Annotated in this window: 77 protein-coding genes and 3 pseudogenes; 44 read left to right on the top strand and 36 right to left on the bottom strand. The window is 71.1% G+C overall.

The features are described 5' to 3' along the window. Window positions 1-71 precede the first annotated feature (71 nt). Window positions 72-3,059 (bottom strand): glycoside hydrolase family 48 protein, encoded by a 2,988-nt coding sequence (locus ACFWIS_RS13595; protein WP_380453621.1) that lies wholly within the window; start codon window positions 3,057-3,059, stop codon window positions 72-74. Window positions 3,060-3,427: 368 nt separating this feature from the next. On the opposite strand from ACFWIS_RS13595, the gene ACFWIS_RS13590 reads away from it, so the two are divergent. Further along, the gene (locus ACFWIS_RS13590) at window positions 3,428-5,443 is read left to right on the top strand and encodes a glycoside hydrolase family 6 protein (protein WP_380453619.1); all 2,016 of its coding nucleotides are present in this window, start codon (window positions 3,428-3,430) and stop codon (window positions 5,441-5,443) included. Between the two features lie 58 nt (window positions 5,444-5,501). After that, window positions 5,502-7,043 carry a cellulase family glycosylhydrolase gene (locus ACFWIS_RS13585; RefSeq protein WP_380453616.1) on the top strand — a complete coding sequence of 514 codons (1,542 nt, stop codon included), beginning with the start codon at window positions 5,502-5,504 and terminating at the stop codon, window positions 7,041-7,043. A 142-nt stretch (window positions 7,044-7,185) separates the two neighbouring features. Here ACFWIS_RS13585 and ACFWIS_RS13580 read toward each other — a convergent pair whose 3' ends face one another. Beyond that, window positions 7,186-8,220, bottom strand: coding sequence for a LacI family DNA-binding transcriptional regulator (locus tag ACFWIS_RS13580; RefSeq protein WP_380453614.1), 1,035 nt, complete (start codon window positions 8,218-8,220; stop codon window positions 7,186-7,188). 239 nt (window positions 8,221-8,459) lie between these two features. Between ACFWIS_RS13580 and ACFWIS_RS13575 the strand changes: the two genes are divergently transcribed. The 8 genes from ACFWIS_RS13575 to ACFWIS_RS13540 all read left to right on the top strand — a co-directional run bounded on the left by ACFWIS_RS13575 (window position 8,460) and on the right by ACFWIS_RS13540 (window position 19,181). Continuing rightward, the gene (locus ACFWIS_RS13575) at window positions 8,460-9,848 is read left to right on the top strand and encodes an extracellular solute-binding protein (protein ID WP_380453611.1); all 1,389 of its coding nucleotides are present in this window, start codon (window positions 8,460-8,462) and stop codon (window positions 9,846-9,848) included. A gap of 95 nt (window positions 9,849-9,943) precedes the next feature. After that, a complete protein-coding gene (locus ACFWIS_RS13570) occupies window positions 9,944-10,927 on the top strand; it encodes a carbohydrate ABC transporter permease (RefSeq protein WP_380453609.1) in 984 nt (327 codons plus the stop codon). A 6-nt stretch (window positions 10,928-10,933) separates the two neighbouring features. Beyond that, the gene (locus ACFWIS_RS13565) at window positions 10,934-11,791 is read left to right on the top strand and encodes a carbohydrate ABC transporter permease (RefSeq protein ID WP_380453607.1); all 858 of its coding nucleotides are present in this window, start codon (window positions 10,934-10,936) and stop codon (window positions 11,789-11,791) included. A 79-nt stretch (window positions 11,792-11,870) separates the two neighbouring features. Beyond that, complete coding sequence (locus ACFWIS_RS13560) at window positions 11,871-13,334, top strand: glycoside hydrolase family 1 protein (RefSeq protein WP_380453605.1); 1,464 nt, start codon at window positions 11,871-11,873, stop codon at window positions 13,332-13,334. Window positions 13,335-13,472: 138 nt separating this feature from the next. Next, window positions 13,473-14,477 carry a LacI family DNA-binding transcriptional regulator gene (locus ACFWIS_RS13555; RefSeq protein ID WP_380453602.1) on the top strand — a complete coding sequence of 335 codons (1,005 nt, stop codon included), beginning with the start codon at window positions 13,473-13,475 and terminating at the stop codon, window positions 14,475-14,477. A gap of 216 nt (window positions 14,478-14,693) precedes the next feature. Next, complete coding sequence (locus tag ACFWIS_RS13550; protein ID WP_380453628.1) at window positions 14,694-15,848, top strand: MFS transporter; 1,155 nt, start codon at window positions 14,694-14,696, stop codon at window positions 15,846-15,848. 631 nt (window positions 15,849-16,479) lie between these two features. After that, entirely contained in the window at window positions 16,480-17,637 is a 1,158-nt protein-coding gene (locus tag ACFWIS_RS13545) for a glycoside hydrolase family 11 protein (protein ID WP_380453600.1), read from the top strand. Between the two features lie 95 nt (window positions 17,638-17,732). Then, window positions 17,733-19,181 carry a non-reducing end alpha-L-arabinofuranosidase family hydrolase gene (locus ACFWIS_RS13540; protein WP_380453597.1) on the top strand — a complete coding sequence of 483 codons (1,449 nt, stop codon included), beginning with the start codon at window positions 17,733-17,735 and terminating at the stop codon, window positions 19,179-19,181. 380 nt (window positions 19,182-19,561) lie between these two features. On the opposite strand, the gene ACFWIS_RS13535 is transcribed toward ACFWIS_RS13540, so the two are convergent. From ACFWIS_RS13535 to ACFWIS_RS13510, 6 genes are all read right to left on the bottom strand, one after another. Continuing rightward, a complete protein-coding gene (locus tag ACFWIS_RS13535) occupies window positions 19,562-21,211 on the bottom strand; it encodes a hypothetical protein (RefSeq protein WP_380453595.1) in 1,650 nt (549 codons plus the stop codon). A 180-nt stretch (window positions 21,212-21,391) separates the two neighbouring features. Beyond that, window positions 21,392-22,645, bottom strand: coding sequence for an FAD-binding protein (locus tag ACFWIS_RS13530; RefSeq protein WP_380453593.1), 1,254 nt, complete (start codon window positions 22,643-22,645; stop codon window positions 21,392-21,394). Window positions 22,646-22,683: 38 nt separating this feature from the next. Continuing rightward, complete coding sequence (locus tag ACFWIS_RS13525) at window positions 22,684-24,612, bottom strand: phosphatase PAP2 family protein (RefSeq protein ID WP_380453591.1); 1,929 nt, start codon at window positions 24,610-24,612, stop codon at window positions 22,684-22,686. 176 nt (window positions 24,613-24,788) lie between these two features. Next, entirely contained in the window at window positions 24,789-26,204 is a 1,416-nt protein-coding gene (locus ACFWIS_RS13520; protein ID WP_380453589.1) for a jacalin-like lectin, read from the bottom strand. A 203-nt stretch (window positions 26,205-26,407) separates the two neighbouring features. Further along, window positions 26,408-27,703, bottom strand: a complete 1,296-nt coding sequence (locus ACFWIS_RS13515) for a glycoside hydrolase family 6 protein (protein ID WP_380453587.1) — start codon at window positions 27,701-27,703, stop codon at window positions 26,408-26,410. A 28-nt stretch (window positions 27,704-27,731) separates the two neighbouring features. Then, window positions 27,732-28,703, bottom strand: a complete 972-nt coding sequence (locus tag ACFWIS_RS13510; protein WP_380453584.1) for a glycoside hydrolase family 6 protein — start codon at window positions 28,701-28,703, stop codon at window positions 27,732-27,734. Between the two features lie 307 nt (window positions 28,704-29,010). Here ACFWIS_RS13510 and ACFWIS_RS13505 point away from each other — a divergent pair, with 307 nt between their 5' ends. From ACFWIS_RS13505 to ACFWIS_RS13425, 17 genes and pseudogenes are all read left to right on the top strand, one after another. Continuing rightward, complete coding sequence (locus ACFWIS_RS13505; protein WP_380453581.1) at window positions 29,011-30,039, top strand: LacI family DNA-binding transcriptional regulator; 1,029 nt, start codon at window positions 29,011-29,013, stop codon at window positions 30,037-30,039. A gap of 443 nt (window positions 30,040-30,482) precedes the next feature. Next, window positions 30,483-31,784, top strand: coding sequence for an extracellular solute-binding protein (locus ACFWIS_RS13500; RefSeq protein ID WP_380453578.1), 1,302 nt, complete (start codon window positions 30,483-30,485; stop codon window positions 31,782-31,784). 142 nt (window positions 31,785-31,926) lie between these two features. Next, window positions 31,927-32,931 (top strand): carbohydrate ABC transporter permease, encoded by a 1,005-nt coding sequence (locus ACFWIS_RS13495; RefSeq protein WP_380453576.1) that lies wholly within the window; start codon window positions 31,927-31,929, stop codon window positions 32,929-32,931. A 17-nt stretch (window positions 32,932-32,948) separates the two neighbouring features. Beyond that, complete coding sequence (locus ACFWIS_RS13490) at window positions 32,949-33,860, top strand: carbohydrate ABC transporter permease (RefSeq protein WP_380453573.1); 912 nt, start codon at window positions 32,949-32,951, stop codon at window positions 33,858-33,860. Window positions 33,861-33,919: 59 nt separating this feature from the next. Beyond that, entirely contained in the window at window positions 33,920-35,371 is a 1,452-nt protein-coding gene (locus ACFWIS_RS13485) for a GH1 family beta-glucosidase (RefSeq protein WP_380453571.1), read from the top strand. A gap of 183 nt (window positions 35,372-35,554) precedes the next feature. Beyond that, on the top strand, window positions 35,555-36,475 hold the full coding sequence (locus ACFWIS_RS13480) for an NADP-dependent oxidoreductase (protein ID WP_380453569.1): 921 nt from the start codon (window positions 35,555-35,557) through the stop codon (window positions 36,473-36,475). A gap of 110 nt (window positions 36,476-36,585) precedes the next feature. Further along, complete coding sequence (locus ACFWIS_RS13475) at window positions 36,586-39,015, top strand: SpoIIE family protein phosphatase (protein ID WP_380453566.1); 2,430 nt, start codon at window positions 36,586-36,588, stop codon at window positions 39,013-39,015. A gap of 255 nt (window positions 39,016-39,270) precedes the next feature. Further along, window positions 39,271-40,122 carry a fumarylacetoacetate hydrolase family protein gene (locus ACFWIS_RS13470; protein WP_380453564.1) on the top strand — a complete coding sequence of 284 codons (852 nt, stop codon included), beginning with the start codon at window positions 39,271-39,273 and terminating at the stop codon, window positions 40,120-40,122. Continuing rightward, window positions 40,119-40,256, top strand: coding sequence for a hypothetical protein (locus ACFWIS_RS13465; RefSeq protein ID WP_380453562.1), 138 nt, complete (start codon window positions 40,119-40,121; stop codon window positions 40,254-40,256). Before ACFWIS_RS13470 ends, ACFWIS_RS13465 begins: the two co-directional genes overlap by 4 nt. Continuing rightward, window positions 40,253-41,017, top strand: a complete 765-nt coding sequence (locus ACFWIS_RS13460) for an SDR family NAD(P)-dependent oxidoreductase (RefSeq protein WP_380453560.1) — start codon at window positions 40,253-40,255, stop codon at window positions 41,015-41,017. The genes ACFWIS_RS13465 and ACFWIS_RS13460 overlap by 4 nt, the downstream gene beginning before the upstream one ends. Continuing rightward, complete coding sequence (locus ACFWIS_RS13455; protein WP_380453558.1) at window positions 41,014-42,015, top strand: aldo/keto reductase; 1,002 nt, start codon at window positions 41,014-41,016, stop codon at window positions 42,013-42,015. The genes ACFWIS_RS13460 and ACFWIS_RS13455 overlap by 4 nt, the downstream gene beginning before the upstream one ends. Next, a complete protein-coding gene (locus ACFWIS_RS13450) occupies window positions 42,015-42,755 on the top strand; it encodes a (Fe-S)-binding protein (protein ID WP_380453556.1) in 741 nt (246 codons plus the stop codon). The genes ACFWIS_RS13455 and ACFWIS_RS13450 overlap by 1 nt, the downstream gene beginning before the upstream one ends. Further along, a complete protein-coding gene (locus ACFWIS_RS13445; protein ID WP_380453554.1) occupies window positions 42,752-44,230 on the top strand; it encodes a lactate utilization protein B in 1,479 nt (492 codons plus the stop codon). Before ACFWIS_RS13450 ends, ACFWIS_RS13445 begins: the two co-directional genes overlap by 4 nt. Further along, window positions 44,227-44,901 carry a lactate utilization protein C gene (locus ACFWIS_RS13440; protein WP_380453551.1) on the top strand — a complete coding sequence of 225 codons (675 nt, stop codon included), beginning with the start codon at window positions 44,227-44,229 and terminating at the stop codon, window positions 44,899-44,901. The genes ACFWIS_RS13445 and ACFWIS_RS13440 overlap by 4 nt, the downstream gene beginning before the upstream one ends. 150 nt (window positions 44,902-45,051) lie before the next feature. Further along, window positions 45,052-45,379, top strand: a pseudogene (locus ACFWIS_RS13435) (FadR/GntR family transcriptional regulator); the annotation flags it as partial. Continuing rightward, window positions 45,370-45,747, top strand: coding sequence for a FadR/GntR family transcriptional regulator (locus ACFWIS_RS13430; RefSeq protein WP_380453626.1), 378 nt, complete (start codon window positions 45,370-45,372; stop codon window positions 45,745-45,747). The pseudogene ACFWIS_RS13435 and the gene ACFWIS_RS13430, both read left to right, overlap by 10 nt. Window positions 45,748-46,144: 397 nt before the next feature. Next, window positions 46,145-48,100 carry an alpha-L-fucosidase gene (locus ACFWIS_RS13425; RefSeq protein ID WP_380453549.1) on the top strand — a complete coding sequence of 652 codons (1,956 nt, stop codon included), beginning with the start codon at window positions 46,145-46,147 and terminating at the stop codon, window positions 48,098-48,100. A 15-nt stretch (window positions 48,101-48,115) separates the two neighbouring features. Here ACFWIS_RS13425 and ACFWIS_RS13420 read toward each other — a convergent pair. The 3 genes and pseudogenes from ACFWIS_RS13420 to ACFWIS_RS13410 all read right to left on the bottom strand — a co-directional run. Next, window positions 48,116-48,468: pseudogene (locus ACFWIS_RS13420) on the bottom strand (transposase); the annotation flags it as partial. Window positions 48,469-48,997: 529 nt separating this feature from the next. Next, the gene (locus ACFWIS_RS13415) at window positions 48,998-50,512 is read right to left on the bottom strand and encodes a family 43 glycosylhydrolase (RefSeq protein ID WP_380453547.1); all 1,515 of its coding nucleotides are present in this window, start codon (window positions 50,510-50,512) and stop codon (window positions 48,998-49,000) included. 331 nt (window positions 50,513-50,843) lie between these two features. Beyond that, a complete protein-coding gene (locus ACFWIS_RS13410) occupies window positions 50,844-52,325 on the bottom strand; it encodes a family 43 glycosylhydrolase (protein ID WP_380453544.1) in 1,482 nt (493 codons plus the stop codon). A gap of 667 nt (window positions 52,326-52,992) precedes the next feature. Here ACFWIS_RS13410 and ACFWIS_RS13405 point away from each other — a divergent pair. Both ACFWIS_RS13405 and ACFWIS_RS13400 read left to right on the top strand, forming a co-directional pair. After that, a complete protein-coding gene (locus ACFWIS_RS13405; protein ID WP_380453542.1) occupies window positions 52,993-54,417 on the top strand; it encodes an alginate lyase family protein in 1,425 nt (474 codons plus the stop codon). Window positions 54,418-54,505: 88 nt separating this feature from the next. After that, window positions 54,506-54,817, top strand: a pseudogene (locus ACFWIS_RS13400) (transposase); the annotation flags it as partial. Between the two features lie 275 nt (window positions 54,818-55,092). Here the strand turns inward: ACFWIS_RS13400 and ACFWIS_RS13395 are convergent. Next, the gene (locus tag ACFWIS_RS13395) at window positions 55,093-57,897 is read right to left on the bottom strand and encodes a glycosyl hydrolase family 28 protein (RefSeq protein WP_380453539.1); all 2,805 of its coding nucleotides are present in this window, start codon (window positions 57,895-57,897) and stop codon (window positions 55,093-55,095) included. Window positions 57,898-58,342: 445 nt separating this feature from the next. On the opposite strand from ACFWIS_RS13395, the gene ACFWIS_RS13390 reads away from it, so the two are divergent. From ACFWIS_RS13390 to ACFWIS_RS13365, 6 genes are all read left to right on the top strand, one after another. After that, window positions 58,343-59,341, top strand: a complete 999-nt coding sequence (locus ACFWIS_RS13390; protein WP_380453624.1) for a LacI family DNA-binding transcriptional regulator — start codon at window positions 58,343-58,345, stop codon at window positions 59,339-59,341. Window positions 59,342-59,416: 75 nt separating this feature from the next. Beyond that, window positions 59,417-62,368, top strand: coding sequence for a glycoside hydrolase family 2 TIM barrel-domain containing protein (locus ACFWIS_RS13385; protein WP_380453537.1), 2,952 nt, complete (start codon window positions 59,417-59,419; stop codon window positions 62,366-62,368). Window positions 62,369-62,442: 74 nt separating this feature from the next. Continuing rightward, on the top strand, window positions 62,443-63,762 hold the full coding sequence (locus ACFWIS_RS13380; protein WP_380453535.1) for an ABC transporter substrate-binding protein: 1,320 nt from the start codon (window positions 62,443-62,445) through the stop codon (window positions 63,760-63,762). 100 nt (window positions 63,763-63,862) lie between these two features. Beyond that, window positions 63,863-64,843, top strand: a complete 981-nt coding sequence (locus ACFWIS_RS13375) for a carbohydrate ABC transporter permease (RefSeq protein ID WP_380453532.1) — start codon at window positions 63,863-63,865, stop codon at window positions 64,841-64,843. Continuing rightward, window positions 64,840-65,709, top strand: coding sequence for a carbohydrate ABC transporter permease (locus ACFWIS_RS13370; protein WP_380453530.1), 870 nt, complete (start codon window positions 64,840-64,842; stop codon window positions 65,707-65,709). The genes ACFWIS_RS13375 and ACFWIS_RS13370 overlap by 4 nt, the downstream gene beginning before the upstream one ends. A 46-nt stretch (window positions 65,710-65,755) precedes the next feature. Next, on the top strand, window positions 65,756-67,255 hold the full coding sequence (locus ACFWIS_RS13365; protein ID WP_380453528.1) for an alpha-N-arabinofuranosidase: 1,500 nt from the start codon (window positions 65,756-65,758) through the stop codon (window positions 67,253-67,255). 459 nt (window positions 67,256-67,714) lie between these two features. Here ACFWIS_RS13365 and ACFWIS_RS13360 read toward each other — a convergent pair whose 3' ends face one another. Next, entirely contained in the window at window positions 67,715-70,423 is a 2,709-nt protein-coding gene (locus tag ACFWIS_RS13360; protein WP_380453526.1) for a beta-L-arabinofuranosidase domain-containing protein, read from the bottom strand. Between the two features lie 337 nt (window positions 70,424-70,760). Here ACFWIS_RS13360 and ACFWIS_RS13355 point away from each other — a divergent pair, with 337 nt between their 5' ends. The 3 genes from ACFWIS_RS13355 to ACFWIS_RS13345 all read left to right on the top strand — a co-directional run bounded on the left by ACFWIS_RS13355 (window position 70,761) and on the right by ACFWIS_RS13345 (window position 75,209). Then, entirely contained in the window at window positions 70,761-70,925 is a 165-nt protein-coding gene (locus ACFWIS_RS13355) for a hypothetical protein (protein ID WP_380453524.1), read from the top strand. Between the two features lie 388 nt (window positions 70,926-71,313). Further along, the gene (locus ACFWIS_RS13350; RefSeq protein WP_380453522.1) at window positions 71,314-74,004 is read left to right on the top strand and encodes an RICIN domain-containing protein; all 2,691 of its coding nucleotides are present in this window, start codon (window positions 71,314-71,316) and stop codon (window positions 74,002-74,004) included. A gap of 98 nt (window positions 74,005-74,102) precedes the next feature. Beyond that, window positions 74,103-75,209: a ricin-type beta-trefoil lectin domain protein gene (locus tag ACFWIS_RS13345; protein WP_380453519.1), complete on the top strand. Its 1,107-nt coding sequence runs from the start codon at window positions 74,103-74,105 to the stop codon at window positions 75,207-75,209. Between the two features lie 151 nt (window positions 75,210-75,360). On the opposite strand, the gene ACFWIS_RS13340 is transcribed toward ACFWIS_RS13345, so the two are convergent. Genes ACFWIS_RS13340 through ACFWIS_RS13295 form a run of 10 tightly spaced genes read right to left on the bottom strand, consistent with a single transcriptional unit; the run spans window position 75,361 to window position 85,422 of the window. After that, window positions 75,361-76,398, bottom strand: coding sequence for a PfkB family carbohydrate kinase (locus ACFWIS_RS13340; RefSeq protein WP_380453517.1), 1,038 nt, complete (start codon window positions 76,396-76,398; stop codon window positions 75,361-75,363). Continuing rightward, complete coding sequence (locus ACFWIS_RS13335; RefSeq protein ID WP_380453514.1) at window positions 76,395-77,024, bottom strand: bifunctional 4-hydroxy-2-oxoglutarate aldolase/2-dehydro-3-deoxy-phosphogluconate aldolase; 630 nt, start codon at window positions 77,022-77,024, stop codon at window positions 76,395-76,397. The genes ACFWIS_RS13340 and ACFWIS_RS13335 overlap by 4 nt, the downstream gene beginning before the upstream one ends. Next, on the bottom strand, window positions 77,021-77,812 hold the full coding sequence (locus tag ACFWIS_RS13330; RefSeq protein ID WP_380453512.1) for an SDR family oxidoreductase: 792 nt from the start codon (window positions 77,810-77,812) through the stop codon (window positions 77,021-77,023). Before ACFWIS_RS13330 ends, ACFWIS_RS13335 begins: the two co-directional genes overlap by 4 nt. Beyond that, entirely contained in the window at window positions 77,809-78,861 is a 1,053-nt protein-coding gene (locus ACFWIS_RS13325) for a zinc-binding dehydrogenase (RefSeq protein WP_380453510.1), read from the bottom strand. The genes ACFWIS_RS13330 and ACFWIS_RS13325 overlap by 4 nt, the downstream gene beginning before the upstream one ends. Window positions 78,862-78,890: 29 nt before the next feature. Further along, window positions 78,891-79,775 carry an amidohydrolase family protein gene (locus ACFWIS_RS13320; protein WP_380453508.1) on the bottom strand — a complete coding sequence of 295 codons (885 nt, stop codon included), beginning with the start codon at window positions 79,773-79,775 and terminating at the stop codon, window positions 78,891-78,893. A 36-nt stretch (window positions 79,776-79,811) separates the two neighbouring features. Next, complete coding sequence (locus tag ACFWIS_RS13315; RefSeq protein WP_380453506.1) at window positions 79,812-80,159, bottom strand: L-rhamnose mutarotase; 348 nt, start codon at window positions 80,157-80,159, stop codon at window positions 79,812-79,814. Further along, on the bottom strand, window positions 80,156-82,153 hold the full coding sequence (locus ACFWIS_RS13310; RefSeq protein ID WP_380453503.1) for a hypothetical protein: 1,998 nt from the start codon (window positions 82,151-82,153) through the stop codon (window positions 80,156-80,158). Before ACFWIS_RS13310 ends, ACFWIS_RS13315 begins: the two co-directional genes overlap by 4 nt. A gap of 35 nt (window positions 82,154-82,188) precedes the next feature. Next, window positions 82,189-83,097 (bottom strand): carbohydrate ABC transporter permease, encoded by a 909-nt coding sequence (locus ACFWIS_RS13305; RefSeq protein ID WP_380453501.1) that lies wholly within the window; start codon window positions 83,095-83,097, stop codon window positions 82,189-82,191. A 55-nt stretch (window positions 83,098-83,152) separates the two neighbouring features. Further along, window positions 83,153-84,061 carry a carbohydrate ABC transporter permease gene (locus tag ACFWIS_RS13300; RefSeq protein WP_380453499.1) on the bottom strand — a complete coding sequence of 303 codons (909 nt, stop codon included), beginning with the start codon at window positions 84,059-84,061 and terminating at the stop codon, window positions 83,153-83,155. Beyond that, window positions 84,058-85,422, bottom strand: coding sequence for an ABC transporter substrate-binding protein (locus ACFWIS_RS13295; RefSeq protein WP_380453496.1), 1,365 nt, complete (start codon window positions 85,420-85,422; stop codon window positions 84,058-84,060). Before ACFWIS_RS13295 ends, ACFWIS_RS13300 begins: the two co-directional genes overlap by 4 nt. A 362-nt stretch (window positions 85,423-85,784) precedes the next feature. Here ACFWIS_RS13295 and ACFWIS_RS13290 point away from each other — a divergent pair, with 362 nt between their 5' ends. Next, window positions 85,785-86,585 carry a FadR/GntR family transcriptional regulator gene (locus tag ACFWIS_RS13290; protein WP_380453494.1) on the top strand — a complete coding sequence of 267 codons (801 nt, stop codon included), beginning with the start codon at window positions 85,785-85,787 and terminating at the stop codon, window positions 86,583-86,585. Between the two features lie 95 nt (window positions 86,586-86,680). Here ACFWIS_RS13290 and ACFWIS_RS13285 read toward each other — a convergent pair whose 3' ends face one another. From ACFWIS_RS13285 to ACFWIS_RS13270, 4 genes are all read right to left on the bottom strand, one after another. Then, entirely contained in the window at window positions 86,681-88,429 is a 1,749-nt protein-coding gene (locus tag ACFWIS_RS13285) for an amylo-alpha-1,6-glucosidase (RefSeq protein WP_380453492.1), read from the bottom strand. Between the two features lie 48 nt (window positions 88,430-88,477). Beyond that, a complete protein-coding gene (locus ACFWIS_RS13280; RefSeq protein WP_380453623.1) occupies window positions 88,478-89,239 on the bottom strand; it encodes a carbohydrate ABC transporter permease in 762 nt (253 codons plus the stop codon). 107 nt (window positions 89,240-89,346) lie between these two features. Then, window positions 89,347-90,339: a carbohydrate ABC transporter permease gene (locus ACFWIS_RS13275; RefSeq protein WP_380453489.1), complete on the bottom strand. Its 993-nt coding sequence runs from the start codon at window positions 90,337-90,339 to the stop codon at window positions 89,347-89,349. 76 nt (window positions 90,340-90,415) lie between these two features. After that, window positions 90,416-91,666 carry an extracellular solute-binding protein gene (locus ACFWIS_RS13270; RefSeq protein WP_380453486.1) on the bottom strand — a complete coding sequence of 417 codons (1,251 nt, stop codon included), beginning with the start codon at window positions 91,664-91,666 and terminating at the stop codon, window positions 90,416-90,418. A gap of 297 nt (window positions 91,667-91,963) precedes the next feature. Here ACFWIS_RS13270 and ACFWIS_RS13265 point away from each other — a divergent pair, with 297 nt between their 5' ends. From ACFWIS_RS13265 to ACFWIS_RS13255, 3 genes are all read left to right on the top strand, one after another. Further along, complete coding sequence (locus ACFWIS_RS13265; protein WP_380453484.1) at window positions 91,964-93,004, top strand: LacI family DNA-binding transcriptional regulator; 1,041 nt, start codon at window positions 91,964-91,966, stop codon at window positions 93,002-93,004. A 500-nt stretch (window positions 93,005-93,504) separates the two neighbouring features. Next, complete coding sequence (locus ACFWIS_RS13260; protein ID WP_380453482.1) at window positions 93,505-95,328, top strand: RICIN domain-containing protein; 1,824 nt, start codon at window positions 93,505-93,507, stop codon at window positions 95,326-95,328. After that, complete coding sequence (locus ACFWIS_RS13255) at window positions 95,325-95,495, top strand: hypothetical protein (RefSeq protein ID WP_380453480.1); 171 nt, start codon at window positions 95,325-95,327, stop codon at window positions 95,493-95,495. Before ACFWIS_RS13260 ends, ACFWIS_RS13255 begins: the two co-directional genes overlap by 4 nt. An 84-nt stretch (window positions 95,496-95,579) precedes the next feature. Here ACFWIS_RS13255 and ACFWIS_RS13250 read toward each other — a convergent pair whose 3' ends face one another. After that, window positions 95,580-97,151 carry a ricin-type beta-trefoil lectin domain protein gene (locus tag ACFWIS_RS13250; RefSeq protein WP_380463968.1) on the bottom strand — a complete coding sequence of 524 codons (1,572 nt, stop codon included), beginning with the start codon at window positions 97,149-97,151 and terminating at the stop codon, window positions 95,580-95,582. Window positions 97,152-97,706: 555 nt separating this feature from the next. On the opposite strand from ACFWIS_RS13250, the gene ACFWIS_RS13245 reads away from it, so the two are divergent. Further along, a complete protein-coding gene (locus ACFWIS_RS13245) occupies window positions 97,707-99,941 on the top strand; it encodes an alpha-L-fucosidase (RefSeq protein ID WP_380463966.1) in 2,235 nt (744 codons plus the stop codon). A gap of 177 nt (window positions 99,942-100,118) precedes the next feature. On the opposite strand, the gene ACFWIS_RS13240 is transcribed toward ACFWIS_RS13245, so the two are convergent. Both ACFWIS_RS13240 and xylB read right to left on the bottom strand, forming a co-directional pair. After that, window positions 100,119-101,276 (bottom strand): ROK family protein, encoded by a 1,158-nt coding sequence (locus tag ACFWIS_RS13240; RefSeq protein ID WP_380464016.1) that lies wholly within the window; start codon window positions 101,274-101,276, stop codon window positions 100,119-100,121. A gap of 72 nt (window positions 101,277-101,348) precedes the next feature. Beyond that, on the bottom strand, window positions 101,349-102,779 hold the full coding sequence (gene xylB, locus ACFWIS_RS13235; protein WP_380464014.1) for a xylulokinase: 1,431 nt from the start codon (window positions 102,777-102,779) through the stop codon (window positions 101,349-101,351). Window positions 102,780-102,873: 94 nt separating this feature from the next. Between xylB and xylA the strand changes: the two genes are divergently transcribed. Further along, entirely contained in the window at window positions 102,874-104,046 is a 1,173-nt protein-coding gene (xylA, locus tag ACFWIS_RS13230; RefSeq protein ID WP_380464012.1) for a xylose isomerase, read from the top strand. Window positions 104,047-104,236: 190 nt separating this feature from the next. Here xylA and yjfF read toward each other — a convergent pair whose 3' ends face one another. The 6 genes from yjfF to ACFWIS_RS13200 form a co-directional block, all read right to left on the bottom strand. After that, entirely contained in the window at window positions 104,237-105,208 is a 972-nt protein-coding gene (yjfF, locus tag ACFWIS_RS13225; RefSeq protein WP_380463814.1) for a galactofuranose ABC transporter, permease protein YjfF, read from the bottom strand. Continuing rightward, window positions 105,205-106,287: an ABC transporter permease gene (locus ACFWIS_RS13220; RefSeq protein WP_380463816.1), complete on the bottom strand. Its 1,083-nt coding sequence runs from the start codon at window positions 106,285-106,287 to the stop codon at window positions 105,205-105,207. Before ACFWIS_RS13220 ends, yjfF begins: the two co-directional genes overlap by 4 nt. Then, a complete protein-coding gene (locus ACFWIS_RS13215; RefSeq protein WP_380463824.1) occupies window positions 106,284-107,783 on the bottom strand; it encodes a sugar ABC transporter ATP-binding protein in 1,500 nt (499 codons plus the stop codon). Before ACFWIS_RS13215 ends, ACFWIS_RS13220 begins: the two co-directional genes overlap by 4 nt. A gap of 98 nt (window positions 107,784-107,881) precedes the next feature. Continuing rightward, the gene (locus ACFWIS_RS13210; protein ID WP_380463818.1) at window positions 107,882-108,862 is read right to left on the bottom strand and encodes an ABC transporter substrate-binding protein; all 981 of its coding nucleotides are present in this window, start codon (window positions 108,860-108,862) and stop codon (window positions 107,882-107,884) included. Between the two features lie 545 nt (window positions 108,863-109,407). Continuing rightward, window positions 109,408-110,961, bottom strand: a complete 1,554-nt coding sequence (locus ACFWIS_RS13205; protein WP_380463820.1) for an alpha-L-arabinofuranosidase B — start codon at window positions 110,959-110,961, stop codon at window positions 109,408-109,410. Window positions 110,962-111,112: 151 nt separating this feature from the next. Continuing rightward, window positions 111,113-111,391: an AbfB domain-containing protein gene (locus ACFWIS_RS13200; protein ID WP_380463822.1), complete on the bottom strand. Its 279-nt coding sequence runs from the start codon at window positions 111,389-111,391 to the stop codon at window positions 111,113-111,115. Window positions 111,392-111,834 lie beyond the last annotated feature (443 nt).

Below are 111,834 nucleotides of genomic sequence, written 5' to 3'. Positions count from 1 at the left end.
GGGCCCGCGCGCCGCCCCCCGGCCCGGGGCGGCCCCGGGCCCCGGGGGCCGGCCCTGTCGGGGGCCGGGGCTCAGCTGCCCGGGTTCACCGTCGGGAACAGCTGGGCGAAGGTGTCGAAGGCGGTGGCGATGTCCGCCTCGGCCCAGAACCGGTGGTAGTTGAAGCTCGGCGCGGCGCCGCCGTCGAGGTAGCTCTGCACCTTGGACCACTGCGGGTCGCTGGTGTACCAGGGCCGGATGGACAGGAAGGTGTTGCTGGCCGAGCTGATCTTCGTGCCGTCCGGATAGGTGCCGGTCCAGCCGGACGGCACGTACAGGCCCGCGTGGGTGGTGGGCGAGTACGCCTGGGTGAAGCGGCTGTAGTCGGTGCGGGTCTCGGCGGCCGAGTAGCCCAGGCCGTCGGTGTACTTGGCGTGCAGGGTGTCCAGGATGGACTGGGCGAACTTCCGGGCACCGCTGTCGCCGGACTTGGCCGCGTAGTACGCGAGGGTCTTGGCGAGCGAGCCGGCCACGCCGACGTCGGTGGCGGTGCCGCTCGCGGCGACGTGCAGGCCCGCGTTGCCGCCGGGGCTGGTGGCGCTCCAGGTGTCGGGCGCGCCGGTCCAGGTGAGCTTGTCGGGCGTGGTCAGGGTGCCGGTGGACGGGTCGGCCTTGGAGACCGACATCGCCCACGGGACCCACTTGTCCAGGATGGCCTTCGCCCGGGTGTCGCCGGTGGCGTAGTAGTACTCGGCGAACCGCTCCATCGACCAGGTCTGGAACCCGAACCACTGGTTGGAGGCCGGGTCGTGGTACTCGGGCTGCCAGTCGTAGTACAGGCCGTAGAAGGTCGGGTCGCCGGCCGGCGGGGCGGCGTCGTCGCCGTAGTTGCCGCCCCAGCTGTTGGTGGCGCCGCCGGCGATTCCGCCCTCGGTGGACTGCAGCCACTGGAAGAACTGGAGCTGCTTGTCCAGGCTGCCCGCCCAGTCGGTGGCACCGCTCGGCGAGAGCGGCTTCAGGCCCGGGTCGTTGGCGAGCACCCAGGCGGCCATCGGGTTCTGGTAGCCCTGGTGGGCGGCGGAACCGGAGATCCGCCAGGACCAGGTGCCGTCGGCCGCCCCGCCCCAGGCGAAGTACCAGGTGAGCAGACCGAGCTGCTCGTTCGCCTTGGAGCTGCCGCCCGGGCAGGTGGTGGCGCCGAGGCAGTTGCCCGCCTGCTTGAAGTACTTGTCGTAGAGCGAGTAGCGCAGGTAGTCGCCGAGTTTGGCGGCCTTGGCGAGGGTCGCGGTGACGGCCGCGCTCTTGCCCTGCGACTTGGCGAACTGCTCCGCCCAGTAGGCGGCCTGGACCAGTCGGGCGTCGGCGTCGGGCGCGTCGGTGAACTTGTACTGCTTGCTGTAGTTGCCGCCGCCGTCGTTGTACAGGCTGAGGAAGCCGGAGCCGCTGCTGCCGTACTTGAACACGTCGCAGTCGGGCTGCGGCACGGTCTCCCAGACCGACTCCTCCGGGCCGCGCTGGAAGGTGTTGATCAGGCTGGGCTTGCTGGTGCCGTCCTCGCACTGGCCGAAGCCGTACTTGTTGTCGGTGTCCAGCAGCCAGGCCGGGGCGTACACGTCCGGGGTGCCGTAGGTGCTCTTCAGCTCGCCGGAGAGCGGGTCGGTGCCGACCGGCGCGCTGCTGTTCAACTTGATCGGGTACTGGTCGGGTTGGGCCTTCTCGGGGCCGTAGGTGGCGGGCTTGGACGGGTTGTAGGTGCTCTGGCCGGGCTGCTGGGTGTGGCTGGGGATCAGGTTGGTCTCCAGACTGGTCCAGGCGTTGTTGAAGGGCGTCCAGTCGCCGGTGACCCGCCCGTAGTCGGCTTCCAGCCACAACCAGTAGCTGTAGGTCTCGGAGGTGGTCTCGTGGCCGTAGTCGGGGGCCTCCACGATCAGGGTCTCCACCGAGTGGTACGGGATGCCCTGGGGACTGAAGTACCCGTTCGCCGGATTCTTCATCTTGCTGTAGAGGTCCAGGAAGTACTGGTCGTAGCCCGAGGTCTTCGCCGCCTCGGTCACCGTGACGGCGGCGGAGCCGAAGCCGGCCGCGGTGGCGGTGAAGGTGGCGGTGCCGCCGACCTGGCTGCTGTCGGTACCGGCCGCGACGGTGACGGTCTGCGGGACGTTCCAGTTGCCGGGGGTGAAGGTGAGAGCGGCCCCGGACGTGACGCCGAGGTCCGTGTCGCTGCCCGAACGCGCCACCGTCACCTTGGTGTCGGCGGTCGGCGCCTGGGAGAGCGCGACGGTGAAGGTGCCGGTGCTCCCCTGCTGGACGGCGAGCGTGGCCGGGCTGACCAGGACGCTCGGACCGGCCACCTTGATCGCGACCGGAGCGGAGGTCGTGGTGGCGCCGGCGTCGTCGGTGGCGACGGCGGTGACCGAGTAGTCACCCGCCGCCACGTTCGCCCAGTCGACGGTGTAGGGCGCGGTGGTGGCGCTGCCGATCAGGGTGTTGTTGCCCGCCCCGGTCGAGGCGTAGAAGTCGACCTTCGCGACGGTGCCGTCCGCGTCGGCCGCCGTGGCGGCCAGCTTCACGGTGGAGCCCGGGGTGAAGGTCTGCCCGGCGGCCGGGGAGGTGAGCGAGACGGTCGGGGGCTGGTTCGCGCCGCGGCAGGGGGTGCCGTTGACGGTGAAGGCGGTGGGGGCGGTGTTGGCGCCGCTGTAGGAGAAGTTGGCGCTGGTGGTGTAGGTGGCGCCGGGGTTGATGGTGGCGGCGTAGTCGGGGCCGGTGACGGTGACGGCGTGTCCGGTCTGGGTCCAGGTGCCGTTCCAGCCGTTCTGGAGGGTCTGGTTGCCGGAGTAGGTGTAGCCGAGGGTCCAGCCGTTGATGGGGGCGGTGCCGGTGTCGGTGATGGTGAGGTTGGCGGTGAAGCCGCTGCCCCAGTCGTTGCCGACGGCGTAGCTCACGCCGCAGGACAGACCGGTGGCCGCCGTGGCGGTGGGCACCGCGAGGGTGCCGCCCGCCGCGCCGACCAGCGCGAGCGCGGTCGCCGTCGCGGTGATGGTGAGCCGGTTGCCCCCGGCCCGAAGGGTTCTGCCTCGCATCGCACGTCCTCCAGAGGGGTGGGGTTCCGCCGCGCGGATGGGTGCACGGTGGACGGAGGTGTGGCGTCATGGTGGGGTGGCGTACCCGGCTTGGGAAGCGGCCCCGGGGCCCGGCGGCACCGGCCGGCGGACCCGCCGGGGCGGCGCACCGGCGGCGACCAGCGCGGAGTCCCGGCCCCGGGCAGCGGGCCGCCCGGCCCGGCGCGCTGTAACTTACAGCGGGCGTGTGGGAGCGCTCCCGCACCTATTGACGGCGTTTCTCATGCCCTGGCTTCATGTGAACGGGATCGCCGCGCCCCGACTGGGCGCGTTCCCACCCGATCTCAGCGATCCCCGTCAGGAACCCACCCATCCGAAAGGACCCGGACGTGTCCCACACCGTCCTGCGTCGCCTGCGCACGGCAGCAGCCGCCACGCTGCTCGGCGCCACCGGCCTGTTGCCGAGCATCGGAGCCGCCGCCCCCGCCCAGGCCGCCCCCGTCCCCGCGGCCGCCGAGCACGTCACCAACCCGTTCGCCGGTGCGACCGGCTACCTCAACCCCGACTACACCGCCGAGGTCAAGGCCCAGGCCACCGCCGACGGCAGCGACCTGGGCCCGCTCGAAACCCAGGTCGCCGCCAACCCCACCGCCGTCTGGATGGACCACATCGGCGCGATCGCCGGGGACGGCGGCCGCCTCGGCCTCCAGGCCCACCTGGACCACGCGCTCGCCCAGCAGCAGCAGGGGGGCACGCCGGTCGTCTTCCAGGTCGTCATCTACGACCTGCCCGGCCGGGACTGCGCCGCCATCGCCTCCAACGGCGAACTCCCGGCCACCGATGCCGGGTTGGCCACGTACAAGACGCAGTACATCGACCCGATCGCGGCCGTCCTGGCCAACCCGAAGTACGCCGGGCTCCGGGTCGCGGCCATCATCGAGCCGGACTCGCTGCCCAACGCGGTGACCAACCAGTCCAAGCCGGCCTGCGCCACCGCCACCCCGTACTACGAGACGGGCATCGAGTACACGCTCAACAAGCTGCACGCGATCCCCAACGTGTACGACTACCTGGACATCGGCCACGCGGGCTGGCTCGGCTGGTCCACGAACATGGTCCCGGCGGGCAAGGAGTACGCCAAGGTCGCCCAGGCCACCACCGCCGGGTTCGCCAGCATCGACGGCTTCGTCAGCGACACCGCCAACACCACGCCGCTCAACGAGCCCTTCCTCAGCAACCCGGACCTCACGGTCGGCGGGCAGCCGCTCAAATCGGCGAACTTCTACCAGTACAACCCGGTGTTCGACGAGTACCACTTCGCCACCGCGATGCACTCCACCCTGGTGGCCAACGGGTTCCCGAGCACCGTCGGCATGCTGGTCGACACCTCGCGCAACGGCTGGGGCGGCCCGGCCCGGCCCACCGCGCTCGACTCCAGCCCCACCACGGTGGACGCGTACGTCGCGGCCAACAAGGTCGACAAGAAGCCCTTCCGCGGCGACTGGTGCAACATCGTCGGCGCCGGCATCGGGGCCCGCCCGCAGGCCCTGCCGTACGGCGCGGGCAGCCCGATCATCGCGTTCCTGTGGGTCAAGCCGCCGGGTGAGTCGGACGGCGACTACCCGTCCGCCACCCACCCCCACGGCGACCCGCACTGCGACCCGAACGGCACGCAGACCGACGGGAACGGCAACACCTACCCCACCGACTCCATGCCCGACGCCAACATTCCGGCGGGCCAGTGGTACCCGGCCCAGTTCCGGCAGCTGGTCCGGAACGCCTATCCCGCGTTCGACGGCTCCGGCGGAACCCCCAGCGGCCCGACCGCGCCGGGCGCACTGACCGTCACCGGCACCACCAGCACCAGCGTCGCACTCAGCTGGACCGCCTCCACCGACCCGGCCGGCGTGACCGGTTACTCGGTGTACCGGAACGGGACCAAGGTCGCGACCGTGACCGGCACGAGCTACACCGACTCCGGGCTCTCCCCCGCCACCGCCTACCAGTACACCGTCACCGCGCAGGACGCGGCCGGGAACGCCTCCCCCGCCTCCGCCGCGGTGACCGCCACCACGGCCGCGGCGCCGGGCGGCGGGGGCAGCAGCGGCTGCTCCGCCACCTACGCGGTCGCCAATGACTGGGGCAGCGGCTTCACGGCCAACGTGACCGTCGCCAACACCGGCACCACGGCCACCAAGTCCTGGACGATCACCTGGAGTTGGGGCGGCAACCAGCAGATCACCAACAGCTGGAACGCCACCACCGCCCAGAGCGGCGCCGCCGTGACGGCCGCCAGCCAGGGCTACAACGGCGCGCTGGCGCCGAACGCCACCACCAGCTTCGGCTTCCAGGCGACCTACTCGGGCGGCAACACCGCCCCGTCGCTGACCTGCACCGCGAGCTGACCTCACCCGGCCGGGGCCGCGCCGGCGGCCCCGGCCCCCACCCCCCGAGGAGCTCGGCATGCCCCGCACCGCACCTCCCCGCCCGCTCTCACCCCGCCCCCGCTCCCTCCGCCCCCGCATGGCGGCTCTCGCGGCCGCCACCGCCGGGTGCGCCGCCCTGGCGGTCCTGCCGCTCACCGCCTCGGCCGCCCCCACGGCGGCCACCGGTCCGTCCTGCGGCGTGAGCTACGCCGTCGGCAACGACTGGGGCAGCGGCTTCACCGCCAACCTCACCATCACCGACACCGGCACCGCCCCCATCAACGGCTGGACCCTCGGCTACACCTACTCCGGCAACCAGACCCTCCAGAACGGCTGGAACGGCACCTGGACCCAGACCGGACACGCCGTCACCGTCACCGGCCCCGACTACGCCGCCACCATCAACCCCGGCGCCACCTACACCACCAGCGCCGACTTCTCCTACAGCGGCGCCAACACCGCCCCCACCGCCTTCACCGTCAACGGCACCCCCTGCGGGCCGCAGTCGAGCCCGTCACCGAGCTCATCACCGAGCTCGTCCCCGAGTCCGAGCCCGACGCCGCCGAGCGGGCCCGCCCCCGCCGTGCACGTCTCGGGCAACACGCTGGCGAAGGCCGACGGCACCCCGATCACCCTGCACGGGGTGAACCGCTCCGGGGCCGAGTTCATGTGCGTCCAGGGCCACGGCCTCTTCGACGGCCCGGTCGACCAGGCCTCCGTCACCGCGATGAAGTCCTGGCGGATCAACGCCGTCCGCGTTCCGCTCAACGAGGACTGCTGGCTGGGCCACTCCAACGTCGACCCCGCCTACGCCGGTGCGGCCTACATCAGCGCGGTGCGCGGCTACGTCGACCTGCTGCACCGCAACGGCCTGGTGGCCGTCCTGGACCTGCACTGGACCGACGGGGCGTACACCGGACCGTCCGCCGGCTGCTCCGACGCCAACGCCACCTGCCAGAAGCCCATGCCGGACGCCGCCGGGGCGCTCCCGTTCTGGACCTCGGTGGCGCAGGCCTTCAAGGGCGACGACGCCACCGTCTTCGACCTGTTCAACGAGCCCTACCCGTCCCGCGCCACCGGGAGCGATGCCAGCGGCTGGGCCTGCTGGCGGGACGGCGGGAGCTGCCCCGGTATCGGCTTCCGGGTCGCCGGGATGCAGGCGATGGTCGACGCGGTGCGTTCGACCGGCGCGGACAACGTCCTGCTGCTGGGCGGCCTGGAGTACGCCAACGACCTCACCCAGTGGGCCGCGTACCAGCCGGCCGATCCGCTGCACAACCTGGCCGCCTCGTGGCACTCGTACAACTTCAACGCCTGCAGCACCAGTTCCTGCTGGGACGCCCAGCTCGGCCCGCTGGCGACCCGCGTCCCCGTGGTGACCGGCGAACTGGGCGAGAGCGACTGCGCGCACGGCTACCTGGATACCCTGCTGCCCTGGCTGGACCAGCACGGCGTCTCCTACCTCGCCTGGGCCTGGAACACCTGGGACTGCGGCAGCGGGCCCGCGCTGATCAGCTCCTACGACGGCACCCCGACGGCCTTCGGCGCGGGCTACCGCGCCCACCTGGCCGGCGGCTAGGGCCGGCGGGTAGGGCCGTGCTCGAAGCCCGGCCGGACTCCACTCGGACCCCGCTCGGACCCCGCTCGGACCCCGCTCTGACCCTGGTCGGGCCGGGGTCCGAGCGGGGTCTGACGGGGTTCAGGCGGGGTTCAGGCGGGGTTCAGGCCGACTCCCGCACCACCAGTTCCGTCGGCAGCACCGTCTGCCGCCGGAACCGGCCCGGCTGGGCGATCTCCTCAAGTAGCAACTGGACCATCAACTTTCCCATCTCCTCGGTCGGTTGGCGCACGCTGGTGAGCGGCGGCTCGGTGTGCCGCGCCACCACGGAGTCGTCGAAGCCGATCACCGCGACGTCCTGCGGCACCCGTCGGCCCACCTCCCGCAGCGCCTGCAGCGCGCCCGCCGCCGTCAGGTCCGAGGCGCAGAACACCGCATCCAGGCCGGGCCGGCGGGCGAGCAGTTCCCGCATGCCCTCACGCCCGCCGCGCTCGGTGAAGTCCCCGTGGGCGACGAGCCCCTCGTCGGCCGGCATCCCTGCCTCGGCGAGCGCCTGGCGGTACCCGGCCAGGCGCGCCGCGGCGCCCTCCATGTCGAGCGGCCCGGTGATGGTCGCGACGGCCGTCCGGCCCCTCGCCAACAGGTGCCGGACGGCCACGCGCGCGCCGCCCGCGTTGTCGGCGTGCACGTAGCTCAGCGGCTCCTGCGCCGAGCGGCGGCCGCCGAGCACGGCGGGCAGTTCGAGCCGTTCCAGCAGCTCGGGGAGCGGATCGTCCTGGTGCACCGAGACCAGCAGCACGCCGTCCACCCGGCGGGCGGTGAGGTAGCGGGTCAGCCGCTCCCGCTCGCGTTCGTCCCGCACCAGCACCAGCAGCAACTGCAGGTCGGAATGGGCGAGTTCGGCCGAAACGCCGGTGATGATGTCGGAGAAGTAGGGTTCCGAGCTCAGTTTGGCGACGTTCTCCGGAATGACCAGCGCGATCGCGTCGGTCCGGGAGGTGACCAGGGAGCGGGCCGCCTGATTGGGCACGTAGCCGAGCTCCTCGATGGCCTGCTCGACCGCCGCACGGGCCTTGGCGCTCACCTTGGGCGAGCCGTTGACGACTCGGGACACCGTGCCCCGGCCCACCCCGGCCCGCGCTGCCACCGCCTCCAGGGTGGGGCGGGCAGCGGGCTGCTGCTGCGCGGCTCGGTTCATGATCGATCTCCCGGACGGACGGTGGACGGCGGCGGGTACGGCAACCGCGGCCAGTGCGGCCGGACGACACGGTCCGGTAACGGAGCCGTTGCACGCCCTTGACACGCCTTGCGCGGCGAAGCAATCTTCCCACATCGTAGTGGGAGCGCTCCCACTCATGCTCCACCCAGTTTCCGAGCACCTTCGGCCGCCAGTCGCGCGCCGCAGCCATGGACCAGCCTGGACAAGGAGATTCGGCCATGCGGAACCCCGGCACCACCCACGGCGGCAGAGCCACCGCCCCCCTCCCCGGACGCAACGCCCGCACCGCACCCATCGCCCGCGGCACGCGCAGGACACGCGGACCGCTGCCTATCGCCGCGACCGCAGCCCTGTGCGCCCTGCTGGTCGCCGGCTGCGACAGCTCCGGATCCGCCACCGGCGCGGCCCCAGGCGGCAAGATCACCCTGACCGTCGGCGACTACGGCACCTTCGGCTACAAGGAGGCCGGCCTCTTCGACGCGTACATGAAAGAGCACCCCGACATCACGATCGTGGAGCACACCGTCCAGCAGGAGACCGACTACTACCCCTCCCTGCAGACCCACCTCGCCTCCGGCAGCGGCCTGGACGACATCCAGGCGGTCGAGGTCGGTCGGATCGCCCAGGTCGTCAAGAAGCAGTCGGCCAAGTTCGTCGACCTCGGCAAGGCCGACGGGGTCGACAAGGGCGCCTTCCTGCCGTGGAAGTCGCAGCAGGCCACCACCTCGGACGGCCGCACCATCGGGCTGGGCAGCGACATCGGCCCGATGGCGATCTGCTACCGCAAGGACCTCTTCCAGCAGGCCGGGCTGCCCACCGACCGCGAGCAGGTGGCCAAGCTGTGGCAGGGCGACTGGGCCAAGTTCGTCGAGACCGGCAAGCAGTACCAGGCCAAGGCACCCGCCGGCACCTTCTTCACCGACTCCGCCGGCGGCCTGTTCAACGCCGTGGTGTCCTCCAGCACCACGCAGTACGTCGACAGCAGCGGGAAGCTGAACTACAAGGACAACCCCACCGTCAAGACCGCCTGGACCCTGTCGACCGGCGCGATCGAGGCCGGGATCAGCGCCGGCCTCAAGCAGTTCGACACCCCCTGGTACCAGGCCTTCGCCAACTCCAAGTTCGCCACGGTGGCCTGCCCGTCCTGGATGACGGCCATCGTCTCCGACAAGTCCGGGCCCGCCAACAAGGGCAAGTGGGACATCGCCACCGCCCCGGCCGCCGGCAACTGGGGCGGCTCCTTCCTCTCCGTTCCGAAGGCCGGCAAGCACCAGAAGGAGGCCGTGGCGCTCGCCGCCTGGCTCACCGCGCCCGAGCAGCAGGCCAAGGTCTTCACCAAGGTCGGCAACCTGCCCTCCAACGTCAAGGCACTGGCCCAGCCGGAGGTGCAGAACGCCAAGCTCGACTTCTTCGGCGACACCCCCACCGGCCAGCTCTACGCCGCCACCGCGCAGTCCATCAAGCCGACCGTGATCGGCGAGTGGGACGGCCTGGTCAAGGACACCCTCACCAACGGCGCCCTGCTCAGCATCGAGCAGCACCAGAGCGACCCTGCCAAGGCGTGGAGCAACGCGGTCAAGGAGATCGACGACAAGGTCAGCGACTAGCGACCGACCGGGGCCCGTCCAGGCCCCGCCCTACGTCCGCCCGTCCCAGCCAACCGGCCGGGACGGGCCCGTTCTCCGGAGAGGACACCGCCATCATGCTCGACGAGGCCGTCCCGGGCACCGCCCCCGGCCCGCGCCGCACCGCTCCCCCGCCGCCCCGCCCCTGGCGCACCCGTCTCTACCGCTGGGACCTCAAGGCCTCGCCGTACCTGTACGTCGCGCCGTTCTTCGTCTGCTTCGTGGCGTTCGGCCTGTTCCCGCTGATCTACACCGGCTGGGTGTCGCTGCACAGCGTGGACCTCCAGACCTCCGACCAGATGCAGTGGCGCGGCTTCGACAACTACACCCGGCTGTTCCACGACGACCTGTTCCGCAACGCCCTGCGCAACACCGTCACCATCGGCGTGCTGTCCACCGTGCCCCAGCTGCTGATGGCCCTCGGCCTGGCGCACCTGCTCAACTACCGCCTGCGCGGCCGGGGTTTCTTCCGGATCGCGATGCTCGCGCCCTACGCGACCTCGATCGCGGCGGCGACCCTGGTGTTCACGCTGCTGTTCGGGCGGGACTACGGGATGATCAACTGGCTGCTGGGCCACCTGGGCCTGGGCCCCGTCGACTGGGAGGGCGGCACCTGGAGCTCCCAGATCGCCGTCTCCACGATCGTCACCTGGCGCTGGACCGGCTACAACGCCCTGATCTACCTCGCCGCCATGCAGGCCGTCCCGCACGACCTTTACGAGGCGGCGGCGCTCGACGGCGCCAACCGGTGGCAGCAGTTCCGGCACGTCACGGTGCCGTCCATCCGGCCCACCATCCTGTTCACCGTCGTGGTCTCCAGCATCGGGGCCACCCAACTCTTCGGCGAACCACTGCTGTTCGGCGGCGGCGCGACCGGCCACAGCGGCGGCTCGGCCCACCAGTACCAGACCCTCGGGCTGTACCTGTACGACCAGGGCTGGTACGCCTTCCACCTCGGCCGGGCCGCCGCCGTGGCCTGGACGATGCTGCTGATCCTGCTGGCCGTGGGCGCGCTCAACCTCCTTCTGGTTCGCATCCGCCGTACCCGGAACGGGAGTTGATCACCGATGACCGTCAAGCCCGGACGACGCTCGGGAGCACGGGGCCTCACCGGGGCCGGACCGTTCACCTATGCGGTGCTGATCGTCGTCGCCGTGCTGTCCCTGTTCCCGCTGTACTGGACCGTGGTCGGCGCCTCGACCTCCGGCGGCCGGATAGCCCGGACCCCGCCGCCACTGCTGCCCGGCAGCAACCTGTGGCACAACCTCGACATCGCCTGGAACCAGGTCCACATGGGCCGGGCGCTGCTCAACTCGACGGTGGTGGCCGGCTGCGTGACCGCCAGCACGGTGCTGTTCGCGACCCTGGCCGGCTTCGCCTTCGCCAAACTGCCGTTCCGGGGTCGCAACGCCCTGCTGAGCCTGGTGGTGGCGACCATGACCGTGCCCGCCCAACTGAGCGTCATCCCGCTGTACCAGATCATGGCGAAGCTGCACTGGACCGACCAGCTCCAGTCGGTGATCCTGCCCAATCTGGTCGCCGCGTTCGGGGTGTTCTTCATGCGGCAGTTCCTGGCCGAGGCGCTGCCGATCGACCTGGTCGAGGCGGCCCGGATGGACGGCGCCAGCAGCCTGCGAATCCTGTGGAGCGTGGTGCTGCCGATCGCCCGGCCCGGCATGGCCGTGCTCGGCATGCTGGTCTTCGTGCAGTCCTGGAACGACTTCTTCTGGCCGATGATCGCGCTGAGCCAGAGCAATCCCACCGTCCAGGTGGCGCTGGCCGGCCTCGGTGGCGGCTCGTACGACTCCGACCAGGCCGTCATCCTCACCGGCTCGCTGCTCGGGACGGCACCGCTGCTGCTGGTGTTCGCCCTGCTGGGCAGGCAGGTCGTCGGCGGGATCACCGCTGGCGCCGTCAAGAACTGACGTTCCATCAGATCGATCAGAAACCGACGGAGCCTGACGGACCGTCAATCCTCCTCATCGGAACAGGAGACATCCAGCCATGACTCCCCCACGGACCGAGCCCACCCCGGCCGCCACCGCCGCCCCGGCCTTCCCCGCCGGCTTCCTCTGGGGAGCCGCGACGGCCGCCTACCAGATCGAGGGGGCCGTCGACGTGGACGGCCGCACCCCCTCGATCTGGGACACCTTCAGCCGCACCCCGGGGCGGACGGCCGGCGGCGACACCGGCGACCGCGCCACCGAGCACTACCACCGCTACCACCAGGACGTCCGGCTGATGAGCGAACTGGGCCTGGGTGCCTACCGGTTCTCGGTGTCCTGGCCCCGGGTGCAGCCGACCGGACGCGGGCCGGCCGTCGAACGGGGCCTGGACTTCTACCGGCGGCTGGTGGACGAGCTGCTGGAGCACGGCATCGAGCCCGCGGTCACGCTCTACCACTGGGACCTCCCCCAGGACTTGGAGGATGTCGGGGGTTGGCCGAACCGCAACACCGCGGAGCGGTTCGCGGACTACGCCGCACTGGTGGCCGACGCGCTCGGCGACCGGGTGGGCATCTGGACCACCCTCAACGAACCCTGGTGCTCGGCCTTCCTCGGCTACGGCTCCGGGGTGCACGCCCCGGGCCGGGCCGACTGGACGGCCGCCCTGCGCGCGGCCCACCACCTCAACCTCGGCCACGGCCGCGCGGTCGAGGCGCTGCGCGCGACGCTGCCCCGGAAGGCTCGGATCGCCGTGTCGCTCAACCTCCACGCGGTGCGGCCGCTCACCGAGTCCGCCGCCGACCGCGAGGCCGCCCGCCGGATCGACGCGGTGGGCAACCGGGTCTTCACCGGGCCGATGCTGAACGGCGCCTACCCCGTCGACCTGCTCGTCGACACGGCGCACCTGGTCGACTGGTCGGCGCTGATCCACGACGGCGACCTCGACACCATCGCCCGGCCGATCGACCTGCTGGGTGTCAACTACTACAACCCCACGGTAACTTCGGCTCTGCCGGACGGATCGGCCCCGGGCGCCGCGGCCGCGAGCGAGGCGGGCCACGGCGACGGCGCCCAGTCCCCCTTCCCCGGCTGCGCGGACGTGCTCTTCCACCGCGCGCCCGGCGAGCGCACCGCCATGGGCTGGCCGATCGACCCGACCGGCCTGACCGAGCTGCTGCTGCGTCTCCACCGCGAACACCCCGGGCTGCCGCTGATGGTCACCGAGAACGGTGCCGCCTTCGACGACCGGGTGACGCCGGAGGGTGCGGTGCACGACCCGCAGCGCATCGACTACCTCCGCGGACACCTCGACGCCGTCCGGCGGGCGATCGCCGCCGGGGTGGACGTGCGGGGCTACTTCCTCTGGTCGCTGATGGACAACTTCGAGTGGGCGTACGGCTACGGCAAGCGGTTCGGCCTGTACTACGTGGACTACGACACCCAGGAGCGGATCGCCAAGGACAGCGCCCGCTGGTACGCGGAGGTGATCCGCCGGGGCACGCTGCCTGACCTGGGTCTGTGAACGCGTCGGATCCCTTGACGCCGGTCCCGCGACCGACGAAGCTGACAGCGGTGGGTGGAGCGGCGCGCGAGGAGTTCGCGGCGCATTCTGAGTTCGGGGTGCAGTTCCCGTATCGAGCATCGATCCAGGACGGCCCCCATGTCCCAGCCCTTCCCCGGCACCGACCCTGCTCCGACCTTGGCCGAGGTCGCCCGTCGGGCCGGTGTCTCCATCGCCTCCGCCTCGCGAGTGCTGAATCGTTCCGCCCGGGTCTCCACCGAGGTGGCGGCCCGGGTGGAACGGGCGGCGCGCGAGCTGTCGTACGTCCGCCGCCGGGCGCCCAGCACCCGCGGGACCGGCGTGGTGGCCGTCGTGGTATTCGCCGATCCGCTGCAGTACCACGCGGACGCCTTCCCGGTGCGGCTGCTGGCCGGGCTGCGGCGCTCTCTGCCGGGCGTGGAACGGGAGTTGGCCGTCTTCACGGTGCCCCGGCGCTCCCGGCGGCCACCCCTGGTGCGCTACCTGTGCGGCGGCCACGTCGACGGCGTGCTGCTGGTCGGCCCCTGGGGTGACACCGCGCTCATCCGGCTGCTGGACGCGGCCAGGGTCCCCGTGGTGTCGCTGGGCCGGCCACCGGAGCCGGGCACGGTGGCGTTCGTGGACGCGGACAACCTGACCGGCGCCAGGGAGGCGGTGCGGCGGCTGTGCGCGTCCGGGCGCCGCTCGGTGGCCACCATCGCCGGACCACCGGACACCACCGCCGGCGCGGACCGGCTGGCCGGCTACCACCAGGCGATGGCCGCGGTGCTCGCCTGCCGCCCCGCCGTGGCGTACGGCGACTTCACCAGCGCCTCCGGTGAGCACGCGATGCAGTGGCTGCTGGACCAGCGCCCCGAGCTGGACGCGGTGTTCGCCGCCTCCGACCAGATGGCCGCAGGAGCCCTCCGGGCCCTGCGGCGGCGCGGCCTGCGGGTGCCCGAGGACGTGGCTCTGATCGGCTTCGACGACGCCCCCGTCGCGGCGCGGTGCCGCCCGGGGCTGACCACGGTCCGCCAACCGGTGGAGGAGCTCGGCTCCCGTGCCCTGGAGTTGCTGCTGCGCAACCCGGCGCACGGCGAATCGGTGGTGCTCCCCACCCAGCTGGTCGTCCGGGCCTCGGGCTGACCGCGCCACCGCCCGTCCCGCCCCGCTCGGGCCGTTCGCAACCCCCTTCACTATCCCCTTGCATCACCGGCGACGACGATGAGAGCGTTAACAGGCCCGCTGAAGGCGCGTCCTGATCCGCCGTCAATCAACCTCGGCCCGCCCGCTGGAGAGCCCGTGCCCGACCAACCGACCGCCCGGCTCGTCGCTGCGGCCTCCGCCGCCCCCGACGTCCGGATGTTCAGCCCGGCGGCGACGGTCGCGTCCTGTGTCGGCTTCGTGCTCATCGGAGCGCTCCAGGCGCTGTACGGGCCGGCGATCCCCGCGTTCCGGGACGACTTCCAGCTCTCCCCCGCAGCCGCCGGACTGGGCCTCAGCGCCCACTTCGTCGGCGGGGTGGTCGGTGTCCTGCTCTTCGACCGGCTGTTCGGGCGCATCGGCAACCGCCGGTTGCTCGGCGTCTCCTACCTGCTGATGGCGGTCGGCGCGGCGGGTTTCGCCCTCTCCCCCGACTGGTCGGCCGCCCTGGCGATGGCACTGCTCGCCGGCCTCGGATTCGGCGGCATCGACTACGGCCTCAACCAGCTCTTCGCCATCGGCTTCGGCCGCCGCTCGACGGCGATGCTGAACGTCCTCAACGCCCACTTCGGCATCGGCGCCATCCTCGGCCCCGCCCTCGTGGGCGCGGTCGGCGCCGAGCACTACCCCGCGCTCTTCCTGGTCTTCGCGGCGGCCGACCTGCCGCTGCTGCTGTGCCTGCGCGGCGTGCGGGACGGGCCCGGCGGGCGGGCCCCCGGCGGCAGCGGCCCGGCCGAGGCCACCGGGAGCGCCCTCGGCCGGAGCCTGGGCTCGGTGCTGGCCGTCTTCGTCGCCCTGTACGTCCTGCACGTCGGAATCGAGGCGGGGGTCGGCGGCTGGGAGCCCACCCACCTGGAGACCGTCGGCTACGGCGCCGGGCTCGCCGCAACCGCCACCTCCGTCTACTGGCTGATGATGACCGTCGGACGCTTCCTGGTGGCCCCGATCAGCCTCCGGTTCTCCGCCGAGGCGATCATCACGGTGTCCTGCGCGGGGATGACGGCCTGCCTGCTGCTCGCTGCCGTACCGGACATCGCCCCGTACGCCTACGCGGGGGTCGGCCTGTTCATCGCACCGATCTTCCCCACCGGGCTGCCCTGGCTCAACCGCGCCGCGCCGCGGGCCCGCCGGGCCGGGGCCCTGGTGATCGCGGCCTCGATGCTGGGCGGGGTCGTCGCCGGGCCGGCCCTCGGCAGGGCCATCGAATCGGTGGGAGTCCGCTCGGTGCCCCTGGTGCTCGGGGCGGTCTCCGCGCTCTGCCTGGCCGCGACGCTCTGGCTCATCCGGGCCACCCGGCCGGCCCGGGCCCGGTAGCCCCCGGGGAGCCGTGCTCGTCGGCCCGTTGCCGGTCCACGTACCCCGACGGTCACGGCGGTCCCCGACGAGTCCCGGCGGTTCGACGGGATGATCACGGGTCGAGTGCTGCCGACCTCACCGGTCGTCGGCTGACGGTGCGGCACTCTCGGCTCGGGAAGTCGTCCTGTGAGCGACCAGCCCCGCCTCCACCCACACCGCAGCGCGCCGCCGCGGCGCCGCCCGCGTTCCCGAAACTTTCGTAAGATCCGCTCTTGAAACTTACAGCCTTCCCTTGCGCGAGATCGGCGGGACCCTGCCGGCCGCATCGGCCGTCGCACGGCTGACCTGGTGCTTTTCCGGGAAGAGGTGAGACCGGGCCACAGCCGACACTTTCGCTCTTTCTGCCGCAACAGTTGACACCTTGTCGAGTCCAGACCAACACTGTCGCCGTCGACACGTGCGAACGGCCGTGGCCCGGATCCGGATCCGGGCCACATGACGTCAACTCATTCCGGGCGGAGTGATGTTGGCGGAGTATCGCACCCCTGCGCCGCCATGAGGCTTCGTTCGGCCCACCCGTCCGCTCGCGGCCCTCGGTGGCGCAGGGTCGCACCCCCACCCCCACCCATCGGCAGGATGGACCACCCCCGTGAACTCCTCCCACCCCAAGAGCCGCAAGGCCGGCCGCCTCCGGCGGCTCGTCGGCAAGGCGCACGTCCTCGCACCGGCCCTCGCGGTCGTCCTGATCTTGCCCGGCACCGCCGACGCCGCGACCGTGACCACGAATCAGACCGGCAGCGACGGCGGCTACTTCTACTCGTTCTGGACCGAGGGCAGCGGCGCGGTATCGATGTCGCTGAACGGCGGCGGCAACTACGGCACCTCCTGGTCCAACGCCGGCAACTTCGTCGCCGGCAAGGGCTGGAGCACCGGCTCGCGCAACCCGGTGAGCTACTCGGGCACCTGGAGCACCAACGGCAACGCCTACCTGTCGCTCTACGGCTGGAGCACCAACCCGCTCGTCGAGTACTACATCGTCGACAACTACGGCTCCTACCGGCCCACCGGCTCGTACAAGGGCACCGTCACCAGTGACGGCGGCACCTACGACATCTACGAGACGACGCGGTACAACGCCCCCTCGATCGAGGGCATCAGGACCTTCAACCAGTACTGGAGCGTCCGTAGGGGCGGGCGCACCGGCGGAACCATCACCGTCGGGAACCACTTCGACGCGTGGTCCAGGTCCGGCATGAACCTCGGCACCATGAACTACGAGGTCCTGGCCACCGAGGGCTACCAGAGCAGTGGCAGCTCCAACATCACGGTGGGCGCCTCCTCCGGCGGGGGCGGCGGGGGCGGCGGCACGCCGAGTGGGGGCATCACCTCCGGCGCCGTCTACACCCTCACCGACGCGGCGGCCGGCCGGGTCCTCGACGAGCCCTCGGGGCAGAACGGCAACGGCACCCAACTCCAGGTCTGGGACGGCGGCGGCGCCGCCAACCAGCGCTGGCGGGCCGATCAGAACGACGACGGCTCCTACACGCTCACCAACGTCGCCAGCGGCAGGGCCCTGGACGAGCCGAACAACCAGCTGAGCAACGGGACGCGGACGCAGGTCTGGGACGCCAGCGGCGCCGCAAACCAGCACTGGCGGGCCGCCCGGAACGACGACGGCTCCTACACCCTGACCAACGTCGCCAGCGGCAAGGCCCTGGAGATCCCCGGCGGTCAGACCGGCAACGGCACTCCCGTCCAGGTCTGGGACTCCAACGGTGGCACCAACCAGCACTGGAACTTCGGTTGAGCTGAGCCGCGGGGCACGAGGCGCCCCGGCGGGCGCCTCGTGTGAGCGCTCACAACGCCATCCGACGACTCCACCCGGTCTTGAAGGAGTTCCCCATGCGTCAACGAACGTCCAGCCGTGGGCAGCTGCCCACGGTGCTCACCGCCCTGCTCGCGACCGTGGCGGCCCTCGCGGCCATGCTCGGCGCCACCACCACGGCCCAGGCCGCCACCAGCGGCGCCCTGCGCGGTTCGGGTTCCGGCCGGTGCCTCGATGTGCAGAACGCCGCCCAGAGCGACGGCGCCTCCCTCCAGATCTACGACTGCTCCAACGGCGCGAACCAGCAGTGGACGTCGACGTCCGGCAACCAGCTGACGGTCTACGGCGACAAGTGCCTGGACGTGCCGGGCCACGCCACCGCGGCCGGCACCCGGGTACAGATCTGGAGCTGCAGCGGCGGCACCAACCAGCAGTGGCAGGTCAACTCCGACGGCACGGTGGTCGGCACGGAGTCCGGGCTGTGCCTGGACGTCACGGGCGCCGGCACCGCCAACGGCACTGCGGTGGAGATCTGGCCGTGCAACGGCGGCGCCAACCAGAAGTGGACCGGCCTGTCCTCCGTACCGACCCCGCCGGGCGGCGGCAACGGTGGCGGCAGCTGCGCCCTGCCGTCGAGCTACCGCTGGTCCTCGAGCGGCGCGTTGGCCCAGCCTGCGAACGGGTGGGCCTCGGTGAAGGACTTCACCAACGTCGTCTACAACGGCAAGCACCTGGTCTACGCCTCGAACGTGAACGGCTCCTCGTACGGCTCGATGGCCTTCGCCCCCTTCACCAACTGGTCGGACATGGCCTCGGCCCCCCAGACCGGGATGAACCAGAACGCGGTGGCGCCCACGCTGTTCTACTTCGCGCCGAAGAACATCTGGGTGCTGGCCTACCAGTGGGGCCAGTGGCCCTTCGTCTACCGCACGTCGAACGACCCCACCAACCCCAACGGCTGGTCCGCACCCCAGCCGCTGTTCACCGGCAGCGTCCCGGGCTCCGGCACCGGCCCGATCGACCAGACCCTGATCGCCGACGGCCAGAACATGTACCTGTTCTTCGCCGGCGACAACGGCAGCATCTACCGCGCGAGCATGCCGATCGGCAACTTCCCGGGCAACTTCGGCTCCTCCTACACCACCGTCATGACCGACGACGTGAAGAACCTCTTCGAGGCCCCGCAGGTCTACAAGGTCAAGGACCGGAACCAGTACCTCATGATCGTCGAGGCCCGCGGCGCCAACGAGCAGCGCTACTTCCGCTCCTTCACCGCCACCAGCCTGAACGGCTCGTGGACCCCGCAGGCCGCCACCGAGGGCAACCCCTTCGCGGGCAAGGCCAACAGCGGTGCCACCTGGACCAACGACATCAGCCACGGTGACCTGGTCCGCAACAACCCCGACCAGACCATGACCATCGACCCCTGCAACCTCCAGTTCCTCTACCAGGGCAAGAACCCCGGTGCGGGCGGCCCCTACGACCAACTGCCCTGGCGGCCGGGCCTGCTGACCCTCCAGCGCTGACCCGCCCCTCGATCCACCCCGGGGTGCCCCGGCCGACCGGTCGGCTGGGGCACCCTTCCGTTGCGGACCGATCGACCTTCGTGAGCGCCCTTGACCCGGCGTTGAGGACGTCCCGAGCGGCATCGCCGTGGGCCCGGTCACCGCTGATCCGCCGGCGCAGGGCTTTCTGGTAGGCGGCGTGGACGTCATTGAAAAGGGTCGGGAAGTCAGGCGGAGCAGCTCCTCCCCGGTAGACCGTGGCCGGGGGGTGGCCTTCCACCTGCTCCGCACGTGCCGGTCGGCCGTCAGCCGCTGCCAGCCCGCCAGGTACGGCTGGGCGCCGTGACGACTCACGTCGGGCTTGCCGTAGGACTGCGGCACGCCGCAGGAAGACCTGCTGATCAGCGGCCGTCGACGCCGGCCCGCAGGGCGGCGGCGAGGGCGGGGCCGATCGGGACGAGGAGATCGACGTTCCGGTCCCGAACGGTGCCCGCGGAGTCCGGACCGCCGACCCTGTTCGGCTCGTTGGCGCTCAACTCCCGGTGGACGGCGGCCAGGTCCCAGAGGCCGAGGTCGGCGCCCGGCCGGAGCGGCGCGGCGTGGTCGATCATCGTGGAGCGGATCACCAGGGTGTCCGTACCCACGAGGAGTTCGAGCAGACGCGCCTGGGACGGCCACTCGCACAGCCCCGAGGTGATGACGTGCCAGAAGCCGCCACCGCCGGGACGCCCCTTCGGGGTGACCGAGTTGAGGTGCTGGTGCCCGGCCAGCCAGAGCACCACGTTGCCGAAGCGGTGCAGCAGGGCCTCGACCTCCTCGCCCAGCACCCGGGGCAGGTCCGCGTCGGGCCGCGCAGCCTCGTCCGGCCGCTCGACGGTGTTGTCGAACAGCTCCAGCCCGTGGTGCGAGGCCAGGATGACCACCCGGTCCTGGTGGCCCGTGCGCACCTCGGCCCCGGCCGCGTCCCGGTGACCGGAGTGCACCTCGACCAGGCGCTGCTCCAGCCAGTCCCGCTGACGCCGCCCGATGCTGCCGGTGACGTGGCCGGCCGGGTTGGTGGAGTCGAGGACGATCACCCGCACACCGGGGATCTCGTCGTAGCAGTAGTACCCCCGGCCCTCGGCGAGGTCGGCCTCGCTGAACCCGTGCCCCCGGGGCGTGCCCGGGCTGTCCAGGTGTGCCCGGATGTACTCGGCCTTGCTGATCGGGCGCCGGTCCGCCCGCGGTCGGATCCACCGCGTCGACCCGCCCGCCAGCACCGTGGGGTCCGCCAGGTACGCGTCGCCCGGCTTCCCGGGCAGCACCGCAGGTGCGGCGACCGGCCGCTCGCCACCGGTGAGCAGGCCCTGGAACTCGGGGGTGACGGGTGCCCGCCCCTGGGCCAGGCAGTCGTGGTTGCCGAAGCAGGCCAGCCAGTCGACGCCGAAGCCCTGCGCGGGAAGCGGAACGGCCGCCGCCGCCAACAGGCCCGGCCGGTCGGGGAAGCCGTACCGGCGCTTGTAGCGGTCCCGCGACCGCGGCTCCGGGTTGTAGTAGTCGCCGGACATCGCGTACGACGGGATCGCCGCGCTGTCCCCGCTGTCGGCGGCGCCGAAGGTCGGGTCGACGGTGTCGCCGCCGTTCATCAGTGCCAGGAAACCGCGCAGTTCGTTGAGCTGGGCGCCGTCGGCGTTGTCCCCGGTGGTGAGCACGAAGCGGACGGGCGCCGCCGGGTCCGCCGCCAGCCCGGCCACGGTGCGGGCCATCGCCTCGAACGCGTGGGTGGAGACGATCTCCTGCGGACGGTACGCCGGCACCATCCCGGCCCATTCCGGCCGGTCGGCGAACCGCTGGACGAAGTCGATGCGGCCCGGCGAGGCGGGGTCGGCCAGCTGGTAGTCGGTGATGTGCACGAAACGCAGCAGGGAGTCCGGCGCTTCCGGCCGGTGGCCGGTCAGATCGTCCCGCAGGAGGTGGGGCTCACCCGGCGCGGCGACGAGTCTGCGGTAGACCCGCTCACTGCCGCCGCGGACCGCCTCGCCCAGGGCGATGGTGGCGTGGAGCGTGGTCACGACGGCATCGGTCTCTTCCCGCATGGGAGTTCGGGTTTCCTGTCCTGGGATCTCGTCGGCACTGTTCCGCTTGGAGGCGATGTGCGCGGACTTGATGTGCCCCAGTCAAGCTCTGTGTAGTTGAATAGTCAAGGATAATGTTAGCGCTAACGGAGGAAGGAGTCGGGATGCCCCCAGGTGCTACCCGGCGCCGAAGTGGCGGGCCACGAACTCGTTGCGGAACGTGCCCGCCGGATCGAACTCGCCCAGCAGACTGCGGAAGTCCTCCCAGCGCGGGTAGGACTCCCGGACCACCTCGGGCGTCATGGCGAAGACCTTGCCCCAGTGCGGCCGGGCGGCGAAACCGGACAGCGCCCCCTCGACCGCGGCGACGGCCTCCGCCACGGCCGCCGCGTCGGGGTGCCAGGTGAAGTGGAAGGCCACGCAGTCGCGTTGGAAGGCCGGGCTGAGCCACAGCCCGTCGGCCGCCACCGTACGGATCTCGCTGATCTGCAGGGCGGGCGCGATCCGCTCCCGGACGGCGTCCAGTGCGTCGAAGGCGGCGACGGCGTCCGCGCGGGCCACGAAGTACTCGGACTGGAGCTCGTCGCCGCTGCTGGGCGTGAAGTCGAGCCGGAAGTGCGGGAGCCGGTCGTGCCAGCGCCCCGGCACGCCCAGCTGCCCGGTGCAGGGTTCGGGCGCACACCCCGGCACGGGGTGGCGCGGGCCGTCGGCGAGCACCGCGCCGAGCCACGTCCCGGGGGCGTCGGGGCCGCCTCCCCGCTGCTTGAGCCAGACCTGGTCGATCCGGTCCGTCCGCCAGCCGGTGAAGAGGCTGACGCTGTACGCGGCCGCCATGATCTCGTCGAACCGCTCCCGCAGCACGGCCGTCGGCAGGCCCTCGTAGACCCACTGCCGGACCTCGAACGCCGGCACCACATCCAGGGTCAGCCCGGTGACCACGCCGAGGCCGCCCAGGGCCACGACGGCGCCGGGGAACTCCGCGGCGCCCCGGTCGATCGCCACCAGGCCACCGTCCGCCGTGACCAGTTCGACGGCCCGGACGGCCGTGGCGAGGTTGCCGTTGGCGTCCCCCGAGCCGTGCGTCGCGGTGGCGCAGGCGCCCGCGACCGAGATGTGCGGCAGCGATCCGAGGTTGTGCAGCGCGAGCCCCGCCCGGTCCAGCACCGCGGCGAGCTCGCCGTACCGCGTCCCGGCGCTCACCCTGACCGTGCCGGCCCGCCCGTCCGGCTCGACCGTGCGGGGCAGGCCGGCCACGGACACCAGGTCACCCGTGGTGTCCGCGATCGGGTTGAACGAGTGCCCGCTCCCGAGCACCCGCACCGACCGACCTGCCGCGACGATCCGCCGCAACTCGTCGACGGAGCGGGGCTCGTGGAAGCGCTCGGCCCGGAACCTGACGTTCCCGGCCCAGTTGGTCGCGGCCACGGTCATGGGCGTCTTCTCCTCGGAGCCGGCAACGGACGGTCCGTTCAGCAGCGGGTCAGTCGCACCGAGAGGCCGTCGTGGGTGTACTGCGGCGTCGCCTCGTAGCCGTCCACGTCGACGGTGACGCTGCCGAACCCGCCCTGCAGCGTACGCCCCCTGAGAACCGGCAGCACCAGGTCGTCGGCCGGCTCGACGGTGTCAGCCAGTTGCAGGACGAGCCCGACTTCCTGACTGAGCGTCACCCGGCCGCCGACCGTCAGCGCCGGCGAGTGGCAGTGGTGGAGTGCCAGCTCCAGCCGCGTCCCGGCCGACTGGAGGAGGTCGCCGTGCACCCGGACGGCTCCCCGCTCGGCGTCCACCCGCAGGGTGCCGCCGCGGACCTGGACGTCGCCGCGGCCGAGGGCGTCGCGGGAGGCGGCCACCAGGCCACCGTCCGCCACCACGGTGGCGCCCGTGTAGCGGTTGGTGCCGGTCAGGGTCAGCGTCCCGGTGCCGCGCTTGGTGAGGCCGCCCGGGCCGGCGATGTCGTTGCGCCAGGCGTCGGCCGCGTGGAACCCGCCGTCGGCGGCGTTCAGCTCCACCGTCACGTCCCGCTCGAAGGAGCCGTAGCCGTCGGCCGCGGCGAACAGGTTGAGCCGGCCCCACATCTCCGGGCCGTCCAGCAGGACGTAGCCGGCGGGCAGCGCGGTGGTGCGCAGCACCTCGCGGCGCTGGGCGGCGTCGAGGTAGGGCAGCCGGGTCTCCAGCAGGACCTCGGCGCCCTTGGGCACGGTCATCGGAACGTCCCGGCCGCTGCGGCGCAGGACGTACGTCAGCCGCGGCGTGACCTGCGCCGCGTTGGCCGCGCGGTCGGCGTACGGGTCCTCGTCCGGCGTGGCCCGGTGGGCGAAGGCGTACAGGGTGTCGGCCGTGCTGCCCGTCCTGGAGCGGAAGTAGGCGGCCGCCTGGTTCCGGGCGGCCGCCTTGAGGGCCGCGTTGCGCGGATCGGCGAGGGTGGCGGCGGCGAGCGCGGTGGCGAGCGTGCGGCCGCCGATGACGTCGAGCGGGGAGTGCATGCCCGAGGTGATCCGGGTGTGGCTGAGCTCGAAGGCCCGGGCGATCAGCTCCTGGAACCGCTCGGGCACCGCGTAGGCGAGGGCCAGCGCGGACAGGTGGAAGGCGTTGGTGTGACCGCTCACGAAGCCGCCGTCGTCGACCGGGGAGGTGCTGCGCTGGCGCAGCAGCTGCGGGGCGACGACGACGTCCGAGGCGTAGACCGGGTATCCGAGGGCGTCGGTGGCGCCGGTGGCGACCACCGTGCTGTCCTCGGTCAGCCGCCAGGGGCGCGGGTAGCGGTAGGCGTACTTGGCCGGGTTGCCCGAGGCGTACGGTCCGCGCAGCGTGTTGACCAGGGTGACCACCTGTCCCAGCTCCGAGTCGACGGCCCCGGGGCCGATCTCGGAGCCGGCGGGCGCGCCGGCCGGGACGGCGTCGTCGACCTTCGCGGGCGGAGTGGAGTCGGGTGCGGTGGTGATCGAGGTGACGGCCCGGGCGCCCGTCCGGTACAGGTCGGCGAGCGGGCCGAGACCGGCGATGACGGCGTACCCCTGGTGCTGGCGGTCGTAGACGAACGCCTCCCGGGCCTGCGCCGCGGTGCGCCGGGTGGTGGCCTCCACGCAGTAGCGCACGTTGGCGCGCAGCACGTCGGCCCGCAGCGGCGAGCCGTTGTCCCAGTCCGTGCCGGTGTGCCAGATCCGGCTCATCCCGGTGAGGATGCGCACGGCCGCGTTGCCCTCCGGGGTGAGGTCGGCCATCGTGTTGGTCGCGTAGGAGTCCACGAAGGCGGCGCCCTGGACGGGCCCGGCGGGCGCCGCGGCGGCTCGCTGCGGGGCGGCCAGCAGGCTCAGGGCCGTGGGCCCCGCGAGGACGGCGACCGAGGTGGCCGCGGAGTGGCGCAGCAAGCGCCGGCGGGTCAGGGCGGGCTGGTCGTTCATGGTGGTCTTCCTGCGGTGGTGCGCCTGGGGAGGGCGGAGCGGGGTAGCGGGCAGCGGGGCGGGGTGGCAAGGGGAATCCCCGGCCCGGGTGGCGGCCCGGGTCGGGGAGGTGCGGGGAGGCCGGCGGCGGGGGCTCGGCCGCCGGGGCTCAGCGGCGGGGGCTCGGCCGCCGGGGCTCAGCGGCGGGTGAACAGGAAGCCGAGCTTGTCGACCTCGTCGCCGGCGCGTCCCTGGAAGCCGGCGAACTGCCAGCCGTCGGGCGCGGTGCGGGTCACGCAGTCGGCGGTGGTGGTGCCGCCGGCCAGGCTGCGGCCCAGGTTGGTGCCGAAGGAGGTGTAGAAGATGCGGGTGTGCCCGTCGTACGAACCCTGGCAGAGGGTGGCCGAGTTGACGTACTCGCCGCTGCCCAGGGTGAGTGAGGAGGCGGTGCCGCCGGTGCCGCCGTGGGTGAGGGAGGTGCCGTCGGCGAGGGTCAGTCCGACCTGGTCGACCCGGCTGCCGGCCCGCAGGCTGACCGTGGTGGCCCGGGCACCGGCCGCGACCCGGTCGATGTCGTCGTAGAAGTCGCCGTGCGGGCCGCCGAACTGCTCGCTCGCCAGGTAGGCCTGGTTCCGGCTCCAGGAGAAGCCCACGGCGACCGGATCGTGGTCGGAGAGCATCTTGCCGGAGGCGTCCAGGAAGTCGGCGTGCTTGTTGGCGTACGAGGTCGCGGTCAGCGACACCAGCGCGCTGCTGCGGTAGAGGACCTTGTCGACGATCTCGCAGGTGTCGGTGGGCGCGTTCTGGTCGCACAGCAGCGGGTCCGCGCCGCGGGTCGGGGCCACGCCGCCGCGCTCCAGCTGCACCCAGGCGTCGGTCAGCCGGTTGTCGGCGGCGAAGGCTCCGATGGTGTCGTCGGCGCGGGTGTAGCGGGTGTTGGTGTCGCCCATCACCACGACGGCGTTCCCGGCCGAGTGGGTCTTGATGTAGCCGGTGAGCTGCGCCAGGTTGGCGGCGCGGGCGGTCTCGTCGCCGGGGTTGGTGCCCGCGTTCGCGTGGAGGTTGTAGAAGTCGACGTACACGCCCTCGGCGAGCCTGGTCCGCATGAAGGTGAAGCCCTTGGGGGTGAGGCAGTCACCGGAGTCCAGCTGGCAGTCGTTCCACTTGACCCGCTCGAAGTCGTCGCCGTCGTAGGCGAGACCGGACAGGGTGTTGAGCCCGCTGCCGATGCCCGCCCCGCCGCTGGTCGCGGTGCGGTTCGGGTGGGAGTCGGCGGCGTACAGGAAGGCGTGGTAGTTGAAGTCCTCCTGGACGTGCACGATGTCGTACGGCGCGAGCCGGCCGCCGATGGCGGTGGTGCTGCTCTGCCGCTCGGTGTCGGAGCTGTTCACCACCTGCGGCAGGCCGGCGACGTTGTAGGTCAGCGCGGAGAAGGTCCCGCCCCCGACGGCGGACGGCCCGGACGGCGCGACCGACCCGGACGGCGCGACCGGCGCACCGGCCGAGGCCTGCGCGGACGGCGCGCCGAGCAGGCCTCCCAGCACGGTGGCCGCCGTGAGCGCGCCCACCAGGGCGGCACGGGCGAAGGGCTGTCGGGGGCGGGGCTTGGACATCAGTGCTCCGATCGGAGTTCGGCCACGGGATCCGGTGCCCGGAGCGTATGGGCGAACGATGAGCGCGTCAACACCGCTGATGAGCTCTCACATGGCCTCTGAACTGGGTGTTTATGAGGCCATGCCAGATTCTCGGCAAAGGTTTTGTTAGCGTTAACAGATTGTTCTCCCAGCACCTCCCCGAGGCGGAGCGAGCCGCGAGGTCAGCCCCAGCCGTTGAAGGTCAGCGCCGGGTCGGCGTTCCGCACCAGGGTGCGGGCCTGCTCGGGCCACCAGGTGCCGGCCGGTGGATCGACGGAGCCGTACTCCGGGTCCGCCGTTCCACCGGGGATGCTGCGGTTGCACTGCCCGTCGGACTGGCCGACCGTCTTGATCCACAGGTAGGCGTCCGCGAGCGGGGTGCCGGTGTCGGCCGTGGGACGGTTGCCGATGCCGCGCCCGGGCGGGTTGCACCAGACCTGCGGGTCACCGGCGTACTTGCCCGCCGGCGGCGTCCAGTCGCCCTTCCCGTTGCGGCTGGTGTCGACGACGAAGTGGGTGAGCTCCTCCGCGGGCCGCGAGCCGACGTTCTGCTGGAACCACAGGTCGGTCCAGTGCCAGGTGGCGGGGTCGTCCACGTTGACGGCGTTGCCCGCGGCGCCGTCGTTGGGAGCGGCCGGGGAGTAGTACTGGCTCGCGCACTGCTCGGCGTGCCCCCGGGCCGCCGCCGGGCCCTTGGTGGCGTACCAGAGGCAGTCGGACACCCACGTGCCGTAGCGGTCGGACCAGTCGGTGGAGAAGAAGTTGGAGACGTTCAGGGAGAATCCCTGGGCGCGCTCGACCCCCGCGTCCATCAGGCGCTGCGTCATGGCGCCCACGCTCTGCCAGTGGCTGTTGCCCGCGTCCAGGTAGACGGTGGTGTTGGGCTGCTTCTCCAGGACGTCGATCGCGTACCGGAGATCGGCGATGCGCCCCGCGGTGAGGGCACCCGTCGGGTCGGTGGTCGGGGAACAGTCCCGGGGCAGGTTGGCCAGGGCGTCGGGTTCGAGGACGATCACCGCCTTGTCGCGCCCGATGCCCTTGGCCAGCCCGGCGATCCAGGCCCGGTAGTCCGCGTCCGACTGGGCGCCGCCGCTGGAGTACTGGGAGCAGTCCCGCCCCGGGACGTTGTAGGCGACCAGGACCGGGACGGTTCCGGTGCGGGCCGCCCGGCGGGCCAGGGTGTGCGTCTGACGCTGCACCTCGTCCGGGGTGCCGTCGGTGTACCAGTGGGCTCCGGGCCAACTGGCGAGCTTCGCCATGGCGGTGGCGCCGGCGAGGTCGCCGTTCAGCAGGTCGGTGGCGACCTGCTGCTCGGCGTCGCGGTCCGGTTCCACGTAGAAGCGGGTGTCGGCCGCCAGCGTGTGGCCCGTGGCCTGGTGGCCCTGGGCCTGAGCCTGAGCCTGAGCCGGGGCGGCGATGCCCGTCAGCAGCGCGGCCACGCCGACGGGGATCAGCGCACGGGGAATGCGTGGTCTCACAGGTGGGTCCTCCGGTCGGGTTCTCGGCTCAGTAGCCGAAGATCATGTTGTAGGCGACCTGCGGCAGGAACTGCCCCGCCGTCGATCCGGCGCCCACACCGCAGTTGCCGTCGGACTCGCCGGGCGCCTTGATCCACAGCAGCATCTCGGCTCCGCCGCCGTACTGCGTGGGGGTGCCGATCCTGCGCCCGGGCGGGTTGCACCAGGCGCCGTTCGATCCGTTGCCGTTGCGGCTGGTGTCGACGACGTACGGCTTGGTGAAGCCGTTGGACGACTGAAGGGCGGCGTTGACGGCGTCGCCGTAGGCCGTGTTCTGCCCGGTGCCGATGTAGTTCGACACGTTCAGCGAGAACCCGTGCGCGCCGCTCACCCCGGCCGCGGCCAGGTGCTGGGCCATGGTCTGGGCGCTCATCCAGGCGGGGTTCCCGGCGTCCAGGTAGAGGTTGGTGTTGGGAGCCTTGGCGTTGAACTGCGCGATGGCGTTGCGCAGCATCGCGTTGCGTTCGGTGATCTGACTCGTGCTCATGCAGCTCTGGTCACCGAGCGCGTCGGGTTCGAGGATGACGACCGCCGGCCGGTTGCCGATGCCACTGGCGAAGGCGGCGATCCAGGTGGCGTACTCGGCGGCGGACCCGGCGCCGCCACCGGACTGACCGGCGCAGATGTCCCGGTTGGGGATGTTGTAGGCGACCAGGATCGGCAGCCGGCCCGTGGCGGCGGCGGCGCCGACGTAGGCGCCGGTCGCCGTCCCGATGGTGCCGCTCCAGTTGCCGAACCAGCGCGCCGTCGGCACGGCGGCGATCGACGACCGGATGGCGGCCGCGCGGCCGTCGCCGGGGTTGGCGTTGAGCCACTGCTGGGCGCTGGAGTCGGGGTCGACGTAGAAGCCGCTGGTCAGGGTGGTGGGGGTGGCGTGGGCGGCTCCGGGGTTGACCGCGACCAGCAGCGCGGTCAGGGCGGGGGCCAGGAGCAGGAACAGCCGGCGAAGCGAGCGGCGCATGGGCTTCCTCCACTGGGTGGGGGTGGGTGGAAGTGAGTTCTGGAAGCGCTTCCAGATGCGAGGATGATTGGGCCCGGTCGAACCTGGTGTCAAGGCGTCTGCAGCAAGTTCGTTCAATTCTCAATATCCAGCGGGAACCGCCGGAGTGGCCGCTCTCCCCACAGAACCGACCCGCCTGGCCGTAGAGTGTGGAAGCGCTTCCGACCAGCGGAGGCATTGCGTTGGTCGGTCGCCCTGGCGGCACGGGATGTCCGTGGAACCATGGTCCGGACAACGTCCGTCGGCAACAGGAGGATCAACGATCGCGATGGAGACGTCTCCACGACGCCAGCCGACGCTGGACGAGGTCGCCGCCCGGGCCGGCGTCTCACGCACGGCGGCTTCCCGCGTCATCAACAACGTGCCGCACGTGAGCGCGGCCAAGCGCGCCGCGGTGGAACGGGCGGTCCGCGAGCTCGGCTACGTGCCGAACCCGACCGCGCGAGCACTGGCGACCCGGCGCGCGGGCACGGTCGTCCTGGCGGTGTCCAGCGACGAACCCGGCCTGTTCGCCGACCCGTTCTTCGCCGAGGTGACGGTGGGCGTCAGCTCCTTCCTCGACCAGACGGACCTGGAGCTGGTCCTGCTGCTGGCCAACACGCCCCGCGGCAAGGAGCGCCTACGGCGCATCCTGAGCTCCCAGCGGGCGGACGGCGTGATGCTGATGGCGGTGCGCGGCGACGACCCCCTGGGCCGGCTGGCCGAGCGGACGGACCTGCCCGTGGTCTTCGGCGGCCTGCCGCTCACCGGCACCCCGCCCCGGTGGTACGTGGACCCGGACAACCGGGGCGGCGCGCGCCTGGCCGTCGAGCACCTGGTCGGCAGCGGACGCCGGAACATCGCGATGATCACCGGGCAGGTCGACCTCCAGGCCGCCGTCGCCCGCGAACAGGGCTTCCGCGAGGCACTCGTCCTGGCCGGACTGTCCCCCGCCGGCCTGGTCCCGGGCGACTTCACCCAGGGCGGCGGCGAGGCCGCGATGGAGCGGCTGCTCGCGGACCGCCCGGACGTCGACGCGGTGTTCGCGGCCAATGACGGCATGGCCCTGGGAGCGCTGCGCGCCCTGCGCCGCCACGGCCGACACGTCCCCGGGGACGTCGCGGTCGTCGGCTTCGACGACCTGGCCGGCGCCCTGTACGCCGACCCGCCGCTGACGACCGTGCACCAGCCGGTGCGCGCGCTCGGGCTGGAGATGGCCCGGATGCTCGTGGCGGCCGTCGAGGGCCAGGACCCGAGCCCGCTCGTCCTGCCGACCCGCCTGACGATCCGGGAATCCGCCCCCCTCACGACCGGCTGATTCCGCGGCGCACCGGGGCCGCCCTGGACACGCTTCCGAGCCCCAGGGCGCCCCCGACGGTGCTTCCGGGCCGCCCTGCCACCCTCCCCGACGCCGGGCCGCCTCACCTCCGACCTGCCGGCGACCCGCCAGCGACCGGTCACTGACCTGCCGACGATCGGCCACCGACCGGCCGCTGACCGGCCGCTGACCGGCGAACCGGCTCGAACGGCCGCCAGCGGAACACCTCTTGACATTTTCCCGTCCGAGGCAGCAGGGTTTGCTGAACTGGAAGCGCTTCCAGTCACGGAGGCGCTCCTGGGGCCGAACCCGCCCCGCCCCTCACACACCGCGTCCCACGCCCTCGTCGCAACCGCCCCGGCCCCGTCCCCGGCACCGCGAGAGCGCCGCGCCCGCGCGCGTCCCACCCGCGCACCCCGCTAACCGCCTCCCTGGAGAACCTCATGTTCCTGCGCCGTCGTTCCCGCAGAGCCGCCGCCCTCCTGTCGGCCGCCGTCGCCACCGCGACCCTGGCCACCGGATGCGCCTCGGGAGGGGCCGGCTCGGACGACCCGAACGCGAAGATCACGCTGACCGTCGGCGACTTCGGCACCTTCGGCTACAAGGAGGCCGGGCTCTTCGACGAGTACACGAAGGCGCACCCGAACATCACGATCAAGGAGAACACCACCACCCAGGAGGGCGACTACTGGACCGCGCTGCAGACCCGGCTCTCGGGCGGCGGACTCGACGACGTCCAGGCGCTGGAGGTCAGCCGGATCGCGCTGGCCACCTCCGACCAACTCAGCGGCGCCTTCACCGACCTGTCGAAGGTCCAGGGAGTCGACAAGGACGCCTACCTGCCCTGGAAGTGGAAGCAGGCGACCAACGCCCAGGGCAAGACCGTCGGCCTCGGCACCGACGTCGGCCCGATGGCGATCTGCTACCGCCAGGACCTCTTCCAGGCCGCCGGCCTGCCCGGCGACCCCGCCGCCGTCAGTGCCCTGTGGGCCGGTGACTGGGCGAAGTACGTCGAGGTCGGCCGCCAGTACCAGGCCAAGGCCCCCAAGGGCACCTTCTTCATGGACACCGCCACCGGCCTCTACAACGGCGTGGTCTCCTCCAACGCGGAGCAGTACTACAAGAACGGCAAGATGAACTACCAGGACTCCGCCGGTGTGAAGAACGGCTGGAAGCTGGCCTCCGACGCGGTCCAGGGCGGCATGACCCAGGGACTCAAGGAGTTCGACACCCCCTGGCAGACGGCCTTCTCCAACTCCACGTTCGCCACCACCGTCTGCCCGTCCTGGCAGCAGGCCAACATCGAGAAGTTCTCCGGCCCGGACAACGCCGGCAAGTGGAACGTCGCGCAGGCCCCCACCGCGGGCAACTGGGGCGGCTCGTTCCTGGCCGTACCGGCCTCCGGCAAGCACGTGGCCGCTGCCCAGGCACTGGTCGTCTGGCTCACCGCCCCCGAACAGCAGGCCAAGGTCTTCCAGAAGGTCGGCACCATCCCGGCCAACCAGAAGGCGTACGCGCTCCCGGGCGTCATGGACTTCAAGAACCCGTACATCGGCCCGAACGCCCCCACCGGGCAGATCTTCTCCACCGCGGCCAAGGCCATCCAGCCGGCCGAGACCGGCCCGCACCACGGTGACCTGCACGGGGCGTTCAGCAACGGCGTGCTGCTGATGGAGCAGAACCACGAGAGCTCCGAGGCCGCCTGGGCCGACACCACCAAGCAGATCGCGAGCACCATCCAGTAGCCGCGGGCCACGCCGTACGGACCGCGCGGCAGCTCCATCCCCGCGCGGTCCGTACCGGCGTCCGGCAGCCGAGACCGAACCCAAGTCCAGTCCAGAGCGACCCGACGGCCCGCCCGGCCGTCGCCCCGGCACGGAGGAACCTGTGGCCACCTCGACCCGCACCCACCGAAGCGACCCGGCCGAACCGCCACCCGGCGCGAGCCCGCCGAAGCGCGCCGGAGAGCCGACGGGCCTGCGCAGCCGACTGCACCGCTGGGACCACAAGGTCTCGCCCTACGTGTTCGTCTCGCCCTTCTTCCTCGTGTTCGCGGTCTTCGGGCTCTTCCCCCTGGTCTACACGGGCTGGCTTTCCCTGCACCAGGTCAGCCTCTACAACGTGGACCAGGCGGACTGGGTCGGTCTCCAGAACTACGCCGACCTGCTGTTCGGACCGCCGAGCGAACTCTTCTGGCACGCCCTGCGCAACACGATCACCCTCGGCCTGCTGTCCACCGTCCCGCAGCTGCTGATCGCGCTCGGCCTCGCCCACCTGCTCAACTACCGCCTCCCGGCCCGCGGTTTCTTCCGCACGGCGCTGCTGGCGCCGTACGCGACCTCGGTGGCGGCCGCCACGCTCGTCTTCGCCCTGATCTTCAGCCCCGAGGGCGGCATGGCCAACTGGCTGCTGGGGCTGGTGGGCATCGGGCCGGTCAGCTGGGAATCCGGCACCTGGAGCTCCCAGCTCGCCATCTCGGTGATCGTCATCTGGCGCTGGACCGGCTACAACGCGCTGATCTACCTCGCCGCGATGCAGGCCATCCCCCGCGAGCTGTACGAGGCCGCCGCGATCGACGGCGCCAACCGCTGGCAGCAGTTCCGCAACGTCACGATCCCCGAACTGCGGCCCACCATCCTGTTCACCGTCGTCGTCTCGTTCATCGGAGCGACCCAACTCTTCGGCGAGCCCTACCTGTTCGGAGGTCAGAGCGGCCACCAGGGCGGCACCCAGCACCAGTACGAGACGCTCGGCGTCTTCATGTACGACCAGGGCTTCCACTACAGCATGCTCGGCCGCGCCTCAGCCGTCGCCTGGCTGATGTTCGTCCTGCTCCTGCTGGTCGGCCTGGCCAACACGCTGATCGCCCGCCGCCTGCGTTCCGCCAAGTGACCGAGAAGGACGACGACATGACCACCACCCCCGCCCCCGACTCCCCCGCCCCGCGCGCCATCGCGCGCCGGAGCCGGCTGCGCTCCCCGGGCGCGGGCGACCAGCACCGGGCCGGGCCGCTCGCGCTGACGACGCTGACCCTGGTCGCCCTCGCCTCGCTGTTCCCGCTGTACTGGACCCTCGTGGCGGCGTCGACCGACGGCCACCGGGTGGTCGCCACACCCCCGCCGCTGGTGCCCGGGTCGAACCTGTTCCACAACATCGGTTACGCGTGGGACAACGCCGGGGCACGCGGCATGGGCGTCGCGCTGCTCAACTCGACCCTGGTCGCCGGCGCCGTCGCGGTCAGCACGGTGGCGTTCGCCGTCCTGGCCGGCTTCGCGTTCGCCAAGCTGCGCTTCCGCGGCCGGGGCGCCATGCTCGCCCTCGTCGTCGCCACCATGGCCGTGCCCGCCCAGGTCAGCGTGGTACCGCTGTTCATCCTGATGCGGCACCTGGGGCTCGGCAACCAGCTCGGCGCCCTGATCCTGCCCTCCCTGGTGACGGCCTTCGGCGTCTTCTTCATGCGCCAGTACCTCACCCAGGCCCTGCCCACCGAACTCCTGGAGGCGGCCAGGGTCGACGGCGCCAACTCGCTGCGCGTCATCTGGCACGTCGTCCTGCCGATCGCCCGGCCCGCCATGGCCGTCCTGGGCATGCTCACCTTCGTCCAGTCGTGGAACGACTTCCTGTGGCCCGTCATCGCGATGAACGGCGCCATCAACCCCACGGTCCAGGTCGCCCTCGCCGGACTCGGCACCGGCTGGTCGACCGACTGGTCCGTCATCACGGCCGGCGCGCTCATCGGCACCGTACCGCTGCTCCTGGTCTTCACCGTCTTCGGACGGCAGATCGTCGGCGGCATCACCCAGGGCGCACTGAAGGGTTGACGGTCCATCAGGCCGATGCCCGCTGTTCACCCCACCGCACTCATTGGAGCCCTTCTGTCATGACCGTGGTCTCACCGGACAACCACCGCACCCGACGCGCGTTCCCACCGGGCTTCGCCTGGGGCACCGCCACCGCCGCCTACCAGATCGAGGGCGCCGTCACCGAGGGCGGCCGGACCCCCTCGATCTGGGACACCTTCAGCCGCATCCCCGGCAAGGTCGCCAACGGCGACACGGGCGACACCGCGGTGGACCACTACCACCGCTTCCGCGAAGACGTCCGGATCATGGCCGACCTCGGCCTCACCTCCTACCGCTTCTCCATCGCCTGGCCCCGCGTCCAGCCCACCGGACGCGGCCCCGCGAACCAGCGCGGCCTGGACTTCTACCGGGAGCTGGTCGACGAGCTGCTCGGCCACGGCATCACCCCCGTGGCCACGCTCTACCACTGGGACCTCCCGCAGGCGTTGGAGACCCCGCCGGTCAACGGCTCCGCCGCGGGCGGCGGCTGGCCCGCCCGGGAGACCGCGTACCGCTTCGCCGAGTACACGGGACTCGTCGCCGAGGCGCTCGGCGACCGGGTGTCCACCTGGACCACCCTCAACGAGCCCTGGTGCAGCGCCTTCCTCGGCTACGGCGCCGGCGTCCACGCCCCCGGCCGCACCGACCCGGCCGACGCGCTGCGCGCCGCCCACCACCTCAACCTCGGCCACGGCCTGGCCGTCGGCGCCCTGCGGGCCGCGCTGCCCGCCGCCGCCCAGCTGGCCGTCTCGCTCAACCTGCACGTCGTGCGGCCATTGAGCGAGCGCCCGGAGGACCTGGAGGCGGTCCGACGGATCGACGCCGTGGGCAACCGGATCTTCACCAGCCCGATGCTCAGGGGCCGCTACGACGACGACCTCCTCAAGGACACCGCCCACCTGGTCGACTGGGACGCCCTGGTCCGCGACGGCGACCTCGCCGAGATCTCCCGCCCGATCGACCTGCTCGGCCTCAACTACTACAACCCGACCGTCGTCTCCGCCTCGGCCCCCGGCCAGGCGCTCCCCCGGGACGACGGGCACGGCGGCGGCACGGCCTCGCCCTGGCCGGGCGCCGAGGACGTCGCCTTCCACCGCGCCAACGACGACCTCACCGCCATGGACTGGCCGATCGACCCGACCGGGCTGTCCGACTGCCTGCTCGCGATGCACCGCGAGTTCGGCCTGCCCCTGCTGGTCTCGGAGAACGGCGCCGCCTTCCAGGACACCGTCGCCCCCGACGGCACCGTCCACGACCCCGAGCGCACCGCCTACCTGCGCGGCCACCTCGACGCCGTCGCCGACGCGATCGCCGCCGGCGCGGACGTCCGCGGCTACTTCCTCTGGTCCCTGCTCGACAACTTCGAGTGGGCGTACGGCTACGACAAGCGCTTCGGCATCGTCCACGTCGACTACGACACCCTGGTCCGGACCCCGAAGAGCAGCGCCCACTGGTACGCGGGGGTGATCCGTCGCGGCGGACTGGACTGACGTCGCACGCCGGGGCCCGGCGCACCCACGGGTGTGCCGGGCCCCGCGCCGGCCCGACACGGCACCGCTCCGACGGCCGTGCGGGCGTGCCGGGCGCGCGCGCCCGGCATAGCGTGGCCGACGGCGCCCGCCCGCCCGGGGGCGGTGCGCGAGGCCGCAACCCGGATCCATGGAGGTCGATTCATGCGCGCGGTGACCTATGACTCGTACGCCCCGGACAACTCCCGACTCGAGTACGGCGAGGTGCCCGAACCGAAGGTCGGCCCCGGCCAGGTGCTGATCCAGGTCAAGGCGGCCTCCGTCAACCCGGTCGACTGGAAGGTCATGGCGGGCGGCCTGGACGCCATGATGGACACCGTCTTCCCCGCCATCCCGGGCTGGGACGTCGCCGGGGTGGTCACCCGCACCGGCCCCGACACGCCCGAGTTCGCCCCGGGGGACGAGGTGATGGCCTACGCCCGCAAGGACGTGGTGCAGGCCGGCACGTTCGCCGAGTACGTCGCGGTCGCCGCACCCGCGGTGGCCCGCAAGCCCGCCGGGCTCGACTGGGCCCAGGCCGCCGGGCTGCCGCTGGCCGGACTCACCGCCCAGCGCAGCCTGGAGCGGCTCGCGGTCGGCCCTGACGACGTGCTCCTGGTGCACGGCGCCGCCGGCGGGGTGGGCAGCCTCGCGGTGCAGCTCGGCCGCGACCTCGGGGCCCGGGTGATCGGCACGGCCTCGGAGCGCAACCACGCGTATCTCCGCAAGCTGGGCGCCGAACCGGTGACGTACGGCGACGGCCTGACCGAGCGGGTGCGCGCGCTGGCGCCCGACGGCGTCTCGACCGTCGCGGACTTCGTCGGCGGCCAGTTGGAGACGACCCTGGCCGTGCTCGCCGACGGCGGGCGGCACATCTCCGTCGCCGACCCGGGAGTGACTCAGCACGGCGGCCACTGGATCTGGGTCCGCCCTGACGGTGCAAAGCTGGCCGAGCTCGCGGCCGTGGTGGAGCGCGGCGCACTGACCGTCGAGGTCGCCGAGACGTTCCCGCTGGAGCGGACGGGTGAGGCCTTCGACGCCAGCCGTACCGGCCGTACCCGCGGGAAGCTGGTCATCCTGCCGTGATCCCCGCCCGTCCTCCGGCCGAGGGCGCGGGTCGTACAAGCCGGACATAGCCTGGAGCCAGGCGCCGGAACCCCCGTCCGGCGTGCCCGGCTGCCCGGACGGAGGCGCGCGTGGAGACGACTGGCGAGCGGGACGCACCCACAGCCGTTGTCGTGGTCGACCCGGACGGCGTGGTGACCGGCTGGAGCGAGGGCGGGGTGCTGCTGCTGGGCTGGACGGCGGAGGAGACCGTCGGCCGCCCGGTGGCCGACTTCCTGATCGATCCCCCGCCCGCCTTCCCCGGGAATGACGGCCTCGGGGGTGGCCGCCCGGGCTCCACGTCGGTCACGGTGCGCCGCCGGGACGGTTCCACGGTGGACGCCGTGGTGACGGCCCACCTGCTCGGAGGCGCCGACGGGCGGCCACTCGGTCGCGCACTGACCTTCCAGCGCTGGGACCGCCGCCCGGTGATCGCCGACCGGGCCTTCGAGCAGTGCCCCTTCGCCCTGGGGGTCTACGACCCAGAACTGCGGTTCCTCTGGGTGAACGCCGCCGCGTGCCGGGTGATCGCGCACACGGAGGAGCAGATCCGCGGTGAGAAGTACCGCGAACTGTTCCCCGAGTTGGAGGGGGTCCCGTACACCGACAAGCTCTCCGAGGTGGCCAGGACGGGCGAGCCCGCGCGCCTGATCACGATCTTCAAGCCGTTGGGCAGCGCCTACGCGAATGCCTGGGCCACCAGCATCTGGCCCGTCCGGGACGCCGACGGCAGGGTGCGCGCGGTCGCCAACTGGGGCTTCGACATGAGCGCCGAGTACTGGGCCCGCCAGCGCCTGCTCATCCTCAACGAGGCCACCCGGGGCATCGGCCGGGCCCTGGACGTGATCAGCACCGCCCGGGAACTGGCCGAAGCCCCGGTGCCGGGCTTCGCCGATCTCGTCACCGTCGACCTCTTCGACGAGGTCCTGCGCGGGGAGGAGCCGCCCGCCTCCGCCGCGGTCGCCGCCGGCGGCACCGTCACGCTCGTCCGCGCCGCCCGGAACAGCGCGAAGGAGGACCCCGACGGAGCCCTCGCACCGGTGGCGCCGGTCGGCTACGCGCCCGGCTCCGTCGTCGCCCGCTGCATGTCCACCGGCAGGTCCCTGGCGCAGCTCGCCGCCGAGCCCGACGAGGGCGGCGAATGGGCCTTCGGCCCCGGTCTCGCCGCCGACCCCGCCCACTGGCCGCCGGGCACTCCGCTGATCGACCGGTCCATCGCCGCGCAGGGGCTGACCGGCCGGATCACCGTGCCGCTGCTGGCCCGCGGCGCCGTGCTCGGCGTCGTCGCCTTCGCCCGCCGGGACCGGCCGGAGGCCTTCACCGCCGACGACCTGATCCTCGCCGAGGAACTGGCCGCCAAGGCCGCCGTCGCCGTCGACAACGCCCGCCGGTACACCCGCGAGCACGCCCTCGCACTGACCCTGCAACGCAGTCTGCTGCCGCAGCGGCTGCCCGAGCACGGGGCGATCGAGGTGGCCTCCGGCTACCTTCCCGCCGGGGCCGGCGCCGGCGTGGGCGGTGACTGGTTCGACGTCATCGCCCTGTCCGGCGCGCGGGTCGCCCTGGTCGTCGGCGACGTCGTCGGCCACGGCGTGCACGCCTCGGCCAGCATGGGCCGGCTCCGCACCGCGGTCCGCACCCTGGCCGACGTGGACCTGCCGCCGGACGAGCTGCTCACCCACCTGGACGACCTGGTCCTCCACCTCCCCGACGACCACCGGTCCGAAGGCGGTTTCGAGCCCGCCGGCGAGACCGGCGCCACCTGCCTGTACGCCGTGTACGACCCGGTCTCCCGGCGCTGCGCCCTGGCGAGCGCGGGCCATCCGCTGCCGCTGGTCATCTCGCCCGACGGCACCAGCACCCCGATCGAAGCGCAGCCCGGTCCGCCGCTCGGCGTCGGCGGGCTGCCGTTCGAGGCGACCGAGATCGAGGTGCCCGAAGGCAGTCTGCTCGCGCTCTACACCGACGGACTGGTGCGGAACCGCGAGCGCGACGGCGGGCAGGGGGCCGGCGACCTGCTCCGGCTCCTGGGCGAGCCGGCCGCCTCGCTGGAGGCGCTCTGCGACACCGCGATGAAGGCCATGCTGCCGGAGCACCGCACTGACGACGCGGCCCTGCTGCTCGCCCGCACCCGCGCGCTGGACCCCGACCACGTCGCCGACTGGGACATCGAGCCCGACCCCACGCAGGTGGCCCGCGCCCGGCAGCTGGCCGCCGACCAACTGGCCGCCTGGGGCCTGGAGGAGACGGCGTTCGTCACCGAACTGGTCGTCAGCGAGCTGGTCACCAACGCGATCAAGTACGGTCAACCACCCATCAGGCTGCGCCTGATCCGCGACACCTCGCTGATCTGCGAGGTCTCCGACGGCAGTGCCACCGCCCCGCACCTTCGCCGGGCGCGCATCTTCGACGAGGGCGGCCGAGGCCTGATGCTCGTCGCCCAGCTCACCCAGGGCTGGGGCACCCGGCACACCACCAGCGGCAAGACGATCTGGTGCGCCCAGACCCTCAGCCCGCCGTAACGCCCCTGCCGCACTCGGCAGTTCACCCCCCAGCCCCGGCACGCGCCTCCACCGGGATCCCCGGACCGAAGAGAAAGCTCGGATGATTCTGAACCGGGAATCGTGAACACGAGAGAAGTTCAGCCAATTGACCGGCCCAGCAACCTGCCGGCGGCACGTTCGACGAGTAAACATCGGAGGAATCCTTGCGAGGGCCGGTCCGGGCCTCATATGGTCATGGCACCGATACACCGATGTGTTGATGGGAGCCACCAGATGAAGCTGCTGCGACTCGGCGAGCCCGGAGCGGAGACGCCTGCCGTCCGCGACGAGGAGGGCACGACCTTCGGCCTCACCGGCCTGACCGACGACATCGACGGTCCTTTCCTCGCCTCCGGCGGGATCGACCGGGTCCGCGCCGCGCTGACGGAGGGTTCGCTGTCGGCCATCGACCCGGCCGGTCTTCGGCTCGGGGCACCCGTCGCCCGTCCGGGCAAGGTGGTCTGCATCGGCCTCAACTACCGCGACCACGCCGAGGAGACCGGCGCGGCCGTCCCCGAGCGACCGGTGGTCTTCATGAAGGACCCGTCCACCGTCGTCGGCCCCCTGGACCCCGTGCTGATCCCGCGCGGCTCGGTGAAGACCGACTGGGAGGTGGAACTCGCCGTCGTCATCGGCCGGGAGGCCCGCTACCTCACCGACCCCGCGGAGGCGGCGGAGTGCATCGCCGGCTACGCGATCAGCAACGACGTCTCCGAGCGCGAGTTCCAACTGGAGTTCTCCGCCCAGTGGGACATCGGCAAGTCCTGCGAGAGCTTCAACCCGCTCGGCCCCTGGCTGGTCACCCCGGACGAGGTGGGTGACCCGCAGAACCTGGGACTGCGACTGACCGTCAACGGCGAGCCGCGCCAGGACGGCAGCACCAAGAACATGGTCTTCGACGTCCACTACCTGGTCTGGTACCTGAGCCAGTACATGGTGCTGCGCCCCGGCGACGTCATCAACACCGGCACACCGGCCGGCGTGGCCCTGGGCCTGCCCGACACTCCCTACCTGCGCGCGGGCGACACCGTCGAGCTGACCATCGAAGGCCTCGGCACCCAGCGCCAGACCTTCCGCGACGCGTGAGGGGCGCCTCCTCGTCCGCGACCACGGCGCGGACGAACGCAGTCGACACCTACGACGACCGGGTCTCCCCGGACACCGACCACCACGGCTCCTTCCCGACCGAGGAGCCGGCACCGAAGGAGGCGACCGCATGACGGTCCCGGAACTCGACGGACTCACCGCGGTCGTCACCGGCGGTGGCTCCGGCATCGGGCTGGCCACGGCCACCCTGCTCGCCGAACGCGGCGCCCGGGTGGCCGTCCTGGACCTGGACCCGTCGGCGGTGCCGGAGCCGCTGCTCGGCTTCACCGCCGACGTCTCCGACGACACCTCGGTGTCCGGTGCCGTCGGGGCGGCGGCCGAGGCCCTCGGCGGGATAGACATCCTGGTCAACAACGCGGGCATCGGCGCGATCGGGACCATCGAGGACAATCCGGACGAGCAGTGGCACCGCGTCCTCGACGTCAACCTGCTCGGTGTCGTCCGCACCACCCGGGCCGCCCTCCCGCACCTGCGCCGGTCGGCCCGGGCCTCGGTGGTCAACCTCGGCTCGATCTGCGTCACCACCGGTCTGCCGCGGCGCGCGCTGTACGCGGCGAGCAAGGGCGCCGTGCACTCGCTCTCCCTGCACATGGCCGCCGACTACGTCCGCGAGGGCATCCGGGTCAACTGCGTCAGCCCCGGCACCGTGGACACCCCGTGGGTCGGCCGGCTGCTGGACGCCGCCGACGACCCGGCCGCCGAACGTGCCGCGCTGAACGCCCGTCAGCCGCACGGACGCCTGGTCACCCCCCACGAGGTGGCGGCCGCCATCGCCTACCTGGTCTCCCCGGCCGCCGGCAGCACCACTGGCGCGACCCTCCAGGTCGACGGCGGGATGGCGAACCTGCGGCTGCGGACGGAGGCTGGATCATGACCTCGCGCCGCCGTCGTCCCCTGGGGCGCAGCAAGGTGGAGGTCGGTGAACTCGCCTTCGGTGCGGCGGGCATCGGCAACCTGTTCACCCCGGTCACCGACGCCGAAGCAGAAGCGGCCGTCGCCACCGCCTGGCAGTCGGGCGTGCGCTACTTCGACACCGCCCCGCACTACGGCCTGGGCCTGTCCGAGCGTCGGCTCGGACAGGCCCTGCGCGGCCGCCCCAGGGGCGAGTACGTCCTCTCCACCAAGGTCGGCCGACTGCTGCGACCGGTCCCGGAGCCCGAGGGCGACGACCTCGCCGACGGCTTCGCCGTCCCCGCCACCCACCGCCGGGTCTGGGATTTCAGCGCCGTGGGCGTCCGCCGCTCGATCGAGGACAGCCTCGAACGGCTCGGGCTGGACCGGATCGACGTCGTCTACCTGCACGACCCCGACGAGCACGCGGACCAGGCGATCTCCGAGGCCTATCCGGAGCTGGCCCGGCTGCGCGCCGAAGGGACGGTAGGCGCGATCGGTGTCGGAATGAACCAGGCGGAGCTGCTCGCCCGGTTCATCCGCGAGACCGACCTCGACACCGTCCTCCTGGCCGGCCGCTACAGCCTGCTCGACCAGCGCGGACTCACCGACCTGCTGCCGCTGGCCGCCGAACGCGGCGTCGGCGTCGTGATCGGCGGCGTCTTCAACTCCGGTCTGCTCGCCGACCCCCGCCCCGGCGCGACCTTCGACTACGCCGCCGCGTCCGAGGAACTGCTCACGCGCGCCCTCGACCTCAAGGCCGTCTGCGAGGAGCACGGCGTGCCGCTGCGCGCCGCGGCGCTGCGCTTCCCGTTCGGGCACCCCGCCGTGGCGAGCGTCCTGGTCGGCACCCGCAGCGCCGCCGAGGCGCGGGACGCCGCCACCATGCTCCGGCACCGCGTGCCGGACGCGCTGTGGGCGGACCTCAAGGAGCGCGGGCTGCTGCCGCCGGACGTCCCGGCCCCGCAGGAGGCGCACTGATGCGCATCGCGTTGTTCATCACCTGCTTCAACGACACCATGTTCCCCGAGACCGGCCGCGCCGTGGTGACAGTCCTCGAACGGCTCGGCCACACCGTGGACTTCCCGCAGGAGCAGACCTGCTGCGGGCAGATGCACGTCAACACCGGCTACCGTACCGAGGCCGTCCCGATGATGGCCCGGTTCACCCGGACCTTCGCCGACTACGACGCGGTCGTCACCCCGTCCGCGTCCTGCGCCGGGCTGGTCCGGGAGCACCACCCCGTCCTCGCGGAGCGGTACAGCCCCCCGGAGCTGCGCCGCCAGGTCGCCGAACTGGCTCCCCGGGTCCACGAGTTCACCGAGTTCCTGACCGACGTCCTCGGTGTCACGGACGTCGGCGCCCGGTTCCCGCACCGCGTCACCTACCACCCCACCTGCCACTCGCTGCGCGGACTGCGGCTCGGCGACCGGCCGTGGCGGCTGCTGCGCGCGGTCGAGGGCCTCGACCTGGTCGAGCTCCCGGCCGCCGACTCCTGCTGCGGCTTCGGCGGCACCTTCGCCCTCAAGAACGCCGCGACCTCCGGCGCGATGCTCGCCGACAAGGTCGGGGCGGTGCGGGAGACGGAGGCCGAGGTGCTGTGCACGGTCGACAACTCCTGTCTGATGCACATCGGCGGCGGGCTCTCCCGGCAGGCCGCCGGGGTACGGACGATGCACCTGGCCGAGATCCTCGCCGCCACCGAAGGAGTGCGGCCGTGACCGCCCCGGCCGGACGCGGGGTGGTCTGGCTGGGCTCGCCGTCCTTCCCCGACGCCGCCCGCGAGGCCCTCGGGAACACCCGGCTGCGGGCCAACCTGAAACACGCCACGACCGTCATCCGCGACAAGCGCCTGGCCGTCGCCTCGGAGCTGGACGACTGGGAGGCCCTGCGCACCGCCGCCGACGCGATCAAGACCCGGACCCTGCGCCACCTCGACCGGCACCTGGTGCGCCTGGAGGAGGAGGTCACCGCGGCCGGCGGGACGGTCCACTGGGCCGCCGACGCCGCCGACGCCAACCGCATCGTCACCGAACTGGTGCGGGCCACCGGCGAGGCGGAGGTGGTCAAGGTCAAGTCCATGGCGACCCAGGAGATCGGCCTCAACGAGGCGCTCGCCGAGGCCGGCATCACCGCCTACGAGACCGACCTCGCCGAGCTCATCGTCCAGCTCGGCGACGACCGCCCCTCGCACATCCTGGTCCCGGCGATCCACCGCAACCGGACCGAGATCCGCGAGCTGTTCGCCGAGCGGATGGGCGACTGGGGGCAGCCGGCTCCCGAGGGGCTGACCGACGACCCCGCGGCGCTCGCCGAGGCCGCCCGGCGGCACCTGCGGCAGAAGTTCCTGCGCGCCAAGGTCGCCGTCTCCGGCGCCAACTTCGCGGTCGCCGACACCGGCACCGTCGTCCTGGTGGAGTCCGAGGGCAACGGCCGGATGTGCCTCACCCTGCCCGAGACCCTGATCACCGTGATGGGCATCGAGAAGGTCGTCCCCACCTGGGCGGACCTGGAGGTGTTCCTCCAGTTGCTCCCCCGCTCCTCCACCGGCGAGCGGATGAACCCCTACACCTCCACCTGGAGCGGCACCACGGAGGCCGACGGACCGTCTGAGTTCCACCTCGTCCTGCTCGACAACGGGCGCACGGACACCCTCGCCGACACCGTCGGCCGCCAGGCCCTGGCCTGCATCCGCTGCTCCGCCTGCCTCAACGTCTGCCCGGTCTTCGAGCGCACCGGAGGCCACGCCTACGGCTCGGTCTACCCCGGGCCGATCGGCGCCGTGCTCACCCCACAACTCGTCGGTGTGGCCAGTGACGTCGAAAGCAGTGCGGCCTCCCTTCCCTTCGCCTCCACCCTGTGCGGGGCCTGCTACGACGCCTGCCCGGTGAAGATCGACATCCCGAAGCTGCTGGTGCACCTGCGGTCCTCGGCCGTCGAGGCCAGGCGCGGGCCGGGCGGCCTGCCCACCGGCGAGGCACTGGCGATGAGGGCCGCCGCCGCCGTCCTCGGCTCCCCCGCCCTGCTCGGTGCCGCCCAGCGGGCGGCCTCGCTCGGCGGCCGGGCGCTGGCCCGGGGCGGCCGGATCGGCCGGCTGCCGGGCCCGCTGAGCGGCTGGTCCGCGGCGCGGGACACCCCGGCGCCGCCCGCCGAGTCCTTCCGCGCCTGGTGGCGCAAGAACCGGGAGGGGCAGTGACGAACACGAAAGCGGCGAACACCCGGGACGCCGTCCTCGGCCGCATCCGCGCCGCGCTCGCCGACGTCCCCGCCGAGGAGGGCCCGGAGGACCTGCCCGTCCCGCGCGACTACCGGCGCGGTCACGCCGACGGCGAGGACCTGGTGGCGCTGTTCGCCGAGCGGGTCGCCGATTACCGCGCCACCGTCGTCCGGACCGACCCGGCCGGACTGCCCGGAGCGATCGACGCCGCCCTCACCGCGCGCGGCGCCCTGCGTCTGGCGGTGCCCGACGGCTTTCCGGACGGCCTGCTGCCCTCCGGCGACCGGGAGTGGCACCGGGAGCCCCTGGACGTCCCCGCGCTGGACGCCCTGGACGGCGCCGTCACCCTCGCCGCCGTCGGCATCGCCGTCACCGGCACCGTCGTCCTGGACACCGGCCCGGGCCAGGGTCGGCGCGCCCTGACCCTCGTCCCCGACTACCACCTGTGCATCGTGCGCGCGGAGCAGATCGTGGACGACGTCCCCGGGGCCCTCGCCCGCCTCGACCCGCGCCGGCCGTTGACCTTCGTCTCCGGCCCGTCCGCGACCAGCGACATCGAACTCACCCGGGTCGAGGGCGTGCACGGTCCCCGGGCCCTGGTCGTCGTCATCGTCGACGCCGCCCACCCCGGGCCCTCGGAGCAGCCATGAGGACCTCCCGGCGCACCCGGGTCCGCGGGAAGCGGACTGAGGAGTAGCCGTCCCGGCCGCCGTTCCCGGCCCCGGTGCCCCGAAGCGCCGGGGCCGGGACCGGCGGAACCCGTATGCTGCGAAGATCAGACGACCAGGAGAGGCGAGGCAGTGCCAGTCACCGACGAGGCGATCGAGAAGATCAAAGCCATGATCGTGAGCGGTGAGCTCCGCCCGGGTTCGAAGCTCCCGAAGGAGGCGGACCTCGCCGGGCGGTTGGGCCTGTCGCGCAACTCCCTGCGGGAGGCCGTCAAGGCGCTCTCGCTCATCCGGGTGCTCGACGTGCGCCAGGGCGACGGCACGTACGTGACCAGCCTGGAGCCCGACATCCTGCTGGACGCCCTGGCTTTCGTCGTCGACTTCCACCAGGACCACACGGTGCTGGAGTTCCTGGAGGTGCGCCGCATCCTGGAGCCCGCCGCGACCGCGATGGCCGCCCGGGTGATGTCCGAGGAGGACATCGCCGGCCTGGCCGAGCTGCTGCAGGACCTGGACGAGGCCGCCACGCTGGACGAGACCATCGCCAACGACCTGGAGTTCCACCGCAGGATCGCAGCCGGTTCGGGCAACACCGTGCTCTCCTCGCTGATCGACGGCCTGTCCGGGCCGACCACCCGCGCGCGGATCTGGCGCGGCCTGACCGAGGAGGGCGCGTCCGAGCGCACCCGCCAGCAGCACCGAGCGATCTACGACGCGATCGCCGGCCGGCGCCCGGAGCTCGCCCACGCCTGGGCCACCGTGCACGTCGCCGGGGTCGAGCAGTGGCTCCGCGAATCCCTCGGCGAGCCGGGATCGGTCCTCGACTGACGGCTGGCGCGGCGCAGGTGGCCGAGAGACCTGGCTCGACGCGGATCGATCCGATGAATGTCGCCCATCCCATGGAATCGCTCAGTGCGATTTCAGCCCGTCCGGCCAGTGGAACGATCCTCGAAGCTCGCCGATGGCGGTCGAACTCAGCCGACTCACCTGCGAGTTCATCCCGCCGCGAACAGGACGACGCGTCTCCGGAGCAAGCCGGCGGAGGCCCGGTGGGAATCGTCGACCTCGCGATTCATCGGACATGTGACTGTCAGATGCCTTGACAGTCCGCACGGTCGCCGCGATAGATGTACCTGACTCGCGCAGCCCACCCGAGAGCGATCATTCCAGGACAAACGGAGCATTCATGTCACGATCCATCAGTCGTAGGAGCATGCTCACCGGCATGGCAGTGGCAACCGCCGCCACCGTCGTCGGACCGGTCGGCGTCCCGGCCGAGGCGGCCGGGACCGGGGGCACCCCGTTACCCCTCGTCCCGCTGCGCATCCCCACGTTCGACCAGGGAGCCTGGCAGCAGCCGGACAGCAGGATCCAGTGGATGCGAGACAACAAGGTGTCCATGTTCATCCACTGGGGCGTCTACTCGGCTCCGGCCCAGGGCGAGTGGCACATGTTCTACTCGAAGACCGGGCCGACCTCCTACCGGGCGCAGTACGCCGGCCCGTTCGCGAGCCAGTCCCAGTCCTACAACCCCGCCGCGTGGGCCCAGCTGGCCAAGGACCTCGGAGCCGCCGAAGTCGTCCTGACCACCCGTCACCACGATGGTTTCGCCCTGTGGCCCAGCCGCCACCCCAACGCGTGGACCACCGGTGACGCCCCGTTCCCCGCCGGCACGGACTTCGTCAAGGGCTACGTCAACGCCGTGCGCGCGGCGGGCCTTCGGGTCGGGCTCTACTACTCCCCGATCGACTGGCGCTACCCCGGCTACTACGACGTGGGCGGAGCGAAGCCCCCGAGCCCCGCGCTCACCTCCGACTGCGTGCTGCCGAACAGTCCGTACCCGTGGAACTACGAGGGCTCCGACCCGGCCGGCTTCGACTACCACGAGAACGCCCGGACCATGAAGAACGAGGTGTACCAGTCCGTCAAGGAACTGGTCACCGACTACGGCGCGATCGACGACCTGTGGTGGGACGGCGGCTGGCTGGCACAGCAGGGCACCGACGCGGCGGGGTCCTTCTTCTGGGAGCCCGGTCAGTACCGGGACGGCGCCAACGGCTGGCAGGTGGACTCCGCGTACGGCGAGAGCGAGTGGGGCACCGGCAGACCGCTGGGTCTCACCGGCGTGCTGCGCCGGCACCAGCCGAACGCCGTGTCCAACTCCCGTTCGGGGTGGGTGGGCGACTACGACCTCGACGAGGGGACCGGTGTGCCGAGCGGGCCGATCCGGTACGGCCGCCTTGTTCAGAAGACCTTCAGCGTCGGCGGATCCTGGGGGTACAGCGGCGACTTCGCCATGCCCTTCTCCCAGGCACTGGGCCTGTTCGCCAACTCCTTCGTGCGCGACATGTCCGTACTCGTCAACGTCGGCCCGGACGCGACCGGTACGGTCCCGGGCAAACAGGCCGCGTTGATCCGTCAGCTCGGCGGGTTCATGAACGCCAACCGGGAGGCCGTGTACAACACCCGCGGCGGCCCGTGGAACCCGGTGGACGGCCAGTACGGCTTCACGTTCGCCGACCGGACCGTCTACGCCCACCTGCTGGCCGGGTACGGCGGCGGCAGTAGCTTCACGACTCCCTCCCTGGGCGATGCGAACGTCACCTCGGTCTACGACGTGGTCTCCAGGAGCCCGCTGTCCTTCGGCCCGACCGGCGCGAACGCCGTCACCGTCACCGGCATCGACCGCACGCGCTTCCCCGACGACACGATCGTCGCGATCGTGCTCGACCGCCCGGCAGTGCCCACGGACATCGCCCGCGGGTGCCCCACCACGGCCGACAGCGTTGAGACCGCGCACGGGAACGTGGCCGCCAACGCCGTGGACGGGGACACCTCGACCCGCTGGTGCGCGGCCGACGGCGGCACCGGGCACTGGCTCCAGGTCGACCTGGGCTCGGTACGCCCGGTGACGGGCGCCCGGATCGCCTGGGAGCAGTCCGGGAAGGCCTACCGCTTCCGGGTCGACGGATCCGCCGACGGCGGTTCCACCTGGTTCACGCTCGCCGACCTGACCGGGAACTCCACCCCCGCGCAGGTGCAGACCGCGGCGTTCACGGCCCGGACCCGCTACGTCCGGGTGACCGTCACCGGTGGCCTGGATTCCGGCACGTGGGCCTCGATCCGCTCGCTGGAGGTCTACGACCGCCTCTTCCTGGACCCGTCCCTCGCCAACGGCTAGGTTCCGTCCGGTCGATCATGTGCGGAGCCAGATGACGAGGGCGGCTGCAGTGACGGTACCGAGGTCGACGTATCCGCGTTTGTCGTAGCGGGCGGCGACTGCTCGGGCGTGCTTGAGCCTGTTGATGGCCCGTTCGACGGTGTTGCGTTTCTTGTAGCGCTCCTCGTCGAAGCCCGGTGGTCGTCCCCCGCGTGAGCCCTTGCGCAGGCGGGCGGCCCGGCTGTGGGCCTTCTCGGGGATGATGTGCCGGATGCCGCGCCTACGCACGTAGGCGCGGCACGGCCCGTTGCTGTACGCCTTGTCGCAGGCCACGCTGTCGGGCGACTTGCGGGGGGCCTGCCCGGACCGGTCCGTGGAACGCGGATCTTCTCCAACGGCAGCGGCCGTCCGCGCTCAGGTGGACCTTGGTGGTGAACCCGCCGCGCGAGCGGCCCCGGCCCTCGCCTCCAGCACCACCTCCGCCAGGCGGGCGGCGAGGCTCTGCCACGGCGTCTCGTCCTGGTGTTCCCGTGTTCCAGCCCCCTTTGACGCGTGGCCCTGGGCATGAACGGCGGCCGGCCAGGCACCGCTTGGACCGGAGTCATCGCCCTGATGGTCATGCACGTCGCCGTGGCCGCTGTCGCCGTGCCCGCCTTCCAACGGCTCCTGCCGTAGCGCCCGAAGGCCACCACCGGCCCGCACCACGGCGCCTGCCAGGGCATACGATCGCGGTCAGCACGGGCTGACGGGCCACCCCGGCCTGAGAGCGCGCTACCCCAGAACTCGGGTAGCGCGCTCCGCGCTGTTCAGCGCCGACGGTTCGGCTCGGTGATCCATCTCCGACAGCCGCCAGGTCGAGCGCCGGTTCGCCTGAAGCGCTTGTGGCGTCCGCCCGGCGCACTGGCTGCGTGAGGCCGTTCAGGCGGTCGTGGGTACGAGCCGCCACTGCTGGCAGTTGTTGTTCAGCCAGGACCACTGGCGCACGTCGACGCCGTTGCCGGTGCCGCAGTTCGCGACGTCGGCGACCTTCCCGGTGCTGACGTTGGTGATCCGGACGTAGTCGCCGCCGGTGTAGATCAGGCGGAACTTCTGGCAGTTGTTGTTCAGCCAGGACCACTGCCGGATGTCGGTGCCGTCGGTGGAGGAGCAGTTCGCGATGTCGGCGACCTTGCCGGTGGCCACGTTCACCAGTCGGCTGGAGTCGTCGGCCATGTCCTCGATGCGCCACTTCTGGCTGGCGCCGCCACTGCAGCTCCACTGGAAGATGTTGGCGCCATCGGCGGTGTTGCCGCCCTCGACGTCGAGGCACTTGCCGCTGTCGCGGTTCACGATGGTGTACGCGGTGGGGGTGGTCGAGGTCTCGCCGGACGGGCCGGTCAGCGTCGTGCCCAGGGCGACCGGGGTACCGAAGTCGGGCGTGCCGTCGGCGTTCCAGGTGAACTTCTGCGCGCGGGTGGTACGGGAGTTGCCGCACCCGGCGGTGGCTGAGCTGTTGGCGTGGTAGACGATCCAGTTCTCGGTGCCGTCGGGCGACGTGAAGAAGCCGTTGTGACCCGGGCCGTAGACGCTGTTGGCATCACTGCGCTGGAAGACCGGCGTCTGCTTCTTCGTCCAGGAGGCGGGGTCCAGGGGGTCGCTGCCGGTGAGCTCCAGCTGGCCCAGCTTGTAGTCGGGTGTCTGGCAGTCGCTGGCCGAGAAGGTCAGGAAGGTCCGGCCGTCGTGGTAGAGCGGCTCGGGGCCCTCGTTGACGGGGTTGCGGACGGTCTCCCAGCTCAAGGCGGGGCTGGAGATGATCCTGAAGGAGCCGCTGAGCGTGTACGGGTTGCCCATCGGGGCGATGACCAGGCTCTGCACGCTTCCGTTGATCTTGCCGCTGCCCACCAGGTAGAGCCGGTTGTCGTGCTGGAGAACAGTGGCGTCGATCAGCCAGCCCCGGGCGGCGGCCGGGCCGGGGGTGAGGCTGGCGTCGGTGAGGATGTTCTTGTACGTGTACGTGCCCATCGGGTCGGTACCCGAACTCTCGAGCACATGGGTGCGCTGGGTGTCGCAGCAGGCGACGCCGGCCTGTGCGGCCGAGTAGTACAGGTACCACTTGCCGTCGAGGAAGTGGATCTCCGGTGCCCAGATGTTGGCGTTGCGGCCCGCCGTGGTGTCCGACCAGATCTCCACGCTCGGGGCCGTGCTCAGCCCGGCGAGAGTGGGGGACTTCCGCATGAGCAGCTTGTTGGTGAACGTGGTCGTCACCAGGTAGTAGTTGCCGTTGTAGTACTCAAGCCAGGGGTCGGCACCCTTTTGCGTCGTGACCGGGTTGGTGAACGGCCGGCCCTCTGCTGCGGCAGTGGGCTGTGCGACAGCGACGAGCAGGGAGGCGATCAGGGACAGCAGAGTCGCCCCGAGCATCGCCCAGCGACGATGTGACCGTTGACGGTTCATGGTGTGGAGCACGAGGGGTCCTTCCAGCACCCCGTCCAAGCGACTCCCCCTCCGCTCGTTCGAGACAGCGATCATTGTTCGTTGTCTGCGATTGGTTAACGCCAATAGGTCGAATCCGGCGGCCCGTTCTCACCCTCGCCCTGACCGGTACTGAAGGCTTGTCTGTCCGGCCGCCAGTCGGGGCGTGGAGACTCTTCGCGTCCGGCGGGCCGGAAAGGAGATCGCCACATCCATTGCGACGCCAGGGGGGTGGCAGATGAGCCGGTTCCCTCACGCAGCTCCCGCCCTGTGGGGTCGGAGCTGCCCGAGGGCTATGGGACGTCGGGGTGTGTCACTGGGTGTAGAAGGTGGCGTCTGCCTGAGCGGCCGTCGTGCTGACAGCCTGGACGTACAGCAGGTAGTTGTAGTGGCGTATGTATCGGCCGGGGAGGTTGTACGACTCGTAGGAGACGCCGGCGGAGTCCGCGAGGCCGGGCCGGGCGGTGAAGGAGGCGTCACCGGCGAACAGCGTAGTTCCGTCGTTCTTCTCCACCCACACCTCGTTGTTCTTGTGACGCAGGTAGTAGCCGGGGAAGTTCGCCGATTCCAGGGAGACGGTGCCGGTGCCGGTGAGTCCGGTGACGACGCGGAACTGCGAGCCGGCGAGCGGGGCGACGTCCGCTTCGATCTTGGCGCGGTACTCCCAGTGCCGGATGAACCGGTCGGGGTAGTTGTAGGAGGAGAGGCGGATGGGGGTGAGGCCGTCGGCGACGGGGACGCCGAAATCGGGGCCGCCGTCGGCCTTCCAGTAGATCTTCTGCACGCGGGTACGGCGGTTGGGGTCGTTGAGCGGAGATCCGGTGATGTCCTTGTAGCTGCGGTCGTGGTAGACGAGGATGTCGGACTTGCCGTCCTCGGAGACCGTGAACTGATTGTGCCCGGGGCCGTACTGGCTGGTGGCGGCGAAGCTGGCGAAGACCGGGCCGGTGCTCTTCGCCCACGACGAGGCGCTGAGCAGGTCGGCCGAGGCGGACGCGGTCAGCATGCCCATGCAGTAGTTGGCGTCGGTGGCGCTGGCCGAGAAGGTCATGAAGACCTTGCCGTTCCGCTGGAGCACGGCCGGGCCCTCGTTGACCGTCTCGCCTCCGGCGGTCTCCCAGGCGGCGGTCGGCCGGCTGATCATGACGGGTGTACCGGTGATGGCCCACGGGCTGGACATCTGGGCGAGGTAGATGTTGGTGCCGCGGCCAACGGCCGGATCGTTCTGCGCCCAGGCGAGGTAGCGGGTGCCGTTCACGGCGAAGGTCGTCGCGTCCAGGGAGAAGGTGTCCAGCGGCAGCTGGATACGGCCCTTCACCGTCCAGGTGCCCGTGATCGGGTTCGCGTCGGCGCACTCCAGGACGTAGGGCCGGATGTGCCAGACGTTGTCGGCGTCACCGGCGGCGAAGTAGACGTACCACTTGCCGTCGATGAAGTGGATCTCCGGGGCCCAGATGTAGCCGCCCATCGTGCCGGTGGCGGGCCTGGTCCAGATGGTCGTCTCGGCGGCCGAGGTGAGCCCCTGGATCGTGGTGGCCCGGCGCAGCACGATCCGGTCGTACGCCGGCACGGTCGCAGTGAAGTAGTAGAAACCGTCGGCGTGCTTGAAGATGTGCGGGTCAGCCCGCTGCTCGGCGATGGTGTTCGCATACGTCACACCGGGCGACCCGGGCACGGCGGCGCGGGCGGTGCCTGCGCCGAAGCTCAGTATGCCGGTCATCGCCAAAGGAGTTGCGGCGGCCAGGCCGAGAATGCTGCGACGTGACAGCTGCGCCGAGTGGGGGGCTGTGCTCATCTGTGACTCCATGGGCCGGGTGGGGCGCGAGAGGAACGGCTCGTCGCCGTCGAGGCGATTGTTAGCGCTAACAATTCAGAGGACAAGAGAGCCGACACGCCGTTACCCCATCGTGACTGCCGTCGGTGTCGACCGTCCGCAGGCGCAGCACGAGCCCTCCCTTGCCCAGGGAGTCACGGTCTCAGCGTGGCGCGGCTGGTCTCCTCGCCACGGGCGAGGCCAAGACCGACGCACGGGACGCGGCGATCACGCGGATGCCGTGCAAACGATGCCCCACACACTGCACGACCTGGCGAAGTCCGGCGAGACCGTCGCCGAGCTGGACATGATCGCCGGGTTCGACCACGACCTGACCGCCGGGTCCACCAGGCGCATCCCCCAGCGGCAGTCCCGCCGGAAGAACCAGCCTCTGCCCCGGGAAGCCCGGCGCACGTTCAGCACAGCGCCGGCGACCGGCACCAACGCGCCGACCGCGTCGGCCACCCAATGTCGTCGGGGACTTGGTCCCCGTCCCAGGATGCGCGGCCGAGCAGGTGCTGCATGCCCGCCGGGCTGGAGTCTCCGGCGTGCTCAGCTGGAGTACTAGGATCAGGGCCGGGAAGCATTGTTATCGTTAACATGCCGGACGCGTCCTGGTGAGAAGCGTCGACGACCGAGAGACAGCCCAGTGACTGAGGCCCACATCACCCAGCAACCGAGTCGCCGCGCCGTGTTGAGACTCGCCGGCGCGGCCGGATTCGGGGGCGCCGCGGTCGCGGTGAGCGGGACGCCCCGCGCCGCTGCCACCCCCGCGCCGGCCTTCGCGCACCCGGGGCTGCTGCACTGCCGGGCGGACCTCGACCGGATGGCCGCCAAGGTCGCCGCCGGTACCCAGCCGTACCTGGCGGGCTGGCAGAGACTGACGGCCAACCCCCATGCGCAGAGCGACTGGAAGGCGAACCCACAGGAGGTGGTCCACCGGGGCGGGGACGAGCCGCAGAACTTCCCGACCCTCTACAACGACGTCCACGCCGCGTACCAGAACGCCCTGCGCTGGCGAATCAGCGGCGACCGCGCTCACGGAGACGCCGCGCGGGACATCCTGAACGCCTGGCCGGGGACGCTGAATCAGATCACCGGCAGCTCCGACGCGCTCCTCGCGGCCGGCATCCAGGGTTACCAGTTCGCCAACGCGGCCGAACTGATGCGCGACTACTCCGGGTTCGACCTCGCGCGGTTCAAGACCATGATGGTGAAGGTCTTCTACTCGGTCTGCGACGACTTCCTGCGCAACCACAACGGCGCGTACATCACCCACTACTACGCCAACTGGGACCTGGCCGCGCTCTGCACCATCTTCGCCATCGGAGTCCTGTGCGACGACCGGGCCAAGGTCGACCAAGCCGTCGACTACTACCGGAACGGGCCGGGCAACGGCGCGCTCAAGCACGCCATCCCCTACCTCCACCCCGGCGGCCTGGGCCAGTTCCAGGAGTCCGGCCGCGACCAGGGGCACACCATGCTCGACGTCGGACTGATGGGCACCCTGTGCGAGATGGCGTGGAACCAGGGCATCGACCTCTACGGAGAGGACGACAACCGCTTCCTCAAAGGCGCCGAGTACGTCGCCAAGTACAACCTCGGCCAGGACGTCCCGTTCACCCGCCTGACCTTCCAACAGGGCAGACCCGGCAATGGGTCGAAGACGGTGGACAACACGGCGCTCTCCGCCGACGGCCGGGGCGACCTGCGCCCGATCTGGGCGATGATCCAGAACCACTACGTCAACCGCCGCGACCTGCCCGCGCCGTACACCAGCGCCATGGCGGCCAAGGTCGGCACCGAGGGCGGCGGTGGAGACTACGGCCCGAACAGCGGCGGCTTCGACCAACTCGGCTTCGGCACGCTGGCGTTCACCCGCGACAAGGCCGCCGCTCCGCTCGCCCCGCCTACCCCGGGCGGATCGCCGGCCGGGACCACGGACACCTCCGGCCCGGTCGGCCTGCTCTCGCTCACCGGTGCGAGCCTGCTGGCCATCGGCGGCGGTGTGCTCGCCCTTCGCGTCCGGGCCCGCCGCAAGGCCCTCACCGAGTCCGACCCGACCCAAACCTGACCCGGGGCCACCCGCCCCCACATATCAGCCGGTGGCCGTGTACCACAGCGTAGACCCTGCCCGCTGGCAGGCGGTATTCGAGGGCCTGATGGCCATGGTGGCGGGCAGGTTCGCCGGGGTGGAACCGCGCCGCCGGGCACGCGCCTTCGTCCTTGGCCTGCTCGCGGATCTGCCGAGGAAGAACTGCTGGACGATCGCAGAGCGGGATGCCAGTCCGGCCGGCATGCAGCACCTGCTCAGCCGCGCTTCCTGGGACGCAGACCAAGTCCGCGATGACGTCAGGGCCTTCGTCGTCGACCAGCTCGGGGAAGAGGACGCCGTGCTGGTCGTTGACGAGACCGGTGACCTGAAGAAGGGCGTCCACAGCGTCGGGGCGCAGCGCCACTGCACCGGCAACTCGCCTTCTACCGCTGTTACTCGCCCCGCCCCGTCCCACTGAGCACACTGGTCAAGGAGGCCTACCCCCGGCAGGGCCACCCCCAGGTGGCCCCCGGAGATGATCCGGAACGGCTCACCGTCGAGGGTGAGGTCGTCGCCGTCGATCTGGAGGACGGGCATGGAGTGCTCCTGAGGGAACGGGGCCGCGGCGAGGGCCGGTTCCCGTCCAGAGGACATCCAGGGGGACCGGCCTCGCCGCGTGCCGCGGTCGTCGTGTTCTCGGCGGGATGCGGTGGTCTACGGGTTAACGGTCAGCGCGGGCACCATGTCGGCGGTCGCGTTGGTGAGCTTGCCCGGGCCGGTGGCGCCTTCGGAGCTGACGAAGCGCAGCTCGTGTCCGGTGCCCGTGTCACCGACGGCGAGCAGGAGCGTGGACTGCTTGGCCGTGACGGCGTTCTGGACGAAGGCGGTGATGTCGACGGTGATGTCGCGGCCGTCGATGGCGTTGCCCTGGTGGGTGCCGCCGCCCTCGGGGATGAGGGTCGGGCCCAGGGTGAAGGTGGCCGACCTGGCGACGGAGGAGGTCGTGGCGGTGAAGCTGGGCCGGTTCTGCCAGGTCATCGTGGTGACCGGGCAGGAGGTGCCGCCGCCGGTGCAGGTGGTGTCGCTGACGGGCTGGAGGAGTAGTTGGTCGGTGTCGGTCGACGGGACCGTCGAGTAGCGGTGGCCGACGTAGGTGAGGTGGAGCGTTGCCTGGCTGGGCGCCTTGCTGAGGTTGCCGAGGGGGAACTGGAGGTAGGAGAGCTTTCCGTCCCCGGTCCCGGTGGTGTACCGCTCACCCATCAGGCCGACCCCGGTGTTGCGAGTGATCAGGGTCAGGTCCGAGGAGTTGTTCGTGCTCTGGTCGCCGCTCCACGCGCCCACCCAGGTGTCGCCGCTGGTCACGGCGCCGGGCTTGACGTTCCGGGTCTGGCCGGCGGCGTCCGTGTAGGTGGTGGTCAACGTGCCGATCCCGCTCGTCGTCAGCGGAAGCTGGCTGGTGTACTCGACGGGCTGGCCGGCGACGCGGATGTTGTTCAGCGTCACGTTCGTGGCGCCGTTCAGCGGGCTGCTGCTCGTGTTCTGCCGCGAGAACCACACGTTGTCGAGGCTGAAGGTGCCGATCGGGGCCCTGGTGTACGTGTACGCGTTGCCCGACCCGTCGGGGTTGGGGGCGAAGCCGTAGGTCGCCTGCTGGTCGGCGGTGATGGTCTGGGTGGATCCGTTGCCGCCGTTGAGCCCGATCGGTCCCTGGGTGAACCGGGAGGTGTCGATCGAGCTGTTCCTCACCACAATGCTCTGGATGCGCGGGTACGGGTTGGGGCCGTTGTGCACGAAGATGCCGCCTGCCAACGGGGACACGGAGTTGAAGTTGTCGAACGTGTAGTTGGTGAGCTGGTATCCGTACGGGCTCCAGCCGATGCGGATCGCGTTGCCGGCGGCGACGGCCCAGTTGAGCGTGTTGCTGACCGAGATGTTCTTCGAGTCCTCGATGTCCCAGTGGTAGGAGTTGAACCCGAGATCCGCGGCGACGGCGTCGTGGGCGGCGACCGCGTTGACGTAGCCCTGGACGTCGGCGCCGGCGGTGCCGAGCTGGAAGTTGTTCCACACGCCGGAGGCCAGCGGGGTGAATCCGTCGCTCGGGTTGTAGTGGCCGGAGGCGAACGCGTCGTCGTTGCCGAGGGTGAAGACGCCGTTGGCGGTGATGTCCTGGCCGCCGGCGAAGTCCGTCCCGTCCACCCACGGCTGGCGGTACGGGGTGAGGGCCTTGATGTTGTTGAACGTCACCCGGTTGGCGCTGTGGGTCTCGTAGTTCCACTGCTTCGCGTTGCGCTCGTAGGTGTCGTTGAACGTGATGTCCGACGAGTGCATCACCATGACGCCGCCCTGGTGCTGGCTGCGGTAGGCGTCGTGCAGGTCACCGCTGCTGGAGGCGTTGTAGTTCGCCACACCGTTGCCGTCGAAGACGCCGCGACCGTCGATCTCGATGTTGCTCGCGTTGACGATCCCGATCGCCGGCTCGAACGCCTCCATGTACGCCTGGACGCGGTTCTTCAGCAGGGCACCCTCGTCGGTGTAGACCTTCAGCTTGCCGCCCTTGAGCTTGCTGCCGTCCAGGCCGTTGACCAGCAGACCGGACCACACGTACGTGCCGTTCGGGAAGTAGAGCGTGTTGAGCGCCGTGGGGTTGGCCTTGATGGTGTCGAGAGCGGCCTTCAGGGCGAACGTGACGTCGTCGGCGGCCATCACCCGCACCTTCGGGTACCGCACGTTGACGCTGCTCGCGCTCACCAGGCTCCCGGCCGAGGCCTGCTGACCGGCGGGGACGGCGGTGCCGTCGACGGTCCTTCCGGCCATGGAGCTCGTCGTCGCGGCGGGGGCCTGCTGAGCCGCGCGGTTCGGGTGCGCCGCGAGGTACTTCCCAGCGAACTCCTGGAAGTTGAGGACACCGGTCTGGAGGTTGACGCCGGAACCGTCCGACGCGCTCGTGGTGTCCGGACGCTGCGCCGGGTCCTCCAGGGGGTCGTTGACGACCGCCAGGTAGGGCTGTCCCGTCGCATTGGTCGAGTCGCCGTTGACCATCACGATCGCCTGGTTCAGCCCGGCGGCGGCCGACATCTGGAACGTCAGGGTGTGCTTGTCCGTGCTCACCGAGACGCTGCCGGCCGGGTAGTAGCGCGCCGGGTAGACGTTCACCGTGTCGATCGTCGTGCTGGGCAGCGTGACCGTGACCGTCGGCGTCCGGGAGTCCGACGCGAAGCGCGCGATGTCGAAGTTGTGGCCGTTCTCGGTGTACTGGACAGCCTGGACGGGCGTGCCGGCAGCCTGCACCTGGAACTTGGTGGACGCCACGTCCGGGGACGCGCTCGTACCGCCTCCCACTCCCGTCGGTGCGTAGGTGTGGACGGTGGTGGCGGCGTGTGCGGGGACGGCACCGGTGAGCAGGAGGCTCGCCGCCGTGACGGCGGCACTGGCGGTGGCTGCGATGAGGCGGTTGACGCGCGAGTTGCCCCGGGGCGAAGCGGGGGTGGTGTCGGCTTCGTTGCCGGCCGGTCGGATCATGCCTGTCTCTCCTCAAGACGAGACCTTTGCAGGTCTGTTCAGGCTCTCGCCGCTCGCTGAGGGCGGGGCGGAGCGCTCGCGACGCCACAGCCGAGCTGTGGCGAGTGGGGGTGTCGCGACCGAGAGGGCCACCACGGCGCACCCAGGTGAGGTGGCGCGCGGCGGACGTGGAGTGGCGGTTTGTGCGGCGGGCCAGGCTGACCCCGCACCGTTGACCGATCCATGTGACCGGTGTGGGCGGGATGTTAATGGCGCATTTCCGGCGCCGTCAACGGATGGCGCGGATCCCGGGGCTGTAACAGGCGCGACGTGCGCAGTTCTCATCCCGTTCCCATAACGGCTGGGTCACGACCTCTTGCCGACTCCTTGTCCTCGCGAACGAAGCGGACCTACGCTGACGCCACTTTCGTGGATCGATAAAAGCTCTGGAGTGCTCGTGGTGACAATGGCGGAGGTGGCCGCTCGGGCGGGAGTCACCAAGCAGACCGTCTCCAACGTGGTGTCCGGCAAGAAGGTGCGGCCGGAGACCCTGGCGAAGGTCAACACGGCGATCGCCGAACTCGGCTACAAGCCGAACCTGGTGGCGCGCTCGCTGCGCACCGGCAGCACCTCGACCGTGGGCCTGTTCGTGCCGTCGGTGGCCAACCCGTTCTACTCGGAGGTGGTCGAGGAGGTGGAGAACGTCCTGGTCAGCCGCGGCTACAACCTGCTGCTGGCCACCACCCGCGACGATCCCGACTACACCCGGGCCCACTTGGAGAACCTCGCCGCGCGCTCGGTGGACGGGTTGCTGGTCGCCGGGGACAACGGCGTCGGCCAGCAGCTGCCGATGCTCACCGCGGCCGCCTTCCCGGTCACGCTGTTCGCGTGGGAGGGCGAGCCGCCGACGACGCTCCCGGTGGTGTCCATCGACTACGAGCACGCCGGCTTCCTGGCCGGGCGCCACCTGCGCGAACTCGGCCACCGGAACGTCGCGGTGATCGCCGACCTCCCCGCCCACACGTTGCGCGTCAGCGGGCTGCGCCGGGCGTTCGCCGCCGACGGGCTGGCCATCGACGACAGCATGGTGTTCACCCGCACCAGCGACGACGCCGCCGGCGGGTACGCCGCGGCCTGCGCGGCGCTGGAGGCGGATCCGCAGCTGACGGCGGTCTTCGCCACCCACGATGTCCTGGCCTTCGGCGCCATCGAGGCGGTGGTGCGGTCGGGCCGGCGGGTCCCCGAGGACGTCAGTGTCGTCGGCTTCGACGACATCGCGCAGGTCGGACGGATCGAACCGGCGCTGACCACGGTCACCTTCCCCAAGCGCGAGATGGCCCAGCAGGCCGTCGAACTGCTGTTGCGCGCCGTCGACTCCGGTCGGCCGCCGACCAACGTCATCTCGCTGCTGCGCCCGACCCTGACCGTCCGGGCGAGCAGCGCCCCGCCGCGAGCGACCGCCTAGCACCCGAGCCAGCAGCAGGTCATGCCGAGCAGTGCCCGTGACCTCGACGAGTTCCGAGAGGAAGCACCTCCACCAATGAACGACCCCAACGCCTACGTCGAACACCGGTCGCCGGGCAGCGGACGGCTGCGGCCGCGCGCAGCGTTCGCCTCCGACCTGCCCGTGATCGCGCTCGACGGCGACTGGAGATTCCGCCTGGCGTCGGGGCTGGACGACCTCACCGGGGACCTCGCTGCACCGGACTTCGACGACACCGGGTGGGACCTGCTCCCCGTGCCGTCCAGCTGGCAGATGACCGGTCTGCCCGGCGAGCCGCGGTACGGCTCCCCGGCCTACACCAACATCCTCTACCCGTTCCCGGTCGACCCGCCGCGGGTACCCCGGCAGAACCCGACCGGCGAGTACCGCCGCGCGTTCGAGGTCCCGGACGGGTTCCCGGCGGCGACGGCCGTCCTCCGGTTCGAGGGCGTCGACTCCGCGTTCGCGGTCTGGCTCAACGGTGTCCGGCTCGGCGACGGCAAGGGCAGCCGGCTGACGACCGAGTTCGACGTCTCCGCCGCTCTGCGGCCGGGGCGGAACGTGCTCGCGGTCCGCGTGCACCAGTGGTCGTCCGGCAGCTACCTGGAGGACCAGGACATGTGGTGGCTGTCCGGCATCTTCCGCTCGGTCACCGTGGCCGCCCGTGGTGTCGAGGACTTCTTCGTCCAGGCCGGCTACGACCACACCACGGGCCGGGGCACCCTGGCCGTCGACGTCACCGCCCCGACCCCGGTGTCGCTGTCGGTGCCCGAACTCGGCATCACCGCCGTCGACCCGGCCGGACCGCACGTGATCGACGGCGTCGAACCCTGGTCGGACGAGCACCCGCGCCTGTACTCCGGCGAACTGGTCTCGGCGGCCGGGGAACGGATCCCGCTGCGCATCGGCTTCCGCACCGTCGCGGTGGTCGACGGGGTCCTGACCGTCAACGGCCGGCCGATCTCCCTACGAGGCGTCAACCGCCACGAGTGGCACCCGTTGACGGGGCGGACCCTGACCGAGGACACCATGCTGGCCGACGTGCTGCTCATGAAGCAGCACAACATCAACGCGGTGCGCACCAGCCACTACCCGCCCGACCACCGCTTCCTGGACCTGTGCGACGAGCACGGACTGTGGGTGTTCGGCGAGGGCGACCTGGAGACGCACGGCTTCGAACCCGGCGGCTGGCGGCGCAACCCCAGCGACGACCCCGCCTGGCGCGAGGCCTACCTGGACCGGACGGCGCGGCTCGTGGAACGGGACAAGAACCACCCCTCGATCATCGTCTGGTCGCTGGGCAACGAGTCCGGCACCGGAGCCAACCTCGCCGCCGCGGCCGCCTGGATCCGGCAGCGCGACGACAGCCGCCTGATCCACTACGAAGGCGACTGGGCGAGCTGCTCCTACGTCGACCTGTACTCCCGCATGTACATCGGCGTGGACGAACTGGCCGCCGTGGGCCGCGGCCAGGAAGCCCCGACCGCCGACCCGGCCGACGACGCCCACCGCCGCTCCCTGCCGGCCGTGCTGTGCGAGTACGGGCACGCCATGGGCAACGGCCCCGGCGGGCTGTCCGAGTACCAGGAGGTCATCGAGGCGCACCCGCGGCTGTCCGGCGGCTTCGTCTGGGAGTGGATCGACCACGGGATCGCTCGGACCACCGAGCACGAGGCCTCCTTCTACGCCTACGGTGGCGACTTCGGGGAGGAGGTCCACGACGGCAACTTCGTGGCCGACGGTCTGCTGTTCCCCGACCGCACGCCGTCGCCGGGCCTGGTCGAGTTCAAGAAGGTGATCGAGCCGGTCCGGATCCACCTCGACCCGACGGCACGGCAGATCGTCGTGCACAACCTGCACCACGACCGCGAGAGCGGCTACCTGGACTTCCGGTGGACCGTCGAGGACGGCGGCGAGCCGGTCGGCTCCGGCAGCCTGACCGTCCCCGCGACCGAACCGGGCGCGACGAGCACCGTCGAGTGGCCCGCCGACCTCGCCGCCGCGTGCGACTCGGCGCGCAAGAACGGCTCGGGCCAGGAGGTGTGGCTGACCGTCACCGCGGCGCTCGCCGCTGACGAGAGCTGGGCCGCGGCCGGCCACGAGATCTCCTGGGGCCAGGGCCTGGTCGTCCCGGCGAGCCAGCCCGTCCCGTCCACCGCGGTGGCGGCGACCGTCCACGACGGGTACCTCGCCCTGGGCGCCGCGCGCTTCGACGCCCGGAGCGGTCTGCTGGTCCGGCTCGGCGACCTGGAACTCGACGGTCCGCGGCTGGACATCTGGCGGGCCCCGATCGACAACGACCGGCTTGGCGCGTTCGCCGAGCCGCAGATCAACTCCTGGCTGGCCGCCGGACTGTACCGGATGCGCCACGAGGTCCTGCGCGTCGAGCCCGACGCCTCGGGACTCACTGTCACCGCCCGGCTCGCCGCCGCCGGCTCCGCCTCCGGGCTCGACGTGGTCTACCGCTGGACGGCTTCCGACGGGCCCGGCGGGGACGGGATCCGGCTCCGGCTGGACACCACCGTCACCCCCGACGGCGCCTGGCCGGCGCCGCTGCCCCGCCTCGGGGTCGCGATGTCGCTGCCGGGCACCGACGCCGAGGTCGAGTGGTTCGGCCCCGGTCCCGGCGAGGCCTATCGCGACTCCCGCGCCGCCGCGCGGGTCGGCCGCTACCGGTCGACCGTCTCGGCCATGCAGACCCCCTACGTCCGCCCGCAGGAGAACGGAAACCGCCACCACGTCCGCCACGCCCGGATCACCGTCCCGGACGGCACCCTGCTCGTCACCGGCGCCCCGGTCATCGACCTGACCGTGCGGCCCTGGAGCACCGAAGCCCTGACCGCCGCGACCCACCAGCACGACCTGGTTCCCGGCGGCAGGCTCCATCTCCACCTTGACCAGGCGCACCACGGCCTGGGCAGCGCCGCCTGCGGACCGGGCCCCTCGGCACCGTCCGTCCTGGCGGCGGTCCCCACCGTGTTCGGCGTCGAGTTCAGCACCAGCTGGTAGGCGGGCCTTGCCCGCCCGCCCACCAGCCGTTCAGCAAGGTCCCCCACCCACCGTCACCAAGGGGTTTCCCTCACATGAACAGCAGCACCATACGCACCCGCAGACTCCTGGCGTTCGCCACCGTGGCGGTCCTCGCGGCCGGCGTCAGCGCCTGCAGTAGCAGCACCTCCTCCCCCGCCGGTCCGGCCGCGGAGCCGAGCCAGAACGGCCCGGTGAGCATGGAGTTCTGGGGCTGGGCCCCCGTCTACGACAAGCTCGCCGCTCAGTGGAACGCCGCCCACCCCAACGTCAAGGTCACCTTCAAGAAGATCCCGTCGGGCGGCAAGGGCGGCTACACCCAGATCACCGACGCGCTCACCGCGGGCAAGGGCCCGTGCCTGGCCCAGATCGAGTACCAGACCATCCCGTCGATGCTCGTGAAGAACGCCGTCATGGACATCACCCGGTACGCGAGCGCCGACATGGCCACGTACCTCCCGTCCGCCGTCTCGGCCACCAGCATCGGCGGCAAGACCTACGGCATCCCGGTGGACGTCGGCCCGATGGTCCTGTACTACCGCGCGGACCTGTTCGCCAAGTACGGCATCGACAAGCCGCCGGCCACCTGGGACGAGTACCAGGCCGACGCCCAGAAGGTCGCCGCCGCCGACCCGAGCGTCAAGTTCGGCACCCCGCCCGGCGACGGCAACGACCTGGCGGCCCTCAGCCTGCAGACCGGCCAGTCCTGGTACTCGACCAGCGGGAACAGCTGGACCGTCTCCATCGCCAACCCCGGCACGCAGAAGGTCGCCGCCTACTGGCAGGGCCTGAAGGACAAGGGCCTGGTGATGCCCACCGGCAACGCCTGGGACCCGCAGTTCGACAAGGCCTCCGAAGCCGACAAGGTGCTCGCCTTCGTCAACGCGTCCTGGGCCGCCTCCGGCCTGAAGGACGACCTGAAGGACCAGGCCGGCAAGTGGGCGGTCGCCCCGATGCCGACCTGGAGCGCCGGCGACAACAAGAGCGCCAGCAACGGCGGCTCGGCCACCTCCGTGCTGACCGGCTGCAAGACCCCCCGCGAGGCCGAGCAGTTCGCCGCGTTCCTGTCCTCCGACCCGCAGGCCGTGAGCACCAGCATCACCGACGGACTGTACCCGGCCTCCAAGGCCGGGCAGGACGACCCGGCGCTCGCGGCGGGCGACCCGTACTTCGGCGGCCAGAAGGTCGGCGACCTGTTCAAGGCCTCCGCCGCCCAGGTCCCCACCACCTGGACCAACGGCCCGACCTACCAGCAGGTCGAGACCGACTTCACCACCGCCATCGGCCAGGGCAGCATCCCGGACGCCGTCAACAAGGTCCAGGCCTCGACTGTCGCTGCGGTCAAGCAGCTCGGACTGTCGGTGACCGGCGGCTGAGGCTACGCGACCCCAGTCACCCCGAAGGGTTCCGGCGGACGCCCCTGCGCCGCGCCGCGGGAACCCCGCCACCGATGACGAACCGTCAGCGAGGTCACCCATGAGCAGTCCCAGCAGCACCCAGACCGCCCGGCCACCGCAGCCGGCGGCCGGGGCTCCCCGCGTCCCCGCGGCCACTCGGCCCCGGCGCGCCGGCCGCCGCCGCGCCGCCCTGACCGCGTCCGGCTTCCTGGCACCGTTCGCGGTGCTGTTCCTGACCATGATGGTCGCGCCGATCTGCTACGCGATCTACCAGAGCTTCCTCACCGTCCACCGTGCCGGGCTGTTCGGCGGTACGCAGTCCACGGGGTTCGCGGGACTCTCCAACTACACCGCCGCCCTCGGTGACCACGACTTCATCGCCTCCATCGGCCGGGTCCTGCTGCTGGGCTGCGTCCAGGTCCCGGTCATGCTCGGCCTCGCCCTGCTGCTCGCACTGCTCCTCGACTCGCGCTCTGCCCGCCTGCGCAAGACCTTCCGGCTCATCTACTTCCTGCCGTACGCGCTCCCGGGCGCGATCGCCGCGGTGATGTGGTCCTTCCTCCTGCTGAAGAGCATCTCGCCGTTCACCGGCCCGCTCTCCCACCTCGGGATCAACACCGACTTCCTGTCGCCGTCCTGGGTCCCGGTCTCGATCGGGAACATGATCACCTGGGGCTGGACCGGCTACAACATGCTGATCATCTACTCCGCGCTGCAGACGATCCCCGCGGAGGTGGTGGAGGCCGCCACGCTCGACAACTGCACCGGCTGGCGCCTGGCGTGGTACGTGAAGATCCCGCTGGTGCGGCCCGCGCTGGTGATGACCACCATCTTCTCCATCATCGGAACCGCGCAGCTGTACACCGAGCCGGCCGTGCTGGTCGGCGCGCGCATCCCGGGTGTCTCGGCGAAGTTCTCCCCGATCATGAACACCACCCTGGGCATGGACCTGGGCGGCCAGAACCTGGCCGCGGCCGAGTCCGTCGTCCTCGCCCTGGTCACCCTCGTGCTCTCGTTCGGATTCCTGAAGTACAACCAGCGCAAGGGAGCGATGGGATGAGCGCGGTCCTGGGCAACCGACCGGCACGCCGCGGCGTCGAGGTCGCTAGCAGGGTCGCCGTCAACGCGGTGCTCGGCCTGATGGCCGTCTACACACTGGTCCCGCTGTGGTGGCTGTTCGTCTCCGCGACCAAGAAGTCGGGTTACCTCTACACCGGTACGCCGCTGTGGTTCTCCCACTTCGACCTGGTCACCAACGTCAGGACCGTGCTGGGCTTCGACGGCGGCGTCTTCTCCACCTGGCTCGCCAACAGCGCGCTGTACAGCCTCGTCGGAGCCACCGTCAGCACCCTGCTGTCCGCGATGGCCGGCTACGCGCTGACGAAGTTCAGCTTCCGCGGCCGGGAGGGCGTCTTCAATGTCATCCTCGCCTCGGTCCTCATTCCGGCGCCGATGTTCGCCCTGCCGCTGTTCCTGCTCATGGCCAAGCTCAACCTCACCGACTCCTACTGGTCGGTGCTGCTGCCCAGCTGCGTCAGCCCGTTCGGCGTCTACCTGTGCCGGATCTTCGCCGCGGCGTCCGTCCCGGACGAACTGCTGGAGGCCGCGCGGCTCGACGGGGCGGGCGAGGGGCGCACCTTCTTCGGGATCGCCCTGCCGCTGATGGCCCCGGCCATGGTGACCGTCTTCCTGTTCCAGTTCGTCGGCATCTGGAACAACTACCTGCTGCCCTCGATCATGCTCAACTCCGCCTCGCGACTGCCGGTGACGGTCGGCCTGGTGCAGTGGCGCTCGGAGTTCGCCAACGGCGTACCGCCACTGGTGCCGATCACCGGAGCCTTCCTGTCACTGATCCCCCTGCTCGTCGCCTTCGTCAGCCTCCAGCGGTTCTGGCGCAAGGGCCTGACCGCCGGCGCCGTCAAGTAGCACCTCCGCCGCCCCGCTCCGCACCTCACCGGAAAGGACCACCGCAATGCCCCGCGCTCACGTCGTGCTCGACCGCCAGGCCGTCATCGCCCCCGTCCGGCGCCGCACCTTCGGCTCCTTCGTCGAGCACCTCGGCCGCTGCGTCTACACCGGGATCTACGAACCGGGTCACCCGAGCGCCAACAAGGACGGCTTCCGGATGGACGTCGTCGACCTCGTCCGGGAACTCGGCAGCACCACGATCCGCTACCCCGGCGGCAACTTCGTCTCCGGCTTCCGCTGGGAGGACTCGATCGGCCCGCGCGAGCAGCGCCCGGTCCGCCGCGACCTGGCCTGGCACTCACTGGAGTCGAACCAGATCGGCCTGGACGAGTTCGCGGCCTGGCTCAAGCTCACCGGCTCGGAGCTGATGCTGGCCGTCAACCTCGGTACCCGGGGCATCCTTCCCGCCCTCGACCTGCTCGAGTACGCCAACCACCCGTCCGGCACCGCGCTGTCGGACCTGCGGATCGCCAACGGCACCCCGGAGCCGCACGACATCCGCATGTGGTGCCTCGGCAACGAGATGGACGGGCCCTGGCAGACCGGCTTCCTGAACGCCGAGGACTACGGCAAGCTCGCCGCCCGCACCGCCGCCGCGATGAAGATGGCCGACAAGGACCTCGAACTGGTCGTCTGCGGTTCCTCCAACTCCGGGATGCCGACCTTCGGCGACTGGGAGCGCACCGTGCTCGAGCACAGCTACGAGTACGTCGACTACGTCTCCTGCCACGCGTACTACCAGGAGCACGACGGCGATCTGGGCTCCTTCCTCGCCTCCGCGGTCGACATGGACTTCTTCATCGACACCGTCGTCGCGACCGCCGACCACGTGGGCCACAAGAAGCGCTCGAAGAAGAAGATCGACATCTCCTTCGACGAGTGGAACGTCTGGTACCAGAAGGAGCACGCGGAGTCCGACGAGGTCAACGACCAGTGGCGCCACGCCCCCCGGCAGCTCGAGGACGTCTACAGCGCGGCCGACGCCGTCGTCGTGGGCAACCTGCTGATGACCCTGCTCAAGCGCAGCGACCGCGTCACCTCTGCCTCGCTCGCCCAACTCGTCAACGTCATCGCACCGATCATGACCGAGCCCGGCGGCCCGGCCTGGCGGCAGACCTCCTTCTACCCGTTCTCGATCACCAGCCGCCTCGCCGCCGGCGAGGTGATCCGCCCCGCCATCGAGTCGCCGACGTACACCACGGCACGCCACGGCGAGGCACCCGTCATCGACGCCGTCGCCACCGTCGACGAGAACCGGGCCGCCGTCTTCCTCGTCAACCGCGACCTCTCGCAACCCGCCCAGGTCACCGTCGACGTCCGCAGCCTCGGCTCCTCGCGGATCCTCGAGGCGCTCACGCTCGCCGACCCGGACGTGTACGCGAAGAACACCCTCGCCGATCCCGACCGCGTAACCCCCCGCACCAACCCGAACGCCACCCTGACCGACGGCCTGCTCACCATCGAACTGCCCCCGGTGTCCTGGACCGCAGTCGCCCTCGGCTGAGTCACCACGACCGCATGCCTGGGGCGTGGTGGTGTCGCGCGAGCGGGCGAACGGGCCCACAGCAGCTTCTTCCGGGGTTTCACCATCCCTGCCGAGTGCTGCCACCACCTCGACCGGACGGAACCCGGCTGGGTGGCGCGGGCTGTCCCTCACCGCCCGGAGCGGTCAGTAGCAGGGTCGAGCCGTGGTGGAAGTCGGACAGCTCATGTGGAGTGCGGCACCGCCACCGCCAGGACGCCCGCCGCGCGGTGCTGCGGTGCGTGCGCGTGTCACCGGGCCCGCCGGGCGCCGCGCCCCCGGTCGTCGATCAGCCGCATGCCCGTTCCCGTTCCTCGGGCCCTGGACGGCAGGCCGCGATGTCCACCGCGAGCTTTCCATCCCGGACGGGCACGGGCCCACCGCGGGTTCGGCCACGTCAGGAGACCGAACCCGCGGCGTCACCCCCCGCTCGACCGATCGTCAGATGAACCGCCACAGGTGGTCGGACGCGCCGTTGTCGTCCCCCAGCACGATCTGGGCTCCCTGCGAGGCAGAGGCCCCCGACACGCCGAGGACCGGACCGGCGGCGGACTGGATGCGGAAGCTGTCGTTTCCGGCGCTGCGCAGGCGCCAGCGGTGGTCCGCGGCGCCGTTGTCGGTCCACTGGACGATCCGGGCGCCGTTGGCCGTGCCGCCGTTCTCCACGGCGAGCACCTTGCCGCTGTTGGAGTTCCTGAGTCGCAGGTAGCCGCCGGAGTCGACCACCGCGGTCCACAGGTGGTCCGCGGTGCCGTTGTCGCCCCACTGGATCACCGGGCCGCCGTCGGCGGTCGACATGTTCTGTACGCCGAGCAGTAGCCCGCTGGCCACGTTCTGGATGCGCCGGGTGCCGGTCGGGACGAACCACCAGCGACTGGTGGCCGAGCTGGTGTCAGGGGTCTGCACGGCGAAGGCGCCCTGCGCGGTGGAGGCCCCGGCGATGCCGAGCAGCTTGCCGCTGTTGACGTTCCGCAGGCCGTGCGAGCCGCCCGCCGTCGCCACGACGGTCCACTTGTGGTCGGCGGTGCCGCTGTCCGACCACTGGAGCACCGAGGCGCCGTCGGCGGTGGACATGCTCTGCACGCCCAGCACCTTACCGCTGTTGACGTTGCGCAGGCGCAGCGCGCTGCCGTCGACCACCAGCGCCCAGTCGTGGTCGGCGGTGCCGCTGTCGCCCCACTGGAGGGCGAGCCCGCCGTCGGCGGTGGACATGTTCTGCACGCCGAGCACGAGACCGCTGCCCTCGTTGAGCAGGCGGAACGCGGTGCTGTTCCGGGTGTTCCAGTAGACGGAGTAGTTGAAGCCCTGCGCGTCGTGGAAGGGGCCGAGGTTCACGGACGAGCCGCTGGCGGTCGCGGTGAAGGCGATGCCCGTGGTTCCGCTGCGGGTGATCGACTTCGGGTCGATGAGCGGGAGGGCGGACAGCGCGGTGCTGCCGTAGTTGCCTGCCAGCACGACCGGGCCGTAGGTGACCGCGGCGACGTCCGGGTCGTCGTTGGAGGCCCGGAGCGTGACCTGCATCGGGAGCTTGACGGTCACCGTGTCGCCGGAGGCCCAGGCGCGGGTGAGTGTGGCGTAGCTGCCGGGTGTGGTGGCGAGGTTCTGCACGGTGCCGTTGACGCTGACGGTGGCGCCGGTCGTCCAGCCCGGGATGCGGATGCGCATCGACCAGGTGTCGCCTGCACTGCCGGTCACCTTGAGGGTGGTGGTGTCCTCCGCTGGGTACGCGGTGGTCTGGGTGATCGTCAGGCCGCGCTCGGCCCAGGTGAGGACGGTGGGCACGAACAGGTTCACGATCAGCGTGGTGCCGTCGTGGAAGTAGGCGGAGTCCGCCAGCTTGGTGTTGGACTCCATGCCGGTGCCCTGGCAGCACCAGAAGGAGTCGTAGTCGGTGCTCCAGGTGCCGCCGCCCCAGGCCGGGCCGACCCCCCGGCGGGCGCCGGCCTTCAGCGGGGTGAAGTACGTGACGTGCCCGTGCGGATCGGCCGGGTTCTGCGCGCCGACGACGTGGTTGAGCTGGGCGCGCTCGTAGAAGTCGAAGTACGCGGCGTTGGTGGGGTCCAACTGCCAGAGCTCACGGGTGAGCTTGAGCATGTTGTACGAGTTGCAGAGCTCGCAGTTGTCGTTGGTCAGCTGGGAGGCGATCACGTTGGGGGCCCGGAAGTGCTCGGCCTGGCTGTTGCCGCCGATGGCGTAGGTGTGCGCGGTGGTGCAGAAGTTCCAGGCGTTCGTGGCGATGTCGTGGTAGCGCGTGGTCCCGGTCGCCCGGTACTCGCGGACGGCGCCGATCCACTTCGGCACCTGGGTGTTGGCGTGCAGGCCGTTCAGGTTGTCCTGGCCGGCCGCCAGGGGGTCGAACACGGCAGCGTGGTCGAAGCGTTGGGCGACCGTCAGCCAGCGGCTGTCCCCGGTTTCCAGGCTGAGGTCGGCGAGGACCGCGTTCATGCCGCCGAACTCGGTGCCCATGAGCGCCTGCATCTGGCTCTGGCTGAGCCGGCCGGTGCGCTGGTCGACCCAGCCCGCCATGGCCAGCAGGACGTCCCGGGCCTGGGTGCTGCCCAGCATGCGCCACACGTCGAGCAGGCCGGCCATGGTCTTGTGGACGCAGTAGTAGGGGACGTTGCCGTTCGTGAGCGAGCCGGACTCCAGCTTGGCGAAGTCGCTCTCGGGGAAACCGGAGAGGTAGCCGGTGGAGAACCCCGCTGCGGCGTTGTTGGCCTGGCACTTGGCCAACTCGGCCACCATGGAGGTGGCCTTGTCGCGGCAGACGGTGTCCCCCGTTCCCGCGTACGCCTGGGCCCACGCGCTGAGGAAGTGCCCCTGAACGTGGGTGCGGAAGGGGAACGACGGCGCGTCCCAACCTCCGGTCGCGGTCGCGGCGTTGGTGGACAGCTGGTGGTTCGCGCGGAAGTTGTACAGCAGCCGGTCGACGTCCACGAAACGCAGGTACGCCAGGGTCCGGTCCTGGTTGTCGCGGAACCGGCCGGCGGTCAGCAGGACCTGGCCGAGGCCGAACGGCCGGGTCGACGAGCCGACGACCTCCGCGGCCTCCGCGGCCGCCGGGGGGAGGCCGAGGCCGACGGCGGGCGCGAGGGCCAGCACGCCGGTCGCCTTGAGCAGGGTGCGGCGGTTCGGGGCGGGGGAAGACATCGCGGGATCCGGTCCTTCCGGGTGGGGGAGGAGATCAGCGCCGTATGTTAACGCTAACAAACTTGCTCTCGGGCAGCCGCCGACCTACGGGGGCTGGGGTGTGGCGTGGTGACGACGGCGCTGAAGGGTCGCCGGGTTCGGAGCGCGGCAGGTCCGACTTTCGGCAGGTGTCACGTTTATAGCTCCGGGATCCCGGCCTCGTCCAGGGGGTCGACAGCGCGGCACGGCGGGCCGGTCCCGGGCTTTGACGGCGTCCCGGTGCCTGGCGAGCGTTGACGATGCGCACGCCGAGTGCCACTCGGCCGACTTCTACGCTCATGACCACCATCCGTGGCACATGGATTTGCTCGCGCGTGCCCGGCGGACAGTGGAACTGGCGGATCTGGCGCGGATGGACGCGCATGCGCGCCGGAGGCTGAACCGCCTGCTCCGCGAGGCCACTCAGAAGGACGGTGGCGACGAGAAGGCCGCAGCCGGACCGGCGCACGAGAGTGGGCCGTGATGGTTCGTCAGGCGCGGGTGGGCGACGGGGGCGACAGGACGGACAGGCCGGGCTCGGGTTCGATCAGGAAGGCCGTGGGCGTCGTCGTCTACAGATGTGCCTCAGTAGCATTGTGCGATCCTCAATGAGTCGTACTCATTCTCCCCGAGGGCTTCGTAAGTCGACCCGGGCGACCAGTCGGGCGAGCCGCTTTCAACAGGGACCACCCCGCCCGAACTGGAACTTTCTCCCCTCAGAAGCTGCTCACGCTCATCGAGTCCAGCACCTCCCCTGTGTCATCACTGTTGCGGCAACGTAAAAATATGCATGTCTATCGTCTTGACAGGGTCACTCCTACCCCCCAATAAATACAACTCATAGGAGCCCCATTTGAAGGAGGAACATCCTCATGAGACCCCTGCGCATCGGCGCGCGGACGGCCATGGCGTTCGCGGCGGCCGCCGCCATCGTCACGGCCGCACTGCCCGCCCAGCCCGCCTACGCGGCCACGACGAACTTCTACGTCGACCCCGTCAACGGCAGTGACGGCAACCCGGGGACCAGCACGACGTCGGCGTTCAAGACCATCCAGGCCGCACAGGCCGCGGTCCGGAACGTCAACACGAACATGTCCGACGACATCGTCGTGAACCTGCGCGGTGGCACCTACCCGCTCACCAGCCCGGTCACCTTCGGCACCGCCGACTCGGGCACCAACGGGCACACGGTCGCCTACCAGGCCTACAACGGCGAGACGCCCGTCATCACCGGCGGTACGACGCTCACCGGGTGGACCCCCGCCTCCAACGGCGAGTACAAGGCGTCCGTGGGCGCCCTCAACTTCCGCCAGCTGTACGTCAACGGGGTCCGCGCCACCCGGGCCCGCTACCCGAAGACCGGGTCGGACTTCCAGTTGCAGGGCAGTGACACCACCAACAAGCTGCTGAAGGTGCTCGGTTCGCAGGTCTCCACCTGGGCCAACCTCAACCAGGTCGAGCTGATGCTGGAGACGCAGTGGGGCGAGAGCTACCTGCGGCTGAAGTCGATCAGCTCCGCCAACGGCACCGCCGACATATCGATCCAGGACCACGAGGCGGGCATCCTCTTCCAGCGCCCGTATCCGCAGCTCGCCAACGGCTCCCCGCTGCACTTCGAGAACGCCCACGAATTCCTCAGCGATCCCGGCGAGTTCTACGTCGACACGGCCGCGCAGACCGTCTACTACAAGCCTCGCCCCAGCGAGAACATGTCCACGGCCACCGTTCAGGCGCCGACGCTACAGACGCTGTTCGACGTCAAGGGCACCAGCCTCGACAGTCCCGCCCACGATCTGCGGTTCTCCGGTCTCACCTTCACCCAGACCACCTGGATGGAAGCCAGCAACAACGGCTACCTGAACGCCCAGGGCGGCAACTACAACATCTCGGCCGACACCTCCAACAAGCAGTACGTCGGCCGCCCGCCGGCCGCCGTGCAGGCCGCCTACACCGACCGCGTCTCCATCACCGGCAACGTCTTCACCAAGCTGGGCTCCACCGCGCTCGACCTCTCGCACGGTGTCCACGGCAGCAGCGCGATCGGCAACTACATCTACGATGTCTCCGGCAACGGGATCATGCTCGGCAAGTTCTCCGACCCGACGGTGGAGTACCACACCGTCTACAACCCGCCCACCTCGCCGGCCGGCGAGGACGCCCGGGAGGTGGTCAAGAACGTCTCCGTCAAGGACAACCTGATCACCCGGACCGGTGAGGACTACCTCGGCACCGCGGGCATCAACGCGGGCTTCGTCAACAGCACCGCCATCGACCACAACGACATCTCCGACGCGCCATGGGCCGGCATCTCGCTCGGCTGGGGCTGGCAGTCGGCGGCCAACGCCGAGGGCAACAACAGCGTCAGCTTCAACCGGATCGGCAACGTGATGACCCGGCTGTGCGACTCGGCCGGCTTCTACCACCTGTCGAACGACCCGGGCACGGTGGTCAACGGCAACTACATCCACGATGTGGTGCGCAGCTCCGCCGCCTGCGGCTCTCCCGTCTCCAGCATCTACCTGGACGAGGGGTCGAACAACATGACCGTCTCGAACAACGTGCTGTCGAACCCGGACGTGTCCATCAACCAGAACGTCAACGGCTCCGACCAGACACTCACCAACAACACCTCCTCCGGTGACGCGGTGATCAAGGCCTCCGGCCTCGAGTCCGGCTACCGGTGGATGCCCCTGGTACCCAACCTCGCCTGGAACAAGAGCGCGACCTCCTCGTCGGCCTTCGGCACCGGCTTCGAGGCCTCCAAGGCCGTCGACAACAACAGCTCGACCGGCTGGTCGCCGACCGGCAGCGACACCTCGGCCTGGTGGCAGGTCGACCTCGGCCAGTCCTACCAGCTCGGCCAGTTCGCGCTGACCACCCGTCAGGACGTCGACCAGTCCTCGACCCGCGGCAACTTCGAGGTCCGGGCCTCCAACGACCCGAACTTCGGCAGCTACACGGTCGTGGGACGCCAGACGTCCACCCTGCCCTACGCCGCGACGCTCACCGGCAAGATCGACGTCCGCCAGGCCTTCCGCTACGTGCGGGTCGCCAAGACCGACGGCGCGTACTTCTTCATCACGGACTTCAGCGTGCAGCAGACCGGCGGGGCCCTCGCCGCGTCGACCGGCGGACCGGCCGTCGACCCGTCGTCGTTCTACACCGTCAAGAACGTCAACAGCGGCCAGGTCGTGGACGTGAGCGGCTGGTCCGGCGCCGACGGAGCGGCCGTGGACCAGTGGCCCGGCACCGGCGGTGCCAACCAGCAGTGGAACATCGTCCCGGTCAGCGGCCAGCTCTTCAAGATCCTGAACCGGAACAGCGGCAAGGCCCTCGAAGAGCCCTGGTCCTCCCACTGGAGGGGGACCGCCGCGGACCAGTCCACCTACAACGGCGGCAACAACCAGCTCTGGTACTTCGAGCCGACCACCGGTGGCTACCTCCTCCGCAACTACGAGAGCAGGCAGGTCCTGGAGGTGAGCGGCGCGTCGACCGCCAACGGCGCCGCCGTCGACCAGTCGAACGCCACCAACCAGTCCCACCAGACCTGGACGATCCAGTAGTCCCGGTGACACCGCCCTGAGCCGAGACGGGGGGCCGGAAGGCGTCGCTCTCCGACCCCCCGGTTGTCAGCAGCCACTCACAGAAGAGGACACCTGCAATGCGAAAGTCATGGGCACTGCCCCTGATCGCGCTCGTCACCGCCGCTCTCGGGATGACGACGACCGGTGCGATCCCCGCCTCCGCCGCCACCGACACGCCCCTGCGGGTCATGCCGCTGGGCGACTCGATCACCTGGGGTCTGGGGAGCAGCACGGGCAACGGCTACCGGGGCCCGCTGTGGGACGCGCTCGCGGCGGACGGCCATCCGGTCGATTTCGTCGGTACGGGGCGGAACGGTTCGATGTCCGATCCCGACAACGAAGGACACCCGGGATACCGCATCGACCAGATCGCCGCCCTCGCCAGCGCTTCGCTGACCCGATTCCGGCCCAACATCGTCACGCTGGAGATCGGCACCAACGACCTCAACGGGAACTACCAGCCGTCCACCGCCGCCGTCCGGCTGAAGTCGCTGGTCGACCGGATCACCGCCGACGTCCCCGACGCGACCGTCCTCGTGGCCTCCCTGGTGGTGTCCACCAGCGGCTCGGAGGAGCAGTACCGGGCCGCCTACAACCAGGCCGTCCCTCGGATCGTGAGCGATGCACAGGCTGCCGGCAAGCACGTCGCGTACGTCGACATGAGCAGCCTCACCACGGCCGACCTGGCGGACACCTTGCACCCCAACGATGCGGGCTACCGGAAGATGGCCGACGCCTTCCATCGCGGCATCCAGGCCGCGGGCAGCGCCGGGTGGCTGAGGAATCCAGCCCCCGCCGCCGCACCCGTGCAGTCGGGCCTCGCCGGAAAGTGCCTGGACGTCAACGGCGCCGGCACCGCCGACGGGACCGCCGTCCAGACCTGGGACTGCAGCGGCAGTGCCAACCAGCTGTGGTCCGCCTACACCGACGGCACCCTCCGCTCCATGGGCAAGTGCCTCGACGCTGCGGGCTGGGGGACGGCCGACGGCACCAAGGTGCAGCTCTGGGCCTGCACCGGCGGCGCCAACCAGGTCTGGCAGCCCTACAACGGCGGCTACCGCAACCCCCTCTCCGGCCGCTGCCTGGACGTTCCGGGCGCCTCCGCGGCCAACGGGACGCAGCTCCAACTGTGGGACTGCACCGGCGGCTCCAACCAGAGGTGGACCACGCTGACCGCCGGATGACGCCCGCTCCGTGAACTCCATCCGGTGTCCTGCAACGCAGAGCGGCCCCCGCGCCGACCGTCCGCCGAGGACGGTGGGCGCGGGGGCCGCCGCGAGCCGGTCTTCCGGAGGCACCAGGGCTGCTGCCTGCCGGTACCGGCCGAGACGCCGCTCAGCGGCGGACGGCGGCGGACGCTCCCGCCATCAGGGCCTCGACCTCGGCGAGCGAGGCCATCACCACGTCGCCGGGAGTCGTCATCGCGAGGGCACCCAGGGCCGTGCCGTACGCCAGGGCGCGCGCCAGCGGGGCCCCGGCGAGCAGGCCGTGGATCAGGCCGGCCGCGAAGCCGTCACCGGAGCCGATGCGGTCCAGGACGTGCAGTCCCGGCATCGAGGGGCCGACGGTGTAACCCGTTTCGGCGGACCAGGCGGCCGAGGACCAGTCGTTGACCCCGGCCGAGGGGACCTCGCGCAGGGTCGTCGCCAGCACCCGCGCTCCGGGGAGCAGGGCTGCCACCGAGGCGAGCGCGTCCGGCACCTCGTCGGGGCCGAAGCGCTCGGCGCCGGGGTGGCTGCCCGCCATGCCCAGGGCGCCGACGATGACGTCGGCGTGCCGGGCCAGGCGCAGGTCCGTCTCCCGGGCCCGCTCCGGTCCGCCGCGCCCGGCCCACAGGCTGGGACGGTAGTTGGGATCGTAGGAGACGGTGACGCCGTGGCGGCGGGCGGCCGTCATGGCCTCCTCCGCGACGTCCGCGGTGGTGTCCGAGAGGCCGGCGAAGATTCCGCCGGTGTGGAACCAGCGCGGGCCCGAGGAGAGGACCGCGTCCCAGTCGACGTCGCCCTTGCGCAGCTGCGAAACCGCGGTGCCCGCGCGGTCGCTGACGCCGAGGGCGCCGCGGATGCCGAAGCCGCGCTCGACGAAGTTCAGGCCGTTGCGCGCGCCGCGGCCGATACCGTCGTCGGGCACCCAGCGGATCAGGGAGGTGTCGACTCCGCCCTGGAGGATGAGGTCCTCGACCAGCCGCCCCACCTGGTTGTCGGCGAGGGCGGTGACGACGGCGGTGCGCAGGCCGAAGCAGCGGCGCAGCCCGCGCACGACGTTGTACTCGCCGCCGCCCTCCCAGACCCGGAACGAGCGGGCAGTGCTGATCCGCCCCTCCCCCGGGTCGAGGCGCAGCATGACCTCGCCGAGGGCCACCACGTCGGTCACGGGGCAGCCACCTCCACGGCCTCGGCCGTCAGGCGCCGGATCTCCGCGTAGGCGCCGGCGTCCAGGTGTGCGGGCGTCGCCAGCCAGCTGCCGCCGACGGCGAGGACCGCGGGGTCGGCGAGGTAGGCGGCCAGCCGGGCGGGGCCGATCCCGCCGGTCGGCACGAAGCGCGCCGACGGGAACGGGGCCGCGAGGGCGCGGAGCGTGCGCAGGCCGCCACTGGCCTCGGCGGGGAAGAGCTTGACGGTGTCGAGTCCGGCCCGCAGGGCGCGCATCAGCTCGGTGGCGGTCGCGATGCCGGGCACCACCGGAACTGCCAGTTCCCGGCAGGCGTCGATGACTTCCTCGTCGTATCCGGGCGAGACGACGAACCGGGCCCCGGCCGCCACCGCACGGTGCGCCTGCTCGGCGGTGAGCACCGTGCCGGCGCCGACGGCCAGGCCGCCGTGCCCGGCCATCGCCTTGAGCACCCGCTCGGCGGCCGGGGTGCGGAAGGTGACCTCGGCACACCGGGCGCCGCCGGCGGCGAGCGCGTCGGCCAGCGGGCCGGCGGTGGCCGGGTCGCGCACGGCCAGCACCGGCATGACGCGGGCGCCGTCCAGGACGGCGGCGAGGTCGGTGCTCATCGGCCCAGCCATCCGCCGTCGACTGGCAGGACGGTGCCGTGGACGTAGGCGGCGGCGTCCGAGGCCAGGAACACGGTGGCGCCCGCCAGGTCCTCGGCCCGGCCCCAGCGACCGGCCGGGATCCGCTCCAGGATCGCCGTGCTGCGCACCGGATCGTCCTGGAGCGCCTGGGTGTTGTCGGTGGCGATGTAGCCGGGCGCGATCGCGTTGACGTTCACGCCGCAGCCGGCCCACTCGTTGGCCAGGGCCTTGGTCAGACCGGCGATGCCGTGCTTGGCGGCGGTGTAGCCGGGCACGGTGATGCCGCCCTGGAAGCTGAGCAGCGACGCCGTGAAGATGATCTTCCCCCGGCCGCGGGCCACCATCACCGCGCCCACCGCGCGGGACAGCGCGAACTGCGCACTCAGGTTGACCTGGAGCACCAGGTCCCAGTCGGCGTCCGGGTGTTCGGCGGCCGGCGCGCGACGGATGGTGCCCGCGTTGTTGACCAGGATGTCCACCGGCCGCTCGCGTCCGGCGAGGTCCGCGCCCAGGGCCCGCACCGCGTCCGGGTCGGCGAAGTCGACGCGGACCGCCTCGAAGGAGCGGCCCGCGGCCAGGACGTCCTTCTCGACGTCGCTGCCGCTCTCCTCCAGGTTGGCGCTGACACCGATGACGTCCGCGCCGGCCTCGGCGAGGGCGCGGGCGATGGCCCGGCCGATGCCGCGCCGGGCGCCCGTGACGACGGCGAGCCTGCCGGTCAGGTCGAAGGCACCCCTCTTGTCGGTGAGCTCGCTCCGCTCGCTCATGCGGTCGCTCCCTCGGTGCAGTCGGTGCCGTCGGTGCAGTCCACGAGGATCTTCATCACGTCGCCGCCGCCCTCCAGGGCCTCGAAGGCCGCGGGGGCCTCGGTCAGCGGCACCACCTTGCTGATCAGCCGCTCGGCCGGGATCGTGCCGTCGGCGACCAGCGCCACCGCCCGCTCGAAGTCGGAGCGGTCGTACAACCGGGCTCCCACCAGGGTGAGTTCGCGCCAGAAGAAGCGGTGCAGGTTCACCTCGCGGGGGCGGGGGTGGATCGCCACCAGGCACAGCCGGCCCCGCACCCCGAGTACTTCGACCGCGGTGTCGACCCCGGCCGCCGCGCCGGACACCTCGAAGGCGACGTCCGCGCCCGCGTCCCCGGACCACTGCCGCACGGCCTCCGGCACGTCCTCGGCGGCCGGGTCCCAGGCCGCGAACCCCAACTCCTCGGCGAGCTTGCGCCGGTGGGCGCTCAGCTCCACCACCCGCACCTCGGCCCCGGCCGCCCGCGCCACCAGCGCGATCAGGATCCCGACCGGACCGCCGCCCACGACGACGACCCGCTCACCGGCCCGCACCTCGGCCCGCCCGACGTCGTGCACGGCCACCGCGGTGGGCTCCACCAGCGCGGCCCGGTCCAGCGGGAGCGAGCCGGGCAGGCGGATCAGCGTGGAGGCGGGGACCGTCCAGCGCTGCTGCATCGCACCCGGCGAGTCGATGCCGATGAAGTCCAGCTTTTGGCAGACGTGCTGATAGCCGCTCAGGCAGGCCGAGCAGGTGCTGTCCCAGCGCAGCGGCATCACCGTCACCGCGTCGCCGGGCCGCCAGCCGTCGACGCCGGAGCCGACCTCCACCACCCGGCCGGACATCTCGTGGCCCAGGACGGCCGGCGCGGCGACGCGGGCGTCCATGTCGCCGTGGAAGATGTGGAGGTCGGTGCCGCAGATCCCCACGTAGGCGGGCGCCAGCAGGACCTCTCCGGGGCCGGGCTCGGCGGGCTCGACCGGGGCCGTGTCCAGTGTGCGGGCGGCCGTGTATCGAACGGCAAGCGTCATGGTGATCCCAAAGGTCTCGTCGGTTCGGGTTACGAGTGGGCGGTGAGGCGGTAGAAGGCGGTCGCGGTGCCTGCGAGGATCGCCGAGGTCTCGTCGGCGGAGCAGCCGTCGAGCAGTTCGTCCACGGTTTCGGCCCAGCGGTTCCAGCCGCCCGCGAGGATCGCCACCGGCCAGTCCGAGCCGAACATCAGCCGGTCGGCGCCGAAGGCGCTCAGCAGGACGTCCCAGACCGGCCGGATGTCGGCGGTGGTCCAGGCCTGGTGGTCGGCCTCGGTGATCAGTCCCGACACCTTGCAGACCACCTGCTGGTGCGCGGCGAGCCGCCGCAACCGCTGCTCCCACTCCCCCAGTTCGCCGCGGGCGATGTCCGGCTTGCCCGCGTGGTCGAGCACCAGCGGCAGGTCCGGGAGGCGCTCGGCCAGTCGGCTCGCCTGGTCGAGCTGGTGGCTGCGGACGAGCACGTCGTAGCCGAGACCGCGGTCCCGCACCGCCGCCAACCCGGCTTCGACCTCGGGGCGTTGCAGCCACTCGGGGTCCGTTTCCCCCTGGACCAGGTGGCGCAGGGAGCGGAGGTGGCCGCCGCCCGGGCCGGCGAGCAGCCGGTCGATCTCGTCGCCCACGGAGGGGGACGTGAGGTCCGCCCAGCCGACCACGGCCGCGATCAGCGGTTCCCGGGCGGCGAGTTCGAGCAGGTCCTCGGTCTCCGGGACGTCCGGGACGCACTGCACGACCACCGTGCGGTCGAGCCGGCGGCCCGCCACCGTGCCGGTGGCGGTGGCGCGCAGGTCGCCGGGGGTGAACGTGCGGCGGATCGACGTCAGGTCGGGCTCGTCGAGCCAGGGTTGCGGGCGCTGGACGAGGTCCCACAGGTGGTGGTGGGCGTCGATGAGCGCGGGGGGCCGGCTGGTGGTCACGGGGGCTCCGGTGGGGGTGGGTCCGGTGTGGGCGGCTCAGTCGGCGGTGTGGCCGCCGGGTTCGCTCAGGTGCCAGACCTCGGTGAGGTCGGTCCACTGGCGGGAGTCTCCACGGTCGGGGAAGGGCTCCTGGCAGGGGTCGGTGAGCTTCCACCACTCCTGGGTCACCGGGTCGGCCTCCAGCTCCGCGATGTCGGCCTCGAAGTGCTCGCCGTGGTACTCGAAGTACGCGAACAGCACGTCGTCGTGGAGGTGGATGCTGTAGTTGCGGATCTTCGCCCGGTGCAGCGCCGCCTCGACCCCGGGCCAGACGGCGGAGTGGAGTTTCAGGTACTCCTCCCGGTGCTCGGGCCGAAGCCTGATGGTCTGGGCGAAGCGCTTCATGAGAATTCCTCCGATGTTTCGACGTTCGCGCAGGCCGAGGCATCGAACGGCGAACGATAGCTGGGGGTGCGGGTGCGGAGCTCCAGCCGGAGCGTCATCCGGATCCGGGTGGACGCGGGCAACCGCACCGTCAGGTAGGCACTGTCGCAAACCGTCTCCGACTCGCCGACCACCGGCTCGGTGTGGCCGTAGTCGTACATGTCGCCGATCCAGCCCTCGTCCGTACAGGTCGTGTACCGGGCCGAGGCGATCGTGTGCTCGGCGAATGCGCCCGCCTGAATGATAATCGTCCGATCTTTGTCTGGCGAGAGGTTCACCAGCTCGACAGTGGTCGCCTCGGGATCGATGGAGGTGACCAGGGCGGCCACGTCCTGCGGCAGCCCCGCCCGCCGAACCTGGGCGTCGTGGTAGCGCAGTCGGGCCTGCTGGAGGCCGCCGTTGTAGAGCACCTGGGGGCCGCCCCAGGTCAGCTGGACGAGGGCCTCGGTGGCGACCGGGTTGCACTGCTGCCACACGTGGATGTCGGCCTCCTCCACCGCCAGGTCGCGGTAGCGCTCCATCCGCCGCAGGCGGTGGCGCACCTGCGCCTGGGCGGCGGCGAGGATCCGCTCGGGGTAGTCCGGGTCGTCACCGGCGAGGAAGGCGAACCACGCCTTCTCGTGCCCGGACTCCTCCTTGGCGCGGAACGGCCGCACGGTGCTCCAGTCGAGGCCGTCCGCCTCGCGTAGCCGCTCTATCCGGGCGCGGTCGACCTCGGAGGCGGTGTGGTGCCACAGCGCCATCGGCACCGGCAGGGTGACCGGGTTGTAGTCGAACCAGCCCGAGTCGTTGTGCCGGAACGGGAGGTGGAGCGTCGGCTTGTCGGTGTCCGAGGCGAGTTCGACCGTCCACTTGGACCGGAGGCTGGAGTCCGCCTCGGTGAAGGGCATCAGCTTGGCCCGGGAGATGATGTCGTCGAGCGAGGTCCCGACCATCGAGAGGTAGTCGTCCTCCCCGGTGCTCACCGCGGCGGCCAGCGCCGCCACGCAGGCCGCGTGGCCCACACTGTGCCAGCCGTGCGGCCAGGACCAGCCGTAGTGGCCGCCGTACCAGCGTCCTTCGAGCAGGCCGCCGACGGCACCGTCCGGGCTGACGTTGTCCGGGATGAGTCCGCCGTTCGCCTCAGTGCGCTCCCGCCAGGCCCCGACGTACTCGACGATCCAGTCGCGGTAGCGCTGCTCGCCGGTCAGCACCCAGGCGTTGAGGACCAGGCCGGCCGCGGCGAGGTTGACCGCGGTGTCGCCGACGCCGATCCGCTCGCGCATCCGGGCGCCGAGCCGAGGGTCCGCCGAGAGCGGGTACGGGCCGTCCTGCGCCTCGGGGAGCCATTCGAGCGGGTAGCCGTACGTGTCCGCTTCCTTCTGCAGCCAGGGGTAGACGTCGCCGTCGCTCACGCCGCGGCGGTCCGGGTCGCTGCCGTTGTGCGGGCGGGTGATGATGCGGTGCGCGGGGTCGTAGTTGCCGTGGGCCGGGTCGACGTACAGCTCGGCGAAGCGCAGGGCGCGCTCGGACCAGCGGTCGGGGTCGGCCATGCACAGGAAGTAGAGCAGCAGCAGGCTCTCGCCCTGGTGGAACCAGTCGTAGCCGCGCTCGTACTCGCCCCGGAGCATGCCCAGTTCGGTGAGGTGCGCGGTGACGCCCTCCCAGTGCCTGCCGCTGGCGTCCAGGAGGTCGTCGGCCCCGCCCAGCAGGTACAGCTGCGGCCAGTTGAAGAAGACCTCGTAGAAGTCGTCCACACCGTCACGGGTGGTCAGCCGGCCGTTGTAGTTCAGCCGGCCGTCGGGGCCGGTGAACTCGCGGGCGAAGCGGCGCCAGCCGTGGTCGAGCAGGTCGAACAGCTCGCGCTGCGCCAGCGCCCAGCCGGGCGGTTCGAGCAGCGGCACCGAGGCCCGGATCTCGGCCGGGGAACCCGTGGCGTCCTCGCCCGGGGATGGGTCGGTGGAGCTGAGGGACATGGGGAGGATCTCCGATCGGGGTGACGGCACGGGTGTCATTCCTTGGTGGCTCCGGCGAGCATCCCGCTGACCAGGAAGCGCTGGGCGAAGAGGAAGACCACCAGGACCGGGGTGATGGCGACCAGGGTCGCGAGGGCCAGCTGCGGCCGCTCGACGGCGAGCGAACCGGCGGTCGGGTTGAACTGCGGCACGCTGCTGAGCAGGTTGCCGACGCCGACCTGGACCGGCATCTGGTCGTCCTGGGGCAGCATCACGTACGGCAGGAAGTAGTTGGTCCAGTTGGCGACGAAGCTGAAGAAGCCCACGAGCGCGATGACCGGCGTCGCCAGCGGCAGGGCGATGTGGCGGAAGACGCCGAGTTCCGAGCAGCCGTCCATCCGTGCGGCCGCCAGCAGGTCCTTCGGCACGGCGGTGGTGAAGTAGATGTACGTGAGGTACACGCCGAACGGGTAGAACGCGTACGGCAGGATGATCGACCACATGGTGCCGATCAGGTGCGCCGCGTTGACCTCCAGGAACAGCGGCACGACCAGGGTGGCGCTCGGCATCAGCATCACGACCAGGGTCGAGACCAGCAGCAGGCGCCGGCCGCGGAACTCGGTCATGGCCAGCGCGTACCCCGCCGGCACCGACACGCAGAGGGTGATGGCCAGGGAGATCACCGCGTACAGGGCGGAGTTGCCGAGCCACTGCAGGATCGCGCCGTCCTGGAAGCCCCTCAGGGCGTCCCAGTTGGCCAGGAGGGCGTCCCAGGAGCCGAAGGAGAGCGGGTTGTCGTGGACCAGTTGCTGGTCGGTCTTGGTCGCCGCGAGGACGAGCCAGAGCACCGGCAGCACGAAGAACGCGGCGAAGACCGCGAGGACGGAGCCGGTCAGCAGCCGGTACGACGCGTTCCGTACGGGCCGGCGCCTCCGCCGGGACGCCCGGCGTGGAGCTCGGGTCATGGCACTTGGCTCCCGTTCCTCGCGTGGTGCGGCGGCGACCGCGGTGGCAGGGGTCTCAGTCGGCATCGAAGAATCCCGACCGTGCGACGAAGAAGCCGGCGGCCGTCACGCTGACGACCAGGAGCTCCATCGAGACCGCCGCCGCGCCGTTGACGTTGTTCATCTGGAAGGCGAAGTCGTAGGTCAGCTGGTTGAGCGAGTAGTCGCGCCCGGCCACGCCCACACTGGCGAGGGAGAGCAGCTGCGGCTCGACGAAGAGCTGCGCGCCGCCCGCGAAGGCCAGGATCACCATGTAGACGATCCACTTGCGGAGCATGGGGATCTGCACGTGCCGGGCGGTCTGCCAGGCGCCCGCGCCGTCGATCCGCGCGGCTTCCAGGACGTCGTGCGGGATGTTGTTGAGCGCGCCGTACATGACGACGATCCAGCCGCCGGCCCCGGTCCAGAAGGCGATCGCGGTGAACAGCACCGGGAGGTTGCCGGGCGCGATGACCTCGCCGAAGGTGTCGAAGCCCAGCAGGCCCAGCAGCGACCTGACCGGACTCACCGTCGGATCGAGCATGAACAGCCACACCAGCACGCTCGCGGCGCCCGCGAGCGCCCCGGGGATGTAGTAGAGGAAGCGGAGCGTGCGACTGATCGGCCCCGAGGAGAGGCGGTGCAGCAGCAACGCCAGCCCCACCACGAACACCACCAGCGAGACCAGCCAGAACAGCAGGTAGAGCGCCACGTGGCCGATCGCGTCCACGAAGCGGAAGTCCTGCGCCGTGGAGACGAAGTTGGCGAGCCCGGTGAACGAACCCCCGGCGTCGGTGAAGGCGAAGTAGATCGCGTAGCCGGTCGGCAGGACGCCGAAGGCGACCAGCAGCAGCGCGTAGCCGGCGACGAAGGCCAGGCCGGCCCGGCTCCCGCGGGCGCCGCCGCGGCGCCGGCGGGAGCCGACCGAGGAGGAGTCGAGGGTCACTGCGAGACCTTGTATCCGAACGACTGGGCGTGCTTGACGATCGAGTCCTGCCAGGCGGGCAGCAGGGAGGTGACGGTCTGCCCCTGGGTCAGACCGGGCTTGACCGTGGCGGCCCAGACCGCTTCCTGGCTGAACTGGCCGGAGCCCCAGCCCGACCACACCTGGGAGGAGGCGTCCTTGAGGGCGCCGAGGTCACCGGCGTAGTACCCGGCGGCCGCCTGCGCCTTGAGCCACTCCTCGGCGGCGGGCGCGTAGGCCGGGAAGCCCGGGGACTTCTGGGCCTGGTAGGCGTTGTCGGTGGTGACCCACTTGAGGAAGTCGGTGGCCGCCCTGAGGTGGGTGGAATGCTGCGACACCAGCCAGGTGCCGCCGCCGACGTTGCCGGTGGCCGGCTCGGTGTCGCCCTGCCACTGGGGCATCGGGGCCACGCCGATCGTCTTCTCCGGCACCTTGAGCGTGTCCCGGAACACCGCACCGCCGAACCACGCCGGGCCGGGCATGAGCAGGACCTTGTCGGCCTCGTTCTTGGCGAAGTCGGTGCTGAAGACCCCGCTGACGGACATGGACTTGTTCTTGATCAGGCCGTCCAGGAGCGTGGCCATCCTGGTGCAGTCCTCGCCGGTGGTGTTCACCGAGACCGCCTTGGGGCCGGTGATGTGGTTGGCCCCGCACTTGCTCGCCCAGAGGTAGATCTCGGGGGCGAAGGAGTCCCCGGCGTCGCCCACCAGGTAGCCGGGGTGTTCAGCGGCCACCTTCTCGCCCAGCGTCCGGTACTCCTCCCAGGTCTTCGGGACGGTGTAGCCGAACTGCTGCATCAGCGGCGCGTTGTACCAGAGCACGGTCTGCGAGAGGTCGTTGCGCAGGCAGTAGACGGTGCCGTTGACCGTACAGACGTCGTTGGCGCCCTTGGCGAAGCCGTTCAGGGTGTCCGCCGGGATCAGGCCCTTGTCGAGCGGTGCCGCGAAGCCGGCGTCGACCGCCCAGGTCGCCTCGTTGTTCTGGGAGCTGAACACGACGTCGGGCCAGCCCTTGCCGGTCCGGTTGAACAACTGGACCTTGGTCTGGAGGTAGTTCGAGCCGTTGGCGTCTCCGTCGTAGGAGACGATGTCCAGCTTCACCTCCGGGTGCAGCGCCTGGTACTGCTTCGCGGCGGCCAGCCTGGTCGCGTCGACCCAGACGGTCAGTGTGCCGTCGGACTGCGCCGCCTGGGCGAAGCCGTCCCTGGTGGTCTTTCCGGAGGAGCCACCACTGCTACAGGCGGCCGCGGTCATCACCAGGGTCGCCGCGCAGGCGGCGAGCATCACCGCTCGTCTCTTGCCGGACACTGCTTCCCGGCCGACCGGAGGCTTGTTGACGGTCATCATCGACTCCACTGCAGAGGCCCCGAACTGATCGGGAGGTGGGGGGAGGGCGACGCGGGACCGTCCCGGTCCGGCGTCGGATACCGAAGGGCCGCCGTTCCGCTGCTGCCCTGGGAGACCATTAGCCGCCCTATCGAGTGGGTCGTCAAGAGTTCACACAGTCTTATTCAGACTGATTTCGGACCGCCTACCGGGCTCTGCACGGCGATTGTGATGCTTTTTTAGGTACCTGTCTGCTTTTGTGGGTCGATTCGCGCCATGAAGCTCGATGGAATGAGTAGGACTCATTGCCTCCTACGGTAAGCTGGGACAGCTCGCCGACGCGCAGCCTCGCCTCGCGCCCCACCCCGAAGGCAGGACAGATGAACGACACGCCCACGCCTCAGACCGCGCTGCCCGCGCAGGCCTCCCCCGTCCCCGGGGCGGGGCAGACCGGTCCGGGCGAGGAGCGGCGGGACTACCGGCCGGGATACGAGATCGTGTCGGAGCAGATCCTCGAGTACATCGCCGAGGCACGCCTGGTGGCGGGCGACCGGCTCCCCACGGAACACGATCTGGCCAAGACGCTGAACACCAGCAGGGCCGTGGTCCGGGAGGCCGTGAAGATCCTCTCCGCGCTCGGCCGCGTCCGGGCGCACAAGGGGCGCGGCCTGTTCGTCGCGGACGACGAGGGCATGCTCATCACCAGCCGCTGGGGCGGTTTCTTCCGTCCCGTCGACCTGGACCACGTCCTGATGCTGTTCGAGTTCCGCAAGGTCCAGGAGATGGCCGCCAGCAGTCTCGCGGCCACCCGGGCCACACCCGCCGAACTGCGCACCATCGAGGTCGCCATGCAGCAGTGCCGGCACGGGGCCTCCCACGGCCAGGTCGACGTCTTCAACCAGGCGGACGACGACTTCCACACGGCCGTGGCCACTGCCGCTCACAACACCTTCCTGCTCAGCGCCGTGCGGGACGCCCGCAGGCTGCAGCGCCAGTCCAGTGCCATCGGCATCCACGACGTGCTCAGCGAAGGGACCCAGGCGGCGGTCGAGGAGCACGAGGCGATCTACCGGGCCATCCGTGACGGCCGGCCCGACGAGGCCGCCACGGCCACGGCAGCACACCTCGACCGGACGCTGGAGGACTACCGCCGGGAGATCCAGCGGCGCCTGTTCGGCTAGCGGCCGCCCGTTCGCAGCGCGGCGCCGAGGGGGCGAGGATCCCCTCTTCCGACCGGGCGGTATCGCCCGGACTCCCCGACCGGACACCACCACGCTCAGAAGACGGTCGACGGGTCCGGCGCGCGGCGACGGGTGTGGGCTTCCGCCAGGAGGAGGTACGCGGCGGCGGTCCAGGTGTAGGCGCGGTCGCGCAGTCCGGCGCCGGTGAGGGCGTCGAAGTTCTCGGCGAAGCCGGAGGTCTCGCACAGCGAACGGAAGCGGGCGCTGACCTCGTCGGCGAGGTCGGCGTGGCCGGCTCGACGGAGTCCGTCCTCGATCAGGACGGTCGACGGTGCCCAGATCGGGCCGCGCCAGTAGCCGTCCTCCTCGTAGCAGGGGGAGTCGGGGTGTTCGGTGGCCAGGCCGTGGTCGGTGAGGTGGCCGCGGATGCGGTCGGCGAGCTTGGCGCCGATGGACTGCGGCAGGTGCTCCCCGAGCACGATCGGCATCAGGTCCAGCAGGCTGCGGCTGTGGGTGGTGGTGCCGGTGTGCGGTGAGCGGGCGAGGAACTGATCGCCGTCCCACAGCTGGTCGAGCAGGGCGGCGAGGACGGTGTCGGCGAGGGCGGTGAACTCGTCGGCTTCCTCCACGCGGTCGAGCTCGCCGGCCATCCTGGCGAGCTCCTTGAGCTGCAGGACGAGGAACGAGGCCAGATCGGGTGCCTCGACCAGACGGCGGGAGTCGAAGGTGGTCGCGTTGTCCCAACCGCTGTCGTTGCCGTGGTGGTAGTGCGGCAGAGCCGAGCCAGGGGCGCGGCGGGCATCCAGCCAGAACCGGGTCCAGTTCCTCAAGCGCTCGTACGCGACGGTGAGTTGCCGGCTGGTCAGCGGTTGTGGCAGGCGCTCGCGCAGGCGGCGCAGGGCCCAGCCGTGGATGGGCGGCTTGACGAAGTTGTAGAGGACTTCGGAGTGCGTGACCGAGTCCGGCAGGGCCCCTCGCTCGTCCTGGTGGTCGAACGGCAACTGGAACTGGTCCCAGGCGAGTTCAGGGGAGGCAGGGGCGACCGCCAGGGCGTTGAAGCAGTGGTCCCAGCTCCAGACCTTGTCCATCCAGTGCTTCGACATCAGGATGCCGGGGCGCTTCAGGAAGCCTTCGGGGCAGACGGTGGCGGACCACAGGACGTAGGCGGCGAGGTCGGCGGAGGGAGCGGTGTCGGTGAGGGGGGCGGCCAGATCCCGCGTGAAGGAGCGGAAGGCCGCCCGCGCGCGGTCGGTGACCGTGTCGAAGTCGTCGCCGGTGGCGTAGGGGGTGCGGGCGCTGTCCGTTTCCTCGATCACGGCCTCCCATTCGGGCGCACCGCGGAGCGTCAGGCGCCGGTCGGCGTCGGCGAGCCCTTCGGCGCCGGCGGTATCGGCGAAGGCGCCGGACAGGAGGGTGATGCGGTAGCGGCGTCCGGTTTCGTAGGAACTGAACTGGTAGGAGCCGTCGACCGGGTCGCGGTAGAGGTACGTGCCCGTGAACGGGGTCAGCTTCCCCTCAGCGGGGGTGATGGCGAGGGACAGGTTCCGGCCGCGCACCCGAAGGGCGCTGGCGCTCTCGTAGGCGAACTCGACACGGCCTTCCGCGGCGGCCACGGTGAGGAGACCGGGCGTGGGGTGCCAGGCGGCCGGCGCTCGGTTCCCGGTGCCGGGTACGAGGGGCAGCAGGCGCAGGACGGCGTGCATGCCGTTCTTGTGGGAGACCAGGTGCAGGTCACGGGTGCGGGTGTGCAGTGCGGTGACCGGTGACAGGTTGAACCAGGACCCGTAGTGACTGAACGGTATGTCCTCAAGGGCGAACGCCGGGCCGTGGGCGATGTCGGTCAAGGCAGAGCTCACTTCTTGGTCGGATGTCGGGTGTGCGGCATCGGGCGGTCAGTCCTTGACCGCTCCGGAGGTGACGCCCGCGGCGATGTAGCGCTGGGCGAGGACGAGGATCAGGGCGGCGGGGATCGAGGCCACGACGGCGGTCGCCATGATCGCGTTCCACTGCTGGTTGTTGTTGCCGATGTAGTGGTAGATGCCGAGCGTGATCGGCTGGTTGGGCCCGCCGTTGTCGAGCGTGCTCGCGAAGACGAAGTCCGACCAGGACCACAGGAACGCGAAGAGGGACACGGTGACGACGGCGTTCCGGCTCATCGGCAGCACGATCGACAGGAACGTGCGCACGGGCCCGGCACCGTCGATCTGGGCGGCCTGCACGAGTTCCCCGGGAATCCCGGACATGAACGCGGTGAAGATCAGCACGCCGAACGGCACCGCGAGGGTGGAGTCGGCCACGATCAGGCCGGGCACGGACTCCATGAACCCGAGGTTCACATAGATGCCGTAGAAACCCATCGCCATGATGACTCCGGGCACCATCTGGGCCACGAGCATCAGGAACGACACCAGGCCGCCGCCGCGGGGCCGAAGCTTCGCCAGGGCGTACCCGGCGGGCGCGGCCAGGGCGACGGTCAGTGCCACGGTGCCCAGACCGATGAACAGGCTCGTTGCCAGGTAAGGGAGTTGCTGGCCCAGGACCAGCCGGTACCCCTCGAGCGTCCCGTGGATCGGCAGCAGGTCCGGGGTGGCCTTGCGCATGTTCCGGTCCTGGGTCAGCGAGACGTTGACCATCCAGTAGACCGGGAAGAGCATGGCCGCGGTGAACAGGACGCCCAGGGCGGTCCTCCACCACGCGCGGTTGCGGGGGCGGCGGGACGCCGCGGCGTCGGCGGGGCGCGGGCCCGGGGCGGTTGCGGAGCTCATGATGCGTTCTGCTTTCGCTGGACGCGGACGTACAACAGGCCGAAGACCAGGGCGATCAGGACCAGGAGGTTGCCGACGGCGGAGCCCGGGCCGAAATGGGGCAGCAGGTTCCCGAAGCCGAGGCGGTAGGACCAGGTGGCGAAGGTGGTGGACGAGTCGTTGGGACCGCCCTTCGTCATGATCCAGATGATGTCGAAGACCTTCAGCGTGTAGACCAGGCCCAGCAGCAGCGTGATCGCTGACACCGGGCGCAGCAGGGGGAAGGTGATGCGCCAGAAGCGCTGCCAGGCGTTGGCGCCGTCCAGGGCCGCGGCCTCGTACAGCGAATCGGGGATGGTCTGCAGCCCGCTGTAGAGCACGACCAGGTTGAACGGGACGCCGATCCAGATGTTGGCGACGATGACCGACGCCAGCGACCAGGAGGGCGATGTCAACCAGTTGACCGGGCCGACGCCGAGCGTGTGCAGCACCGCGTTGACGACACCGGAGTCGCTGTTCAGCATCCACGACCAGGTGGATGCCGACACGATCAGCGGCAGCAGCCACGGGACCAGGAACAGCGCCCGCAGGGTGGACGACAGCGGGAAGTGCTTGACGAAGAACACCGCGAGCGCGAGCCCGATCGAGTACTGGAAGAACAGCGAGACGCCGGTGAAGATCACCGTGTGCGTCAGTGCCGGCCAGAACGTCGGGTCCTGGACGACGTCGCTGTAGTTCCGCAGCCCGGTGAACGGGGCGCCGCCCTGCACGAACGACCGCACGGTGTAGTTGTGCAGGGACAGGTCGATGTTGCGGTACAGCGGGTAGGCGTAGAAGACGGCCAGGTAGATCACTACCGGGGCCAGGAACCCCCAGGCGGTCCATTGCTGCGAGCGCGGCTTGCCCCCCGGGGCCCTCCCGGCGGAGGCAGCCGGTGCGGGTACGGTGGTCGCCGCCCCCCGTCGGGCCCGCGCGGGCGGAGCTGCCGCCATCTGCGTGGTGTCGGTCATCAGCGAGAGGTCCTTTGTGGACGGGCCCGCGCGGCGGCGCCGGAGCCCGGGGTTGCCGGATGAGAGCCGGAGGCTCTTACTTGGTGGCCGCGGCCTGGGCCGCGCTGAGGGCGTCCTTCGGCGACTTCGCACCGGTCAACGAGGACTGCACGGCACCCCACAACTGCTCGGAGATCTCGGGGTACTTCGTGCCCAGGTTGTCGCTGGTACGGCCCTTGGCAGCGCTGACCGCCTGCACCCACACCGCCAGGTCCGGGTTGGCGGCGACCTGCTTGTCCTGCGCGGCCTTGGTCGGAGCCACGTAGGACAGCGTCGCGTCGGTGGCCACCAGGTTCTCCGCGCTGGTCAGACAGGACACCAGCTTGGCGCTGGTGCCGTAGCGGCCCTTGTCGCTCTGCACCGGCACCGTGACGAACTCGCCGCCGGTGGGTGCTGCGGCGGTGCCGCCGTTCATGGTGGGGATCGGCAGGATCCCGTAGTCGAAGCCGGCCTTCTTCGCGTTCGCGAGCTGCCACGTGCCGTTCTCGGCGAAGGCGAACTGCCCGGTGGCGAACTCCTGCCAACTGGTCGTCTGGGTGTTGTTGATGACCGAGTTGGGCGCGTAGCCGCTCTTGAGCCAGTTCTGCCACAGCGACACGGCGGACACGGCCTGGTCCGAGGCGACGTCGGTCAGCCGCGCACCGGAGCCCCAGTACCAGGGCAGGAACTGGAAGCTGCCCTCCTCGGTGCCGATGGCGGAGAAGGTGATCCCCTTCTTGCCCGCGGCCTTCACCTTCTCCAGGGCGGCGTTGAGCGAGGCCCAGTCCTTGATGCTCGCCACGTCGACTCCGGCGGCCTGGAGGACGCTCTTGTTGTAGTACAGGGCCAGCGTGTTCGCACCGATCGGCGTCCCGTACGTCTTGCCGCCGCTCTGACCTGCGCCCAGCAGGTTGGGCAGGGCCTGCGAGGTGTCGATCTTGTTCTCGTCGGTGGCGGTGAGCACGCCGGCCTCGGCCAGCGTGGACACGACCGGGTTGTCGACGATCAGCACGTCCGGCGAGTTGCCCTGCTGCGCCGCCAGCAGTGCCTTGTTGGTCAGGTCGGTCGTGTCGAACGCGGTGCGCTTGACCGTCACACCGGCCTGCGTGCCGCAGGTGTTCAGCAGCTTCGCCCAGTCGGAGCCGGCGTCGAACTGCGGGTAGGGGTCCCAGATCGTGTAGGTCCCCGAAGCCGAGCCCGACGAGCCGGCGGACGTCCCGGAGGATCCGCTGCAGGCCGAGGCGCCGGTGACGACGATCGCTACGGCCAGAGAGGCGAGTGCGAGTCTGCGAGAGGCAGTTCTGTTCATGGCGCGTTGTCCCTTTCCGACCTGCGGCGTCGCGGGGTCAGAAGAAGCGAGCGGAGGCTCTGGATGCGTTACGCGGAGATGTCGAACCGGTTGCGCGAACCGGTTCGACTGGGAACCTAGGCCGCCCTACGGCTGTCGTCAAGAGGCCTGCGCGGCTTGCCATCTGGCACTGCCCGTCATGCCCCGGGTCTCACCGCAGGGGTGGACACGGATGGCCCGGATGTGTTTCGCCATGTGTAGTCGAACCGGTTCGCTCGCCTTAGGATGGCGGCCACGACAGGGCCACAAGGGAGCGGAATGAACATCGGCGAGATCGCACGCCGTGCGGGAGTGTCACGCAGCACGGTCTCCTACGCGCTGAGCGGCAAGCGGCCCGTCTCCGAGGCCACGCGCAAGCGCATCCAGTCCGTCATCGACGAACTGGGCTACCGCCCGAACGCCTCAGCCCGTGCCCTCGCCGAAGGCCGCACCCGCACGATCGGCCTGGTGATCCCGCCGGCCGGCAGTCGCCTCACCCACATGCAGCTGGATTTCGTGGGCAGCGTTGTCGACGCGGCCGCGAAGGCGGACCTCGACGTCCTGCTCTCCCCGTCGGGCGGCGATCACGACCGCTCCTTCGAACGGCTGGTGTCGGAGAGCCGCGTGGACGGTGTGATCCTCATGGAGATTCGCCTGGAGGACGCCCGCGTAGACCGCCTGCGTGAGGCGCGCATGCCGTTCGTCGGCATCGGCCACCCGGCGGACGACCCGGGCATGTTCTGGGTCGATGTCGACTACGCCGGGCTGATCGACCACTGCGTTCGACACCTCGCAGACCTGGGGCACCGCCACATCGCCCTGCTGAACCGATCTCCCGAGCTCGTCGCCGCCGGCTACGCGCCGGGCCACCGGGCCAGCGCCGGCTTCCAGCGAGCGATCACCGAACTCGGCCTCCAAGGGACCGAGCTGCTGTGCGGCGATGACGCCCGCTCCGGCCAGAAGTGCATCACCGGCCTGCTCGAAGACCATCCCGAGGTCACCGCGCTCGCCACGATCAACGAGGCTGCACTTCCGGGAGTCCAACGCGCCTTGCAGGAAGCCGGATTGGTGGTCCCCCGGGACTTCTCCCTCACCGGCGTCGTCGCCAGCCAATGGGCGGAGGACTTCCGCCCCCCACTGACGGCCGCAGACATGCCGAGCGATCAGTTGGCCGCCCGGGCCATGTCCTTGCTCATCGAGATCATGGGCAATCCGTCGACGCCGACCCAGCACGTCCTGATGAGCCCCCCGATCTCGCTGCGCCACAGCACTGGTGCGGCTCCTGCCGGTTCCCCTGGAATGACGGTACGTCAGGACTGAGGCGCCCCAAGGCCCGGAGCGGGGCGCTCACCGGTGGCGGACACCACGGTCACGCCGCTCCGGTGTCCGCGTTCTCCAGCACCTGGATGCCGGGGCCGGGCATATGTGCGCGTTGACGCCATCGATGCGCGATGCCTTGACGCCCGCGCCGACACGTGACCATAGTGATGCCGTTGCGGGGCCCGAAGCCTCCAGGGCCTCAGGGGTCCCTTGCCGCCCATCGGTCGTCGGCGTCGACACCCAGCGCGCCCCTTCCTTCTCCATCGTCCGTGGAGACGTCGCGCCCTCTGCGAGAAGAACGGCTTCGCCGAGCACCTCGACGTCCGCACCGGGGAAGGACTTCGCGACCGCGACCGCGCCCGCACCTGGACCGCCGGCAGCTGCCTCCTGCTCGCCGAGGACCACGCCAGGCGCACCTCCCCCCGGAGCGACGACCGCCGGAGCGCGCGACACCGGCAGATCGCCGGAACCAACCCACCCCACCAGTCGGGAGAGCCGCCATGCAGCCGCACCGCCGCAGACTGACCGTCAGCCTCGCCGCCCTGCTCACCACCCTGGCCGCCGGGGTCGTCCCCGTCACCAGCGCGCACGCCGCCGACACCGGCGTGAGCGTCGACTTCTCGACCGCCGGGAGCGCCCCCGGCTACCGTGCCTCGGGCACGATCTACGGGCTGACCCCCGACGGGTCGCTGCCGCCGGACCACTTCTACCGGGACATCAAGTGGCACTTCGAGCGGGCCGGCGGCGCGCAGCTCAACGGTGGCGGCTACGCCACCAGCCTCGCCGACTACCAGACCCGCTGGAACGCCACCCTCGCCCAGTACAAGCGCACCGTCTCCCTCGGCGGCACGTTCGTCATCCTGCCGCACGACCTGTGGGGCGCCGACGGCACCACCAACCAGGCCTTTCCCGGCGACAACGGCAACTGGACGCAGTTCGACGACTTCGTCAACCAGCTCATCTCCGACGTCAAGGCCAACAACATGACGGTGGAGTGGGACCTGTGGAACGAGCCGGACCAGAACGGCTTCTGGAGCCGGCCCCAGAGCCAGTACCTGCAGATGTGGTCGCGGTTCCACGCCGCCGTGCGGGCCGACCTCCCCGGGCAGCTCATCGTCGGCCCCAGCAGCGCGACCCCGCCCGGCTCCTCCAACACCTGGTGGACCACCTTCCTGAGCTACGTCAAGGCCAACAACGTCGCCCCCGACATCTACAGCTGGCACGCCATCCCGCACGACCCGGTCCTGGCCGTCAGCAACGCCAACTCGACCCTCGCCGCCGCGGGCCTGACCAACACCCGCCCGTACCAGATCAACGAGTACGCCGGGCTCGAGCAGCAGAACCCCGGTGGCGGCGGCTGGTTCATCAGCCGTTTGGAGCGGGCCGGCGCCGACGGCCTGCGCTCCAACTGGGGAGGGGGCCCCGGCCTGCACGACTACGAGGCCGGCCTGCTCACCAAGAACGGCTCCGGTCAGTACCTGCCGAAGGGCGAGTGGTTCCTCTACCGGTACTACGGCTCCCAGACCGGAAACATCGTGAGCCTCACGCCCGGTACCAACACCGACGGGCTGGCGACCAAGGACAACACCGCGCGCAACGCGAAGATCCTGCTGGGCGACAACGGCAACACCGGCAACGTCACCGTCGGTCTCAACCGCCTCGACACCACCTCGGTGGTGGAGAACGGCCGGGTGCGCGCGATCGTCCAGCGCATTCCGAACAACGGCGGCGGCGCGGTGACCGGACCGGTGACGGTCTCCGACCAGACCCTGACCGTGAGCAACAACTCGGCGTCGGTGAACGTGCCCTGGACGGACGCCACGGACGGTTACACCGTCACCCTGCTGCCGCCGTCCAACGCCACCATCTCCACCGTCGCCGTCGTACAGCACAGCGGCCAGTGCCTGGACGACACCAATCTCAGCACCACCGACGGCACCCAGTACCAGCAGTACAACTGCGAGGGCGGCTACCAGCAGATGCTCGACCTCAAGCCGGTCGCCGGGCGCGCGAACACCTACACCGTCGTCAACGAGCGCAGCGGCAAGTGCCTTGACGTCTCGGGCGCTTCCACGGCCGACGACGCCGCCGTCATCCAGTGGACCTGCAGCGGCGGCACCAACCAGATGTTCACCCTCCAGCCCGTCACCGCGCTCGGCAACAGCCAGGACTACCAGCTCGTGGCCGTCCACAGCGGCAAGTGCGTCGACGTCAGCGGTGTCTCCACCACCCCGGGCGCCCTCGTCCACCAGTGGACCTGCGACCCGGCGGGCAACCTGGTCAACAAGAGGAACCAGATCTGGCGCCTGACCGGCAAGGCATGACCTGTCGCGCCCGCCCGCCGGGCACCGGGTCGACGGGCGGCGCGGCCGCGCGGCACGCCGACCGGGCCGTGTTCGAGGGGCTCGGCGTCGAGGCAGCCGCACGACGCGGCGGGGCCGGCGAGCAGCTGGACCAGCTCGCCCACGGGCTTCCGAGCGGCCCCCGCTGACGGCGCGTCGAACGAGCCCCCGGCGGCCCGGAAGAACCGGGCCGCCGGGGGCTCATCGAGCCGCCGGCGCGGCTTCGTCCCTTGCTACTTCCGGCTCCACTGCTGGTTGTTGCCGCCGTTGCAGGTCCACAGCTGGACGAGGGCGCCGTTGGCGGTGGAGCCGCCGGAGACGTCCAGACACAGTCCGGACAGGGCGCTGGTGATGGTGCCGTCACTGTTGACGTTCCACTGCTGGTTGCTGCCGCCGGTGCAGTCCCAGATGATGGCCTTGGTGCCGGGCGAGGTCCCTGAGCCGTTGGCGTCCAGGCACTTGTTCCCGTACACGCGCAGTTCCTTGGCCGGGTTCAGAGGCCACTGCTGGTTGTTGCCGCCGGTGCAGTCCCAGATCTCGGTCTGCAGGCCGTTGGTCGTGGCCGCGCCCGGCACGTCCAGGCAGCGGCTGGAGCCACTGCCGCGCAGCGCGGTGCCGGCGCTGCCCCCGCCGCCCGGATTGGTTCCGGTGCCCCAGCCCCACTGGAGCCGGTCGAGGCCGGATTGGTTGGTGACGGCCAGCGAGAGGTTGGTGCCGCTGCCGTTCAGGGAGGTGATGGCGCACGAGGCGTTCTCGCACGGGCCCGGACCCTGCGTCTGGGCCGCCCCCTTGACGCCCGTCCACAGCACGGAGCCCATGCCGAGACTGCGCACGGTGTCGGTGACGGCGTAGAGGTAGGACAGGTCGTTGATGCCGTCCTTGGGACCGTTGTAGTTGACGCCGGTGTTCATCGGGACGCCGAACTCGGTCAGCAGGGCCCGGTCGGCGTGGCCGCAGAGGTTGTTGGTGAAGTCCTGGACCCAGTCGGCCTCGGTGGTGTGGCTGTCGCCGAACATTCCGTAGATGTGGATCGACAGCAGGGTGCCGGCCAGCCGAGAGTCGGAGCCGACGGCGCACAGGTTGAGGTCGGCCGAGAAGCCGGGCACGATCACGTGGCCGCGGGGCAGGCCGGGGTAGCGCGCGAGCCAGTTGGCCTCGAAGTCGGTGAGGTCGGTGGCGCTGTAGTTGTAGGGCTCGTTCATGATGTCGAAGTAGAAGTTGCCGCGCGAGCCGTACGTGTTGATGACCGTGTCCCACATCTGGTTGAAGGACGCGACGTCACTGACCTTCCCGCCCTGCAGCCACGGCGCGACGATCACGTTCATGCCCAGCGCGGTGGCGGCGTCCAGTGCCGCCGTGTAGCTGTTCCACCAGGGGCCCGACGTGGTCGCCGCGTTGAAGCCCAGCCGGACGGTGTTGGCGCCGAGTGCCTGGAATCCCTTGAGGATCGCCGTGGACTTCGCGTAGGTGGTCGAGTAGTCGTCCGAAGTCGACAGGCCCACGGGCACGTTGGGGCCGGTGATGAAGTTGTCGTCCGGGTCGGCCCAGTTCACGCCGTGGAACTGGGCGGTGGCGGATGCCGCCGGGGTCGCCTGCGTGGTCGGCGCGGCCTGCGCCGCGCCGGCGGTCAGCAGCCCCGACAGGGCCAGGGCCGTGGCCGCAAGGCCGGCGATCACGTGCCGGGCGGCCCGCCGAAGGCTGCGGCCGGTACGGGGTCGGCCCTGGGGGGCGGTCCGGGAGTTCGCGGGTTCGTCCGTTGCCGCTTCTTTCGAACGGCGGAAGAAGCGCCGGTTCATCGTGGCCATGCAGTCTCCCTGGGGGTGGGGTGGAGCTGATCGAGCGGAGCGCGGGCGCCGACCAGGACGGTCTCGGAGATCCGCAGGCCGCCGGGCGGACGCGAGGAGGATCTCCGGATGGTCCGACTCCTCGGCCGGAGGGGAACGGGGCAGTCGGCTCGGCCGGCCCCGGCCGCACCCGACGTCCGGCGGGCATGCCTCGTAGAGATATCACGCCCTCCTGGCCGCCAAACATCCTATGAGTTCCGAGCGGTCATCCAACTCGCCACGGAGGGGACAGCTCGTCAGATTTCGCCCTCATATTGATCAAACCCGCCTCAGAGCCAGGTCAGTGGCTCCGTCGAGCACCCATAGACATCCCATGTATCGGCGGCGAGCAGCTCGTCCTGTCCGATGCCTTGACAGTTGTCACGGGGCTGCCAGAATCGGCTGGGCCGCTTCTGTTATCGCTCACATTTCCACGCCTTGCACGCGGCAGGCCGTGTCGAGCCGCACGGCATGCGCTGCCCGAGCTTCGGTGTCACGGCCCGGAACGCCCCCCACCCAACGACGAAGGATCCAGCCATGGCGATCAACAGACGTGTCTTCCTGTCGAGTGCCGCCGGCATCGTTGCCGCCGCGACGGCGAATCTGACGCTCGGTACGACGAGGGCACTCGCGGCTCCGTCGTCCTACTCGCCCACCTGGGCCTCGGTGGATCAGCACCCGCCGGCGCCGGAGTGGTTCCAGGACGCCAAGTTCGGGATCTACTTCCACTGGGGCGCCTTCAGCGTCCCGGCGTACGGCAGCGAGTGGTACCCGCGGAACATGTACATCGGCGGAAGCGATGTGAACAGCCATCACATCGCCACCTACGGGGACCCGTCGGTCTGGCCCTACAACAACTTCCTCGACGGGGCCCGCGACAAGGCCGGCAACTGGGTGCAGTTCTCGCCCAAGCCGGCCTCCCAGGGCGGGAACTTCGACCCGGACGCCTGGGCCCAGCTCTTCGTGGACGCCGGCGCCCGGTTCGCCGGGCCGGTGGCGGAGCACCACGACGGCTTCTCGATGTGGAACAGCACGGTCAACGAGTGGAACTCGGTGCAGCGGGGACCGAAGCTGAACCTCCTGCAGATCTTCCGCGACGCGATCCGGGGCAAGGGCCTGAAGCTGCTGGTGGCGATGCACCACGCCTACAACTTCAACGGCTACTACGACCACGCGCCGGCGCAGCCGACCGCCAGCCTGCAGAAGCTCTACGGCCAGCTGGGCGCCACGGCGGAGAACCAGCTCTGGTACGACAAGCTCAAGGAAGTCATCGACCTGGCCCAACCGGACATCCTGTGGGAGGACTTCGACCTCTCCAAGGTCGACGAGACGCAACGCCTGAACTTCCTCTCCTACTACTACAACCAGGCCCTGGGCTGGGGCCGGGAGGTCGTGGCCACCTACAAGGACGGTTACGACAACCTCGGCGAGGTCTTCGACTACGAACGCGGCGGCCCGGGCGACATCGCCGACCCGTACTGGCTGACCGACGACAGCATCAGCAGCTCTAGCTGGTGCTACACCGTCGGCATCGGCTACTACTCCACCCAGCAGATGCTGCACGCCCTGATCGACCGGGTCAGCAAGAACGGCAACATGCTGCTCAACATCGCTCCCATGGCGGACGGGACGATTCCCCAGGGTCAGAAGGACGTCCTGCTGGGCATCGGCGACCACCTCCACCGGTTCGGCGAGTCCGTGTACGCCACCCGGGCGTGGACGGTCTACGGGGAGGGGCCCACCAAGATGGGCGGTGGCTCCTTCACCACCCCCGTGGCGGGCACGAACAAGGACTTCCGGTTCACCCGCAGCAAGGACGGCACCGTCCTGTACGCCACCGTCCTCGGCTGGCCCGGGAGTTCCACGACCATCAGCACCCTGGCGAGCGGCCGCATCGACCTCGGCTCCCTGACCTCGGTCCAGTTGCTCAACGCGACCGCAGGCACGTACACCAGCCTGCCCACCCCGACCCAGGCGGGCGACGGCCTGCACATCACGCTGCCGTCGTCCTCGGCCCCTTTCAGCGCCCTCGCCTACGTCCTGAAGTTCACCTTCTCCGGCCGGATTCCCGTCCTCCAGCCCGGCGGCACCGGCGTGGCCACCGCGTACAGCGACATCACGTACGCGGGCACGGCGGCCGCCCTGGTGCTGGGCGGCTACACGGCCGCCCAGTTGCAGAGCGCGGGGATGGCGGCGAAGACCATCTCGTCCCTGCGGGTTCCGGCCGGCTACCAGGTGATCGGCTACTCCGGCGACAACTTCACCGGGACGGCGTGGACCTTCGGCGCGGACAACCCGGACCTGCGCAACACCGGCAACAACGACGCCATCACCTCGCTGAAGGTGATCTTCAACCCGGCCGCCTACTTCCGGATCAGCAACGTCACCGACGGCCTGGCCCTGGACAGCGGCGGCAACGTCGCCTCGGGCAGCAACCTGAAGCAGTGGACCTGGAACGGCAGCCCCAACCTCCAGTGGCAGGCGGTCGACCTCGGCAACGGCTACTACAAGCTGGTCAACCGCACCAACGGGATGGTCGCCGACGGCTGGGGCGCCACCTCCGACGGGGCACCCGCGCAGCAGGCTTCCTGGAACGGCGGCACCAACCAGCAGTGGCAGATCACCAACCGGGGCAACGGCCTGTACAGCATCGCCAACCGCACCACGGGCCTGGTCCTGGACGGCGGGGGCCAGGTCACCGACGGCTCCGTCACCAAGCAGTGGGGCTGGAACGGCAGCCCCAACCTGCAGTGGTCCTTCATCGCACAGTAGGCCGCCGGACGGGCGGTTCACGACGCGCTGCCCGGACCCCTGCACCGCCGTCGGCAGGTCCGCTCCGCGGGCCTGTCCGTGTGGTCGCCGCGCCAGGACCCTTCGTCGGACTCCCCCAGCCGGGAGTCCGACGAAGGGCGGTCCGACGAAGGGGGTCCGACGAACGGCCCGGGGCCGTCAGCCGACGGGCAGCAGGGTCGGGTCCGCCATGATCCGGCGGACCGTCGTGAGCGCCGCGCCCAGCAGCGGTCCGCGCCGCCCCAGGGCGGAGGGGCGCAGCGCCTCCGGGGCCCAGGGCCGCACGGTGACCCGGGCGGCCAGCTCGGTGCGCACGGCCGGCAGCAGCCAGTCGGCGAGTTCGGCGTAGGCACCGCCGAGGACGAGGGCGTCCGGATCCATGAGGTCGACGGCGGAGGTGAGGGCCAGGCCCAGGGCACGCCCCGCGCGGTCCAGCGCCGCCAGGGTCGGCGCGTGCCCGGCGCCCGCCCGTTCGGCCAGCAGGGCGACGACGTCGCCCGGGTGGTGCTGCCCGAGGCCGGACTCGCGCAGCACGGCCGTCTCGCCCGCGTACTGCTCCAGGCAGCCGCAGGCACCGCAGGCGCATTCCGGGCCGTCGGGGTGCACCGGGAGGTGGCCGAGTTCGCCGGCGAATCCCCGGGCGCCCCGGAACAGCCCCCCGTCGATGACCAGGGCGGCGCCGATCCCGGTCTCGGCGGACACGTGCACGAAGGTCTCCGGGTGCTGCCCGGTGCTCCAGTACTCGGCCAGCGCGCCCAGGTTGGCCTCGTTCTCGGGCTCGGGCACGGTGTCCGCGTCAGGCCAGTGGTCGGCGAGCCGGACACCGCGCCAGCCGAGGTTCGGCGCGCGTTCGACCAGTCCGGCGGGGTCGTTCGGCACCACCCCGGGCACGGCCAGGACGCGGCCCTCGACGCGCAGCCCGAGGGCGGCGGCCTCGGCCTCCGCCTCGGCGGCCAGCGCGGCGGTCGCCGCCAGCACCTCGCCCACCGTCCGGCCCGCGTTGACCCGTTCCTCCCGGCGCCACACGCGCGGCTCGCCCCGCAGGTCCACCACGCACGCGCCGAGGTGGCCGACGCCGATCTCCAGGCCGAGGCCCGCCGGGCCCGCGTCGTTCACGGCCAGCGCCCGTCCCGGTCGGCCCGGGCGACCGCTGGCGGTGGCGGCCGCCTCGGTGACCATGCCGCGCGCGATCAGCTCGTCGACCAGCGAGGAGACGGCCGCCCTGGTCAGCCCGACGCGTCCGGCGACGTCCGCGCGGGAGAGCGGGCTGTGCGCGGCGACCGCCCCGAGGACCACCGCGAGGTTCTGCCGCCGCATGTCCTGTTGCGACGCGGGCCCGATCGAGGCACTCCCGTTCACCTTGCCGACCACCGTCACGCGCCGCTCCTCCTACCGGTCCTGGGCCGGAGCGCCCTGCAAGGCTCCGGCCCGACGCAGGGTATCGCCGATCCGCAGCAGCGTGTCCTCGTCCTTCTTCACCGGGTCCAGCACCGGGCCGCGGGCCGTCCGCCAGCGGCGGGCCACCGCGTCGGCCGGCTCGCCGGTGAGCAGTGCGGCCGCCTGGGCGGCGGCGCCGAGCGCGACCAGTTCCTGCGCGTCGGGCACCTGGACCGCCCGGCCGGAGAGCCGCAGCACGGTCCGCTGCCAGGCCCGGCCGCGGGCGCCGCCGCCGATCAGCAGCAGCGGTTCGTCGCCCTCCGGGTCGGCGCCGCCCGCGCGCAGCACGCCGTCCAGCGCGGCGAGCAGGGCGTGGGCGGCGCCGTCGTAGGCCGCCTGGAGCAGTTGCCCCGGGGTGGTGCCGTGGCGCAGCCCGTGGACCAGGCCCGAGGCGCCCGGGAGGTCCGGGGTGCGCTCGCCGTCGAGGTAGGGCAGGACGACGGCGGTGCCGCCCTCCTCGACCTCGTCGCGGCCGCGGCCGAGCAGCACCGCGAAACGGTCCACGGCGACGGTGCAGTTGAGCGTGCAGGCGAGCGGCAGCCAGCCGCCGAGGGCGTCGGCGAAGCCGGCGACGGTGCCGGTCGGGTCGGCGGGCCGGGTGCGGCCGACGGCGTAGACGGTGCCGGAGGTGCCCAGGCTGAGCACCGGCTGCCCGGGGAGCAGGCCGAGCCCGAGGGCGGCGGCCATGTTGTCGCCGGTGCCGGTGGCCACCGGTGTGCCTTCGCGCAGCGGCGTCCCCGGACGGACCGTGCCGGCCTGCGTGCCCGGGGCGATGACCTGCGGCAGCAGGGCCGGGTCGAGGCCGATCCGGGCGAGGACGTCCTGGTCGTAGCCGTCCGGTCCCCACCAGCCGGTTCCGGAGGCGTCGCCCCGGTCGGTGACGGCCGCTCCGGTGAGCCGCTCGGTCAGGAAGTCGTGCGGCAGCCGGACGGCGGCGACGCGTTCGGCGGCGGCGGGCTCGTTGGCGCGCAGCCAGGCCCACTTGGGCGCGGTGAAGGCGGCGGTGGGGACGCTGCCGGTGCGGCGGGCGAGTTCCGCCGCACCGATGGCGGTCCGGAGCCCGGCGGCCTGCGGCGCGGACCGGACGTCGTTCCAGAGCAGTGCCGGGCGGACCGGCGCCCCGGACGCGTCGAGGGTGACCAGGCCGTGTTGCTGGCCGCCGACCGAGACGGCGGCCGCGCGGTCCGCCCAGCCCGTCGCCGCCGCGGCCTCGCCGAGTGCCCGCCACCACTGCTCGGGGTCGCTCTCCCGGCCGGCGCCGGTGCTGACGGTGTGCGGGGCGCGGCCCTGGCCCAGGACGGCGCCGGTGTCGAGGTCGACGGCGAGGGCCTTGGTGGACTGCGTCGAGCTGTCGAAGCCGATCACGACACGTTGCTCAGCCATGCGTTCCTCCGGAGGGGTTCCTTCTGACGTTCCGGCATACTAATTTGTTGAGAGCCCTGACAAACACCCCTGGATCCGAATCCGGAGCCGCTCCATGCCCAGCGACCAGCTCACCCCCACCCCCGCGCACAAGTTCACCTTCGGCCTGTGGACCGTCGGCTGGCAGGGGCGCGACCCCTTCGGCGACGCGACCCGCCCCGCCCTCGACCCGGTCGAGACCGTGCAGCGGCTGGCCGAACTCGGCGCCTACGGCGTCACCTTCCACGACGACGACCTGATCCCCTTCGGCGCGGGCGACGCCACCCGCGAGGAGACCGTCAAGCGCTTCCGCGCCGCACTGGACGCCGCCGGACTGAAGGTCCCGATGGCGACCACCAACCTGTTCACCCACCCGGTGTTCAAGGACGGCGCCTTCACCGCCAACGACCGAGACGTGCGCCGCTACGCGCTGCGCAAGACCATCCGCAACATCGACCTGGCCGCCGAGCTCGGCGCCTCGGTCTACGTCGCCTGGGGCGGGCGCGAGGGCGCCGAGTCCGGCGCGGCCAAGGACGTGCGCACCGCGCTCGACCGGCTCAAGGAGGCCTTCGACCTGCTCGGCGAGTACGTCGAGCAGCAGGGCTACGACCTGCGCTTCGCGATCGAGCCCAAGCCCAACGAGCCGCGCGGCGACATCCTGCTCCCCACCGTCGGCCACGCGCTGGCGTTCATCAACGAGTTGGAGCGCCCCGACCGGGTCGGCGTCAACCCGGAGGTCGGCCACGAGCAGATGGCCGGGCTCAACTTCCCGCACGGCATCGCCCAGGCCCTGTGGCACGGCAAGCTGTTCCACATCGACCTCAACGGCCAGTCCGGCATCAAGTACGACCAGGACCTGCGCTTCGGCGCGGGCGACCTGCGGCAGGCCTTCTGGCTGGTCGACCTGCTGGAGTCGGCCGGCTACGACGGCCCCCGGCACTTCGACTTCAAGCCGCCGCGCACCGAGGACTTCGACGGCGTCTGGGCCTCCGCGGCCGGCTGCATGCGCAACTACCTGCTGCTGGCCGAACGCTCCCGCGCCTTCCGCGCCGACCCGGAGGTGCAGGCCGCGCTCGCCGCCTCCCGACTGCCCGAACTGGCCCTGCCCACGGCCGGGGACGGCCTGGCCGGGCTGCTGGCGGACCGCTCCGCCTTCGAGGAGTTCGACGTGGACGGCGCCGCCGTGCGCGGCATGGCCTTCGAGCAGCTGGACCAGCTCGCCCTGGAGCACCTCCTCGGCGCCCGCTGACCGCAGACCTGCCCGAGCCGGGTCGTGCCCTCGGGCGCGGCCCGGCTCGTTCCCCGCCACGCCAGGCCGCGCTCATACATTTCCGACACGTGGGCGAGGAGGGCGTGGGCACGGTCCCGGGAGACGGCACCGTGCTCAGGCGCGAGCCCCGGCACGGCCCGGGCGGGCCGTGCCGGGGCGACGCGGTGCACTACCGCCGGCGGGTGGTGATCAGGCGCTGCAGGACGATGAAGACGAACAGCAGCGCGCCGATGACGATCCGGGTCCACCAGGAGCTGAGGGTGCCCTGGAAGCTGATGACGGTCTGGATCAGGCCGAGCACCAGCACGCCGAGCAGGGTGCCCAGCAGGTAGCCGGAGCCGCCGGTGAGCAGGGTGCCGCCGATCACCACGGCGGCGATCGCGTCGAGTTCCAGGCCCACCGCGTGCAGGCCGTAGCCGGAGAGCATGTAGAAGGTGAGCAGGACGCCGCCGAGCGCGGAGCAGAAGCCGCTGATCGCGTAGACGGTCGTCTTGGTGCGCTGCACCGGCAGGCCCATCAGCAGCGCGGACTGCTCGCTGCCGCCGAGCGCGTACACGTTCCGCCCGAACCGGGTGTAGTGCAGGACCACGAAGGCGACGGCGACCACCAGCAGCGCGATGACCGCGCTCGGTGAGACGAACAGGTCGCCGAGCGGGATCCGGGTCTGCGCCATCGCGGTGTACTGCGGGTCGGTGATGGAGATCGACTCGACGCTGATCGTGTAGCACAGGCCCCGCGCCAGGAACATGCCGGCCAGGGTGACGATGAACGGCTGGATCTCGAAGACGTGGATGATCCAGCCCATCAGCCAGCCGGCGGCGGCGCCCATCAGGAGGACCAGCGGGATCACCAGCAGCGGCGGCCAGCCGTGCTTCTCGACCAGCCAGGCGGAGACCATGGTGGAGAGCGCCACCACCGCGCCGACCGACAGGTCGATGCCGCCGGTCAGCACGACGAAGGTCATGCCGACCGCGACGACCAGCAGGAAGGCGTTGTCGATCAGGAGGTTGAGCACGACCTGGCCGGAGAAGAAGCCGTCGTACTGCGCCGACCCGACGGTGAACATCGACACCAGCAGGACGGAGGTGACCAGCAGCGGGACCTGTCCGCGCACTCTGGTCAGCAGGGCGTTGGCGTTCACGCGCCGACCTCCCGGTTGGTGGTGGTGACAGGATTGGTTCGGGCTCCGCTCCGACGTCCGGCGCCGCGCCTGGCGACCTTGGCCCGGAAGTTCGGCGACTGGATCAGGCAGACCGTGATCACGACGAACGCCTTGAACACCAGGGTGGTCTCCGGCGGGATGCCGATGGTGTAGACGGTGGTGGAGAGGGTCTGGATGATCAGCGCGCCGAGGACCGTTCCGCCGATCGAGAAGCGGCCGCCGTTGAGCGAGGTCCCGCCGATCACCACCGCGAGGATGGCGTCGAGTTCGATCCACAGACCGGCGTTGTTGCCGTCGGCGGCCGAGACGTTCGAGGACACCATCAGGCCCGCCAGTGCCGCGCACAGCGCGCTGAACACGTAGACCAAGGCGACCAGGCGCATCGCCCGGATGCCGACCAGCCGGCTGGCCACCGGGTTGCCGCCGACGGACTCCAGCAGCAGTCCCAGCGCGGTGGAGCGGGTCAGCAGCACGGCGGCCAGCACCACCACGGCGCTGAGCAGGATCGCGAACGGCATGGTCAGCCAGTAGCCGCCGCCGATCAGCTTGTACGGCTCGCTGGTGATCGTGATGATCTGGCCGTCGGTGATCAGCTGGGCCAGGCCGCGCCCGGCGACCATCAGGATCAGGGTGGCGATGATCGGCTGCACGCCGACCCGGGCCACCAGCACCCCGTTCACCACGCCCAGCAGCACCGCCGTGCCGAGTGCGATGCCCACCGCGCCGAACACCGTGCCGAGGCTCGCCGGGTCGGCGGCCTCGCTGATGTGCTGGCAGGCCAGCGCACCGGCGATGGCGACGGTGGAGCCGACCGAGAGGTCGATGCCGCCGGTGGCGATCACCAGGGTCATGCCGAGCGACACCAGGATCAGCGGGGCGCCGAAGTGCAGGATGTCGACCGTACTTCCGTAAAGGTGACCGTCCTTGAGGTGGAGGGCGAAGAAGTCCGGGGTGAAGGCGAGGTTGGCGAGCAGCAGCACGGCCAGCACCACGGCCGGCCAGAACAGCCTGGACCGGGTCACCGCCCTGGCCCACGGGGTCGTCGGTACCGTGGTCATTCTTCCGCTCCGCTCGCGATGGTGGCCAGGACGCGCTCCGGGGTGAGCTCGCCGTCGTTGTCGAGCTGGGCGACCATCCGGTGGTCACGCAGCACACCGACCCGGTGGCTGAGCCGCAGCACCTCCTCCAGTTCGGCGGAGATGAACAGCACCGCCATCCCCTTCTCCGCGAGGTCCGCGACCAGCTTCTGGATCTCGGCCTTGGCCCCGATGTCGATGCCGCGGGTGGGCTCGTCCAGGATCAGCAGCTTGGGGTCGGTGATCAGCCAGCGGGCGAGCAGCACCTTCTGCTGGTTGCCGCCGCTGAGGTTGCGCACCAGCGCCTCGGGGTTGCCGGGGCGGATGTCCAGGGCGCGGATCCAGCGCAGCGCGAACTGCTCCTGTGCGGTGCGCGACAGCGGGCGCGTCCAGCCGCGGGCGGCCTGCAGCGCCAGCACGATGTTCTCGCGGACGGTCAGCTCGCCGACCAGGCCCTCGGTCTTGCGGTTCTCCGAGCAGAACGCGATGCCGTGGGCGATCGCGTCACGCGGGTTGCGCAGGTCGGCCTCGGTGCCGTTGATCCGCACGGTGCCGCGGTCCTTGTGGTCGGCGCCGAACAGCAGCCGGGCCGCCTCGGTCCGGCCGGACCCCAACAGGCCCGCGAGGCCGATCACTTCGCCGCGTCGGATGGCGAGATCGTACGGCTCCACGGCACCCTTCCGGGCCAGGCCCTCGGCCTGCAGGAAAGCCGGGCCGGCGACCGGGGCGGAGCGCTCGCCCCGCTGTCCGCCCGCGAGTTGATCGAGTCCGGCGAGTTCGGCGCCGATCATCCGGGAGACGAGTTCGACCTGGTTGAGCTCGCTGGTCAGGTACTCGCCCACCAGCCGGCCGTTGCGCAACACCGTCATCCGGTCGCAGATCTCGTAGATCTGGTCGAGGAAGTGCGAGACGAACAGGACGGCCACGCCCTGGTCCCGCAGCCTCCGTATGACGGCGAAGAGCTGGTTCACCTCGTCGCGGTCCAGGCTGGAGGTCGGCTCGTCCAGGATCAGTACCTTGGCCGAGACGCCGACCGCGCGGACGATCGCCACCAGTTGCTGGACGGCGATGGAGTAGCTGTTCAGCGGCGCGCTGACGTCGATGTCCAGGTCGAGTTCGCGGACCAGTTCGGCGGCCCGGCGACGCATCGCCGACCAGTCGATCAGGCCGAACCGGCGGGGCTCGCGCCCGATGAAGATGTTCTCCGCGACCGACAGGTTCGGGCAGAGGTTCACCTCCTGGTAGACCGTGCTGATGCCGGCCTGCTGGGCCTGCAGCGGCCCGGAGATCCACACCTGCTCGCCGGCCAGCACCACCTCGCCGCCGTCCGACGGGTGGACACCGGTGAGCACCTTGATCAGCGTGGACTTCCCAGCGCCGTTCTCCCCCATCAGGGCGTGCACCTCACCGGGGAAGAGCCGGAAGTCGACCCCGTCCAGCGCCACCACCCCGGGGAACTCCTTGCGGATACCCCGCATTTCCAGGACCGGTTGCTGACGCACCCCGGTTCTCCTCTCCTCGTGCGATCCGGCCCGGGGAGCGATCCGCCGATCGCTCCCCGGGCCGGCCAGGCCGGTCAGTACTGGCGGGTGGGCAGGGCCGCGGTGGCCTGCTCGGGGGTGAAGGTGCCCTCCTCGGTCTTGATCCGACGCGGCACCTGCTCGCCCGCCTTGACCTTCTTCACCAGGTCCATCAGCTGGTCGCCGAGCAGCGGGTTGCACTCGACGTCGTAGTTGATCTTGCCCTGGCTCATCGCGGTGAGGGAGTCCTTGACGCCGTCCACGGAGACGATCTTGATGTCGGTGCCCGGCTTCTTGCCGGCCTCCTCGATCGCCTGGATCGCACCGAGCGCCATGTCGTCGTTGTGGGCGTACAGCACGTCGATCTTCGGCTGGGCCTTCAGGAAGGCCTGCATGACCTCCTTGCCCTTGGCGCGGGTGAAGTCGCCGCTCTGCGAGGCGACCACCTTGAACTTCGGGTCGCCCTTGGTGGCGTCCGCGAAGCCGGCCTTGCGGTCGTTGGCGGGCGCGGAGCCGGTGGTGCCCTCCAGCTGGACGACGTTCACGTCACCACTGGCGGACGCGTACTCCTTGACCAGCCAGTCGCCGGCCTTCTTGCCCTCCTCGACGAAGTCCGAGCCGAGGAAGGAGACGTACAGCGACTCGTCCTTGGAGTCCACCGCGCGGTCGGTCAGGATGACCGGGATGTGCGCGGCCTTGGCCTCCTTGAGGACGGTGTCCCAACCCGACTCCACCACCGGCGAGAAGGCGATCACGTCGACCTTCTGCTGGATGAACGAGCGGATCGCCTTGATCTGGTTCTCCTGCTTCTGCTGCGCGTCGGAGAACTTCAGCTCGATACCCGCCTTCTTCGCCGCGTCCTGGACCGACTTGGTGTTCGCGGTGCGCCAGCCGCTCTCCGCACCCACCTGCGAGAAGCCCACCACGAGCTTGCCGCCGGAGCTCTTCCCGGCGGAGCCCCCGCCGCCGGAACCGCACGCGGTGAGGACGGTGACCATCGCACCGGCGACCAGGACCGCCGCAACTCTCTTGGACATGTGGGGACTTCCTCTCGGGATCGTCGATCGCGCGAACGGCACCGGCTGTGTGAACGCGAGGTATCGTCGCCGTTTCGCTCGGGACCGATTGTTAACGCTAACAATTGAGCCCGGCAAGGCCTCCGCGCCGTGTTACCCAATCTTGACCAGGGCGGACCGACAATCGGAGGTGCTCTCAGTCCGGCATCCACGTCGGCCAGTTGACGTCCGGAGCACACGCTCCCTGCCGCTCGGGGCCAAAGCCACCGGACACGCCTCGGGCCCGATCAGGGCAGGTCACGGCAGCTCACCCGCACACGACCGACATCCCGGACGGCGGAGGTCGGGCGATCACCCGGGGCACTGAGGCGGTCGGCGTGGCAGGCCCACGCCGACCTGGGCGGGCGCTTTCCCGAGGCTCCGCCGGCCGGCCCGGGCGCGCCCGCACAATGGCCGTGCCGAGCCCGGGGGCGGGACCGCCCCCGGGCTCGGCACCCGTCAGGACCGTAGGCACCCTGCTCCGCCCGCTGCGTCGCACTGCGGACGACCGCCGGTGCCCCGGTGGCTCAGCCCCAGGGCTGGGCGACCAGCCAGCTGGTGTCGGCAGCCCAACTGGTGGAGCTGTCCCAGCTGTTGGAGCCGCCGTTGTCGGCGATGTAGGCGGTGTAGTTGTAGTGGCGGAGGTACTTCGTCGGGAAGTTGGCGGACCGGAAGGAGGTGCCGACCCCGCTGTTGCCGCTGGTGGGGCAGAAGGTGGCGTCCTGCGCGAAGGAGCCGACGCCGCTGTCGAAGTCCAGGTAGAGCTCGTAGTTGTAGTGGTGCAGGAACTGCCCGGGGCTGTTGGCGGACTCGAAGGACAGGCAGGAGGAGTCGGCCAGCCCGGCGCGGACGATCCAGGTGGCGTCGGCCTTGTCGGTGGCCGAACTGGCGGAGCCGGTGTCGGAGATGACGACCTTGGAGTCGGTGTCGTCGTGGCGCAGGTAGTGGGAGGTGCAGCAGGGCGCGGTGGTGGCCTGCAGGGAGATCCGGGAGCCGGGGGTCAGCGTGCCGGTGCTGGTCGAACCGCTGTTGTAGCCGACGGCGGTGATGTTGGCCTGGACCGCGTTCTCGGTGGCGTCCGACGGGTAGCCCTGGGTCATGACCCCCTCGTAGAAGGTGCCTTGGGCCCACTTGCTGTTGTCACCGCCGATGCCGAGGATGATCGCGCCTTCCTTGTGCATCGGGTTGTAGCCGGTGGCGTTGGGGCGTGCGCCGTTGTAGAAGGTGGACAGACCGCCCGACTGGGCGTCACCGCCGCGGAGGGCCCACTGGTTCGGGCCGCCCTTGAGCATGGCGGTCAGGAATCGGTTGCTGACGCTGGGGTCATTGGCGTTGAACCCTCGGTTCACCCCGGAGAACAGGCCGTTCTCCAGGTCTGCCATGACCCACGGGCCGTTGCCGCTGCCCGAACCCCAGCTCTTGTTGTTGCCGAAGTAGAGGGCCTCCATGTGGCCGTTGCCGGTGTCCAGATTGTTGGTCTCGGCGTTGCCGTAGTCGAAGCAGCAACCGCCGTTGAAGTGCGTGCCGTCGAAGATGGCGTACATGCCCTCGGGCTGGTCGCCGGTGGCGATGCCGTTGGTCTTGTTGTTGCGGTAGCCGGTCCCGGGGGCGACGTAGACGCCGTACGCCTTGTGGCCGGCGACGGTGACCGGCGCCTCGACGGCGTTGGCGAGGTTGTCCGGCCCGCCGGCCGCCCCGCCCGCGGGCGCCTGGGTGAGGTGGTTGCCCTTGCCGGACTGGTCGTAGAGGACGGTGATGACGCAACTGGTGCCGGCGCAGAAGGAGTCCTGCGCGGCGGCGTCGGCGTATCCGCCGGCGCTCAGCAGGCCGATGTCCCTGGTCGCGTTGTCGGAGGCGCGCCTGACCTGGTACAGCGGGCCGTTGTACGTCCCGTACAGGGCCCGGGTGGTGCTGTGCGCGGCGACGCACGGGGTGTTGCCGGCGGCGTAGATGTCGCACGGTCCCTGGGTGGCGGCCTCCGAGGGGGTGGCCGCGGCGGTGAGCAGGCCGGCCGCGAGCGCAGCGGTGGTACCGGCCGCGAGGAACGCGTGTCGGAGGCGGTGCATCCACGGTTTGATCATGAGGAGTTCCTTCACTGGGTGGGGTGGGGGTGGGCGGGCGCCGCGAACCTCCCGGCGTCCGGCTGTGCGGACGGTGCGGGTTGCGCTGACGCCTGCGAGTCCGGTGCGGCTTCTGCCCTTTGGGCACCGGACCCGGTACGGGGGCTGCTGGTCAGCTCCAGGGAGCGGCGGCGAGCCGGTTGGCGTCCTGGGCCCATGACGAAGGGCTGCCCCAGGAGTCGGTGCCGCCGGTGCTCGCGACGCGACCGGCGAAGCGGTAGTGGCGGACGTACCTCTCCGGGACGTTGAAGGACTTCAGGGGGTAGTCGGCGCCGCTGTTCCCGTGCTGGGCGCAGAAGGTGGCGTCGGCGGCGGAACTGCCGGAAGTCACCGGCGCTCCGACCACCGCCGGCGTTCGCCGGGCGCGGCTCAGCCGTGTTCGGGCGGTCATGAACGAACTCCTTCACGGGTGGGGGAAGGAAGAAGGCGTCCAATATTGTTAGCGCTAACAACAATGGCCGGAAAAGATGGACCAGGCCCGTCGAGAAAGGTCCTGGCCGGGCTGTATCGCCCATCACTATGGCCAGACGCCCCGGCACCGTCAAGACGTCTGGATGTTAACGCACACAATCCTCAGAAGAGTTCGCCTCCGACGGCGGCTTTCGTGCGGGGTGGGGTCCGGGGTGGCCGGAGCCGGGAATGGGGACGGGGCCCCGCACGCCCGTGCGGGGCCCCGTGTCCTTGAGGCAGGCCGTCCTGAGGTGGTTGTCAGGCCGGGTAGGGTAGTTCGGCTTCCCGGGTGCCGGCCGGGTGGACGTGCAGGGCGCCGTCCGGGCCGCCGGTCCGCAGTTGCCAGGGGTGCGGGCTGTCGGTGGTCACCCGGAGCCGGTCGCC

The sequence above is a fragment of the Kitasatospora sp. NPDC127060 genome (genome assembly GCF_042724935.1).
In the GTDB taxonomy this organism is placed as follows: domain Bacteria; phylum Actinomycetota; class Actinomycetes; order Streptomycetales; family Streptomycetaceae; genus Kitasatospora.
This window is presented reverse-complemented; position numbering and strand designations above follow the sequence as displayed.

Excerpts from the sequence above, each read along its gene's own strand:
- ACFWIS_RS13350 (WP_380453522.1), top strand. The coding sequence starts at position 71,314 with ATGAGACCCCTGCGCATCGGCGCGCGGACGGCCATGGCGTTCGCGGCG.
- ACFWIS_RS13455 (WP_380453558.1), top strand. The coding sequence starts at position 41,014 with ATGACCTCGCGCCGCCGTCGTCCCCTGGGGCGCAGCAAGGTGGAGGTC.
- ACFWIS_RS13345 (WP_380453519.1), top strand. The coding sequence starts at position 74,103 with ATGCGAAAGTCATGGGCACTGCCCCTGATCGCGCTCGTCACCGCCGCT.
- ACFWIS_RS13375 (WP_380453532.1), top strand. The coding sequence starts at position 63,863 with ATGAGCAGTCCCAGCAGCACCCAGACCGCCCGGCCACCGCAGCCGGCG.
- ACFWIS_RS13520 (WP_380453589.1), bottom strand. The coding sequence starts at position 26,204 with ATGTCCAAGCCCCGCCCCCGACAGCCCTTCGCCCGTGCCGCCCTGGTG.
- ACFWIS_RS13280 (WP_380453623.1), bottom strand. The coding sequence starts at position 89,239 with ATGCTCTTCCCGGTCTACTGGATGGTCAACGTCTCGCTGACCCAGGAC.
- ACFWIS_RS13595 (WP_380453621.1), bottom strand. The coding sequence starts at position 3,059 with ATGCGAGGCAGAACCCTTCGGGCCGGGGGCAACCGGCTCACCATCACC.
- ACFWIS_RS13260 (WP_380453482.1), top strand. The coding sequence starts at position 93,505 with ATGCAGCCGCACCGCCGCAGACTGACCGTCAGCCTCGCCGCCCTGCTC.
- ACFWIS_RS13470 (WP_380453564.1), top strand. The coding sequence starts at position 39,271 with ATGAAGCTGCTGCGACTCGGCGAGCCCGGAGCGGAGACGCCTGCCGTC.
- ACFWIS_RS13245 (WP_380463966.1), top strand. The coding sequence starts at position 97,707 with ATGGCGATCAACAGACGTGTCTTCCTGTCGAGTGCCGCCGGCATCGTT.
- ACFWIS_RS13510 (WP_380453584.1), bottom strand. The coding sequence starts at position 28,703 with ATGCGCCGCTCGCTTCGCCGGCTGTTCCTGCTCCTGGCCCCCGCCCTG.
- ACFWIS_RS13255 (WP_380453480.1), top strand. The coding sequence starts at position 95,325 with ATGACCTGTCGCGCCCGCCCGCCGGGCACCGGGTCGACGGGCGGCGCG.
- ACFWIS_RS13505 (WP_380453581.1), top strand. The coding sequence starts at position 29,011 with ATGGAGACGTCTCCACGACGCCAGCCGACGCTGGACGAGGTCGCCGCC.
- ACFWIS_RS13385 (WP_380453537.1), top strand. The coding sequence starts at position 59,417 with ATGAACGACCCCAACGCCTACGTCGAACACCGGTCGCCGGGCAGCGGA.
- ACFWIS_RS13310 (WP_380453503.1), bottom strand. The coding sequence starts at position 82,153 with ATGTCCCTCAGCTCCACCGACCCATCCCCGGGCGAGGACGCCACGGGT.
- ACFWIS_RS13205 (WP_380463820.1), bottom strand. The coding sequence starts at position 110,961 with ATGATCAAACCGTGGATGCACCGCCTCCGACACGCGTTCCTCGCGGCC.
- ACFWIS_RS13250 (WP_380463968.1), bottom strand. The coding sequence starts at position 97,151 with ATGGCCACGATGAACCGGCGCTTCTTCCGCCGTTCGAAAGAAGCGGCA.
- ACFWIS_RS13480 (WP_380453569.1), top strand. The coding sequence starts at position 35,555 with ATGCGCGCGGTGACCTATGACTCGTACGCCCCGGACAACTCCCGACTC.
- ACFWIS_RS13290 (WP_380453494.1), top strand. The coding sequence starts at position 85,785 with ATGAACGACACGCCCACGCCTCAGACCGCGCTGCCCGCGCAGGCCTCC.
- ACFWIS_RS13415 (WP_380453547.1), bottom strand. The coding sequence starts at position 50,512 with ATGAACCGTCAACGGTCACATCGTCGCTGGGCGATGCTCGGGGCGACT.
- ACFWIS_RS13395 (WP_380453539.1), bottom strand. The coding sequence starts at position 57,897 with ATGATCCGACCGGCCGGCAACGAAGCCGACACCACCCCCGCTTCGCCC.
- ACFWIS_RS13220 (WP_380463816.1), bottom strand. The coding sequence starts at position 106,287 with ATGACCACGGTACCGACGACCCCGTGGGCCAGGGCGGTGACCCGGTCC.
- ACFWIS_RS13525 (WP_380453591.1), bottom strand. The coding sequence starts at position 24,612 with ATGAACGACCAGCCCGCCCTGACCCGCCGGCGCTTGCTGCGCCACTCC.
- ACFWIS_RS13295 (WP_380453496.1), bottom strand. The coding sequence starts at position 85,422 with ATGACCGTCAACAAGCCTCCGGTCGGCCGGGAAGCAGTGTCCGGCAAG.
- ACFWIS_RS13560 (WP_380453605.1), top strand. The coding sequence starts at position 11,871 with ATGACTCCCCCACGGACCGAGCCCACCCCGGCCGCCACCGCCGCCCCG.
- ACFWIS_RS13580 (WP_380453614.1), bottom strand. The coding sequence starts at position 8,220 with ATGAACCGAGCCGCGCAGCAGCAGCCCGCTGCCCGCCCCACCCTGGAG.
- ACFWIS_RS13485 (WP_380453571.1), top strand. The coding sequence starts at position 33,920 with ATGACCGTGGTCTCACCGGACAACCACCGCACCCGACGCGCGTTCCCA.
- ACFWIS_RS13215 (WP_380463824.1), bottom strand. The coding sequence starts at position 107,783 with ATGCGGGGTATCCGCAAGGAGTTCCCCGGGGTGGTGGCGCTGGACGGG.
- ACFWIS_RS13240 (WP_380464016.1), bottom strand. The coding sequence starts at position 101,276 with ATGCGGCGGCAGAACCTCGCGGTGGTCCTCGGGGCGGTCGCCGCGCAC.
- ACFWIS_RS13575 (WP_380453611.1), top strand. The coding sequence starts at position 8,460 with ATGCGGAACCCCGGCACCACCCACGGCGGCAGAGCCACCGCCCCCCTC.
- ACFWIS_RS13540 (WP_380453597.1), top strand. The coding sequence starts at position 17,733 with ATGCGTCAACGAACGTCCAGCCGTGGGCAGCTGCCCACGGTGCTCACC.
- ACFWIS_RS13450 (WP_380453556.1), top strand. The coding sequence starts at position 42,015 with ATGCGCATCGCGTTGTTCATCACCTGCTTCAACGACACCATGTTCCCC.
- ACFWIS_RS13265 (WP_380453484.1), top strand. The coding sequence starts at position 91,964 with ATGAACATCGGCGAGATCGCACGCCGTGCGGGAGTGTCACGCAGCACG.
- ACFWIS_RS13380 (WP_380453535.1), top strand. The coding sequence starts at position 62,443 with ATGAACAGCAGCACCATACGCACCCGCAGACTCCTGGCGTTCGCCACC.
- ACFWIS_RS13370 (WP_380453530.1), top strand. The coding sequence starts at position 64,840 with ATGAGCGCGGTCCTGGGCAACCGACCGGCACGCCGCGGCGTCGAGGTC.
- ACFWIS_RS13550 (WP_380453628.1), top strand. The coding sequence starts at position 14,694 with ATGTTCAGCCCGGCGGCGACGGTCGCGTCCTGTGTCGGCTTCGTGCTC.
- ACFWIS_RS13410 (WP_380453544.1), bottom strand. The coding sequence starts at position 52,325 with ATGAGCACAGCCCCCCACTCGGCGCAGCTGTCACGTCGCAGCATTCTC.
- ACFWIS_RS13530 (WP_380453593.1), bottom strand. The coding sequence starts at position 22,645 with ATGACCGTGGCCGCGACCAACTGGGCCGGGAACGTCAGGTTCCGGGCC.
- ACFWIS_RS13200 (WP_380463822.1), bottom strand. The coding sequence starts at position 111,391 with ATGACCGCCCGAACACGGCTGAGCCGCGCCCGGCGAACGCCGGCGGTG.
- ACFWIS_RS13270 (WP_380453486.1), bottom strand. The coding sequence starts at position 91,666 with ATGAACAGAACTGCCTCTCGCAGACTCGCACTCGCCTCTCTGGCCGTA.
- ACFWIS_RS13570 (WP_380453609.1), top strand. The coding sequence starts at position 9,944 with ATGCTCGACGAGGCCGTCCCGGGCACCGCCCCCGGCCCGCGCCGCACC.
- ACFWIS_RS13555 (WP_380453602.1), top strand. The coding sequence starts at position 13,473 with ATGTCCCAGCCCTTCCCCGGCACCGACCCTGCTCCGACCTTGGCCGAG.
- ACFWIS_RS13365 (WP_380453528.1), top strand. The coding sequence starts at position 65,756 with ATGCCCCGCGCTCACGTCGTGCTCGACCGCCAGGCCGTCATCGCCCCC.
- ACFWIS_RS13430 (WP_380453626.1), top strand. The coding sequence starts at position 45,370 with ATGGCCGCCCGGGTGATGTCCGAGGAGGACATCGCCGGCCTGGCCGAG.
- ACFWIS_RS13210 (WP_380463818.1), bottom strand. The coding sequence starts at position 108,862 with ATGTCCAAGAGAGTTGCGGCGGTCCTGGTCGCCGGTGCGATGGTCACC.
- ACFWIS_RS13460 (WP_380453560.1), top strand. The coding sequence starts at position 40,253 with ATGACGGTCCCGGAACTCGACGGACTCACCGCGGTCGTCACCGGCGGT.
- ACFWIS_RS13355 (WP_380453524.1), top strand. The coding sequence starts at position 70,761 with ATGGATTTGCTCGCGCGTGCCCGGCGGACAGTGGAACTGGCGGATCTG.
- ACFWIS_RS13565 (WP_380453607.1), top strand. The coding sequence starts at position 10,934 with ATGACCGTCAAGCCCGGACGACGCTCGGGAGCACGGGGCCTCACCGGG.
- ACFWIS_RS13490 (WP_380453573.1), top strand. The coding sequence starts at position 32,949 with ATGACCACCACCCCCGCCCCCGACTCCCCCGCCCCGCGCGCCATCGCG.
- xylA (WP_380464012.1), top strand. The coding sequence starts at position 102,874 with ATGCCCAGCGACCAGCTCACCCCCACCCCCGCGCACAAGTTCACCTTC.
- ACFWIS_RS13500 (WP_380453578.1), top strand. The coding sequence starts at position 30,483 with ATGTTCCTGCGCCGTCGTTCCCGCAGAGCCGCCGCCCTCCTGTCGGCC.
- ACFWIS_RS13330 (WP_380453512.1), bottom strand. The coding sequence starts at position 77,812 with ATGAGCGAGCGGAGCGAGCTCACCGACAAGAGGGGTGCCTTCGACCTG.
- ACFWIS_RS13585 (WP_380453616.1), top strand. The coding sequence starts at position 5,502 with ATGCCCCGCACCGCACCTCCCCGCCCGCTCTCACCCCGCCCCCGCTCC.
- ACFWIS_RS13360 (WP_380453526.1), bottom strand. The coding sequence starts at position 70,423 with ATGTCTTCCCCCGCCCCGAACCGCCGCACCCTGCTCAAGGCGACCGGC.
- ACFWIS_RS13425 (WP_380453549.1), top strand. The coding sequence starts at position 46,145 with ATGGCAGTGGCAACCGCCGCCACCGTCGTCGGACCGGTCGGCGTCCCG.
- ACFWIS_RS13275 (WP_380453489.1), bottom strand. The coding sequence starts at position 90,339 with ATGACCGACACCACGCAGATGGCGGCAGCTCCGCCCGCGCGGGCCCGA.
- ACFWIS_RS13335 (WP_380453514.1), bottom strand. The coding sequence starts at position 77,024 with ATGAGCACCGACCTCGCCGCCGTCCTGGACGGCGCCCGCGTCATGCCG.
- ACFWIS_RS13325 (WP_380453510.1), bottom strand. The coding sequence starts at position 78,861 with ATGACGCTTGCCGTTCGATACACGGCCGCCCGCACACTGGACACGGCC.
- xylB (WP_380464014.1), bottom strand. The coding sequence starts at position 102,779 with ATGGCTGAGCAACGTGTCGTGATCGGCTTCGACAGCTCGACGCAGTCC.
- ACFWIS_RS13305 (WP_380453501.1), bottom strand. The coding sequence starts at position 83,097 with ATGACCCGAGCTCCACGCCGGGCGTCCCGGCGGAGGCGCCGGCCCGTA.
- ACFWIS_RS13315 (WP_380453506.1), bottom strand. The coding sequence starts at position 80,159 with ATGAAGCGCTTCGCCCAGACCATCAGGCTTCGGCCCGAGCACCGGGAG.
- ACFWIS_RS13390 (WP_380453624.1), top strand. The coding sequence starts at position 58,343 with ATGGCGGAGGTGGCCGCTCGGGCGGGAGTCACCAAGCAGACCGTCTCC.